The 114,443-nt window shown below is 70.8% G+C and carries 100 protein-coding genes, 4 tRNA genes, 2 pseudogenes and 1 riboswitch (1 of these 107 running past the window's edge); of the genes and pseudogenes, 59 read left to right on the top strand and 47 right to left on the bottom strand.

What is annotated here, in order from left to right:
- Positions 1-302 (bottom strand): transposase (locus HTZ82_RS22515; protein ID WP_175410252.1); only part of this gene is annotated, 302 nt, incomplete at its 3' end.
- Positions 303-485: 183 nt separating this feature from the next.
- On the opposite strand from HTZ82_RS22515, the gene HTZ82_RS22520 reads away from it, so the two are divergent.
- Complete coding sequence (locus tag HTZ82_RS22520) at positions 486-659, top strand: hypothetical protein (RefSeq protein WP_175411269.1); 174 nt, start codon at positions 486-488, stop codon at positions 657-659.
- A gap of 163 nt (positions 660-822) precedes the next feature.
- Here the strand turns inward: HTZ82_RS22520 and HTZ82_RS22525 are convergent.
- Positions 823-907 (bottom strand) — tRNA-Ser (locus HTZ82_RS22525).
- A 262-nt stretch (positions 908-1,169) separates the two neighbouring features.
- Positions 1,170-1,787: a TOPRIM nucleotidyl transferase/hydrolase domain-containing protein gene (locus HTZ82_RS22530; protein WP_175411270.1), complete on the bottom strand. Its 618-nt coding sequence runs from the start codon at positions 1,785-1,787 to the stop codon at positions 1,170-1,172.
- Positions 1,788-2,213: 426 nt separating this feature from the next.
- Here HTZ82_RS22530 and HTZ82_RS22535 point away from each other — a divergent pair, with 426 nt between their 5' ends.
- On the top strand, positions 2,214-2,612 hold the full coding sequence (locus tag HTZ82_RS22535) for a hypothetical protein (RefSeq protein ID WP_175411271.1): 399 nt from the start codon (positions 2,214-2,216) through the stop codon (positions 2,610-2,612).
- Positions 2,613-2,769: 157 nt separating this feature from the next.
- Here the strand turns inward: HTZ82_RS22535 and HTZ82_RS22540 are convergent, their stop codons facing one another.
- Entirely contained in the window at positions 2,770-4,368 is a 1,599-nt protein-coding gene (locus tag HTZ82_RS22540) for a S1C family serine protease (protein WP_175411272.1), read from the bottom strand.
- 231 nt (positions 4,369-4,599) lie between these two features.
- Here HTZ82_RS22540 and HTZ82_RS22545 point away from each other — a divergent pair, with 231 nt between their 5' ends.
- The 3 genes and pseudogenes from HTZ82_RS22545 to HTZ82_RS22555 all read left to right on the top strand — a co-directional run bounded on the left by HTZ82_RS22545 (position 4,600) and on the right by HTZ82_RS22555 (position 7,394).
- Positions 4,600-5,406 (top strand): glycerophosphodiester phosphodiesterase, encoded by an 807-nt coding sequence (locus HTZ82_RS22545; protein ID WP_175411273.1) that lies wholly within the window; start codon positions 4,600-4,602, stop codon positions 5,404-5,406.
- Between the two features lie 47 nt (positions 5,407-5,453).
- Positions 5,454-6,053 (top strand): annotated as a pseudogene (locus tag HTZ82_RS22550) (ATP-binding protein); the annotation flags it as partial.
- 363 nt (positions 6,054-6,416) lie between these two features.
- Positions 6,417-7,394: a DUF5926 family protein gene (locus tag HTZ82_RS22555; protein WP_175411274.1), complete on the top strand. Its 978-nt coding sequence runs from the start codon at positions 6,417-6,419 to the stop codon at positions 7,392-7,394.
- A gap of 262 nt (positions 7,395-7,656) precedes the next feature.
- Here the strand turns inward: HTZ82_RS22555 and HTZ82_RS22560 are convergent, their stop codons facing one another.
- Together HTZ82_RS22560 and HTZ82_RS22565 are read right to left on the bottom strand one after the other, a co-directional pair.
- Entirely contained in the window at positions 7,657-8,367 is a 711-nt protein-coding gene (locus HTZ82_RS22560; protein WP_175411275.1) for a hypothetical protein, read from the bottom strand.
- A 207-nt stretch (positions 8,368-8,574) separates the two neighbouring features.
- Positions 8,575-9,396 (bottom strand): bifunctional DNA primase/polymerase, encoded by an 822-nt coding sequence (locus tag HTZ82_RS22565; RefSeq protein ID WP_175411276.1) that lies wholly within the window; start codon positions 9,394-9,396, stop codon positions 8,575-8,577.
- Between the two features lie 478 nt (positions 9,397-9,874).
- Here HTZ82_RS22565 and HTZ82_RS22570 point away from each other — a divergent pair, with 478 nt between their 5' ends.
- Together HTZ82_RS22570 and HTZ82_RS22575 are read left to right on the top strand one after the other, a co-directional pair.
- Positions 9,875-11,428, top strand: coding sequence for a PP2C family protein-serine/threonine phosphatase (locus tag HTZ82_RS22570; protein WP_175411277.1), 1,554 nt, complete (start codon positions 9,875-9,877; stop codon positions 11,426-11,428).
- 121 nt (positions 11,429-11,549) lie between these two features.
- Complete coding sequence (locus tag HTZ82_RS22575; protein WP_175411278.1) at positions 11,550-13,019, top strand: aminopeptidase P family protein; 1,470 nt, start codon at positions 11,550-11,552, stop codon at positions 13,017-13,019.
- 78 nt (positions 13,020-13,097) lie between these two features.
- Here HTZ82_RS22575 and HTZ82_RS22580 read toward each other — a convergent pair whose 3' ends face one another.
- Positions 13,098-13,583, bottom strand: a complete 486-nt coding sequence (locus HTZ82_RS22580; RefSeq protein ID WP_175411279.1) for an ATP-binding protein — start codon at positions 13,581-13,583, stop codon at positions 13,098-13,100.
- Positions 13,584-13,799: 216 nt separating this feature from the next.
- On the opposite strand from HTZ82_RS22580, the gene HTZ82_RS22585 reads away from it, so the two are divergent.
- The 9 genes from HTZ82_RS22585 (at position 13,800) to HTZ82_RS22625 (ending at position 23,518) form a co-directional block, all read left to right on the top strand.
- Positions 13,800-14,594 carry a hypothetical protein gene (locus HTZ82_RS22585; RefSeq protein ID WP_175411280.1) on the top strand — a complete coding sequence of 265 codons (795 nt, stop codon included), beginning with the start codon at positions 13,800-13,802 and terminating at the stop codon, positions 14,592-14,594.
- 87 nt (positions 14,595-14,681) lie between these two features.
- Complete coding sequence (locus tag HTZ82_RS22590) at positions 14,682-15,434, top strand: YcnI family protein (protein ID WP_175411281.1); 753 nt, start codon at positions 14,682-14,684, stop codon at positions 15,432-15,434.
- Between the two features lie 46 nt (positions 15,435-15,480).
- Entirely contained in the window at positions 15,481-16,179 is a 699-nt protein-coding gene (locus HTZ82_RS22595; RefSeq protein WP_175411282.1) for an SCO family protein, read from the top strand.
- Positions 16,176-16,658: a copper chaperone PCu(A)C gene (locus HTZ82_RS22600; RefSeq protein WP_175411283.1), complete on the top strand. Its 483-nt coding sequence runs from the start codon at positions 16,176-16,178 to the stop codon at positions 16,656-16,658. Before HTZ82_RS22595 ends, HTZ82_RS22600 begins: the two co-directional genes overlap by 4 nt.
- A 22-nt stretch (positions 16,659-16,680) precedes the next feature.
- A complete protein-coding gene (locus HTZ82_RS22605; RefSeq protein WP_175411284.1) occupies positions 16,681-18,627 on the top strand; it encodes a copper resistance CopC/CopD family protein in 1,947 nt (648 codons plus the stop codon).
- A 7-nt stretch (positions 18,628-18,634) separates the two neighbouring features.
- A complete protein-coding gene (gene efeB, locus HTZ82_RS22610) occupies positions 18,635-19,876 on the top strand; it encodes an iron uptake transporter deferrochelatase/peroxidase subunit (RefSeq protein WP_175411285.1) in 1,242 nt (413 codons plus the stop codon).
- A gap of 134 nt (positions 19,877-20,010) precedes the next feature.
- The gene (gene pheA, locus HTZ82_RS22615; RefSeq protein WP_175411286.1) at positions 20,011-20,949 is read left to right on the top strand and encodes a prephenate dehydratase; all 939 of its coding nucleotides are present in this window, start codon (positions 20,011-20,013) and stop codon (positions 20,947-20,949) included.
- 473 nt (positions 20,950-21,422) lie between these two features.
- Entirely contained in the window at positions 21,423-22,700 is a 1,278-nt protein-coding gene (gene serS / locus HTZ82_RS22620; protein WP_175411287.1) for a serine--tRNA ligase, read from the top strand.
- Positions 22,697-23,518: an HAD family hydrolase gene (locus HTZ82_RS22625; RefSeq protein WP_375540848.1), complete on the top strand. Its 822-nt coding sequence runs from the start codon at positions 22,697-22,699 to the stop codon at positions 23,516-23,518. Before serS ends, HTZ82_RS22625 begins: the two co-directional genes overlap by 4 nt.
- Before the next feature lie 9 nt (positions 23,519-23,527).
- On the opposite strand, the gene HTZ82_RS22630 is transcribed toward HTZ82_RS22625, so the two are convergent.
- From HTZ82_RS22630 to HTZ82_RS22655, 6 genes are all read right to left on the bottom strand, one after another.
- Positions 23,528-23,629 (bottom strand) — tRNA-OTHER (locus HTZ82_RS22630).
- Between the two features lie 246 nt (positions 23,630-23,875).
- Entirely contained in the window at positions 23,876-25,279 is a 1,404-nt protein-coding gene (gene lpdA / locus HTZ82_RS22635; protein WP_175411288.1) for a dihydrolipoyl dehydrogenase, read from the bottom strand.
- Positions 25,280-25,429: 150 nt separating this feature from the next.
- Entirely contained in the window at positions 25,430-26,152 is a 723-nt protein-coding gene (locus HTZ82_RS22640) for an ABC transporter permease (RefSeq protein WP_175411289.1), read from the bottom strand.
- A gap of 15 nt (positions 26,153-26,167) precedes the next feature.
- Positions 26,168-27,079, bottom strand: a complete 912-nt coding sequence (locus tag HTZ82_RS22645) for an ABC transporter ATP-binding protein (protein WP_175411290.1) — start codon at positions 27,077-27,079, stop codon at positions 26,168-26,170.
- On the bottom strand, positions 27,076-27,984 hold the full coding sequence (locus HTZ82_RS22650) for an ABC transporter permease subunit (RefSeq protein WP_175411291.1): 909 nt from the start codon (positions 27,982-27,984) through the stop codon (positions 27,076-27,078). The genes HTZ82_RS22645 and HTZ82_RS22650 overlap by 4 nt, the downstream gene beginning before the upstream one ends.
- Positions 27,981-28,949 carry an ABC transporter ATP-binding protein gene (locus HTZ82_RS22655; protein ID WP_175411376.1) on the bottom strand — a complete coding sequence of 323 codons (969 nt, stop codon included), beginning with the start codon at positions 28,947-28,949 and terminating at the stop codon, positions 27,981-27,983. The genes HTZ82_RS22650 and HTZ82_RS22655 overlap by 4 nt, the downstream gene beginning before the upstream one ends.
- A 247-nt stretch (positions 28,950-29,196) precedes the next feature.
- On the opposite strand from HTZ82_RS22655, the gene HTZ82_RS22660 reads away from it, so the two are divergent.
- The 4 genes from HTZ82_RS22660 to HTZ82_RS22675 all read left to right on the top strand — a co-directional run bounded on the left by HTZ82_RS22660 (position 29,197) and on the right by HTZ82_RS22675 (position 33,571).
- Positions 29,197-30,084 (top strand): M24 family metallopeptidase, encoded by an 888-nt coding sequence (locus HTZ82_RS22660; protein WP_375540849.1) that lies wholly within the window; start codon positions 29,197-29,199, stop codon positions 30,082-30,084.
- Positions 30,081-31,850, top strand: coding sequence for an SDR family oxidoreductase (locus HTZ82_RS22665; protein WP_175411292.1), 1,770 nt, complete (start codon positions 30,081-30,083; stop codon positions 31,848-31,850). The genes HTZ82_RS22660 and HTZ82_RS22665 overlap by 4 nt, the downstream gene beginning before the upstream one ends.
- Before the next feature lie 79 nt (positions 31,851-31,929).
- The gene (locus tag HTZ82_RS22670) at positions 31,930-32,850 is read left to right on the top strand and encodes a MerR family transcriptional regulator (protein ID WP_175411293.1); all 921 of its coding nucleotides are present in this window, start codon (positions 31,930-31,932) and stop codon (positions 32,848-32,850) included.
- Positions 32,851-33,022: 172 nt separating this feature from the next.
- On the top strand, positions 33,023-33,571 hold the full coding sequence (locus HTZ82_RS22675; protein WP_175411294.1) for an RNA 2'-phosphotransferase: 549 nt from the start codon (positions 33,023-33,025) through the stop codon (positions 33,569-33,571).
- Positions 33,572-33,686: 115 nt separating this feature from the next.
- Here the strand turns inward: HTZ82_RS22675 and HTZ82_RS22680 are convergent, their stop codons facing one another.
- Positions 33,687-34,589: an LLM class flavin-dependent oxidoreductase gene (locus HTZ82_RS22680; RefSeq protein ID WP_175411295.1), complete on the bottom strand. Its 903-nt coding sequence runs from the start codon at positions 34,587-34,589 to the stop codon at positions 33,687-33,689.
- Between the two features lie 134 nt (positions 34,590-34,723).
- Here HTZ82_RS22680 and HTZ82_RS22685 point away from each other — a divergent pair, with 134 nt between their 5' ends.
- Positions 34,724-35,614, top strand: a complete 891-nt coding sequence (locus HTZ82_RS22685) for an HAD family hydrolase (protein WP_375540850.1) — start codon at positions 34,724-34,726, stop codon at positions 35,612-35,614.
- A 130-nt stretch (positions 35,615-35,744) separates the two neighbouring features.
- On the opposite strand, the gene HTZ82_RS22690 is transcribed toward HTZ82_RS22685, so the two are convergent.
- From HTZ82_RS22690 to HTZ82_RS22705, 4 genes are all read right to left on the bottom strand, one after another.
- Positions 35,745-36,782 carry a M23 family metallopeptidase gene (locus tag HTZ82_RS22690; protein ID WP_375540853.1) on the bottom strand — a complete coding sequence of 346 codons (1,038 nt, stop codon included), beginning with the start codon at positions 36,780-36,782 and terminating at the stop codon, positions 35,745-35,747.
- A 292-nt stretch (positions 36,783-37,074) separates the two neighbouring features.
- Positions 37,075-40,815: a thiol reductant ABC exporter subunit CydD gene (gene cydD / locus HTZ82_RS22695; RefSeq protein ID WP_175411298.1), complete on the bottom strand. Its 3,741-nt coding sequence runs from the start codon at positions 40,813-40,815 to the stop codon at positions 37,075-37,077.
- A 47-nt stretch (positions 40,816-40,862) separates the two neighbouring features.
- Complete coding sequence (cydB, locus tag HTZ82_RS22700) at positions 40,863-41,867, bottom strand: cytochrome d ubiquinol oxidase subunit II (RefSeq protein WP_175411299.1); 1,005 nt, start codon at positions 41,865-41,867, stop codon at positions 40,863-40,865.
- Positions 41,868-41,885: 18 nt separating this feature from the next.
- Complete coding sequence (locus HTZ82_RS22705; protein ID WP_175411300.1) at positions 41,886-43,403, bottom strand: cytochrome ubiquinol oxidase subunit I; 1,518 nt, start codon at positions 43,401-43,403, stop codon at positions 41,886-41,888.
- 185 nt (positions 43,404-43,588) lie between these two features.
- On the opposite strand from HTZ82_RS22705, the gene HTZ82_RS22710 reads away from it, so the two are divergent.
- Positions 43,589-43,963, top strand: a complete 375-nt coding sequence (locus HTZ82_RS22710; protein WP_175411301.1) for a cyclophilin-like fold protein — start codon at positions 43,589-43,591, stop codon at positions 43,961-43,963.
- Positions 43,964-44,071: 108 nt separating this feature from the next.
- On the opposite strand, the gene hisC is transcribed toward HTZ82_RS22710, so the two are convergent.
- On the bottom strand, positions 44,072-45,154 hold the full coding sequence (gene hisC / locus HTZ82_RS22715) for a histidinol-phosphate transaminase (protein WP_175411302.1): 1,083 nt from the start codon (positions 45,152-45,154) through the stop codon (positions 44,072-44,074).
- A gap of 350 nt (positions 45,155-45,504) precedes the next feature.
- Here hisC and HTZ82_RS22720 point away from each other — a divergent pair, with 350 nt between their 5' ends.
- The 3 genes from HTZ82_RS22720 (at position 45,505) to HTZ82_RS22730 (ending at position 48,845) form a co-directional block, all read left to right on the top strand.
- The gene (locus HTZ82_RS22720) at positions 45,505-46,620 is read left to right on the top strand and encodes a LacI family DNA-binding transcriptional regulator (protein WP_175411303.1); all 1,116 of its coding nucleotides are present in this window, start codon (positions 45,505-45,507) and stop codon (positions 46,618-46,620) included.
- Between the two features lie 182 nt (positions 46,621-46,802).
- On the top strand, positions 46,803-47,981 hold the full coding sequence (locus HTZ82_RS22725) for a metallophosphoesterase (RefSeq protein ID WP_375540851.1): 1,179 nt from the start codon (positions 46,803-46,805) through the stop codon (positions 47,979-47,981).
- Positions 47,982-48,110: 129 nt separating this feature from the next.
- Positions 48,111-48,845: a hypothetical protein gene (locus HTZ82_RS22730; protein WP_175411305.1), complete on the top strand. Its 735-nt coding sequence runs from the start codon at positions 48,111-48,113 to the stop codon at positions 48,843-48,845.
- Positions 48,846-48,974: 129 nt separating this feature from the next.
- Here the strand turns inward: HTZ82_RS22730 and thiC are convergent, their stop codons facing one another.
- Positions 48,975-50,753, bottom strand: coding sequence for a phosphomethylpyrimidine synthase ThiC (gene thiC / locus HTZ82_RS22735; RefSeq protein WP_217624458.1), 1,779 nt, complete (start codon positions 50,751-50,753; stop codon positions 48,975-48,977).
- Positions 50,747-50,912: riboswitch (TPP riboswitch) on the bottom strand. (Overlaps the previous gene by 7 nt.)
- A 71-nt stretch (positions 50,913-50,983) precedes the next feature.
- Here thiC and HTZ82_RS22740 point away from each other — a divergent pair.
- Positions 50,984-52,375, top strand: coding sequence for a YibE/F family protein (locus HTZ82_RS22740; RefSeq protein WP_175411306.1), 1,392 nt, complete (start codon positions 50,984-50,986; stop codon positions 52,373-52,375).
- A gap of 119 nt (positions 52,376-52,494) precedes the next feature.
- On the opposite strand, the gene HTZ82_RS22745 is transcribed toward HTZ82_RS22740, so the two are convergent.
- The 4 genes from HTZ82_RS22745 to HTZ82_RS22760 form a co-directional block, all read right to left on the bottom strand.
- Positions 52,495-52,926 carry an SsgA family sporulation/cell division regulator gene (locus HTZ82_RS22745; RefSeq protein ID WP_175411379.1) on the bottom strand — a complete coding sequence of 144 codons (432 nt, stop codon included), beginning with the start codon at positions 52,924-52,926 and terminating at the stop codon, positions 52,495-52,497.
- Positions 52,927-53,061: 135 nt separating this feature from the next.
- On the bottom strand, positions 53,062-53,826 hold the full coding sequence (locus HTZ82_RS22750; protein WP_175411307.1) for an IclR family transcriptional regulator: 765 nt from the start codon (positions 53,824-53,826) through the stop codon (positions 53,062-53,064).
- 134 nt (positions 53,827-53,960) lie between these two features.
- A complete protein-coding gene (locus HTZ82_RS22755) occupies positions 53,961-54,200 on the bottom strand; it encodes a DUF5326 family protein (protein WP_175411308.1) in 240 nt (79 codons plus the stop codon).
- Positions 54,201-54,346: 146 nt separating this feature from the next.
- A complete protein-coding gene (locus HTZ82_RS22760) occupies positions 54,347-54,664 on the bottom strand; it encodes a cupin domain-containing protein (RefSeq protein WP_175411309.1) in 318 nt (105 codons plus the stop codon).
- A 50-nt stretch (positions 54,665-54,714) separates the two neighbouring features.
- Between HTZ82_RS22760 and HTZ82_RS22765 the strand changes: the two genes are divergently transcribed.
- The 4 genes from HTZ82_RS22765 to HTZ82_RS22780 all read left to right on the top strand — a co-directional run bounded on the left by HTZ82_RS22765 (position 54,715) and on the right by HTZ82_RS22780 (position 57,872).
- On the top strand, positions 54,715-55,095 hold the full coding sequence (locus HTZ82_RS22765; RefSeq protein WP_175411310.1) for a phage holin family protein: 381 nt from the start codon (positions 54,715-54,717) through the stop codon (positions 55,093-55,095).
- Between the two features lie 2 nt (positions 55,096-55,097).
- Positions 55,098-56,231, top strand: a complete 1,134-nt coding sequence (locus HTZ82_RS22770; RefSeq protein WP_175411311.1) for a cystathionine gamma-lyase — start codon at positions 55,098-55,100, stop codon at positions 56,229-56,231.
- A gap of 203 nt (positions 56,232-56,434) precedes the next feature.
- Complete coding sequence (locus tag HTZ82_RS22775; protein ID WP_175411312.1) at positions 56,435-57,331, top strand: LysR family transcriptional regulator; 897 nt, start codon at positions 56,435-56,437, stop codon at positions 57,329-57,331.
- Between the two features lie 61 nt (positions 57,332-57,392).
- Complete coding sequence (locus HTZ82_RS22780) at positions 57,393-57,872, top strand: NUDIX domain-containing protein (protein WP_175411313.1); 480 nt, start codon at positions 57,393-57,395, stop codon at positions 57,870-57,872.
- 17 nt (positions 57,873-57,889) lie between these two features.
- Here the strand turns inward: HTZ82_RS22780 and HTZ82_RS22785 are convergent.
- Positions 57,890-58,463 (bottom strand): annotated as a pseudogene (locus HTZ82_RS22785) (FAD-binding oxidoreductase); the annotation flags it as partial.
- A gap of 96 nt (positions 58,464-58,559) precedes the next feature.
- Here HTZ82_RS22785 and HTZ82_RS22790 point away from each other — a divergent pair.
- Together HTZ82_RS22790 and HTZ82_RS22795 are read left to right on the top strand one after the other, a co-directional pair.
- Positions 58,560-59,072 carry a DUF2269 domain-containing protein gene (locus HTZ82_RS22790; RefSeq protein ID WP_175411314.1) on the top strand — a complete coding sequence of 171 codons (513 nt, stop codon included), beginning with the start codon at positions 58,560-58,562 and terminating at the stop codon, positions 59,070-59,072.
- Between the two features lie 10 nt (positions 59,073-59,082).
- Positions 59,083-59,535 (top strand): GNAT family N-acetyltransferase, encoded by a 453-nt coding sequence (locus HTZ82_RS22795; protein ID WP_175411315.1) that lies wholly within the window; start codon positions 59,083-59,085, stop codon positions 59,533-59,535.
- A gap of 40 nt (positions 59,536-59,575) precedes the next feature.
- On the opposite strand, the gene HTZ82_RS22800 is transcribed toward HTZ82_RS22795, so the two are convergent.
- Both HTZ82_RS22800 and dnaB read right to left on the bottom strand, forming a co-directional pair.
- The gene (locus tag HTZ82_RS22800; RefSeq protein WP_175411316.1) at positions 59,576-60,223 is read right to left on the bottom strand and encodes a LysE family transporter; all 648 of its coding nucleotides are present in this window, start codon (positions 60,221-60,223) and stop codon (positions 59,576-59,578) included.
- A 145-nt stretch (positions 60,224-60,368) separates the two neighbouring features.
- Entirely contained in the window at positions 60,369-61,886 is a 1,518-nt protein-coding gene (gene dnaB, locus HTZ82_RS22805) for a replicative DNA helicase (RefSeq protein WP_175411317.1), read from the bottom strand.
- A 375-nt stretch (positions 61,887-62,261) separates the two neighbouring features.
- Between dnaB and HTZ82_RS22810 the strand changes: the two genes are divergently transcribed.
- The gene (locus tag HTZ82_RS22810) at positions 62,262-63,599 is read left to right on the top strand and encodes an MATE family efflux transporter (RefSeq protein ID WP_175411318.1); all 1,338 of its coding nucleotides are present in this window, start codon (positions 62,262-62,264) and stop codon (positions 63,597-63,599) included.
- Positions 63,600-63,780: 181 nt separating this feature from the next.
- Here the strand turns inward: HTZ82_RS22810 and rplI are convergent, their stop codons facing one another.
- The 4 genes from rplI to rpsF form a co-directional block, all read right to left on the bottom strand.
- Complete coding sequence (gene rplI, locus HTZ82_RS22815) at positions 63,781-64,227, bottom strand: 50S ribosomal protein L9 (RefSeq protein ID WP_175411319.1); 447 nt, start codon at positions 64,225-64,227, stop codon at positions 63,781-63,783.
- 18 nt (positions 64,228-64,245) lie between these two features.
- The gene (gene rpsR / locus HTZ82_RS22820; protein WP_005315025.1) at positions 64,246-64,482 is read right to left on the bottom strand and encodes a 30S ribosomal protein S18; all 237 of its coding nucleotides are present in this window, start codon (positions 64,480-64,482) and stop codon (positions 64,246-64,248) included.
- Between the two features lie 75 nt (positions 64,483-64,557).
- Positions 64,558-65,130, bottom strand: coding sequence for a single-stranded DNA-binding protein (locus HTZ82_RS22825; RefSeq protein WP_175411320.1), 573 nt, complete (start codon positions 65,128-65,130; stop codon positions 64,558-64,560).
- A gap of 73 nt (positions 65,131-65,203) precedes the next feature.
- The gene (rpsF, locus tag HTZ82_RS22830) at positions 65,204-65,494 is read right to left on the bottom strand and encodes a 30S ribosomal protein S6 (protein WP_175411321.1); all 291 of its coding nucleotides are present in this window, start codon (positions 65,492-65,494) and stop codon (positions 65,204-65,206) included.
- 315 nt (positions 65,495-65,809) lie between these two features.
- Between rpsF and HTZ82_RS22835 the strand changes: the two genes are divergently transcribed.
- From HTZ82_RS22835 to HTZ82_RS22845, 3 genes are all read left to right on the top strand, one after another.
- Complete coding sequence (locus HTZ82_RS22835) at positions 65,810-66,124, top strand: hypothetical protein (RefSeq protein ID WP_175411322.1); 315 nt, start codon at positions 65,810-65,812, stop codon at positions 66,122-66,124.
- Between the two features lie 210 nt (positions 66,125-66,334).
- Positions 66,335-67,453 (top strand): peptidoglycan bridge formation glycyltransferase FemA/FemB family protein, encoded by a 1,119-nt coding sequence (locus HTZ82_RS22840; protein ID WP_175411323.1) that lies wholly within the window; start codon positions 66,335-66,337, stop codon positions 67,451-67,453.
- A 116-nt stretch (positions 67,454-67,569) separates the two neighbouring features.
- Positions 67,570-68,601, top strand: coding sequence for an alanine racemase (locus HTZ82_RS22845; RefSeq protein WP_175411324.1), 1,032 nt, complete (start codon positions 67,570-67,572; stop codon positions 68,599-68,601).
- On the opposite strand, the gene HTZ82_RS22850 is transcribed toward HTZ82_RS22845, so the two are convergent.
- Positions 68,598-70,187 (bottom strand): glycosyltransferase family 87 protein, encoded by a 1,590-nt coding sequence (locus HTZ82_RS22850; protein WP_175411325.1) that lies wholly within the window; start codon positions 70,185-70,187, stop codon positions 68,598-68,600. The two genes, HTZ82_RS22845 and HTZ82_RS22850, sit on opposite strands and share 4 nt — an antisense overlap.
- 119 nt (positions 70,188-70,306) lie before the next feature.
- Positions 70,307-73,045, bottom strand: a complete 2,739-nt coding sequence (locus HTZ82_RS22855) for a transglycosylase domain-containing protein (protein ID WP_175411326.1) — start codon at positions 73,043-73,045, stop codon at positions 70,307-70,309.
- A 359-nt stretch (positions 73,046-73,404) separates the two neighbouring features.
- Here HTZ82_RS22855 and HTZ82_RS22860 point away from each other — a divergent pair, with 359 nt between their 5' ends.
- The 3 genes from HTZ82_RS22860 to HTZ82_RS22870 all read left to right on the top strand — a co-directional run bounded on the left by HTZ82_RS22860 (position 73,405) and on the right by HTZ82_RS22870 (position 76,582).
- A complete protein-coding gene (locus tag HTZ82_RS22860) occupies positions 73,405-74,106 on the top strand; it encodes a PadR family transcriptional regulator (protein ID WP_175411327.1) in 702 nt (233 codons plus the stop codon).
- A gap of 51 nt (positions 74,107-74,157) precedes the next feature.
- A complete protein-coding gene (locus HTZ82_RS22865; RefSeq protein ID WP_175411328.1) occupies positions 74,158-75,240 on the top strand; it encodes an inositol-3-phosphate synthase in 1,083 nt (360 codons plus the stop codon).
- A gap of 88 nt (positions 75,241-75,328) precedes the next feature.
- Positions 75,329-76,582, top strand: a complete 1,254-nt coding sequence (locus tag HTZ82_RS22870; RefSeq protein ID WP_175411329.1) for an MFS transporter — start codon at positions 75,329-75,331, stop codon at positions 76,580-76,582.
- Between the two features lie 115 nt (positions 76,583-76,697).
- Here the strand turns inward: HTZ82_RS22870 and HTZ82_RS22875 are convergent, their stop codons facing one another.
- Complete coding sequence (locus tag HTZ82_RS22875) at positions 76,698-78,164, bottom strand: CCA tRNA nucleotidyltransferase (RefSeq protein WP_175411330.1); 1,467 nt, start codon at positions 78,162-78,164, stop codon at positions 76,698-76,700.
- A gap of 184 nt (positions 78,165-78,348) precedes the next feature.
- Here HTZ82_RS22875 and HTZ82_RS22880 point away from each other — a divergent pair, with 184 nt between their 5' ends.
- The 7 genes from HTZ82_RS22880 to trxA all read left to right on the top strand — a co-directional run bounded on the left by HTZ82_RS22880 (position 78,349) and on the right by trxA (position 87,986).
- Positions 78,349-80,697 (top strand): DUF6049 family protein, encoded by a 2,349-nt coding sequence (locus HTZ82_RS22880; protein ID WP_175411331.1) that lies wholly within the window; start codon positions 78,349-78,351, stop codon positions 80,695-80,697.
- Between the two features lie 45 nt (positions 80,698-80,742).
- On the top strand, positions 80,743-82,935 hold the full coding sequence (murJ, locus tag HTZ82_RS22885) for a murein biosynthesis integral membrane protein MurJ (RefSeq protein ID WP_175411332.1): 2,193 nt from the start codon (positions 80,743-80,745) through the stop codon (positions 82,933-82,935).
- Between the two features lie 119 nt (positions 82,936-83,054).
- Positions 83,055-84,785: a protein kinase family protein gene (locus tag HTZ82_RS22890; RefSeq protein WP_175411333.1), complete on the top strand. Its 1,731-nt coding sequence runs from the start codon at positions 83,055-83,057 to the stop codon at positions 84,783-84,785.
- Positions 84,786-84,812: 27 nt separating this feature from the next.
- The gene (gene sigM, locus HTZ82_RS22895) at positions 84,813-85,517 is read left to right on the top strand and encodes an RNA polymerase sigma factor SigM (RefSeq protein WP_175411334.1); all 705 of its coding nucleotides are present in this window, start codon (positions 84,813-84,815) and stop codon (positions 85,515-85,517) included.
- Positions 85,514-86,491, top strand: a complete 978-nt coding sequence (locus tag HTZ82_RS22900; RefSeq protein WP_175411335.1) for an anti-sigma factor — start codon at positions 85,514-85,516, stop codon at positions 86,489-86,491. The genes sigM and HTZ82_RS22900 overlap by 4 nt, the downstream gene beginning before the upstream one ends.
- 128 nt (positions 86,492-86,619) lie before the next feature.
- Complete coding sequence (gene trxB / locus HTZ82_RS22905; protein WP_175411336.1) at positions 86,620-87,594, top strand: thioredoxin-disulfide reductase; 975 nt, start codon at positions 86,620-86,622, stop codon at positions 87,592-87,594.
- 44 nt (positions 87,595-87,638) lie between these two features.
- Positions 87,639-87,986 carry a thioredoxin gene (gene trxA, locus HTZ82_RS22910; protein WP_175411337.1) on the top strand — a complete coding sequence of 116 codons (348 nt, stop codon included), beginning with the start codon at positions 87,639-87,641 and terminating at the stop codon, positions 87,984-87,986.
- Between the two features lie 89 nt (positions 87,987-88,075).
- Here trxA and HTZ82_RS22915 read toward each other — a convergent pair whose 3' ends face one another.
- From HTZ82_RS22915 to rpmH, 9 genes are all read right to left on the bottom strand, one after another.
- Positions 88,076-88,693 (bottom strand): GNAT family N-acetyltransferase, encoded by a 618-nt coding sequence (locus HTZ82_RS22915; RefSeq protein ID WP_175411338.1) that lies wholly within the window; start codon positions 88,691-88,693, stop codon positions 88,076-88,078.
- A gap of 307 nt (positions 88,694-89,000) precedes the next feature.
- Positions 89,001-90,107 carry a ParB/RepB/Spo0J family partition protein gene (locus HTZ82_RS22920; protein ID WP_175411339.1) on the bottom strand — a complete coding sequence of 369 codons (1,107 nt, stop codon included), beginning with the start codon at positions 90,105-90,107 and terminating at the stop codon, positions 89,001-89,003.
- Positions 90,104-91,189, bottom strand: a complete 1,086-nt coding sequence (locus HTZ82_RS22925; protein WP_175411340.1) for a ParA family protein — start codon at positions 91,187-91,189, stop codon at positions 90,104-90,106. Before HTZ82_RS22925 ends, HTZ82_RS22920 begins: the two co-directional genes overlap by 4 nt.
- A 273-nt stretch (positions 91,190-91,462) precedes the next feature.
- Positions 91,463-92,197, bottom strand: a complete 735-nt coding sequence (rsmG, locus tag HTZ82_RS22930) for a 16S rRNA (guanine(527)-N(7))-methyltransferase RsmG (RefSeq protein WP_375540852.1) — start codon at positions 92,195-92,197, stop codon at positions 91,463-91,465.
- A gap of 84 nt (positions 92,198-92,281) precedes the next feature.
- Complete coding sequence (locus HTZ82_RS22935; protein ID WP_175411342.1) at positions 92,282-92,791, bottom strand: R3H domain-containing nucleic acid-binding protein; 510 nt, start codon at positions 92,789-92,791, stop codon at positions 92,282-92,284.
- A 14-nt stretch (positions 92,792-92,805) separates the two neighbouring features.
- The gene (yidC, locus tag HTZ82_RS22940) at positions 92,806-94,044 is read right to left on the bottom strand and encodes a membrane protein insertase YidC (protein ID WP_175411343.1); all 1,239 of its coding nucleotides are present in this window, start codon (positions 94,042-94,044) and stop codon (positions 92,806-92,808) included.
- Positions 94,045-94,047: 3 nt separating this feature from the next.
- Complete coding sequence (gene yidD, locus HTZ82_RS22945) at positions 94,048-94,374, bottom strand: membrane protein insertion efficiency factor YidD (RefSeq protein ID WP_175411344.1); 327 nt, start codon at positions 94,372-94,374, stop codon at positions 94,048-94,050.
- Positions 94,371-94,742 (bottom strand): ribonuclease P protein component, encoded by a 372-nt coding sequence (rnpA, locus tag HTZ82_RS22950; protein ID WP_175411345.1) that lies wholly within the window; start codon positions 94,740-94,742, stop codon positions 94,371-94,373. The genes yidD and rnpA overlap by 4 nt, the downstream gene beginning before the upstream one ends.
- Positions 94,743-94,760: 18 nt before the next feature.
- Positions 94,761-94,898, bottom strand: coding sequence for a 50S ribosomal protein L34 (rpmH, locus tag HTZ82_RS22955; RefSeq protein ID WP_003956500.1), 138 nt, complete (start codon positions 94,896-94,898; stop codon positions 94,761-94,763).
- A 360-nt stretch (positions 94,899-95,258) separates the two neighbouring features.
- On the opposite strand from rpmH, the gene dnaA reads away from it, so the two are divergent.
- The 11 genes from dnaA (at position 95,259) to HTZ82_RS23010 (ending at position 109,778) form a co-directional block, all read left to right on the top strand.
- A complete protein-coding gene (dnaA, locus tag HTZ82_RS22960; RefSeq protein ID WP_175411346.1) occupies positions 95,259-97,100 on the top strand; it encodes a chromosomal replication initiator protein DnaA in 1,842 nt (613 codons plus the stop codon).
- A gap of 873 nt (positions 97,101-97,973) precedes the next feature.
- The gene (gene dnaN, locus HTZ82_RS22965; protein WP_175411347.1) at positions 97,974-99,104 is read left to right on the top strand and encodes a DNA polymerase III subunit beta; all 1,131 of its coding nucleotides are present in this window, start codon (positions 97,974-97,976) and stop codon (positions 99,102-99,104) included.
- Between the two features lie 111 nt (positions 99,105-99,215).
- Positions 99,216-100,094 (top strand): phosphogluconate dehydrogenase (NAD(+)-dependent, decarboxylating), encoded by an 879-nt coding sequence (gnd, locus tag HTZ82_RS22970; RefSeq protein ID WP_175411348.1) that lies wholly within the window; start codon positions 99,216-99,218, stop codon positions 100,092-100,094.
- A gap of 75 nt (positions 100,095-100,169) precedes the next feature.
- A complete protein-coding gene (recF, locus tag HTZ82_RS22975) occupies positions 100,170-101,291 on the top strand; it encodes a DNA replication/repair protein RecF (RefSeq protein ID WP_175411349.1) in 1,122 nt (373 codons plus the stop codon).
- Positions 101,288-101,845, top strand: coding sequence for a DUF721 domain-containing protein (locus HTZ82_RS22980; protein ID WP_175411350.1), 558 nt, complete (start codon positions 101,288-101,290; stop codon positions 101,843-101,845). Before recF ends, HTZ82_RS22980 begins: the two co-directional genes overlap by 4 nt.
- A 300-nt stretch (positions 101,846-102,145) precedes the next feature.
- Entirely contained in the window at positions 102,146-104,275 is a 2,130-nt protein-coding gene (gyrB, locus tag HTZ82_RS22985; RefSeq protein ID WP_217624460.1) for a DNA topoisomerase (ATP-hydrolyzing) subunit B, read from the top strand.
- 41 nt (positions 104,276-104,316) lie between these two features.
- Positions 104,317-106,959: a DNA gyrase subunit A gene (gyrA, locus tag HTZ82_RS22990; protein ID WP_175411351.1), complete on the top strand. Its 2,643-nt coding sequence runs from the start codon at positions 104,317-104,319 to the stop codon at positions 106,957-106,959.
- 96 nt (positions 106,960-107,055) lie between these two features.
- Positions 107,056-107,619 (top strand): DUF3566 domain-containing protein, encoded by a 564-nt coding sequence (locus HTZ82_RS22995; protein ID WP_309235638.1) that lies wholly within the window; start codon positions 107,056-107,058, stop codon positions 107,617-107,619.
- A gap of 58 nt (positions 107,620-107,677) precedes the next feature.
- Positions 107,678-107,751, top strand: a tRNA-Ile gene (locus tag HTZ82_RS23000).
- A gap of 190 nt (positions 107,752-107,941) precedes the next feature.
- Positions 107,942-108,070 carry a DLW-39 family protein gene (locus tag HTZ82_RS31860; protein WP_309235639.1) on the top strand — a complete coding sequence of 43 codons (129 nt, stop codon included), beginning with the start codon at positions 107,942-107,944 and terminating at the stop codon, positions 108,068-108,070.
- Positions 108,071-108,323: 253 nt separating this feature from the next.
- A complete protein-coding gene (locus HTZ82_RS23010; RefSeq protein WP_254712042.1) occupies positions 108,324-109,778 on the top strand; it encodes a hypothetical protein in 1,455 nt (484 codons plus the stop codon).
- Positions 109,779-109,809: 31 nt separating this feature from the next.
- On the opposite strand, the gene HTZ82_RS23015 is transcribed toward HTZ82_RS23010, so the two are convergent.
- Together HTZ82_RS23015 and HTZ82_RS23020 are read right to left on the bottom strand one after the other, a co-directional pair.
- On the bottom strand, positions 109,810-111,141 hold the full coding sequence (locus tag HTZ82_RS23015; RefSeq protein ID WP_175411353.1) for a serine/threonine-protein kinase: 1,332 nt from the start codon (positions 111,139-111,141) through the stop codon (positions 109,810-109,812).
- Between the two features lie 112 nt (positions 111,142-111,253).
- Positions 111,254-111,805, bottom strand: coding sequence for a DNA-binding protein (locus tag HTZ82_RS23020; RefSeq protein WP_175411354.1), 552 nt, complete (start codon positions 111,803-111,805; stop codon positions 111,254-111,256).
- 150 nt (positions 111,806-111,955) lie between these two features.
- On the opposite strand from HTZ82_RS23020, the gene HTZ82_RS23025 reads away from it, so the two are divergent.
- Positions 111,956-112,028: transfer RNA gene (locus HTZ82_RS23025), tRNA-Ala, on the top strand.
- Positions 112,029-112,411: 383 nt separating this feature from the next.
- Positions 112,412-112,924 (top strand): hypothetical protein, encoded by a 513-nt coding sequence (locus HTZ82_RS23030; RefSeq protein WP_175411355.1) that lies wholly within the window; start codon positions 112,412-112,414, stop codon positions 112,922-112,924.
- A 6-nt stretch (positions 112,925-112,930) separates the two neighbouring features.
- Here the strand turns inward: HTZ82_RS23030 and gntA are convergent, their stop codons facing one another.
- Both gntA and fabI read right to left on the bottom strand, forming a co-directional pair.
- Complete coding sequence (gene gntA / locus HTZ82_RS23035) at positions 112,931-114,028, bottom strand: guanitoxin biosynthesis heme-dependent pre-guanitoxin N-hydroxylase GntA (RefSeq protein WP_175411356.1); 1,098 nt, start codon at positions 114,026-114,028, stop codon at positions 112,931-112,933.
- Positions 114,018-114,443, bottom strand: the 3' portion of a protein-coding gene (fabI, locus tag HTZ82_RS23040) for an enoyl-ACP reductase FabI (protein ID WP_175411357.1). The gene runs 378 nt beyond the window's last position; the window shows 426 of its 804 coding nt (coding positions 379-804); its start codon lies off the right edge, out of view; the stop codon is at positions 114,018-114,020. Before fabI ends, gntA begins: the two co-directional genes overlap by 11 nt.

The following is a 114,443-nucleotide window of genomic DNA, read 5'->3' on the forward strand; positions in this document are numbered from 1 at the left end:
CGGACGATCGTGGAGTCGACCGCGACGACCCAGTCGAGGTCGCCTTCGGCGTCGGCCTGGGCGAGCAGGGCGGTGAAGACCTTCTCCCAGGTGCCGTCGGCGGCCCATTTCCGCAGCCGGTTGTGGGCGCCTTTCCATGAGCCGAAGTGCTCGGGCAGCTCCATCCACGGAGTGCCGGTGCGGTACTTGAAGGCGATCGCGTCGATCACCTGCCGGTGGTCCCGCCACCGGCCACCCCGCTTCGGTGTCCGGTCCGGCAGCAACGGCTCGATGCGTGCCCACTGGGCGTCAGTCAACGACACGCATCAACCAACGATCAGATGATCCGAAGGAAACGGCCTAACCCCCGCCTGCCTGATCGTCGGTCCCGCACCGGCCTCCATACCCATTCGGGCCGCTGGTGAGCGCCTCTGTGCGGCGCAAGTGCTCAAGACCCATCCACCTGTGTGCCGACACGGCACACTCAAGTCTGGGAGGGGACCTCCGTGTCCACACTCACCATGCTCGTCCTGCTGCTCCTGGTCCTCGTCGTCATCCTGATCCTCGCCGTCGTGGGCTACGTCGCCTTCCGCCACCCGCGTCTGCGCACACCGCTACTGGTCGTCTTCGCCTTGGCGGGCGTCTTCGCCACGTTCTTCGCCCCCCTTGCCGCACGGTGAAGTTGTTCAGCGCTGTGCTGACTCGGTGAATCCTGGGGGGCCTGGGGGACGGACACTGATCCGGTGTGGTCCACAGGCGAGACACCATGAGACAGGACGCATGCGAAAGGGGTGTCACCGGACCAGTGACACCCCTTTGGCCTGCCAGTTTCCTGACCTGCTGCGGTGGGTGTGGGATTTGAACCCACGGTGGCTCGCGCCACGACGGTTTTCAAGACCGTTCCCTTAGGCCGCTCGGGCAACCCACCCACGCCCCGCCTCACCTGCTGCGGAGCGGCTACAGCCTACCGGCTGAGGGAGGATGGCGGGGCGGGCTGGTCAGAGGACGGCCGGGGCGTGGCTGCGGCCCGTCGACTCCACTCCGCGATCTCGCTGCCCTCCTGGCGAGCAGAAGGGAGCAGCCAGGTCCCACTCCGGTTTTCTTCCCTCAGCGCTTCCCTGGACGCCGAGATCGCCCCCGGGCCGCCTCATGGATCTCGTTGAACTCGCCGAGACTGACGTCGCCAGCTCTCAGAGGCTGGCGAGCAGGTCGTCGAGTGGGGCCGGTACGCGGGCGGGGTCGAGGGCCTCGACGAGGACGCGGCCGTAGCGGATCTTGCGCCCCTTCTTCGTACCGAGGAAGCGCCGCAACTGCTGCTGTGGGGTGCGGCCCCGCTGTGCGGGCTGGTGCAGGAAGGTCTGCAGGGCTCGCAGGTCGCCCTCCGCCCGGACGAGTTCCTCCACCCGTGTCACGCCCAGCGCGCGGATGAGTTCGTCCTCAAGATCCGCCGCGCAGACGTAGAACCGCTGTTGTGCCGCGCCGGCCCGTTCCCAGCCGCGGGCGTAGTAGCGGCGCTCCGCCTCGTCGCACAGTCCCGTGAGGTGCAGGCCCAGGCCGGGCTGCCCGAGGAGTTGGGCGAAGCGCCCGACGCTCATCGCACCGCCCATCGGCAGGACGCAGACTCCTTCGGCCGCCAGGTTCCGGCCGCGGCTCTCGGCCAGCGCGCTGACCGCTGCGGTGTCGCTCGGGCCTTCGAGCAGGACGGCTGCCCGGACGGCCAGCCGCGCGGCCAGCTCGCGCGCGGGGTCGCCGGGGCCGCCGGCCGCCCACGCGGTGACCGCATCCCGGAACGAGCCCATGTCCGTCATGAGACGAGTCTCCGCCCTCTCCAGTCACCGCGGTAGGGAATTTCCGCCAGCGCGTCGGTGTCGGCGGTGTCGGCGGTGAGCAGTGAGGAAGCTGCCGCGCCTGGTGCAGCCCGGGTACGTCGCGGAGATCATCAATGTGGGCGCCTACCTTCCTACCCACCTACCCGCCACCGCCCGCCGGCAGGCCGTGGTAGTGGCGGGGGGGCGTCAACCAGGGGGACTGTTCGGGGTGGTCACCCGCAGGGGTGGTGGCTTCGGGGTCCGGGCAGGTCGCGGGGGTCGTCGCGGGTGCGCGTGGTCACGCTTCGTACAGCGCGGCCCTACGCTCAGGGCTTTACGGACCGCTGCGTACCGGAGGCTTCCATGACGGTTCCCGTGGCTCGCGCGATCAGGAAGACGGCCGCTTCTCCCATCTCTGCGGGCGGGTTGGCGGACGGGTCCCGTGAGCACACCTTCTCGTTCCTCGCCGCCGGTTCCTGCGCGGTGCTCTCCGCCGTCGTCTACCTCGGCGCCATGACGTACACGCTCGCCCACTACCGCCACTGGGAAGGGCTCGCCGCGCTCTTCGTGTCCATCGCCTTCGCGCTCATCGCGCTGCTCGCGACCGTCCCGCACCTCGTCAGCGAGGCCACCGTCAGCAGCGCGAGTCCCTTCCCTCGCGCCATGATGTGGGGCACCAGCCTGGTCCTGGCCGCGCTGCAGATCACCGCGGCCGTACTCGGCGACGACGCCCACTTCTCGATGTCCGCCCTCATCGGCACCCTCACCGTGCTCGCCGTCGCCTGCTTCGGTGAGATGGCCGCCTTCTCCCTCGCGGAGGCCTAGCGGGGCCGGGCCGAAGGCCGCGCGATGCCTACGCCGTTCCGGTGCGTGCGCATCAGTGGCGTACGGGGCGGGGAACGCCATCCGCTGTCCGGCTTTGGTGCCGTGCCTCGGCTCTCTCCGGGAGGCACGGCACCGCCCGCCACTCCGCTTCCGCGCGTCAGTCGCCCTTGCGTTCGCCAAGCGTCACCTTGACCTGCTTCTCCTGACCGCCCCGCTTGTACGTCAGTGAGACCGTGTCGCCCGGCTGGTGCGTCCAGATCTCGCTGATCAGCGTCGGGCCGCTGTCGATCACACGGTTCCCGAAGCGCGTGATCACGTCGCCGGGGCGCAGGCCCGCCTTCGCCGCCGGGCCGTTCGGCGTGACGGCGGGCGCGCCGCCCGTCCCCTCGTCGGTGATCCTGGCGCCTTCGCCCTTCTCCGCCATGTTCACGATCGCGCCGATCATCGGGTACACCGGCTCGCCCGTCTTGATCAGCTGCTCCGCGACGTTCTTCGCCTGGTTGATCGGGATGGCGAAGCCCAGGCCCACCGAGCCCGCCTGCGACTGGCCGAAGCCCCCCGAGCCCGGCGACTGGATCGCCGAGTTGATACCGATGACCGCGCCCCGCCCGTCCAGCAGCGGGCCACCCGAGTTGCCCGGGTTGATCGACGCGTCCGTCTGCAGGGCGCTCATGTACGAACTCCGGCTCCCCGAGCCGTCGCTGGAGGCCACCGGGCGGTTCTTGGCGCTGATGATGCCCGTGGTCACCGTGTTCGACAGGCCGAACGGCGCGCCGATCGCGATGGTCGAGTCGCCGACCACCACCTTGTCCGAGTCGCCCAGCGCCAGCGGCGTCAGACCGGCCGGCGGCTTCCGCAGCTTCAGCACGGCCACGTCATAGCCCTGCGCCCGGCCCACCACCTCGGCCTCGTACGTCTTGCCGTTCGCGAACGTCGCCGTCAGCGTGCCGCCGTCCGCCGCCGACGCCACCACGTGGTTGTTCGTGAGGATGTGGCCTTCCTTGTCGTAGACGAAGCCGGTACCCGTGCCGCCCTCACCTTCCGCGCCGCCCGCCTTCGCCTCGATCGTGACGACGCTCGGCAGCGCCTTGGCCGCGACGGCCGCGACCGTGCCCGGGTCGCGCTTGAAGTCCGCGGGGGTGTCCCCGACCGACACGGTGGTGGAAGTGGCCCCGCCGCCCTGCCGCTCCGCCGCCCAGTAGCCGACGCCGCCACCGACCCCGCCGGCCACCAGGGCCGCCACGAGGACTGCGGCGACCAGGCCGCCGGAACGTTTACGCGGGGTGGGCGCAGGCGCCGTCGCCGCCGCACCCCACACCGGGGCGGCGCCCTGCCCTCCGTACGCCGGGAATGCCTGCGGCGCGGCGGGCGGTACGGACGGGGGCGGGGGCGCGGACGGCAGGGGCGCGGATGACAGGGGCGCCGACGGCATGGTGACGGTGGGGTGCGGGGTGGTCGCCGCGGGATCCGTGGGCGGTGGGGGTGTCTGCGGCTCCGGCTGCGGCTGCGGCTGCCGGGCCTGAGGCTCCTGCGGCTGCCGGGCCTGCGGCTGCTCCGCCGCCGGACCCTCGGCCGGTGCCGGTGCCGGTGCCGCGGTCGGCTCCGGTGCCGCAGCCCGCTCCGGTGCCGCGGCCGGCTCCGGGGACGGGGCCTCGGGCGTCGGGCCCTCGGGAGCAGCGGCGGCGGCCGGCACGGGAGGTGCGGACGGGGCGTCAGGGGCGGACGGAACCGCGGTGCCCTCGTTCTCGGTGCTCACAGCTCGATCTCCTCGGTGTCCACGTCGTCGTCCAGGGGTCGTCCAGGGGGGGTGCGGGAGCCCGCGGTGCAGTATCCGCGTACAGCTTTTCCCACAGCTCGTCAGGCCACTGTAAGCGGGACCTGTGCGTCCGCCACCCCTCCTTTATCTCAGGCAAAACGGACACCGCCCGGACGGCCGGAACCCTCCCTCGGCCCCCCGGCCCACCCCGAACGGTGGCACCATGTCGCGGTGACCCACGCACGCCAGCACACCGTCCAGGTCGTCGCCCACCGAGGCGCATCCCAGGACGCGCCCGAGCACACCCTCGCCGCCTACGTGAAGGCCATCGAGGACGGCGCGGACGCCCTGGAGTGCGACGTACGGCTCACCGCCGACGGCCACCTCGTCTGTGTGCACGACCGCCGCGTGAACCGCACCTCCAACGGCCGCGGCGCCGTCTCGGCCCTGGAGCTGGCCGACCTCGCCGCCCTCGACTTCGGCTCCTGGAAGGACCCCGACGAGAGCCCGGACTGGGGTGACCCGGACTACACCTCCGTCCTCACCCTGGAGCGCCTCCTGGAGCTCGTCTCCGACGCCGGACGGCACATCGAGCTGGCCATCGAGACCAAGCACCCGACCCGCTGGCGCGGCCAGGTCGAGGAGCGGCTGGTCCAGATGCTCAAGCGGTTCGGCCTGGCCGAGCCCGCGCGGCCGGAGGTCTCGCCCGTACGGGTCATGAGTTTCTCGGCCCGTTCGCTGCAGCGCGTCACGGCGGCACTGCCGGACGTCCCGACCGTCTACCTCACCCAGTTCATCTCGCCCCGGCTGCGCGACGGCCGCCTCCCGGCCGGCTCGCGGATCGCCGGGCCGTCCATCCGGATCGTCCGCAACCACCCCGCGTACGTCGCCCGCCTCCACCGCGCGGGCCACCGCGTCCACGTATGGACGGTGGACGAGCCGGAGGACGTGGAACTGTGCGTACGGCTCGGAGTCGACGCCATCATCACAAACCGCCCTAAACAGGTTCTGTCCCAACTGGGCCGTACGCCTCAGTAGTTACGGGGAGTGCTCCGGCGCATTCGCTCCGTGGCCGGCTGTGTCGAATGCGTCACTGTATGCGGACTGGCCGGTTTCCGGTTCAGGCCATTGGGGCATTCACACCGTGGCGTGGGGCGAAGGAGGTCTCGGGGGTGGCGTTGGTGGTGGCACAGGAAGTGCCGACGTCGTCGAGCATGGCCGTACCCCATGGCCCTGCGGGCGTGGGCGAGGCGAGAGGCCGGATGCGGGAGCAGCTGCGGTGCAGCGGGGTCCCCGAACCGGTCGTCGACGATGCGGTGCTGATCCTCTCCGAACTGCTCAGCAACTCCTGCCGGCACGGCAGACCGCTGGACGCGACCGAGATCGGCGACGGCGCCGTACGGGCCGCGTGGCGGGTGGACGCCCACGGCGCCCTGACCGTCGAGGTGACGGACGGAGGTGGTCCGACCCGTCCGGTTCCGGCCACGCCCTCGGTCACCGCACGCGGCGGCCGCGGGCTGAACATCATCAGCGCTCTCGCCCTGGACTGGGGGGTACGGGACGGGGCCTCGGGCGAGGTCACGGTCTGGGTGCTCGTCACCGGGCCGGCCCCCGGTCGCGACCGATCCGAAAACGATGCCGGTCCCCCGCACGGCCGTCTCGCTACGCGCGTCAACGGCAGCGGAGCTGGCGCCGGCTCCAGCTCCGGCACCGGCACCGGCACCGGCACCGTCAGCGGCACCGCCCGCAGCAACGGCCGTGCCGGTCGGCATCCCCTGCCGTCCGTGAACGGCAGCGGCACGACCCTCAACGGCATCGCGGGCGTCGCCCCAGGCGCAACGGCGGCGGGAGGCCCGTCGCCGGCTGGCGCAACAGCGGCGGGAGGCGCCGCGGCCACGGGACCGCTCGGGGGCGATCTCGGGTTCCTCGACGCGTACGACGACCTCGACTGACACCTCCGGCACCTCCGGCACCTGCGACACCTCCGAGGCCCGGTGGGGCTAGGCTCGCGGCCGACAGAGCACCGCGTTCCAACGGGAGACCCACGCATGGCCAAGAAGCGCCCCCAGACGAAGGCCAAGGCCGCCGCCAAGCCGCAGGTGACGAACGGGGAGGTACCGGTCGTCGGGGCCCGTGAGCCGTGCCCGTGCGGTTCGGGCCGCCGCTACAAGGCGTGCCACGGCCGGTCCGCCGCGCACGCGGTGACCGAGCTGGTGCAGCGTCCGTTCGAGGGCCTGGCCGGCGAGGGGGACTGGGTCGCGCTGCGCGAGCTGGTGCCCGCGGCCACCGCGCCCCTGCACCTCAAGAGCGGCCTGCCGGAGGGCGTACCGTCCGTGACGCTGGCGACCGTTCTGCCGATGGCGTGGCCCGCGCTGCGCCGCGACGACGGCTCCGTACTGATCGCGCTGCAGAACGACACGTCCTCCGGTGACCTCAGCCGCGATCTCGCGGACACGCTCCTGCGGGCGCTCGAAGCGGAGCCGGGCACTCCGGTGGCCGCCCGGCGCGTTCCCGCGGAGGGGCCGCGGCTCCAGGACCTGCTCGACCCGGAGGCCGGTTTCGAGCCGGTCGTCCACACGGGTTTCGAGTTCTGGGTGCCTGAGTCCGCCGACCAGACGTCGCCGGACGTGGCCGCGTCCCTGGAGCGGGCGAACGCCGCCGCCATCCCGACCGTCAAGCTGTCGGGCGTGGACTGCGCGTACTGGTGCGAGACCCCGGAGAAGAACCACCTGCGCTGGGTCATGCCTCACCCGGAGGAGCAGCTGCTCGACGCGCTGGCCCGGCTGCACGCGGCCGGGACGTCCTCGCTCGGCGAGGGCACCCGGCTGGTGGGGTCGTTCCGGGCGCACGGCCTGGTCGTGCCGGTGTGGGACCTGCCGAGCGGGATGGGCGCGGAGGAGTGCGAGAAGCCGGCCGCCGAGTTCGCGGAGCGGCTCGCGGGCGCCCTGGCGTCCGACGCCCCGCTGACGGCGGAGGAGCGACGGGCGCGCGGCGGGCTCACGAACCGTCAGGTCACCCTGAGCTGACCGCTCCACAGAGACCGGCGCGGGATCGCCACGGGTCGCCGCGGGGTCGCCGCGGGGTCGCCGCGAAGATCGCTCTCTGAGCCTTCCCCAAGGCCTACCAGACGGTAAATCGCTGTCCGAATAAGAGAGATCGAATTTGCGAACCGCCGATCTCTTGTTACCGTTCTGGAAGCCCGGTCGCTGGTGCATCCCCCGTCGCCAGCGACCGGGTTCTTGCATTTCCCCGGAATGCGTTCCTCCGGTTCCGTTTGGCAACGATGCGTCAACGGGCCGACGGCTTCGGGGCGTTGCTCCCCGAGCGCAGCAGGAGCGGGCTGTCCGGGTCGCCGTCCGCAGCGAACTCCGCCACCGCCGTGTACTCCTCCACGTCGCCACGACCGCGTTCACGTGGGCTTTCGCAGGCACCCGGCTCGTCGCCCGCGCCCACAGCGCAGTGGGTGCGCACGGTACGGTCGGCCGGGCCCATGAGGCTGAGGATCGCGCGGAGCTCACGGCCGCTGGTGTTGCGGTAGTAAGTGCGCGCCCAGACGTCCTCGCCCTCGGCGAGGACGCACGTCTGGGCCTCGACGCCGTGCGGCGACACCAGCGAGGGGCCGCACTGGGCGGCGCGGCCGCCGATCAGGGCAGCGCCGGGACCGGGCTGCGGTGCGTCACTTTCGGCCAGAAGCGGCGGGACGACGGAGCCGACGGTTCCGGAGCCTGTCGTTCCGGAACCGGTTCCGGAGCCGGTGGAGCGGGACGCGGGGGCGGACGCCGGGTCGGAGCCGCGTACGGCCCCGGAGGCCACCGGCGCCGGTGCCTGTGCCGACGCCGGTGTCGGTGTCGGTGTCGGTGTCGGTGTCGACGCGCCGGGGCCGCGGAGTACGGCGACCGGATCGGCGAGGGGTCCGGCTGCCGGGCCGGCGGTCGCCACCAGCGGAATCAGCGTCGCGGCGGCCACGACGGCGCCGAGTCCGATCATGCGGAGATTCATGGGGTGTCCCACCTGTCGACGGGCCGGAGTACGTGTGCGTACGCGGCCTGGCCGGTGCTTTTCCGGTTCCGGTGAAATTCCGGCGGTGGGGTGACGATAGCGGCGGAAGGCGCGCGTCTTCCGGGCCGCGCGCCCGTTTCCCGTACAAGTCGGCCTCGGCTCACACCCGTACGAGTGACCCGCCGACGGGCCTGTGCCGTCCGGGCGTCAGTAGCGGAGCCGGCTGCCGCCGTCCGGTGCGCTGACGCTCGCCTCGACGAGGGCGTCGACGACCGTCTCCACGTCCGGCAGCCACGGCGCGCCCGCGCCCACAGCGGCGGCGGCGCCCGGTGCTGCGGTACCGGCGGCGCGCGAGGTGGCAGCGCGCAAGGTGGCGCGCGAGGTGGCAGCGCGCGAGGTGGCAGCGCGCGGCCCCACGGTCACGGCGCCCGGTGCGGCGAGCGGCGCGCGTTCCCAGCGCACGCGCCCCTTCCCCGTCACGGACGGCGGCAGCACCAGATACCCGCCCTCCCCGTGGAACCGCAGCGAGCTCGGCACACGGTCCTTCGCGTACAGCAGTTCTCCGAGCCGTTCGAGGGTGTACGGGGCGACCAGCAGCGACCAGCGCGTGGGCGTGGCCACGACCGGGCCGAGCCGCACTCCGAGCCCGTCCAGCGCGGCCAGCGCGCGGGCGCCCGCGACGGCCGGCAGGCTCACCGCGCACGGGGCGCTGCCGCCGGTGGCGAGCACGATCGGTGCGTCCGGCCGGGTGGTCCACCACCAGCGCACCATCCGGGGGTCGGTGGTGGCCGCGAGCAGCCCGGGGTCGAAGGGGTGTGCGCCGGGAACGACGCACTCCGGGTCCGGGCAGGCACAGCCGCGCTCCACCGCGCGGCCCTTCGCCGCGGGGTCGTCCGCCGCCTTGAGGCCCACGCCGGGGAGTACGGGCCAGTGCCACCCGGTGGCGCAGAGCAGCGCCGCGTCCAGGTGGGCAGGCCCATTTTTCCGCCCGAACAGGAGCCTGCGTCGCCTTCCGAGGATCTCGCGCATGAGCGCTCGTTCCTTTCCGTTGAACGCCGAGGGTCCACATCACAACACGTGTGCGTTACTTCACTGTGCGTAGAGGGCGGCGAATCGCCGCCCTGCCGACCGGCGCGGAAGAAGGAACCCGCTGCCGGTGCGGTCGGACAACACCGCTGGGGGCCGAGCGTCGGCTGAGTCCATTAAACGCGTGGCGAGGGGTGGCGCGCGCTGGGCGAATTGCGAACCGTCCGCCGGGACGGGGCGCGCCCTCGATGGTGAGGACGCCAGGGCTTCCCACCGGGTTCCGGGCCTGCCCCAACTTCCCCTGGCCACCAACGATTACGTACCCCACGCGTTCGGAATGACGCTCCCCCCGAGTCCGCATGGTGTCGCCTCGGGTGGTGCTCCCTTGTCGAACGCGCTCAGTCGACCGCAAAACCTCCCCATCGGGGCTATTTTTTGGCCAAGTTCAGCATCGCATACACACCACGCGTCCCGCTGGACAATGCTGGACATCCCCTCACTAGTGCGTGTACATGTGGATGCAGTGATAGCGGCGCAGCATGACATGCGGATTGACATGGGGGTTTGCGATGCTATTGAGCAAAGAGAAGCAGCTGGAAAGCCGGCTGCCATGAGCGCCCCTCACCTGCCGAAAGTGGCTGGAATCGATCCAACGGTTCCCGCTCCTGCGCACACTGCAACGCCTCTCCCGGGCATCCCTGCCGTTGCTCCCGCACCCGGCACCCTGATCCAGGACCGGCTGGCAGGCTGGGTCTCCGACCTCACCACACTCCACGAACTCACCGAACGCCTCACCCGGACGGGCACGCTCGACGACGCCCTCCGGGAACTGCTGCGCGCGGGGGCCGCACTCGTCGGCGCCCGCCGCGGCATGGCCGTACTCGAACCGGCCGACGGGCTCGGGCCCGCCACCACGATCGGGCTCGGCCTCGCCCACGCCGACCTGGGCACCATCGAGACCGTGCCGCGCAGCGCCACCTCGTACGGGCGCATCCTCGACGGCCTTCCAGAAGGCGCCCGGGAGGGCACCCCCGAGGGCCGCCGGGACGGCGGGCCCGAGGGCTCCCGGCCGGTCGCGGTGCCGGACCTGCTCGGTGACGAGCGGCTCGACCCGCGCCAGCGCGAGGTCGCCGCACGTCTCGGTTTCGCCGCCAGCTACGCCGTACCGCTCGTCACCGAGGCCGCCGGGAAGCTGGGCGCCGCCGTCTGGCTGTACGACGAGCCCGCCGAGCCGGCCGAGCGGCAGCGGCACCTCGTCGGCCTCTACGGGCAGTACGCCTCCGAGCACCTGGCCCGGCTGCTGGAGCTGGAGCGGGGCCGCGCCGAGGTGGCGACCCTCACCGAGGAGCTGGTGCCGAGCCGGCTGCCGCGCGTGCCGGGCGTCCGTCTCGCGGGCCGCCACGTCCCCGGGCCGCAGGGCGGCGGCGACTGGTACGACGCGCTGCCGCTGCCGGAGGGCGCGCTGGGCCTCGCCGTGGGCTCCGTCTCGGGGTCCGGGCCGAGCGCGCTGGCCGCGATGGGCCGGCTGCGCGCGTCGCTGCGGGCGTACGCGGTGATGGAGGGCGAGGACCCCGTCGCGGTCCTCTCCGACCTGGAGCTGCTGCTGCGGCTCACCGAGCCCGCGCGGTCCGCGACGGCGCTCTTCGCGTACGCCGAGCCCGCGCAGCGGAAGCTCGTCCTCGCCGGTGCCGGGCACGCGCCGCCGCTGGTCGTCGGCGAGCGTCGCACCGAGTACATCGAGACGTCCCTGTCGGCGCCGCTGGGCATGCTCGCGTGCTGGGAGGCGCCGAGCGTGGACCTGGTCGTGGAGCCCGGCGAGACGCTGCTGCTCTACACGGACGGGCTGCTGCGGCGGATCGGCGGCCCGGTCGACCGGGCGTTCGCGCGGCTGCACGCCGCTGCGGCGAGCGTGCCGAAGGCCGACCGCGCCGACCCCGGAGCCGTCGCCGACCATGTCCTGCGGGCGGTGCTCCCGGAGGGTCCGGAGGACGCGGAGGGCGAGGACGTGGTGATGCTGGCGGCCCGCTTCGACTAGGGAGCGTTCCTAGCCGCACGCTGCCACGGGGCGCCTTCCACGGTGACGGCCCTGGCCCCTTCTCCGTACGACCGTACGATGAGGGGAGGGGTTCAGTGTCGTACCAAGAGGAGGCGGACCCGTGGCCGAAGAGCTCACGCCGGACAACCCGGAGAGCGAAGAGAAGCCGATCAAGCAGCGCAAGAACGGCCTGTATCCGGGCGTTTCCGACGAGCTCGCCGCGAACATGAAGTCGGGCTGGGCGGACACCGAGCTGCGCGACCTGGAGCCCATCGCCCAGGCCGCGCACACCGCGGCCCGCCGTGCCGCGCTCTCCGCCCGCTTCCCGGGCGAGCGGCTGGTCATCCCGGCCGGCAATCTGAAGACCCGCTCGAACGACACGGAGTACAGCTTCCGTGCCTCGACCGAGTACGCGTACCTCACCGGCAACCAGACCGAGGACGGCGTCCTCGTCATGGAGCCCAGGGGCGAGGGCGAGGACGCGGGCCACGACGCGACGCTGTACCTGCTGCCGCGCTCCGACCGCGAGAACGGTGAGTTCTGGCTGTCCGGCCAGGGCGAGCTGTGGGTCGGCCGCCGCCACTCGCTGTCCGAGGCCGCCACGCTGTACGGCATCCCCACCGGCGACGTGCGCAAGCTCGCGGGCAAGCTGGCCGAGGCCACGGGCCCGGTCCGGGTCGTGCGCGGCCACGACGCGGGCATCGAGAAGGCGCTCACCGACAAGGTCACCGCCGAGCGCGACGAGGAGCTGCGGGTACACCTCTCCGAGGCGCGGCTCGTGAAGGACGCCTTCGAGATCGCCGAGCTGGAGAAGGCGTGCGCCTCCACGGCCCGCGGCTTCGAGGACGTCGTGAAGGTCCTGGACAAGGCGCAGGCCACGTCCGAGCGCTACATCGAGGGCACGTTCTTCCTGCGCGCCCGCGTCGAGGGCAACGACATCGGCTACGGCTCCATCTGCGCCGCGGGTCCGCACGCCTGCACCCTCCACTGGGTCCGCAACGACGGCCCGGTCCGCGCCGGCGACCTGCTCCTGCTCGACGCGGGCGTCGAGACGACCGAGCTGTACACCGCGGACGTCACCCGTACGATGCCGATCTCCGGCACGTTCACGGACATCCAGCGGAAAATCTACGACGCCGTGTACGAGGCCCAGGAGGCCGGCATCGCGGCGGTGAAGCCGGGCGCCGCGTTCCGCGACTTCCACGACGCGGCGCAGCGCGTGCTCGCCGAGAAGCTCGTCGAGTGGGGCCTGCTCGAAGGCCCCGTCGAGCGCGTCCTGGAGCTGGGCCTCCAGCGTCGCTGGACCCTGCACGGCACGGGCCACATGCTCGGCATGGACGTGCACGACTGCGCGGCCGCCCGCGCCGAGGAGTACGTCGGCGGCACCCTTGAGCCGGGCATGTGCCTGACGGTCGAGCCGGGCCTGTACTTCCAGGCGGACGACCTGACCGTGCCGGAGGAGTACCGGGGCATCGGCGTCCGGATCGAGGACGACATCCTCGTCACCGACGACGGCAACCGGAACCTGTCGGACGGGCTGCCGCGCCGCTCCGACGAGGTCGAGGCCTGGATGGCGCGCCTGAAGGGCTGAGGCGTCCTTCGCTGTGCACGGAACGTCCCCCCGCTGGTGAGCCGGCAGGGGGACGTCCCGCGTTCTCCGTCCCACGTTTCACGTGAAACATCGATCCAGTCGGTCCAGGGGAGCAGGGTGCGTGAGCGTGAGCGGAGCGTCCGCGCGCCACTTCACGATCTTGTCGAAGCTGACGACGGCGCCGCCCCGGCCGGCTCTGTTGCCGAAGTGGACATGGTCGGCGAGCTCCTCGATGAGGCGCAGGCCCCGCCCGCACTCGGCGTCCGCGGGGGCCGTGTCGCGCGGGGCGACGGCATGCGGCGGGCCCGGAGGGAAACCCGGGCCCGAGTCGGCCACTTCGATACGGCATTTCTCGCCGTCGAGGTACGCGGTCACCCGGAACTCGGCCGAGTCGTCCCCGCCGTGTTCGACCGCGTTGGCGCACGCCTCTCCGAGGGCCAGCGACAAGTCGTAGGAGGTGTCCGGGTCGACACCCGCCGTCTCCATGGTGCCGAGGAGCAGTCGCCGTGCGAGCGGGACGCTCGCAGCCTCGCGCCGCAAGTGGAGCGACCACCAGATGCTCATGCGCCAGCCTCCTGCCGCGGCTCGACATATCGTTACGTATTGCCCCATATTCGACACGTAAGCCTGGAGTTGACGGACGATCCCCCGTTCAGCGGGATTCGTTCGAGGGAATTCGGATCGGCATCCGGTCGCGTCCACCCGGACGCGGGCCGCAAAGGGTGACCTTCCGGACCTGCCCTACGGGCGGCGTGGGGGTGGTGGGATGATGGCCCGGCCATGTCTGCCCCCACCGGTCCTCGGCTGCTGAGGGCCGCGGTGTTCACCGCGGTCTGTCTCGTGCTGTCCGCGCTGGGCCATGTCCTCGCCGCGTGCGAGGCCGTTCCGTGGTGGACGCTGGCGGCGGGGTTCGTCACCGTCTTCGCTCTCGCCCTGCCGTTCGCGGGGCGGAACCGCTCGCTGCCGGCGATCACGGCCGCGCTCGTGACCGGCCAACTGGCCCTGCACACGCTCTTCGGGCTCGGGCAGCAGCACGCGGCACCCGCCGCCACCGCGGAGGGCTCCGGGGGCGACGCGCTGATCCGGGCCGCCGCGCGACTGGTGTGCGGCGCGGGCGCGGCGCAGCTCAGCCCCGGTGAGGCCCACCGGATCGTCACGGAGGCGGGGCTCGACCCGGCGGCCGCCGCGGCCGCCGCTGGAGGCCCGGCCACGGTCGCCGCACCGGTGGACCCGCAGACGCTGCCGAGCCTGTCCATGGCCCTCGGGCACCTGCTGGCCGCCCTGGTGACGGGGTGGCTGCTCCGGCACGGCGACCTGGCACTGGCGCGGCTCGCCGCGCTGGCCGGCGTTTCGGCGCGGGGCGCGATCGAGGTCGCCGAGGAGGCCCTCGTACGGTCGCTGCGCGCGGCCCTCGTCCTCGTACGGGCCCTGGTCGCCGGGGCTGGTGCGCTGCACACGCCCGGGCCGCGGGTGCCGCGGGCCGACGACGACGTTCCGCTGCCGGCAGCGGCGGACGCACTTCAGCACACGGTGATCAGGCGCGGCCCTCCGGCCGTATTCCACCTCGCAGCCTGACGCGACCCACTCGACGGGAGTGGAGTCGCCGCGCCCGCACGCGCCGGGCGCCTTCACCCTTGTCTGCTCAGTGGAGTGTGTTCTGCCATGAACGTCTCACGTCGTCTCACCGTCGCCGGTGGACTCGCCGTCTCCTCCGTCCTGCTGCTCGCGCCGTCCGCGTTCGCGCATGTGAGCGTCCAGCCGCAGGGCGAGGCCGCCAAGGGCGGCTACGCCACGGTCAACTTCAAGGTCCCGAACGAGCGGGACAACGCCTCCACCGTGAAGCTGGAGATCTCCCTGCCGATGGACCATCCGCTGGCGTCCGTGATGCCGCAGCCCGTGCCGGGCTGGACGGTCAAGGTCGACAAGGCGACGCTGGCGAAGCCGCTGGAACTGCACGGCAGGAAGATCACCGAGGCCCCCTCGAAGATCACCTGGACGGCGAGCGGGTCGAAGATCGGCCCCGGTGAGTTCCAGCAGTTCCCCGTGTCGCTCGGCCGACTGCCCGAGGACACCGACCAGCTCGTGTTCAAGGCCCTCCAGACATACGACAACAAGGAAGTCGTCCGCTGGATCGAGGAGCCGAAGGAGGGGGCGGCGGAACCCGAGTCGCCCGCGCCCGTACTGAAGCTGTCCGCCGCCGGCGAAGGACACCACGGTGTCGGCGCCGCCGATTCGGACAAGAAGGACGCCGACGGGAAGGCGACGGCTGCCCCCGCCTCCTCCGCCTCCGCCTCCGCCTCCGCCTCCGGTGATGTGAGCGACACCACCGCCCGCGTACTCGGTGTCGTCGGCATCCTGGTCGGTGCCGCCGGTGTGGCCTTCGGTGTCCTGGCAGGGCGCCGCCGCTCCGCCTGATCTCCGGCCCGCGGAGCCCCGGAACCAACCCTCAGAGAGAGAAGTCATGCAGAGTCCCCTCCGCGCCGCGCGGCCCCGCCGCGCGGCCCGGCGCACACCGCTGCTCGCGGCCGCGCTCGTCACCGCGTCGGCACTCGCCCTGTCCGCCTGCGGCACCGACACCACCTCGGGCGCCGGCCCGGTCGCCGACGTGTCCGTGGCCGCCGACGCCGACAAGCCGGGCACGGTGCTCGACCGGCCCTTCAAGAAGCCGGACCTCGTCCTGACCGACACCACCGGCAAGCCCTACGACTTCCGCGAGCGCACCAAGGGCAAGCCGACCCTCATCTACTTCGGCTACACGAACTGCCCCGACGTCTGCCCGCTGACGCTCAGCAACATCGCCACCGCGATGAAGGAACTGCCGCAGGCGGACCGGGAGAAGCTCCAGGTCGTCTTCGTCACCACCGACCCGGAGCGCGACACGCCCGCCGAGCTCGCCAAGTGGCTGCCGGGCGCGGGCGATCCGTCGTTCATCGGGCTGAGCGGCGACTTCGCCACCATCCAGGCCGGCGCCCTGCAGGTCGGCATCGGCATCGACCCGCCGTCGAAGGACAAGGACGGCAACGTCGTCTCCATGCACGGCGCCCAGGTCATCGCCTTCTCACCGAAGACCGACCAGGGCTACGTCCTGTACGGCGAGGACACCACCGTCGAGGACTACGCCAAGGACCTGCCGAAGCTCATCCGCGGAGAGAAGCCGTGATCCACCGCACCACCACCCGTCGCGCCTCCGTCGCGTTCTCCGCGGCGCTGGCCCTCACCGCCGGACTGGCACTCGGCGGCTGTTCGTCCACCGACGCCCCGGCCGACGCCCCGCGGCTGAAGGTCAGCGGCGCGTTCATACCGGAACCCGTCAACAGCGACATGGCGGGCGGCTTCCTCACCGTCACCAACACCGGCGGGGCCGCCGACACGCTCACCTCCGTCACCAGCGACATCTCCGACGACGTGCAGATGCACGAGACGAAGAACCAGAAGATGCAGCAGGTGAAGTCCTTCGACGTGCCGGCGAACGGCGAGCTGAAGCTGGAGCGCGGCGGCAGCCACCTGATGCTCATGAAGCTGAAGCGGACGCTGAAGCAGGGGGACAAGGTGACGTTCGAGCTGCGCTTCGAGGACTCCGAGCCGATCAAGGTCGAGGTCCCGGTCGAGGCCCGGACGCACAACCCCCAGCACCACTGAGCCCGGAGGACACCGATCCACGATGACGGTCACCGCCCCCCGCTCCGGAGCCACGGCGGCAGCCCCGCCGCGGCTGTTGTCGCTCCTGCTGCTCACCGTCGCGCTGCTCGGCACCGTGCTCTCCGGCGTGGCGTCCGCGCACTCGACGCTGACCGGCAGCGACCCGAAGGACGGGGCGGTGGTCGCCACCGCGCCGCAGCGCGTCGCGCTCACCTTCTCCGAGCAGGTCGCCATGGGCGACGACGCGATCCGCGTCCTCGAACCGAGCGGCAAGCGCGCCGACGTCGGTGAACTGCGGGACCTCTGCAGCGGCTCGGTCGTCCGGTACGGGGTCGATCTGCGGTCCGGGCTGCCGGACGGGACCTACACCGTGGCCTGGCAGGCCGTGTCCGCGGACAGCCACCCCATCTCGGGCGCGTTCACCTTCTCGATCGGCGCGCCCTCGGAGACGACGGTCTCCCTGCCCACGCAGAAGGCGGGCGGCGGAGTCGTCGGAGTGCTGTACGACATCGGGCGGTACGCCGCGTACGCCGGCTTCGTGCTGCTGGTGGGCGGTGTGGTGTTCGTGCTGGCCTGCTGGCCGCGCGGCGCGGCGGCCCGGCCGGTGCAGCGGCTGGTCGCGTACGGGTGGGTGACGCTCACCGCGGCGACGCTGGCGCTGCTGATGCTGCGCGGCCCGTACACCGGGTCGGGCGAGCTGGCCGACGCGTTCGACCTGGGCGTCCTGCGGGGCGTCCTGGACACCAAGACCGGTACCGCGCTCACATCCCGGCTGCTGCTCCTCGGCGCGGCGGCACTGTTCGTGGCGGTGCTGTTCGGGGCGTACGCCCGGGACCGCGACGGGGAGCGGGGCGCGGAGCGGGAGGATGAGCGGAAGCGTGACCTGGCCTTCGGGCTGGCGGTCGGCGGCAGCGTCGTCTCGGCGGGGATCGCCGGGACCTGGGCGCTCTCCGAGCACGCGTCGACCGGGCTGCAGCCCGGCGTGGCGATGCCGGTGGACATCCTGCACCTGCTGGCCGTCGCCGTCTGGCTGGGCGGCCTGGCCGCGCTGCTCGTCGCCCTCCACCGGGTGCCGTCCATCGAAAGGGAGGCGGTACGGCGGTACTCGCGGCTCGCGTTCGGCGCCGTGGTGGTGCTGGCGGCGACCGGGCTCTACCAGTCGTGGCGGCAGGCCGGCACCTGGACGGCGCTGACCGGCACGGCGTACGGGCGGCTGCTGCTCGTGAAGGTGGCGCTGGTCGCCGTCATGGTCGGGGTCGCCTGGGTCTCCCGCCGCTGGACGGGGCAGCTGGCCGAGGCGCCGGCCTCCCCTCCGTACGGGCAGGAGCAGCAAGAAGAGGAGCCGCACGAGGGCGGCGGCGACGGCACCCCGGTCGTCGCACGCGTGGACGACCCCGTGCGCGCCGCGCAGCTCGCGCGTCAGCGGGCCGCCGTGGAGAGCGCCCGTCGTCGGCGCGTCCGGGACTCCGATCCGGCGCGGGCCGGGCTGCGGCGTTCCGTGCTGGCCGAAGCGGCCGTCGCGGTCGTGGTCCTGGGCGTCACCACCGCCCTCACGGCGACCGAGCCGGGGCGCGCCCAGGAGCGGGCGGACCAGGTGCGGGCCGCGTCCTCGACCGCCGTACCCGACCGGCCGGTCGACGTGGAGCTGCCGTACGACACCGGCGGCCCGGGCGGCACCGGCACCGTACGGCTGAACCTCGACCCCGGCCGCTCCGGCGGCAACACGCTGCGCCTGGCCGTCCAGGGCGCGGACGGGAAGCCGCGCGACGTACCCGAGCTGAAGGTGTCGTTCACGCTCGACGCGCAGGAGATCGGTCCGCTGCCGGTCGAGCTGGAGCGGACGGCGGTGGGGCAGTGGCAGGCCCGGTCCGCGCAGCTTCCGATGCCGGGCGAGTGGCGGGTGCGCGTGACCGTCCGGACGTCCGACATCGACCAGACCACCATCGACAAGAACGTGAAGATCGGCTGACCTGAGCATGAGCAAGAACCTGGAGATCTCAAGACGACGGCTCCTCGGCACCGTCGGTGCCGCAGGCGCGACCAGCCTGGTCGCCGGAGCGGCGGCGGGTGCGGCCGGGTACGCGGCCGCCGGCGGGGACGGCGACGGAGGACCCGCGCTGGCGACGGTCGGCTCGACACGAGTGCCGTTCCGGGGCGCGCACCAGGCGGGCATCCTCCAGCCGCTCCAGGCCCGCGGGCACCTGGTCGCGTTCGACCTGGCCCCGGGCGCGGGCCGCAAGGAGGCGGCCGCGCTGATGCGCCGCTGGTCGGCGGCGGCCGAGCGGCTGATGGCGGGCGAGCCGGCGGGCAGCGCGGACGGCGGCGTCGCCCGGGACGCGGGGCCCTCCGCGCTTACCGTCACGTTCGGGTTCGGTGCGACCTTCTTCGACCGTACGGGCCTGGTGGCGCGGCGGCCGCGGCGGCTGGAGCCGCTGCCCGCGTTCTCCTCCGACCAGCTGGACCCGAAGCGGTCCGACGGCGACCTGTGGGTGCAGATCGGCGCGGACGACGCGCTGGTCGCGTTCCACGCGCTGCGCACGATCCAGAAGGAGGCGGGAAGTGCGGCGTCCGTGCGCTGGCAGATGAACGGGTTCAACCGTTCGCCGGGCGCCACCGCGCAGCCGATGACCGCCCGCAATCTGATGGGGCAGGTCGACGGCACGGGCAACCCGAAGCCCGACGACGCCGGCTTCGACGGGCACATCTTCGTCGCGCCGGGCGGGGAACAGCCGTGGATGACGGGCGGGTCGTACGCGGTGGTGCGCCGTATCCGGATGCTGCTGGACGACTGGGACCGGCTGTCGCTGCAGCGGCAGGAGGCCGTCATCGGGCGCCGCAAGTCGGACGGGGCGCCGCTGACGGGCGGTACGGAGACGACGGAGCCGGACCTGGACAAGGTGGGGCCGGACGGGAAGCTCGTCATCGCGGCCGACGCACACGCGCGGATCTCGGCGCCGGAGCAGAACGGCGGCGCGACGATGCTGCGGCGGCCGTTCTCCTTCCACGACGGGATCGGCCCGGACGGGACGCCGGACGCGGGGCTGCTGTTCGTCTGCTGGCAGGCGGACCCGCTGAAGGGCTTCGTGCCGGTGCAGCGGAAGCTGGACCGGGGTGACGCGTTGTCGCGGTTCATCCGGCACGAGTCGAGCGGGCTGTTCGCGGTGCCGGGCGGGCCCGCGGAGGGCGAGTACGTGGGACAGCGGCTGCTGGAGGGATGATCCGGCCGACGAGGAGCCGGTTTCGCGTGGACCTTGTTCCACGGGGACGTGCTGGTTTCACGTGAAACAGGGCTCAGGTGAATCCCGGTGTGAAGGTCGGCCACCTGGGGCTCCGGCGCATTAGGGTGACCGGTATGTCGGCCACGCGATTCACCTATCTCGGTCCCGAGGGCACCTTCACCGAAGCCGCCCTGCGCACGCTGCCCGAAGCGGCGACGCGGGAGCTGGCGCCGATGGTCTCGGTGCCCGCGGCGCTGGACGCCGTACGGAACGGGGAGGCCGCGGCAGCCCTCGTACCGATCGAGAACTCGGTGGAGGGCGGGGTCACCGCCACGCTCGACGAGCTGGCGTCCGGCGAGCCGCTGATGATCTACCGCGAGGTGCTGCTGCCGATCGCGTTCGCGCTGCTGGTGCGGCCGGGCACCAAGCTGTCCGACGTCAAGACGGTCACCGGGCACCCGGTGGCTCAGCCGCAGGTGCGGAACTGGCTGCGGGACCACATCCCGGAGGCCGTGTGGGAATCGGCCGCGTCCAACGCGGACGGGGCGCGCCTCGTACAGGAGGGCCGGTTCGACGCGGCGTTCGCCGGCGAGTTCGCCGCGGCGACGTACGGGCTGGAGGCCCTGGTCAAGGACATCCACGACGCCGAGAACGCGGAGACGCGGTTCGTGCTCGTGGGCCGGCCGGCCCGGCCTTCCGCTCCGACGGGCGCGGACAAGACGTCGATGGTCATCTGGCTGCGCGACGACCACCCGGGCGCGCTGCTCGAACTCCTCCAGGAGTTCGCGGTCCGTGGCGTCAACCTGATGCTGATCCAGTCCCGGCCGACCGGTGCGGGCATCGGCAACTACTGCTTCGCGGTGGACGCCGAAGGGCATATCGCCGACCGGCGGGTGGGCGAGGCGCTGATGGGGCTGAAGCGGATCTGCCCGAAGGTGCGGTTCCTCGGCTCGTACCCGCGGGCGGGTGTCTCCCGGGCGGACGTGCGGTCGCTGCGGCCGGGTACGTCGGACGCGGACTTCACGGCGGCGGCGGACTGGCTGGCGCGCTGCCAGGACGGCCGCGGGGCGTAGCCCGAAAGTTATCCACAGGGCGCCTTCTCAACCTGGGGACAAGTCGACATCGCTCACCCTGGAACACCCTCGCCGATCCGGACAAGGTCGATAAATCGGTGTAGTTACCTCACGCACATCCACAGCCGACCATGTCCGCCTCCGTCACCCCAATTCCTTTGATCAACCCCTTAGAGCGAGGAATTCCCACTCGAATGAGTGCACAGAGCGGGTTTGATCAGGGATTCCCGCGCCGCACGCACGACTTTCGGAGTGATCAATTCCGAAGTTCACAGCCCATCCACACACCCTGTGGATAACATTGCCGCCGCGAGCCCCTCTGTGGACAAGCACCCCCCAGGGAGGGGCGATTGGGCCGTCGAATATCCGGCGCCCTTTACCGCCACCATCCACAATTCGCGCAATTCGGACAAAGCGACACGCTCGGTGATATGCGGTGGGGTGGGCCCAGAACACACCGGTAGCCTGGAGGGGTGATTGACCTTCGCCTGCTCCGTGAGGACCCCGACCGTGTTCGCGCCTCCCAGCGCGCCCGTGGAGAGGACGTCGCACTCGTCGACGCCCTGCTCTCCGCCGACGAGCGGCGCAGGTCGTCCGGCGTCCGCTTCGACGAGCTGCGCTCCGAGCAGAAGTCGCTCGGCAAGCTCATCCCCAAGGCCTCTCCGGAGGAGCGGGCCGAGCTGCTCCAGCGGGCCGAGCAGCTGAAGGCCGACGTCAAGGCCGCCGACGCCGAGCAGCACGAGGCCGACGAGGAGACCCGGCGGCTGCTGCTCCAGCTCGGCAACATCGTCCACCCGGACGTCCCGGTCGGCGGCGAGGAGGACTTCGTCGTCCTGGAGACGCACGGCACGGTCCGCGACTTCGCCGCCGAGGGCTTCGAGCCCAAGGACCACCTGGAGCTGGGCGAGGCGCTGGGCGCCATCGACGTCGAGCGCGGCGCGAAGGTGTCCGGCTCCCGCTTCTACTACCTCACGGGTGTCGGCGCGCTGCTGGAGCTCGCGCTGGTCAACGCGGCGATCGCGCAGGCGACGGAGGCCGGGTTCGTCCCGATGCTCACGCCGACGCTGGTCCGGCCGCGCGCCATGGAGGGCACCGGCTTCCTGGGCCAGGCCGCGGAGAACGTGTACCACCTGGAGAAGGACGACTACTACCTGGTCGGTACGTCCGAGGTGCCGCTCGCCGCGTACCACATGGACGAGATCCTCGACGCCGACAAGCTGCCGCTGCGCTACGCCGGCTTCTCGCCCTGCTACCGCCGCGAGGCCGGTACGTACGGCAAGGACACCCGCGGCATCTTCCGCGTCCACCAGTTCGACAAGGTCGAGATGTTCTCGTACGTCGCGCCGGAGGACGCCGAGGCCGAGCACAAGCGGCTCCTGGAGTGGGAGAAGCAGTGGCTGACGTCCCTGGAGCTGCCGTTCCAGGTGATCGACGTCGCCACCGGCGACCTGGGCGCCTCCGCGTCCCGCAAGTACGACTGCGAGGCGTGGATCCCCACGCAGGGCAAGTACCGCGAGCTGACGTCGGCCTCCAACTGCGACAGCTTCCAGGCCCGCCGGCTGTCCGTGCGGATGCGCGAGGGCAAGAAGGTGCAGCCGCTGGCCACGCTGAACGGCACGCTCTGCGCCGTACCGCGCACGATCGTGGCGATCCTGGAGAACCACCAGCTGGCCGACGGCTCGGTGCGCGTGCCGGAGGTCCTCCGGCCGTACCTCGGGGGCCGGGAGCTGCTGGAGCCCGTCGCCCGGTGAGCGCCGCGCCCCTGAGCTCCTTCCCGTACCGGCTCGTCGCGACCGACCTCGACGGGACGCTGCTGCGCCCCGACGAGACGGTCTCGCGGCGCACGCGCGACGCGCTCGCCGCCGCCACGGCGGCGGGCGCCGCGCACATCGTGGTCACCGGCCGGTCCGTGCCCTGGACCCGGCACATCCTCGACGACCTCGGCTACGAGGGCCTCGCGGTGTGCGGCCAGGGCGCGCAGGTCTACCACGCCGGCGAGCACCGGCTGCTGACGTCGCTGACCCTGGACCGGCAGCTCGCCGGGCTGGCCCTGGCGAAGATCGAGGCGGAGGTGGGCCCGCTGGCCATCGCCGCGAGCCGGGACGGCCTGGACGGCGAGGTGCTCATCGGGCCCGGTTACCGGGTGCAGGAGGGGCCGCTGCCGTACGTGCCGTACAGCGACCCGGCCGAGCTGTGGTCGGCGCCGCTGAACAAGCTGTACGTCCAGCACCCGGAGCTCGACGACGACGCGCTGGCGAGCGCCGCGCGGGAGGCCGTCGGCAGTCTGGTGGACGTGGTCATGGCCGGGCCGGGGATAGTGGAGCTGCTGCCGCTGGGCCTCAGCAAGGCGACCGGCCTGTCGCTGGCGGCGCGCCGGCTGGGCGTGAAGGCGGCGGAGACCATCGCGTTCGGGGACATGCCGAACGACATCCCGATGTTCGCCTGGGCGCAGCACGGCGTGGCCATGGCCAACGCCCACGACGATCTGAAGGCCGTCGCGCATGAGATCACCGCCTCGAACGAGGCGGACGGCATCGCGGTGGTGCTGGAGCAACTGCTGGCCCGCTGAGGGCCCACGCGGAGGATGCGCGGATCGAACGCGCGCGGGGGGAACCCCGACCACGACTTGCTAGTGATAAACACAGCGCAAGCCGGTGCCTTACCACTCGGCCAATCCTCCGGGAGGGGCGGCCCGCGCGTGCCTACACGCGCGCTCGAAGCGGCCGCCCCGGGCAGCAAGCGACGGACGGCTCACGGAGTCTCGGTGGCTACTCCGGTGCCGGCCCCGCGCCGCCCTGCTGGGAGCTCGACGGACTCGTACTCTCCTCGGTCATCGTCTCGCTCCTCCCCGGCATGGTGTGGTCGGTCATCTGTTCCCACGACACTGTGCCGGGGAGCGGCCCCTGCGCGCCAGCGATTTTCCGGCTCAGAAGTTGATCATGTGCCCGGCCAGGCCGTGGACGGCCTCCTTGACCGCCTCGCCCAGCGTCGGGTGCGCGTGCACGTTCCGCGCGACCTCGTGGACCGTCAGGTCCCACTGCTGGGCCAGCGTCAGCTCGGGCAGCAGCTCGGTGACGTCCGGGCCGATCAGGTGGGCGCCGATGATCTCGCCGTACCGGGCGTCGCTGATGAGCTTCACGAAGCCGGTCGAGTCGCCCAGGCCGTGCGCCTTGCCGTTCGCCGTGAACGGGAACTTGGCGACCTTGACGTCGAAGCCCTTCTCGCGCGCCTGCTCCTCCGTCCAGCCGAAGCTGGCGATCTGCGGCTGGCAGTACGTGGCGCGCGGGATCATCGGGTAGTCGAGCTCCATCGTCTCGGCGCCCGCGATGGTCTCGGAGGCGACGACGCCCATGGCCTCGGCGGTGTGCGCGAGCATCAGCTTCGCGGTGACGTCACCGATGGCGTAGATGTGCGGCACCGACGTGCGGCAGCGGGCGTCGACGTCGATGGCGCCGCGCTCGGTGAGGCGTACGCCGGTGGCCTCCAGGCCGTACCCGGTGACGTTCGGGGCGAAGCCGATGGCCTGGAGGACCTTGTCGGCCTCGATGACCTTCTGCGCGCCGTCCTTGCCGGTGACCGTGACCCGGACCTGCGGGCCCGACTCGTCGATGGACTCCACGCGGGTGGAGGTCAGCACGTCGATGCCGAGCTTGCGGTACTGCTTGGCCAGCTCCGCCGAGACGTCCTTGTCCTCCAACGGCGCGACCCGGTCGAGGAATTCGACGATGGTGACCTTCACGCCGTAGTTGTGGAGCACGTACGCGAACTCGATGCCGATGGCGCCCGCGCCGGCGATCACGATGGACTGCGGCAGGTCGTCGGCGAGGATCTGCTCCTCGAAGGTCCACACGCGGTCGCTGCGCCGCGTGCCGGGCAGCAGCCGGGGCGTGGCGCCGGTGGCGATGATGCAGTTGTCGAACGTGATGGTGGTGCTGGTGCCGTCCGACTGGGCCACCTGAAGGGTGTTCGCGTCGAGGAAGGTGCCCCGGCCCGTGAACTCCGTGATCTTGTTCTTCTTCATCAGGAAGTGGACGCCCTTGACGCGGCCGTCCGCGACCTTGCGGCTGCGGCGGAACGCCTCGCCGTAGTCGAAGGAGACCTGGCCGTCGACCTTGATGCCGAACGTCTTCGCCTCGTGCTGGAAGATGTGCGCCAGCTCGGCGTTGCGCAGCAGCGCCTTGGTGGGGATGCAGCCGACGTTGAGGCAGACGCCGCCCCAGTACTTCTCCTCGACGACCGCGACGCGCTTGCCGAGCTGGGCGGCGCGGATCGCGGCGACGTAGCCGCCGGGGCCGGCTCCGAGTACGACGACGTCGAAGCGGTCTGACATGGCTTGCTCCCCAGAGTGTGAGTACGGGTCGTACAGGGGGTGCGGTTCGCGCCCGGGCCCACAGTAATCCGGGTCCGGGCGGACCGCTGCGACGCCCGTCTCTCCTGTGGAAAACCCCTCGGGTCACCCCTCGGGGCCCCGTGGCGTTCTCTACTCCTCGCCGGCCAGCGTCAGTGTGCGCAGCTTCTGCCCGGCGTACCAGGTGGCCGCCGCGGTCACCGCGACCAGCAGCGTCACCGCGAGCGGCAGACCGACGTCCGAGGCGACGAGGCCTTCGCCGCGCGTGACCTTCTCGGCGACGGCGAGCGCCCACTGCTGGACGCTCAGCGTGCGCGCCCCGGAGATCAGGCTGCCGAACAGCGTCTCCCAGACCAGCGCGTAGACGAGTCCGATGACGACGGCGTGCCGGCTGACCGTGCCGATGAGCAGGAACAGCGCGCTGTACGCGATGGAAGCGACGAGCGCGGCGACCGTGTAGGCCACGGCGACCTGCTGGCCGTTGCCGTTGAGGATCAGGCCCGCGATGAAGGTGGGGACGGCCGAGAAGACCATGGTGACGGCGATGGCCACGAACAGCTTGGTGAGGATGATCGTGGGGCGCTTAACCGGCTTGGCGAGGAGATAGACGATCGAGCCGTCGTCGATCTCCGGGCCGATCGCGCCCGTACCGGCGATGACACCGATGAGCGGCACCATCGTGGCGAGCGCGAACCCGCCGAGCACATCGGCGGCGATCTGGTCGTCCGGGCCGTTGAAGCCCCGGACGGCGGCCGCGAGGAGCAGCAGCAGGGCGGGGAGGACGAAGAGGACCGCGGCGCGGCGGCGGCCCAGGAGCGCTCGGTAGGTGAGCCGGGCGACAGTGGGGTGATACATGGTCGAGGGCTCCCTTCAGGCCGCGACGAGGTACGAGAAGACCGACTCTAGGGACTCGTCGGAGGGCGAGACCGTCAGCAGCCTGATGTTGTGGGCGCGGGCGACCCGCGGGAGGAGCTCGGTGAACCTGCCGAAGTCCACGGCCTGGACGCGCAGGGCGCCCTCGTGGACGTCGACCTCGATGCCGGCCGTCGACGGGTCGGCGATGAGCGCGGCGGCCAGGGCGCGGTCGTCGCTGGAGCGGACCAGATAGCGGTGCGGACGATCCGTCATCAGGCGGCGGATCCGGCGGAAGTCGCCACTCGCCGCGTGCCGGCCGGCCACGATCACCTCGATGTGGGAGGCGAGCTGCTCGACCTCCTCCAGGATGTGCGAGGAGAACAGCACGGTGCGGCCGTCGGCTCCCATGCGCCGCAGCAGGTCCATGAGCTGCATACGCTGGCGCGGGTCCATGCCGTTGAACGGCTCGTCGAGGAGCAGCACGGACGGCTCGTGGACGAGGGCGGACGCCATCTTGACGCGCTGCCGCATGCCCTTGCTGTACGTGGCGATCTTCCGGTCCTGCGCGTACTCCATCTCGACGGTGGCGAGGGCGCGCTGGGCCTCGGCGGCGCCCAGACCGTGCAGCTCCGCGTTGGCGACGACGAACTCGCGGCCGGTGAGGAAGTCGTACATCGCCTCCCTCTCCGGTACGACGCCGATCCGGCGGTACACGGACTCGTTGCGCCAGATGGGCTGCCCGTCGAGGGTGACGGAGCCGGTGGAGGGGGCGAGGAAGCCGCCCATCATGTTGATGAGGGTGGATTTTCCGGCGCCGTTGGGGCCGAGGAGGCCGGTCACACCGGGGCCGATGGTCATGGTGACGTCGTTGACGGCCACGACGTTGCCGAACCAGCGGGAGGCGTGGTCGATGTTGAGCGTGGTCACAGCCCGACCTTTCGGTAGCGGCGCATCAGGACGGCGTACGAACCGGCGATGAGCGCGAGGACGACCAGCAGGTAGACCGCGCCTGCTCCGGCGCCGGGTCCGCTGCCGCCGGGGAAGGAGGTGGTGGCGCCGAGGAAGGCGGTCTGGACGCCGTCGATGAGGGTGACCGGCGAGAACAGGCCGAGCCAGGACACGGCGTCGAGGTTGTCGGTGCCCCAGGCGATGCCCTGGACGACGGAGACGGCGCCGTACGAGATGACGAGGACCGCGATGACGGCGGCGACACCGAAGCCCCGGCGGGGCGTCAGGGCGGCGACGACCAGGCCGATTCCGCCGAACAGGAGCGACATCAGCGCCACGGAGACCAACCCCTGTGCGAATCCCTTGGTCTGGTCGGTGAAGTCCATCTTGGCCAGCAGCGCGCCGACGTAGAGGATGACCAGCGGGGACGCGGTCAGGACGAACAGCGCGGACGCCATCGCCCCGAACTTGGCGACGACGTAGTCGACGCGCTCGATGGGGCGGGAGAAGTACAGCGGGACGGTCCGGAACCGCAGGTCGCGGGAGACGGACTGGGGCGCCTGGGCGGCCAGGTAGAGCGCGATGACCATCTGCATGATGATCGCGTAGCGCGTGTACGCGACGGGCAGGTCGTTCATCTTCGTCGTGACGGCCACGGCGACCATGACCAGCGCCGGGACGCACATGATGCCGAAGAGGATCATCGGCAGGACCTTGGACTTGGCGCTGCGGCCGAGCCCGTAGGCGCCGCGCAGGGACTGCGCGTACAGGGAGCGGCGGGCGTAGCCGCGGCCGAGGCGGGGGCCGTCGTAGTCGCGGTAGCCGATGTTGTGGATCTGCGTCTGGGACCGCGGGTCCTGCGTCGCTCGGGTCTGGGTGCTCACGGAGCCTGCACCTCCAGGGGCTGGCCGGACGCCGCCTCGGGGCGGAAGACCTCGGCGATGTGGTGGCGGCGCTGTTCCATGCGGACGAGGCCGAGGCCCAGGTCGGCGACGGTGTCGCGCACGATGTCGTAGGTGTCGTCGCCGGTCGCCTCGACCAGCAGGATGTGGCCCGCGCCGGGCAGGCCGTCCTCCACGCGCGCGTGGAGCGTGACTCCGGCGACTGTGAGTGCCTCACGGAGGGCGGCGGTGCCGTCGGGGTGCGTGTCGGTGTCGGTGACCTCGACCGCGACCGTCGCGGTGGTGCGGGTGAAGTCGCTGGTGGAGCTGGAGCGCAGGAGCCGGCCGCCGTCGATGACGACGACGTGGTCGCAGGTGCGCTCCAGTTCGCCGAGCAGGTGGGATGTCACCAGGACCGAGATGCCGAAGTCGGTCCAGATGCGGCGGATGAGGCCGAGCATCTCGTCGCGGCCGACCGGGTCGAGGCCGTTGGTCGGCTCGTCGAGGAGGACCAGCTTCGGGTCGTGGACGAGGGCCTGGGCCAGCTTCACGCGCTGCTTCATGCCGGTCGAGTAGCCGCCCATGGGGCGGTAGCGCTCCTCGTACAGGCCGACGTGGCGCAGCGTGTCGGCGGTGCGCTCGCGGGCGGCGGTGGGCGGGAGGCCGGACATGCGCGCCATGTGGACGACGAACTCGGTGGCCGAGACGTCGGGCGGCAGGCAGTCGTGCTCGGGCATGTAGCCGACTCGCTCGCGGATGGCGGGGCCGCGGGTCGTGACGTCGAGACCGAGGACCTCGGCGCGGCCCTCGCTCGCCGGGGACAGCCCGAGCAGGATCTTGATCATGGTGGACTTGCCGGCTCCGTTGGCACCCACGAGGCCGGTCACGCCGGGCCCGATATCCAGGGAGAGCCGGTCGAGAGCGGTCACCCGGGGGAACCGCTTGCTGAGGCTTTCGGTCGCGATCACAGTCACGCTTCGACGGTAGTGGCGCGGGCCACAGCGGGGCGTCAGCCCTGGCGGCTGGTTCCGTCTCCGACTCCAGGCGTACGGACCCGTACGGGAGAGGTAGGCGCCGCGCCCGGGGAGGGCCGGTTTTCCACAGGCCGTGCACGACTCTTGACGCCGCCGCCGGTCATTGTCACATTCGTTGATGTCAAGTTACGGACGCGTACCGCAATGGGTCGCCTACGGACGGACGGGACGGGCGGGTGGCATGACAGCAGCAACAGCGGCGGGAGCCGCGGCAGGAGCGGGAGCGGCGGGGGCGCCGGGGGCGCCGGCCGGGCTGCGCGGCTTCAGAGAGGTGCAGCGCCTGGCGTACGCGTGCGCGGAGGCGGTGGCCGCGCGGCTCAGGCCGGGTGTGACGGAGCGCGAGGCGGCGCGGATGCAGCGGGAGTGGCTGCGCGAGCGGGGCGTGCGCGACTGGTTCCATCTCCCGTTCGCCTGGTTCGGGGACCGTACGGCCTTCGTGAACTTCCGGATACCGCTGCAGTTCTTCCCGACGGACCGGGAGCTGGAGCCGGGCATGCCGTTCATCCTCGACATGGCCCCGGTGTACCGGGGCTTCGCGGCCGACATCGGCTACTCCGGCTGCCTGGGCCCGAATCCGCTGCACGACCGGCTGCTCGCCGATCTGCGCGCGCACCGGGAGCTGATCCTGCGGGAGGTCCGGGAGCGGCGTCCGCTGCGGGAGATCTACGAGGACGTGGACCGGCTGATGGTCCGCCAGGGGTACGCCAACCGGCATCGCGCCTATCCGTTCGGCGTGATCGCGCACAAGGTGGACCGGGTGCGGGAGCGGCGCTGGACACCGACGCTGTTCGGGTTCGGTACGCAGTCGCTGAAGGGCCTGGCGAGCGACGCCCTGCACGGGCACCGGGAGGGCTGGTCGCCGCTCTGGTCGCCGTACCGGTTCTCCGACCATCCGCCGCAGCCGGGGCTGTGGGCGGTCGAACCGCACCTCGGCTTCCGCGGTACGGGCGCGAAGTTCGAGGAGCTCCTGGTGGTCACCGACTCCAGAGACCCCGAGGAGAGCGCCTTCTGGCTGGACGACGATCTGCCGCATGTGCGGCGCTGGACGGATGAGGTGGCGGCGGCATGAGTCTGCTGAGGGGCGCGCGGGAGCGCTGGGTCCGTACGGGCGGGGTCGAGCTGTGCGTCGCCGAGCTGGGTGAGCGGGGCCGGCCGACGGTCGTCCTCGTGCACGGCTACCCGGACTCGAAGGAGGTGTGGTCGGAGGTCGCGCTGCGGCTCGCCGAGCGGTTCCACGTGGTGCTGTACGACGTGCGGGGGCACGGCCGGTCGACGGCGCCGGTGCCGCTGCGCGGCGGGTTCACGCTGGAGAAGCTGACGGACGACTTCCTGGCGGTCGCGGACGCGGTCAGCCCGGACCGGCCGGTGCACCTGGTGGGCCACGACTGGGGGTCGGTGCAGGCGTGGGAGTTCGCCACGGTCCAGCGCACCGAGGGCAGGATCGCGTCCTTCACGTCGATGTCCGGGCCGTCCCTGGACCACTTCGGCCACTGGATCAGGCAGCGGATGGCCCGGCCGACCCCACGCCGTGTCGGCCAGCTCCTCGGCCAGGGCGCCAAGTCCTGGTACGTGTACCTGCTGCACACCCCGGTGCTGCCGGAGCTGGCGTGGCGCGGGCCGCTCGGCAAGCGGTGGCCGGCCGTCCTGCGCCGGGTGGAGAAGGTGCCGGCCGACGGCTACCCGACGGCGTCGCTGCCCTCGGACGCGGCGCACGGCGCGTGGCTGTACCGGGACAACGTCCGGTCGCGGCTGCTGCGCCCGCGCGAGGACGCGTACGCGCACACCCCGGTGCAGCTGATCACGCCGACCGGTGACGTCTTCCTGTCGGAGGCGCTGTACGAGGAGCTGGCGCGGTGGGCGCCGCGGCTGGTGCGGCGCACGCTGCCGGCCAGGCACTGGGTGCCGCGCACCAGGCCGGACCAGGTGGCGGCATGGGTGGCCGAGTTCGTGACCGCGCACGAGGAGCAGGGCGCCGAGGTGCCGGAGCCGGTCGCGTCGGGGCGGCGGTACGCGGACCGGTTCGGCGGCCAGTTGGTGCTCGTGACGGGCGCGGGCAGCGGTATCGGCCGGGCCACGGCGTTCGCGTTCGCCGAGGCGGGGGCGCGGATCGTCGCCGTCGACCGGGACGCGGAGGGCGCGGCCCGTACGGCGGAGCTGGCCCGGCTGATCGGGGCGCCCGGCGCGTGGGCCGAGGTGGCCGACGTCAGCGACGAGCAGGCCATGGAGAAGCTCGCCGCAAAGGTCGCCGCCGAGTACGGCACGGTGGACGTCCTGGTGAACAACGCCGGGATCGGGCTCTCGGGCTCCTTCCTCGATACGACGAGTGAGGACTGGAAGAAGGTCCTCGACGTCAATCTGTGGGGCGTCATCCACGGATGCCGGGTCTTCGGCCGGCAGATGGCCGAACGGGGGCAGGGCGGGCACATCGTCAACACGGCGTCGGCGGCCGCGTACCAGCCGTCGAAGGCACTGCCCGCTTACAGCACGTCCAAGGCGGCGGTGCTGATGCTCAGTGAGTGCCTGCGCGCCGAGCTGGCCGGGCAGGGGATCGGGGTCACGGCGATATGTCCGGGCCTGGTGAACACCAACATCACGTCGACGGCGCACTTCGCCGGGGTCTCGGAGGAAGAGGAGAAGCGGCTGCGGAAGCGCACGTCCCGGCTGTACGGGCTGCGGAACTACCCGCCGGAGAAGGTCGCCGACGCGATCCTGCGGGCCGTCGTGGAGAACCGGGCGGTGGTGCCGGTGACGCCGGAGGCCCGGGGCGCGCACCTCATGTCGCGGTTCGCGCCACGGGCGCTGCGGGCGATAGCCCGGCTGGAGCCTCCGCTGTGACACCGGGGCTCCGGGGCCGCCGCGCCATCGGTCGCCGTACCATCCCTGGCAGGAGGGCGCGGGGCAGTAGGGAGCGGGTGTGTCCGAGTATCGGATCGAGGATCTGGCGCACCTGAGCGGTGCCACGGTACGGACGATCCGCGCCTACCAGGACCGGGGGCTGCTGCCCCGGCCGGAGCGGCGCGGGCGGTCCAACGTGTACGGGGACGCCCATCTCGCCCGGCTGCGGCAGATCGCCGACCTGCTCGAACGGGGCTACACCCTGGCCTCCATCAAGGAGCTGCTGGAGGCCTGGGACAACGGCCGGGGGCTCGGCGGTGTGCTGGGCCTGGTCGCCGAGGTGAACGGCCCGTGGACCGACGAGCAGGCCGACCGGATCACGCGCGCCGAACTGGACGAGACGTTCGGCGGCGTCCCCGACGAGCGGGCCGTCCAGGAGGCGATCGAGCTCGGCGTGCTGGAGCCGGTTCCGGGGCGGGACGACGAGTTCCTGGTGCCGAGCCCCCAGGAGCTGGCCGTCGCGGCCGAGCTGTACGCGGCGGGGGTGCCGCTGCTGGCCGTCGCCGGGCATCTGCGGGAGCTGCGGAGCCAGGTCGAGCACATCGCGACCCGGTTCCTGGAGTTCACCACGGAACACGTCTTCGCCCGCTACCTCGGCCACCGGCCGCCGACCGACGCGGACGCGGCGGAGGCGGCGGCGCTGGTACGGCGCCTGCGGCCGCTCGCCCAGCAGACCGTGGACGCCGAACTGGCCCGGGCCATGCGGACGTTCGCGCCCCGGCACCTCCAACAGCACCTGGCGCCCGGGCCACCGCCCGCGTGGGACGACGAGCCCCGCCCGGTGGTGCTACCGGCCGAGACGGTCCGGGCCGTGCGGGAACTGGTGGGCGCCGAGAACCTGTCGGCGTTCATCGCCGCGGCCGCCGAACGGGAGGTGCGGGCACGGACGTTGGACGCCCTGGCCACCGCCCATCGCCCGGCGGCGGCTGAGGAGACCTGAGGACGACGCGCCAGTTGTCCACAGATCACGCCTCCAAGCCTGTGGACAACCGTAGTTGACTGTGGATCAAACCTGCACGGCCTTCTTTTCCGCCGTACGGCCTGTGATCCCGGCCACGCGGCAGCCGGGAATTCGCGTGACGCCCACGGCACAGCGGTGCCACCCTGCCGCCATGGACGAACGCCGCACCGTCAAGGTGTCGAAGTACCTCTCCAGACATCTGCGCCACCAGCCCGAGAGCATCGGCCTCGTCCTCGACCCGCACGGCTGGGTGGCGATCGACGATCTGCTGCGGGCGATGGACCGGCACGGCATGCGGATCAGCCGCGCCGAGCTGGAGCACGTCGTCGCCGTCAACGACAAGCGGCGCTTCACGATCGACGCGGACAGCGACCGTATCCGGGCCAACCAGGGCCACACCGTCGAGGTCGACCTGGACCTGCCGCCCGCCGCCCCGCCCGCGTACCTCTACCACGGCACGGTCGCCCGGAGCCTGGACGCGATCCGCGCCGAGGGGCTGCGGCCCATGAGCCGCCACCACGTCCACCTGTCGCCGGACCGGGAGACCGCGACCCGCGTCGGCGCCCGCCGGGGCAGGCCGGTGGTGCTGGCCGTGGACGCGGCCGCGATGCACCGCGACGGCCATGTCTTCCACGTCAGCGCCAACGGCGTCTGGCTCACGGACGCCGTGCCCGTGGCGTACCTGCGCTTCCCGCATTGACCGGCGGCGGGCCTGGCATCGCCCGGCCCCGCCGGTCACCCGACCCGGTCGGCCCGCCCAGCCCCCGCCCCCGCCCCGGCCCCGGGCGCCTCAGCTGAGCGCCTGAGCCTGCGCCTCAGCCCAGCTGGGCGAGGCCCTCCGTGGCGATCTTCTCGAAGACCGCCTGGTCGGCGGCGAAGTCCGAGTCCGGGATCGGGGCATGGAGAACGATCTCGGTGATGCCGAGTTCCCTGTGCTTCCCCGCGAAGTCCACGAAGGCGTCGAGCGACGTCAGCGGCGTGCCCCGGTCCGGCGTGAAGCCGGTGAGCAGCACCTTCTCCATGGCCCCGCCGTCACGGCCGTACTCGGCACACGCCTTGCCGAGCTTCTCGATCTGGCCCCGGATGGCGTCGACGGACTGCTCGGGCGTACCGGTCTCGAACAGCTTCGGGTCGCCGGTGGTCACCCAGGCCTGCCCGTACCGGGCGGCGAGCTTCATACCGCGCGGCCCCGTGGCGGCGACGGCGAACGGGATGCGGGGGCTCTGCACGCACCCCGGGACGTTGCGTGCCTCCTCGGCCGAGTAGTGGGTGCCCCGGTGGCTGACGGCGCGCTCGGTGAGCAGCCGGTCCAGGAGCGGCACGAACTCGCCGAAGCGGTCGGCGCGCTCGCGCGGCGTCCACGCCTCCTGGCCGAGCACGGTGGCGTCGAAGCCGTTGCCGCCCGCCCCGATACCGAGGGTGATCCGGCCGCCCGAGATGTCGTCCAGCGAGATCAGTTCCTTGGCGAGCGTCACCGGGTGCCGGAAGTTCGGCGAGGTGACGAGCGTCCCGAGGCGGAGGGTCCGGGTGGCGGCAGCGGCGGCGGTCAGGGTCGGGATCGCGCCGAACCACGGACCGTCGCGGAAGGTGCGCCACGACAGATGGTCGTACGTGTACGCGGCGTGGAAGCCGAGCTCCTCGGCGCGCGTCCACTGATCGCGGCCGCCGCCGTGCCAGGGCCGTACCGGCAGAATCACTGTGCTCAGGCGCAGACTCATGCCTCAGAGCCTACGGGCGCCGCAGAGGCTCCCCTTTCCTTCGTGTCATGTGTCCGCACGGTCGTGCGGCTCAAATGCGCACCCTTTCGCACGTCCGTGCACATTCGGGTGCCGCTGTACGGGACAATGGAGCGGTGACCTCACCGACGACGACTCCTCATCCGCGTGCCCGCACCCACGCCGGGACACACGCCCTCCCGGCGCCCCGCCGGCGCCCGCGGCTGATCGCCACCGACCTTGACGGAACGCTTCTGCGGGACGACAAGTCGGTCTCGGAGCGTACGGTCACGGCCCTCGCCGCCGCCGAGGCCGCGGGCATCGAGGTCTTCTTCGTCACCGGCCGCCCCGCCCGCTGGATGGGCGTCGTCAGCGAGCACGTACACGGCCACGGCCTGGCGATCTGCTCCAACGGAGCCGCCGTGGTCGACCTCCACGCCGGAGGCCGGATCCTCGAAGTGCGGTCCCTGGAACGCGCGACCGCGCTCGGCGTCATAGAGGCGCTGCGCCGGGAGGCTCCCGGCACGGCGTTCGCGATGGAGTTCACCACCGGCATCCACCACGAGCCGGACTACCCGCCCCTCAGCCTGGACCAGGCCCTCGTCGTCGGCCCCGCCGAGAAGCTGCTCCACGAGGACGAGCCCGGGACGGGCGCGCCGCTGCTGAAGCTGCTGGCGCTCCACCGCGAGCTGACGCCCGACGGCTTCCTCGCGCTGGCTCGCGCGGCGGCCGGCCGGCACGCCACCATCACGCGCTCCAGCCCCACGGCCCTGATCGAGGTCAGCGGCCTGGGCGTCTCCAAGGCCAGCACGCTCGCCCTGTGCTGCGCCGAGCGCGGCATCTCGGCGGACGAGGTCGTGGCGTTCGGCGACATGCCGAACGACATCGAGATGCTGTCGTGGGCGGGGACGTCGTACGCGATGGGCAACGCCCACCCGGACGTACTGGCCGCGGCGTCGGGACGGACGGTCGCCAACAACGAGGACGGCGTGGCGGCGGTCATCGAGGACATCCTGAGCGCCCGGTGACGCCGAGGCGCTGACGGCGGGCCCGTGAGCACCCGGTGACGCCGAGGCGCTGACGGCGGGCCCGTGAGCACCCGGTGACGCCCCGGCGCTGACGGCGGCCCACCCGGTCAGCCAGGCGGTCCCACCCTCCTCAGCCCAGCACCACCCCGTGTTCGCGCAGCCAGGCCACGGGATCGACGCCCGAGCCGAGGTGCGGGGTGAGGCGCACCTCGAAGTGCAGATGGGGGCCGGTCGAGTTGCCCGTCGTCCCGGCCTGGCCGACCTGCTGCCCGACGGCGACCGCCTCCCCCTGGTCGACAGCGACCGACGCCAGGTGCGCGTACTGCGAGTACCAGCCGCCCGCGTGCCGCACCACGACCTCGATACCGAAGGGCCCCCCGCACGACACCCGCTCGACCCGTCCCGCCCCCACGGACCGCACCGGCGTGCCGATGGCGACGGCGAAGTCCTGCCCCGTGTGCCGGTGCGCCCAGTGCCTGCCCGCGCTGGCGAAGCCCGCGGACAGCGTGTAGCCGTCCTCCTCGGCGACCGGCGCAACCCACACCCGGCCGGCGGGGGCCCGCTCCGTACGGGCCGGCCGTTCCGCACCGCGGCAGCTACCGGCCGCCACGCTCCGGTCGGCCTGCGCCTGGAGCTGCCACTGCGCCTGTTCGAGCCGCGTCTCCAGGTCCCGCTTCACCGCGGCCAGCCGCGTCTGCCGCAGGTTCAGGTCGCGCCACGCCGCCCGCGCCCGGCTCTCGGCGGACGCGAGCCGCCGCTCGGCGCGGCCCGTACGCTCCATCAGCCGGGTGACGGCCTGGTCCGCCTGCTGCGCGGTCCGCTCCACGTGCAGCGCGTCCTCCGGGTCGCGGGCCAGCAACAGCCGCGCGGTGCCCGCGAGGGAACCGCCCGCACGGTACTGGGCGCGGGCGATCTCACCGACGCGGTCCTGGAGCACCAGGAGTTCGCGGCGCTTCTCGCGCAGGTCCTCCTGAAGCAGGGAGGCGCGCGCCCGCTGCTCGTCGGCCGCGCGCCGCCCCTTCTCGTAGCGCTCGGTGATCCGGGCCGCCTCCTCGAAGAGCCGCGCCACCTCGGCGCTCACCGATGGCCCGTCGGAACCGGACGCGGGCGCGGCAACGGCCACGGGCGCCCGCCCGAACAGCCCGAACAGCGCCAGCAGCGCGACCATGGGGATGACCAGCGCGGCCGGCGGCGGCACGGCCGACCACCGCAGGGCGGACAGCGCCGACACGAGCAGCGGCCGCCGTTCGTGAGAGAGGCACATCCTGGGATGGTGGCCCCTCGGCCAGTGCTTCTCCGGCACCCGGCCGCACTCGTCGGCCCTGTACCGCCGACCGGCCTACACACGTACGACCGTCCGGCCCACACCGCCCGCCGCCATCCGAGTACGCCCCGGCACCCGTCGCCGACCCGCTAGCCAATCCCGCCGGCCGGCCCGCGCCTCCCGGAGCCGCGCCCGCCTACCGCAGCCGCCGTCCCACCTCGTCCGCCGCCCGCTCACGCTCCAGCGTCCGCCGCAGCGGCCCCTCCACAGCGGCGAGTTCGGCGTACGGACCGCGCTGTACGACACGGCCGGCGTCCAGGACGACGACCTCGTCGACCGCGTCGAGCCCCCGCATCCGGTGCGTGATGAGCACCGTCGTACGGCCCCGCGTCGCGTCCAGCAGGTCCTCGGTGAGCGCGTCGGCCGTGGCGAGGTCCAGGTGCTCGGCCGGCTCGTCGAGGACCAGCACCGGGAAGTCGGCCAGGAGCGCGCGGGCCAGCGCGAGCCGCTGCCGCTGCCCGCCGGACAGCCGGGCCCCGTGCTCGCCGACGAGCGTGTCGAGACCGTCCGGCAGGCCGTCGACCCAGTCCAGGAGCCGCGCCCCGGCGAGCGCCCGGCGCAGCGCGTCGTCGTTCGCGTCGGTCCTGGCCAGGCGTAGGTTCTCGCGTACGGAGCTGTCGAAGACATGGGCGTCCTGGGCGCACAGACCGACGAACCGGCGTACGTCGTCCCCGTCGAGCGCCGCCGCTTCGGTGCCGCCCAGCCGGTACGTGCCCTCACGCGCGTCCAGGAACCGCAGCAGCACCTGCGCCAGCGTGGTCTTGCCGGACCCGGACGCGCCGATGACGGCGACCCGCCGCCCGGCCTCCAGCCGCAGGTCGAACCCCTCCAGGGCGTCGCGCTCCTGGCCGGGGTGCCGGGCGGCGATCCCGCGCAGCTCCAGCGGGAACGGCGAGTCGGGCGTCGCCGCGGGCCGCTCCGGCTCCTGTACGGGCACGGGCGCGTCGAGCACCTCGTACACCCGCTCCGCACTGCGCCGCACCCGCTGCCGGTACTGCACGGCGAGCGGCAGGCCCATGACCGCCTCGAACGCGGCGAGCGGGGTGAGGACGACGACGGCCAGCGCGACGCCGCCGAGCCGCCCGTCCCGTACGGCCTGGGCGCCGACCAGCGCGGCGGCCGCCACGGTCAGCCCGGAGGCGAGCGCGGTCAGCCCGCCGCCGAGCGCCGTCGCCGCCGACTGGCGCGCGGCGATCCGCGTGAGCGCGCCGTCCGCATCCCTGGCCCGCGCGATACGGCTCCGCAGCGCACCCGCCACCGTCAGCTCGGCGCACCCGCGCAGCAGGTCCACGACCCGGGTGGCGAGCACGCCCCGCGCCGGCGAGAGCCGCCGCTCGGCCCGCCGGGCCACGGCACCGCCCAGGGCCGGCACGGCGACCCCCGCCACCAGCAGCCCGGCCCCCAGCACGGCACCCGCCTCGGGCAGCAGCCAGGCGGTGAACCCGACGGCGCCCGCGCCGACGACCAGCGCCGTCCCGGCGGGCAGCAGCCACCGCAGCCAGTAGTCCTGGAGTGCGTCCACGTCCGCGACCAGCCGGGACAGCAGGTCACCGCGGCGTGTACGGCGCAGCCCGGCCGGTGCGATCCGCTCCAGGCGGCGGTACGCGGCGACGCGCAGCGCGGCGAGCATGCGCAGCACGGCGTCGTGCGACACCAGCCGCTCCGCGTACCGGAACACCGCCCGCCCGATACCGAACGCCCGGGTCGCCGTGACGGCCACCATCAGGTGCAGGATCGGCGGCTGCTCCGACGCGCGGGAGATGAGCCACCCGGACACGGCCATGAGCCCGACCGCCGACCCGAGCGCGAGGCTGCCGAGCAGCAGCGCGAGGCCGAGCCGCCCCCGGAGTTCCCCGGCCGACGCCCGGACCCGCGCCAGCACGCGCCCGCGCCATCCCCGCTCCGGTGGCTCGGACACCGGCTCCGCCACGTCCGCGGGCGCGGCATGCGCTCCGTACAGCCCGCCCACCACGCCGAACGCGTCGTCGACCATGTCCGCCCCGACGGACACATCCGCGACCGCCGGCTTCCCGGAACCGCCATCGGCACCGGCACGCACACCACCACGGGCGCCAGCACCCCCACCCGCACCCGCACCCGCACCCGCACCGGCACCGGCATCGGCGCCTCCGCCGGCATACGACCCGGCAGCAGCCTCTCCGCCACCCCGCCCCCGCTCCAGCGCCACCACCCGGTCCGCGACACCCAGCAGCGCCGGCCGGTGCACCACGAGCAGCACGGTCCGCCCCACGGCGAGCCGCCGCACCGCATCCACCACAGCCGCCTCGGTCGCACCGTCCAGCGCGGCGGTCGGCTCGTCCAGCAGCAGCACCGGCCGGTCCGCCAGGAACGCCCGGGCCAGGGCCAGCCGCTGCCGCTGACCGGCCGACAGCCCGGCCCCGTCCTCACCGAGCACGGTGTCCGCACCGTCCGGCAGCCCGTCCACGAAATCCGCGCCCGCGTCCCGCAACGCGTCCCGCACGTCGGCGTCGTCCGCGTCCGGCCGCGCCAGGCGGACGTTCTCGGCGACCGTCCCGGCGAACAGATACGGCCGCTGCGGCACCCACGCGATCCGCTCCCGCCAACGCTCCAGGTCCAGCGTCGACAGGTCCTCGCCCCCGGCCCGTACCGTCCCGGAATCCGGCACGGCGAAGCCCAGCACCGTGTCGAGCAGCGTCGACTTGCCGACCCCGCTCGGACCGACCAGGGCGACGGTCTCACCGGGCTCCACCACCAGCGACGCCCGGTCCAACGACGCTTCGCGCCGCCCCGGATGCCGTACCGTCACCGCGTCCAGCTCGATCCGCACCGGCCCGCCCGGCACCACACCAGCGCCCCCGCCCGGCACCACACCAGCGCCCCCGCCCGGCACCGCACCGGTGCTGCCCCCGCCCGGCACCGCACCCGTGCCACCCGCCCGCACCGGCGCCTCCAGCACCGCGAAGACCTCTTCGGCGGCCGAGAGTCCCTCCGCCGCCGCGTGGTACTGCGTACCCACCTGCCGCAGCGGCAGATAGGCCTCGGGCGCGAGGATCAGAATGACCAAGCCCGTGTACAGGTCCAGGTCCCCGTGGACGAGGCGGGTGCCGATGCCCACCGCGACCAGCGCCACCGACAGCGTCGACAGCAGCTCCAGGGCGAACGACGACAGAAACGCGACCCGCAGCGTCCGCAGCGTCGCCTGCCGGTACTCGGACGTGATCGCCCTGATCGACTCCGCCTGGGCCTTGGCCCGCCCGAAGATCTTCAGCGTCGGCAGCCCGGCCACCACGTCGAGGAAGTGGCCCGACAGCCGTGACAGCAGCTTCCACTGCCGGTCCATCCGGGCCTGCGTGGCCCAGCCGATGAGCACCATGAACATCGGGATCAGCGGCAGCGTGACCACGATGATCGCCGCCGACACCCAGTCCTCGGTGACGATCCGCGCCAGCACCGCGACCGGGACTACCACGGCCAGCCCCAACTGGGGCAGATAGCGGGCGAAGTAGTCGTCCAGCGCGTCCACGCCCCGCGTCGCCAGCGCCACCAGCGACCCGGTCCGCTGGCCGCTCAGCCAGCCCGGCCCCAGCGCGGCCGCCCGCTCCAGCAGCCGACCCCGCAGCTCGGACTTCACGGCGGCGCTCGCCCGGTGCGCGGCGAGCTCGGTCAGCCAGGCGACCAGTGCCCGCCCCACCGCGACCCCGGCCAGCAGCACCAGCGGCGTCCCCAGCGCGGACACACCCAGGCCCCGCTGGAACGCCCCCACCACCACCTCGGCGATGAGCATGGCCTGGGCGATGACCAGCGCCGCCCCGATCAGGCCGAGGAGCACCACCGCGGCCAGGAACAGCCGGGTGGCCCGGGCGTACCGGAGCAGACGCGGGTCGATCGGTTTCACGTGAAACATCCCCTACCGATGGGCGCCCCCACGGGCGCCGGCGGGCACTAGTGGGCGGTGTCGGCGATGTGCTGGGTGCCGATCCGCTTGCGGAACACCCAGTAGGTCCAGCCCTGGTAGAGCAGCACCAGCGGCGTGGCGATCGCCGCGCACCAGGTCATGATCTTCAGGGTGTACGGGCTGGAGGCCGCGTTGCTCACGGTCAGGCTCCAGTCCGGGTTCAGCGAGGACGGCATGACGTTCGGGAAGAGCGTCAGGAACAGCATGGCCACGGCGGAGGCGATCGTCACACCCGACAGGGCGAACGACCATCCCTCCCGCCCGGCGCGGATCGCACCCACGGCCCCGGCGAGCGCCACGACGGCGACGGCCATCGCGACCAGGCTCGTCCCGTCGCCCCGCGAGACCTGCGTCCACGCCAGGAAGCCGACGGCGAGTGCGGCCGTGACCAGGCCGAGCCCGAACGCCAGCTTCCGGGCCCGCTCCCGGATGTCGCCCACGGTCTTCAGAGCGGCGAACACCGCACCGTGGAAGGTGAACAGGGTGAGCGTGACGAGCCCGCCGAGCAGCGCGTACGGGTTGAGGAGGTCGAGGAGGGTGCCGGCGTACTCCTTGGACGCGTCGATCTTCACGCCCCGCACGATGTTGCCGAAGGCCACGCCCCACAGCACGGCCGGGATGAGGGAGGTCCAGAAGATGGCCCGCTCCCAGTTCTCCTGCCAGCGCGGCTCCGGGCGCTTGGCCCGGTACTCGAAGGCGACGCCCCGCACGATCAGGCAGAGCAGGATCACGAGCAGCGGCAGGTAGAAACCGGAGAACAGGGTGGCGTACCAGTCGGGGAAGGCGGCGAAGGTGGCGCCGCCGGCGGTCAGCAGCCACACCTCGTTGCCGTCCCAGACGGGGCCGATGGTGTTGATGAGGACCCGCTTCTCGGCCCGGTCACGGGCGAGCAGCCTGGTCAGGACGCCGATCCCGAAGTCGAAGCCTTCGAGGAAGAAGTAGCCGATCCAGAGGACAGCGATCAGTACGAACCAGATGGTGGGGAGTTCCATGCCTCAGCTCCGCTTCCGTCAGTACGAGAAGGCCATGGGCCGGTCGGCGTCGTCACGGTCGTGGCCGCCGATCCGGGTGGGCGGGTTGAGGTCGGCCTCGGTCAGCTCGGGCGGGCCGGCCTTGACGTACTTCACGAGCAGCTTGACCTCGATCACGGCGAGGATCGCGTACAGCAGCGTGAAGGCGGTCATCGAGATGAGGACCTCGGCCTGGGAGACACCGGGGGAGACCGCGTCGGCGGTGCGCAGCACGCCGTAGACCACCCATGGCTGACGGCCCGTCTCGGTGAAGATCCAGCCCCAGGAGTTGGCGATCAGTGGGAAGGCGAGCGTCCACAGGGCGACCCACCAGTACAGCCTGGTCAGCTTCGGGCTGAGCGGCTTCCTGAGGAGGACGAGGTGCGGCACCTCGTCCTCGTCGTCTGCCGCCCGTCGCACCGCCGCAGGCAGCAGGAACTTCCTGCGGGTCAGCCACAGCCCGAGCAGGCCGAGGGAGAAGGAGGCCATGCCGAAGCCGATCATCCAGCGGAAGGACCAGTAGGCGACGGGGATGTTGGGCCGGTAGTCGCCGGGGCCGTACTTCTCCTGCTCGGCCTTGTTGGTGTCGTTGATGCCGGGGACGTACGAGTCGAAGTCGCCGTTGGCGAGGAACGACAGCAGGCCGGGGATCTCTATGGCGACCTTGTTGTGCCCCTTGTCGACGTCGCCGTACGCGAAGACGGAGAAGGGGGCCGGGCCCTCGCCGTCCCAGAGGGCTTCGGCGGCGGCCATCTTCATGGGCTGCTGCTTGTACATCACCTTGGCGAGCAGGTCGCCGCTGACGGCGGTGAGCATTCCGGCGATCACGACGGTGACGAGGCCGAGCCGTAGCGAGCTCTTCATCACCGGGACGTGCTTCTTGCGGGCCAGGTGGTACGCGGCGATGCCGACCATGAAGGCGCCACCGGTGAGGAAGGCCGCGGACATGGTGTGGAAGACCTGGGTGAGCGTGGTGTTCTGGGTGAGGACCGCCCAGAAGTCGGTGAGCTCGGCGCGGCCGTTCTCCTCGTTGATCCGGTAGCCGACCGGGTGCTGCATCCAGGAGTTGGCCGCCAGGATGAAGTAGGCGGACAGGACGGTGCCGATCGAGACCATCCAGATGCAGGCGAGGTGGATCCGCTTCGGGAGCTTGTCCCAGCCGAAGATCCACAGACCGATGAACGTGGACTCGAAGAAGAAGGCGATCAGCGCTTCGAAGGCGAGGGGTGCTCCGAAGACGTCACCGACGAACCGTGAGTAGTCCGACCAGTTCATACCGAACTGGAACTCCTGCACGATGCCGGTGACGACACCCATCGCGATGTTGATCAGGAAGAGCTTTCCCCAGAACTTGGTCGCCCTGAGGTACTTCTCCTTACCGGTCCGCACCCAGGCCGTCTGGAGACCGGCGGTCAGTGCGGCGAGCGAGATGGTCAGCGGGACGAAGAGGAAGTGGTAGACGGTGGTGATACCGAACTGCCACCGCGCCAGCGTCTCTGGCGCCAGAGCCAGGTCCACGACAGCTTCTCCTTACGGCCTGGTGCAGCCCGCCGGTTCCGGTGGATCTTGGGAGGAACCATCCGGAACCTGGCGAGCTTGTGAATGCGTTCACAATCACAAGCTATTATGACTCACACGAAATCCGCAGCTCGATCCGGGGGTCCCCCTTCCGCTGAACTTCAACATCTTGTTGAATTCGCGGCATGCAGATCCACATCTCCTGGCCCGCAGGGCACACGACCGCGACCATCGAAGAAACGCCCACGAGCAAGGCGCTCGCAGGGGTTCTCCCGATCACCTCCACCGCCCGGACCTGGGGCGAAGAGGTCTACTTCGACACACCCGTCTCCACCGCGCCGGAGCCGGACGCCCGGCAGGTGGTGGAGCCGGGCACGGTGGCCTTCTGGACGGAGGGGGACGCGCTGGCGCTGCCGTACGGCCCGACCCCCATCTCGCGCGGCGACGAGTGCCGCCTGGCCAGCCCGTGCAACATCCTCGGCAGCCTCGACGACGACCCGCGCGTCCTGGCCACGGTCCGCGACGGCGACCCGATCCGGGTCGAACTCGTCACGGACTGACGCTCGCACGCGGGCCTCGGTCCGGCCGCCCGGCCGCCCCGCCTGCCGCTCAGTCGTTCAGACGTGTCAGACGTGTCAGACGTGTCCACGTGTTAGACGTTCAGACCTTCAGAACTTCTCCTTGAAGAACGTCTCGGCGGTCCGCAGGAACAGATCGTTCGCCTCGGCCTCGCCGATCGACACCCTGACCCCCTCGCCGGGGAACGGCCGGACCACCACACCGGCCTTCTCACAGGCGGCCGCGAACTCCACGGTCCGCTCCCCCAGCCCCAGCCACACGAAGTTGGCCTGGGTCTCGGGCACCGTCCAGCCCTGGGCGGTCAGCCCGTCGTACACCCGCGTGCGCTCGCACACCAGCGAGCCGACGCGGCCCAGCAGCTCGTCCTCCGCGCGCAGCGAGGCCACCGCCGCGTCCTGCGCCAGCTGGCTCACCCCGAACGGCACCGCCGTCTTCCGCAGCGCGGCCGCCACCGGCTCGTGCGCGATCGCGAACCCGACGCGCAGGCCGGCGAGACCGTACGCCTTGGAGAAGGTCCGCAGCACGGCCACGTTCGGCCGGTCCCGGTAGATCTCGATGCCGTTCGGCACCCCACTGTCCCGGATGAACTCGATGTACGCCTCGTCGAGCACGACCAGGACGTCGGACGGCACCCGGTCCAGGAAGCGCTCGAGCTCGGCCCGGCGCACCACCGTGCCCGTCGGGTTGTTCGGGTTGCAGACGAAAATCAGCCGCGTGCGGTCGGTGATCGCCTCGGCCATCGCGTCCAGGTCGTGCACCGCGCCGGCGGTCAGCGGCACCTTCACCGCGGCCGCACCGCTGATCTGCGTGATGATCGGGTACGCCTCGAAGGAGCGCCAGGCGAACATGACCTCGTCACCGGGCCCGGCCGTGGACTGCACCAGCGACTGGGCGATGCCCACCGAGCCGGTGCCGGTCGCCAGATGCGTCACGGGCACCCCGAACCGCTCGGCCAGCTCGTTCATCAGACCGGTGCAGGCCATGTCCGGGTACCGGTTGAAGCCGTGCGCCGCGGCCAGCGCGCTCTCCAGGACGCCGGGCAGCGGCGGGTAAGGGTTCTCGTTGGAGGACAGCTTGTACGCGATGGGGCCGTCGGCGGCGGCCGGCTTGCCCGGCTTGTACGTGGGGATGTCGTCCAGCACGGCGCGCAGCTTGGGGCTGGTCTCGCTCACTGTGGTCCTCCTCGACCGTATGTACCACCGATACTGCACACCTTATGAGGATTCCGCGCTCCTGCGAATGGCCGACCGGTCCTGGGAGGGGGGAGCGCGACACGGGAGGGCGCGCGCCGGTGGCCTGCGCCGTGGCGCGCATCCCCCGTAGAGGTGAGTTGCGGACTCTTCGAAACCACGTCCAGCGGCCCGTCCCCCGAGCGCGAACAACCCGCGGCCGACCCCGAGAACCGCCAAGTTCCTTGGGATTCCCTACGGTTGACGTGTCGCGACCATGCAGAAACGTGCCTGTCAACGAGTGAATATGCGACCGTCCCAACCGCCTCCGCTGCCCCTACTATCGGCACGCCATGACAGCAGCAGGGAAGCACCAGGTGAGCCGGGCACAGACCCGGGGCAGCCGGCAGGGGCGCGCGGGCATCCGGGACGTGGCCGCCGCGGCCGGCGTCTCCATCACGACTGTCTCCGACGCGCTCAACGGCAAAGGCCGGCTCCCGGACGCCACGCGCCGCCACGTCCGCGAGGTCGCCGACCGGCTGGGCTACCGGCCGTCCGCCGCCGCCCGCACGCTCCGTACCGGCAAGTCAGGACTCATCGGCCTGACCGTGACGACGTACGGGGATGAACCTTTCACCTTCACCGAATTCGCGTACTTCGCGGAGATGGCCAGAGCCGCCACCTCCGCCGCGCTCGCCCGCGGCTACGCCCTCGTGATCCTCCCCGCGACCTCGCGCCGCAGCCCCGCCGACGTCTGGTCGAACGTCGCCCTCGACGGCACCGTCGTCATCGACCCGTCCGACCACGACCCGGTCGTGACCGAACTCGTCCGTCAGGGCCTGCCCGTCGTCTCCGACGGACGCCCCGCCGGGACGCTGCCGGTCACCGCCTGGGTCGACAACGACCACGAAGCCGCTGTCCTCGGACTGCTCGACCACCTCGCCGCCGCGGGCGCCCGCCGCATCGGGCTGCTCACCGGCACCACCACCGACACCTATACGCGGCTGTCCACCACCGCGTACCTCAACTGGTGCGAACGCGTCGGCCAGGACCCGGTGTACGAGTCGTACCCGGCCCACGACCCGTGCGCGGGCGCGGTCGCCGCCGACCGGCTGCTCGCGCGCCCCGACCGGCCCGACGCCGTGTACGGCCTGTTCGACCCGAACGGTACGGACCTGCTGGCGGCGGCGCGGCGGTACGGGCTGCGCGTCCCGGACGACCTGCTGCTCGTGTGCTGCAGCGAGTCCACCGTGTACGCCACGACCGAGCCGCCGATCACCACGCTGTCGCTGAAGCCGCGGCGGATCGGCACGGCGGTCGTGCAGCTGCTGATCGACGCGATCGAGGGCATCGACAGCGACCGGCCGCTCGAGCAGGTGATACCGACGGAGTTGATCATCCGGACGTCGTCGCAGCGCAGGCCGCCGCGTACGACGGTCAGCCCGCCCCGCTCACCGCGCCAGGACTGATCCCCGTACACCACCAGGCCAGACCTTCCCAATTGGGGCGAAACAACCCGGTGAACCAGGCGTGCATCCTGATTCACCACCCCTGGTGCGTCACACAGCACAAGCCTCATTCCTATGATGGGCGCACGACACCGCGGGCCGCCCCGACCAGGCCGGTCCGCGAGGTGTAGGGCGTCGCGACGGTGGTGGAGGGGTCGATGACACAGGGGGCCGGTCAGGGACCCGTGGTGCGGACGGCGACGTTGCGCGACTTCCGCGTACCTCCGTACGCCCAGGTGCCCGTGCAGGGTCACTCGGCACCTCCGCAGCCTCAGGTGCCTCCGCAGGCTCAGCCGCCTGAGGCAGCGCAGGCGCCTCAGGAGCAGCCGCCGAGCGCCGGGCACCCCGGCAACGTCGTGCCCGAGGGCGAGTACCCCGACGGGTACACGCCCACCGCGCGGGACCTCCCGGTGATCAACCGGGGCGACACGCTCCAAGTCGCCGTCACCCCGCCGCCCGCCACCGCGCCCGCCGGCGCCGGGCAGCCGGGCCACACCCCCGGCCCGCTGTACGTGGTCGGTGACGTCCACGGCTACCTCGACGAACTCGTCGCGGCCCTGCGCGAACAGGGCCTCATCGACGCCGAGGGACACTGGGCCGCCGGCAACACCCGCCTCTGGTTCCTCGGCGACTTCACGGACCGGGGCCCCGACGGCATCGGCGTCATCGACCTCGTCATGCGCCTGTCCGCCGAGGCCGCGGCCGCGGGCGGCTACTGCAAGGCCCTGATGGGCAATCACGAGCTCCTGCTGCTCGGCGCCAAGCGGTTCGGGGACACACCCGTCAACTCGGGCGCCGGCACGGCCACCTTCCAGGCGGCCTGGCTGCTCAACGGCGGCCAGAAGAGCGACATGGACCGCCTCCAGGACGTCCACATCCAGTGGATGTCCCGCCTCGACGCGATCGTCGAGCAGGACGGCCACCTCCTGCTGCACTCCGACACCACCGCGTACCTCGACTACGGCGACACCATCGAGGACGTCAACGACACCGTCCACGAGATCCTCACCCGCAACGACGCCGACGAGTGCTGGGACCTGTTCCGCAAGTTCACCAAGCGGTTCGCGTTCCGCGACGAGGGCGGCTCCCACGCCGTACGGGAACTGCTCGCGGCGTACGGCGGGCAGCGCGTCGTCCACGGGCACAGCCCCATCCCGTACCTGCTCGGCGAGGTGGGCACCGAGGACGGCGGCGCCGGCGAGAGCGCGGGCCCCACGGTCGAGGGGCCGCACGTGTACGCGGACGGGCTGGCCATCGCCATGGACGGCGGAGTGACCATGGCCGGAAAACTGCTGGTCGTCCGGCTTCCGCTGCATAACTGAGAGCAGTCGGGGCAGGCGAATTCCGGAAACCCTCTGTCACCCCTCGCTGTAACGGCTCTACCATCGGCGTGCCCAACTGCCGTTTCTACGCGGGCCTCCAGGCCCCACGGGAGTATCGGGGGATCGCACATGAAGAAGGCTCCGCATCTGCTGCCGGAGGACCGTGCCGACTACGAGCGGCTGCTCGACGAGACGCTGCGGAACGCGTCCGAGCGCCCGGATCTGGCCGGGATCGGACAGCGCCTCAACTCCGAACAGCTGCGCACCATGGCACTGGACGCCTCGGCGCTGATCAGCGCGGCCGCAGCGACCGAGTACGACCACTTCGTGCGGGTGCGCGAGGAGCACCGCAGACCGACGGGCGTGTCCGTCATGGCATCGGTTTTGGGCGGACCGGGCGACGAGACCACACCCGGTGCGGGCTTCGGCGTCGTCGTCACCGTCCTGGCGCCGATCCTGGCGGGCACGGCGGCGGTCATCTTCCTACTCGTGGGGTACGTGCTGAAAATGCTGGACCCGCCGCCGGACTTCGCGGAGCCGCTCCTGGCCGCCGGCTGGTTCTTCGCCGCCGTCACGGCGGCCGGGCTGCTGGCCGCCACAGCGGGAATCCTGGTCACGGCCCTGCGGAACCGCTCCACCGAGGTGCCCGCCCCGGATGAACCGGGCGGTGACCTGCCCGACGAGATATCCCGCGCCCGAGAGGCCTGGCGCCACGCCCTCCTGGAACGCGGCATCCTCCCTTTCCTCCGCGAAGCCCTCACCGAACCGGGCACCCCGGCGCCCTCACCGGAGCCCCTCGACCGCCTCCCCCGCCCAGGCTTCACCAGCCCGGACCTGACGGGCCCCGAACCCCGCAGCGACTGAGGACGCGAAAGGCCCCGACTCGTACGAAGGCCGTGCTCCGGACCGTCCCCAGGGGACCGCCCGGAGCAGGGACCGACGGGGGTTCCTGGCGGGCGGTCCCTCCGTCGGCCCTCAGCCCTCGGCCGGCCCTCAGTCCGCGAGCGGCAGGTACACCCGGTTCCCGCTCTCCGCGAACTCCTTCGACTTCTCCGCCATCCCGGCCTCGATCTCGTCCCGCTTCAGATCGCCGCCGTGCTCCCGACGGATGTCCTGCGAGATCTTCATGGAGCAGAACTTCGGCCCGCACATCGAGCAGAAGTGCGCCGTCTTCGCCGGCTCCGCGGGCAGCGTCTCGTCGTGGAACTCCCGTGCCGTGTCCGGGTCCAGGGCCAGGTTGAACTGGTCATCCCAGCGGAACTCGAACCGCGCGTCCGACAGGGCGTCGTCCCACTCCTGGGCGCCCGGGTGCCCCTTGGCGACATCCGCAGCGTGCGCCGCGATCTTGTATGTGATGACACCCGTCTTCACGTCGTCGCGGTTCGGCAGGCCCAGGTGCTCCTTGGGCGTGACGTAGCAGAGCATCGCCGTACCCCACCACGCGATCATCGCCGCGCCGATACCGGACGTGATGTGGTCGTACGCCGGGGCGACGTCCGTCGTCAGCGGGCCGAGCGTGTAGAACGGCGCCTCCTCGCAGATCTCCTGCTGGAGGTCGATGTTCTCCTTGATCTTGTGCATCGGGACATGTCCCGGGCCTTCGATCATGGTCTGGACGTTGTGCCGCTTGGCGATCGTGTTCAGCTCGCCGAGCGTCTTCAGCTCGGCGAACTGCGCCTCGTCGTTGGCGTCCGCGATCGACCCCGGCCGCAGGCCGTCGCCCAGCGAGTACGTGACGTCGTACTGCGCCAGGATCTCGCAGAGCTCCTCGAAGTGCGTGTAGAGGAAGCTCTCCTTGTGGTGCGCCAGACACCACGCGGCCATGATCGACCCACCGCGCGACACGATGCCGGTCTTGCGGCGCGCCGTCAGCGGCACGTACCGGAGCAGCACGCCCGCGTGCACGGTCATGTAGTCGACGCCCTGCTCGGCCTGCTCGATGACCGTGTCCTTGTAGATCTCCCAGGTCAGCTCCTCGGCCTTCCCGTCGACCTTCTCCAGCGCCTGGTACAGCGGCACGGTGCCGATGGGCACCGGCGAGTTCCGCAGCACCCACTCACGCGTGGTGTGGATGTTGCGGCCCGTGGACAGATCCATGACCGTGTCCGCGCCCCAGCGGGTCGCCCAGGTCATCTTCTCCACCTCCTCCTCGATGGAGGAGGTGACCGCGGAGTTGCCGATGTTGGCGTTGACCTTCACCAGGAACCTCTTGCCGATGATCATCGGCTCGATCTCCGGGTGGTTGACGTTGGCCGGAAGCACGGCCCGCCCCGCCGCGATCTCCTCGCGTACGACCTCCGGGGATACGTTCTCGCGGATCGCGACGAACTCCATCTCCGGCGTGATCTCACCACGGCGGGCATACGCGAGCTGGGTCACCGCCTGCCCGTCACGGCCCCGCCGCGGCTGCCGCGGCCGGCCCGGGAAGACGGCGTCGAGGTTGCGCAGGCCGCCCCGCGGCGAGGTGTGCTTGATGCCGTCGTCCTCGGGGCGTACCGGCCGCCCCGCGTACTCCTCGGTGTCGCCGCGGCCGATGATCCAGTTCTCGCGCAGGGGCGTCAGCCCACGGCGTACGTCGGTCTCGACATTCGGATCGGTGTACGGCCCGGACGTGTCGTACAGCGTGACGTCCTTGCCGTTGGTGAGGTGCACCTTCCGGACCGGCACCCGGAGGTCGGGGCGCGAACCCTCGACATATCCCTTGTGCCAGCCGATGGACTTCCCGCTCTCCTCGGTGCTGGAGGCAGGCGTGCGTGCGTCCTGAACGGTCATCCTGACCTACTCCCTACGCCGGCATTACCCGGTAACAGGTTCGGCGGTCGGCGCAGCGGCTCCCGTCGGTCGGCGATGTTTCACGTGAAACCGTGAAACACGCGAAGACGAGATCAGCGCCCTCTCAGCCCGGTGCTCCGAGCTCCCGCGTGTGCAAAGGTGTCACCACGCTAGCGTCCTTCCGGCCATGCTGAACAGGGGGCCCCTGGCGTTCTTGCGATGATCGGTCGGTGACTTCCTTGCCTCAGCACCCGGAACACGGTCCCGAGAAGGGTCCCGAGCACGGCTCCGCGCCAGGTCCGGGACACCGTCCGGAGCACGACGTCCTCGGGCACGTCCACGCGCACAGCCATGGGCCGGCCGCGCCCGTCTCCAAGCATCTGCGCAAGGTCATCGCCGCGGTACTGATTCCTTTCGCCACCGCGGTCCTCGTCGGTCTGACCGTGCTCTGGCCGGGCGGCGCCCCGGCGCACGAGCGCACCGGCGTCGGCTTCGACCGGCAGACCGAGCAGGGCAAGGTCGTCGAGGTCGAGCGGGTCGACTGCAAGGACGTGAACGCCGCCCAGGTTCCGCCGACGGGCGACACCAGCACCCCGCAGGGACGCGAGGCGGTCAACGCCCAGCAAGGACAGTGCAAACGCGTGACGATCGAGGTCACGACCGGTCCCCACACGGGCCGGAAGTTCACGGAGATCGTTCAGCCGGACGCCCCTCGGCAGCTGGAACAGGACCAGGGCGTGATCGTGGCATACGCGCCGGACGCCCCGGAGGAACTCCAGTACTCGGTCACGGACGTCAACCGGAAGTTCCCGCTGGTGCTGCTGGCCGGGCTGTTCGCGCTCGCGGTGGTCGCCGTGGGACGACTGCGCGGCGTCATGGCCCTGGCGGCCCTGGGCACCAGCTTCATCTTCCTGACGTTCTTCATCCTGCCGGCCATCCTGCAGGGCTCGAACCCGCTGATCGTGGCGGTGGTCGGGGCAAGCGCCATCATGCTGATCGCGCTGTATCTGAGCCATGGACTCAGCGCGCGGACATCCGTGGCCGTGCTCGGCACGCTGATCTCACTGCTGCTGATCGGCCTGCTGGGCTCGCTGTTCATCGGCTGGGCCCGGCTGACCGGCAACACGGACGACTACACGGGCCTGATCCACGGGCTGTACCCGAGTATCGACATGTCCGGTCTGCTGCTGGCCGGCGTCATCATCGGATCGCTCGGTGTGCTCGACGATGTCACGGTGACACAGACGTCCGCCGTATGGGAGCTGCACCAGGCGGATCCACGGATGGGGCCGCGCGCTCTGTACAGGGCGGGCATCCGGATCGGCCGCGATCACATCGCGTCCGTCGTGAACACGCTGGTCCTGGCGTACGCGGGTGCGGCACTGCCGCTGCTGCTGCTCTTCTCGATCGCCGAGAGCAGCGTGGGAACGGTCGCCAACAGCGAGCTGGTGGCGCAGGAGATCGTACGGACACTGGTCGGCTCGATCGGCCTGGTGGCGTCCGTGCCGGTGACGACGGGCCTCGCGGCGCTGGTCGTCTCGGCGGACCGGCCGGCGGCGGGCCCCTCAGGAGCGGGCGCGCCGACGGCGCGGACGGGGCGCGGCCGGCGGCGCAAGCGGTAACGGTGCCTGGCCCTCCGGGCCTCCGGGCTGCCGGTGCGCCGGGGGCGATGCCCCGGGGAAATGGGCCGCCGAGGTGCCGTGCCCCGGGCCCCCCGCCCCGGGGCCCGGGGCGCGGTCGTTCAGCCGGCGTTCTCCGCCAGGATGCGGCCCAGCGCCTCGTCCAGGTCGTCGTCGAAGTCGCCCAGCGTGCTCTCCTGCCCGAGCGGCACCAGCCTGTCCGTACGGTCGAGGAACGCGACGAGCGGCGGTGCGCTGGCCCGGAACACCGCCTGGTCGACGCCGACACGCAACCGGATGCTGACGTCCGAGAGCTCGTCGGGGCACGCCGGCTCGATCCGTACATCACCTTCGCCCGCCGGCTCGTTGATCCCGTCCACGAGCAGCTCCCTGCCGAACGTCCATGTCACCGGGGCATCGCCGGGCAGATGGAACGTCATCCGGACCGCGAACGGGTCCCTCGTCTCGTACCCGAGCTCGACCGGAATCCTGAAGGAGAGCTCCTCCGAGACGACGAAGCTCATCAGGACCTCGGCCTGAACCGACTCGCGCATCATGTACCCCGCTGTAGCTGAATGTCGTGAAGCAGTTCTGTACGCAGTGGTGATGAAAACGGCCAGGAATGATCCCTCCTGGCCCTCTTGGCGCAATCGTCCTGCACGGGCTGGCAGATCACAAGGAGTGATTTTTCAGATACTGATAGAGAAGGCGAAGGAACTCAGCAGCTTGCCGATCTCACTCCGCAGCTGTTCGACCGCGGGCAGCAGTCGCTCCTCCTGGTGGAGGGGCACGGAAATGGCCATCGCCGCAGCTCCAGAGCCTGCGGTGATCGGGATGGCGGCACAGACCGTGCCCAGTGCGTACTCCTGGCGTTCGACGAACGGCAGCGTCGGCTGCGAACGGCTGAGCTTCTCGAGCAACGTGTGACGGTCACGCACCGTGTACGGCGTGAGGGCCTCGACCGGGTGACGGTCGAGGTGGTCCTGGCGGGATCGTTCGTCGAGCTGGCTCAGCAGACACTGGCCGATCGCATGCGCGTGGCCGGTCTCGCGGAAGTCCGCCCACGCGTCGACGGCGGGCTTGGCCGGGGTGTCGGAGACCGCGACCACCTCGATCTCGCCGTCCCGGTAGACGGCGAAGTAGACGGGCACGCCGATGGCGTCCCGCCAGTGCGCCAGCGAGCCCTCGATCTTGCTGCGACGATTCTGCGCTCCTCCGGCGGCTCCCAGCCGCTTGGCCGCCTCGCCGAGGACGAACACCCCTTTGTCGCGCAGCAGATAGCCCTCGTGCGTGAGGGTGCGCAGCAGGTGGTAGGCGGTGGGCAGCGGCAGCCCGGTCTCACGCGCGAGCTGCTTGGCCGGGGCGCCGCCGGCGTGGGAACCCACGGCCTCCAGAAGTCTGAGCGCCCGCTGCACCGAGCCGATCAGGGTTGGGGCAGTGGAAGTCGAAGCCATGACCGAAGGTCACCCCCAGGGCATGTCCCTTGATTCCAAGGGCCGTAGAAGCCCTGCCACTCTAATGGCAGCCTCCATCCGGGGGTGAGCCCTGCCGGGGCCGTTCCCCCAAGCGGGCTAACGGCGCGCCGGCGTCACCAGTCGGAGCGCGACGACGAAGACGACGAGGACGAAGACGACGCCCCGCTGAACCTCCGTACGACGTAGATCAGTCCACCGACGAGTGCGACGAAGACGAGCACCTTGAACAGCAGACCGATCACGAAGAAGACCGCGGTCGCGATCATTCCGCCGAAGACGGCCACGGCGATGACGGGTATGGCCACCCACTTCACCCACCACGGCAACCCCGCGAGAAGTTCCTTTACCGCCATGGCCCTGCCCTCATTCCTTGAGACGTCGTCCTTCGGCCCGTTCAGGGCTCCTGGCCTCCGATGCTAGGGCGGGCGGCGGGCGCCGCGGGGGCTCCGTATCCCTCGAACTCCCCTGAACCGACCCCTAGGGAGATCAGGGCGGGCGGTCAGCTCCCGGGCGGAGAGAACACCACCATGACCCGCAGGTCCTCGGTGATGTGGTGGAACTTGTGCGGCACCCCGGCGGGCACGTAGACGACGCTGCCCCGCCCCACCTGCCGCGTCTCGGTGCCGACCGTGATCGAGGCGCGGCCGCTGACGACGAAGTAGACCTCGTCCTCCTTGTGCGGCTGCTGCGGGTCCAGCTCGCCGGCGTTCAGCGCGTACAGGCCGACCGACATGTTGCGTTCCCGGAGAAACCGCAGATACGCACCGTTGTTGGCGATGCGCTCCGCCTCCAGTTCGTCCAGCCGGAATGCTTTCATCGCCCGTACGCCCCTGCCTTGGTCCGATCTCGTCTGCCACGATCAGACACATGATGAATTTCGTAGTCAAGACGCTCGCGAACGCAGGCGCCCTGGCCGTGGCGATCTGGTTGCTGGAGAACATCACCCTGACCGGGGAGAGCACCGCCAAGAAGGCGTGGACCCTGCTCCTGGTGGCCCTGGTGTTCGGTGTCGTGAACTTCCTCGTCAAGCCGGTCGTGAAGATCCTCACACTGCCGCTGTTCGTGCTGACACTCGGCCTGTTCACGCTGATCGTCAACGCCCTGATGCTGCTGCTGACCTCGTGGCTCGCCGACAAGCTGGACCTCAGCTTCCACGTCGAGGGCTTCTGGACCGCGGTGCTCGGCGGCCTGATCATCTCGGTCGTGTCGTGGGCGCTGAACGTCGTCCTGCCCGACGGCCGGGACTGACGATGGCCGAGCACTGGGGCGACGGCACCCGGGCCGTACGGGCCGGGCTGCCCGAGCCGGTGAAGTACGAGCCGGCGCTCCCGGGCCCGGTCTTCGCCGCGCACTACCACCTGCCCGGTGACCCGACCGGGCCCTACACGTACGGGAGGGACGAGAACCCGACCTGGACGCACCTGGAACGGGCCGTGGGCGAACTGGAGGCGCCGGGCGACGCCGGTGCGCGGACCGTGGTGTTCGCGTCGGGCATGGCCGCCGTCTCGTCGGTGCTGTTCTCACAGCTCCGGGCCGGTGACGTGGCCGTGCTCCCGGACGACGGCTACCAGGCGCTGCCGCTGGTGCGCGAGCAGCTGGAGGCGTACGGGATCGAGGTGCGCACCGCGCCGACCGGCGGCGACGCCCAGCTGGCCGTCCTGGACGGCGCGAAGCTGCTGTGGCTGGAGACGCCGTCGAACCCGGGCCTAGACGTGTGCGACATCCGGCGGCTGGTGGCCGCCGCGCACGCCGGGGGCACGCTGGTCGCGGTCGACAACACGCTGGCCACGCCGCTGGGCCAGCGGCCGCTGGAGCTGGGCGCCGACTTCTCGGTGGCCAGCGACACCAAGGGCATGACCGGGCACGGCGACATCCTGCTCGGCCATGTGACCTGCCGCGACGCGGCCCTCGCGGCTGCCGTCCGGCGCTGGCGCAAGATCACCGGGGCGATCCCGGGGCCCATGGAGGCCTGGCTGGCGCACCGTTCGCTGGCCACGCTCCAGCTGCGGGTGGAGCGGCAGTGCGCCAACGCCCTGGTGCTGGCCGATGCCCTGGCGGGGCGCGACGACGTGACGCGGCTGCGCCACCCGGGGCTGCCGGGCGACCCGTCGCACAAGGTCGCGGCGGGCCAGATGCGGCGTTTCGGCTCCGTCGTGTCGTTCGTGCTGGCGGACCGGGAGCAGGCCGAGCGGTTCCTGGACGCACTGCGGCTGGTGGACGACGCGACGAGCTTCGGTGGCGTGCGGTCGACGGCGGAGCGGCGCGGGCGCTGGGGCGGGGACGCGGTGCCCGAGGGCTTCATCCGCTTCTCGGTCGGCGCGGAGGACCCCGACGACCTGGTGGCCGACGTGCTGCGCGCCCTCGACGCGGCTGCGGGGCGCTAGCCGGCATACGCAGAACGGACGGTCCGAGCCTCCCCCCTCGTGGCTCGGACCGTCCTGCTTGTGTGCCCGAAGCCCGCCTGAACCAGGCTAGTTGACTCTACGTCAGTGTCCAATCACGCTAGCGACAGCGACCTATCGACATATTTATAGTTGTACGGCCTTGGGGGAGGGTGACGGCGAGAGGAGCGGGGGGAGGGAGGCGCATGGATCTGCACCTGCTGCGGACCTTCGTCACGGTGCACCGAGCCGGCTCCTTCACTCGTGCCGCCGCCCTCCTGGGCCTCTCGCAGCCCGCCGTGACCAGCCAGATCCGTACGCTGGAGCGGCAGCTCGGGCGTCCGCTGTTCCTGCGCCGGGCCCGCGGTGTCACCCCGACGACCGTCGGCGACGAGCTCGCGCACCGGGCCGCCCCCCACCTGGACGCCCTGGTCGAGATCACCGAGACCGGACTGCACGGGCGCGTCGGCGCCCGGACGCTGCACGTGGCGGGCCCGCCCGAGTTCGTGTCGCTGCGGGCGTTACCGGCGCTGACGCCGCTCCTCTCCGAGGGGCTCACGCTCCGGACGTCGCTGTTCGGCGCGGCGGAGGAGAGCCTGGACGGGCTCGCCGCGGGCCGTCACGACCTGGCCGTCGCCACGGCCAGGCCCCGGGGCGGGCTGCTCACCGCGACGCCGCTGTGCGACGAGGAGCACGTCCTGGTGGCCGCGCCGCGCTGGGCCGCGCGGCTGGCGCCGGACGTGCTGCTCGCGGAGGGCGCCGTGGTGCTGGACCAGTTGCCGGTGGTCGAGGTGCACGAGTCGCTGCCGTTCGTGGCGCGCTACTGGGCGGCCGTCTTCGAGTCGAAGCCCGCCGCCGCCGGCACGGTGGTCGTACCGGACCTGCGGGCGGTCCTGGAGTCCGCCGTCTCGGGCGCCGGCCTGGCGGTGCTGCCGCGCTATCTGTGCGAGGCGGCCCTCGCCGACGGCCGTCTGGTGGCGCTGCTCGACCCGCCCGTACCGCCGTTGCGGACGTACTTCCTGGTCGTACGCACCGGCACCCTGGCCCTGTCGCACATCGCGCGGGCCCACGACACCCTGCTGCGGGCCGCGGCCGGCTGGTGACGGGGAGTGGCAGGGCCTTCCGGGGTGTTTCAGACCGTGCGGCGCGGGCCATTTTCATGCCATGACCGAACGTCCAGTGGTCAAGCGCACCGCTCGTGCCATTCTGCTCGACGGGGACGACCTCATCCTGATCAAGCGGACCAAGCCGGGAATGGATCCCTACTGGCTCACGCCGGGCGGCGGGGTCGAACCGGGTGACGCGACCGTGGTCGACGCCCTGCACCGGGAGGTCCACGAGGAACTCGGCGCCAAGATCACCGACGTGGTGCCGTGCTTCGTCGACACCGTCGAGCACATCGAGAACGGCGGTGTCTCCGGGGTCAAGGTGCAGCACTTCTTCGTCTGCCACCTGGAGTCCATGGACCTGTCGCGGCGGCACGGGCCCGAGGTGGACGAGCCGGTCGGCGAGTACGAAGTCGTCCGGGTGCCGTTCAGCCGGGTCGGGATCGCCGGGGTGCACCTGGTCCCGCTGTCGCTGCGGCACTACCTCGACGGGAACATCGAGGGCGTACGGGCCATGCACGCGCCCGACCTCGGCTGAGTGCCGCCCCCGTCGTCTCAGCCCGCGGTGGCGGCGATTTCGTCCAGCGAGTCGTGGCGTTTGCGCTCGGACGGGACGCCGACGCCCCGCAGCGCGTGCACACCGCTCCGTATCATCCCGGGCGGCCCCGACAGATACGCGTCGTACTCGTTCCAGGGGCCGAACTCCCGTACCGCGTCCGGCAGCTTCGTACGGCCGTCTATCACGGCCCGCACCTCCAGCCATGGATGCGCCTGGCGCAGCCGCAGCAGGGTGTCGATGTCGTAGAGAGCCTGGTCGGTCCGCGCGCCGTAGAACACCTCGATGAAGCGCCGCCCGCCATGCCCCACGACATCCTCGACCAGGGCCTTGATGGGGGTGATCCCGGTGCCGCCACCGGCGCAGAGCAGCCCGCTGTCGGGCTGTGATCGACGGTCATCGACCCGGCCGGCGGCCCGAGGCGCAGCACGTCGCCGGGGCGGGCACGGTGGACCAGGGCGTTGAAGACCCAGCCGACGGGAACCGCCTTGACGTGGAAGCTCAGCAGGCCGTCGGGGCGCGGCGCGGACGCGAACGAGTAGTGCCGCCAGACCCGCGCCACCACGGGGGCTGCTCCGGCGGTCACGCTGACGTACGCCGAGGCTAGTAGACGGGGTTACTCCCGCTGTCAGACGCGGGCAGGTGCGCGGGCGCGGCACGGTGTTTCACGTGAAACCTCTCAAGCGTCCCGTTCGCCGGGCTCTCCTTGTCTTCCACGTCGCGGTGTCAGTGAGCTGGCTGGGGCTCTCGCTGGGGCTGCTGGCGCTCGGTGTCACCGCCTACACCACCGCCGACACCTCGCTCACGGAGGCCGCGTACCGCGCCATGAAGGTCTTCGCCGACTGGCTGCTGCTGCCCATCGCGCTGGCCACTCTGGTGAGCGGCCTGGTGCTGTCGCTGGGTACGCCCTGGGGGCTGGCCCGGCACCGCTGGGTGTGGACGAAGTTCTGGCTCACCCTGGCCACCGCCACGGCGACGGTCTTCGCGCTGCGCCCGGAGATCGCGCACGCTGCGGGCGCCGGCGTTCCCGACAGCAGTCTGGTGGCGGCCCCCTTGGTGTCCACCAGCGCCTACCTCTTCATGACGGTCGTCTCGGTGCTCAAGCCGTGGGGACTGACGCGCCGCGGCCGTCGGCTGCGGAAGCAGGGGCACCCGGCCGCCGGGGCCCGGCGGAGCCGGTAGTGTCCGCGGCATGAGCGATCTTGAGATACGGCGCGCGGCAGCCGAGGACATTCCCGCGATCGTGGCGATGCTCGCCGACGACCCGCTGGGCGCCCAGCGGGAGTCGCCCGACGACCTCACTCCGTACCGGGACGCCTTCGCACGCGTGGCCGTCGACCGGAACCAGCACCTGGTCGTCGCCGTCCGGGACAGCGAGGTCATCGGCACCCTGCACCTGACGATCATTCCGGGGCTGTCCCGGCGTGGCGCCACCCGCTCCCTCATCGAGGCCGTACGCGTCCACGCCGACGCGCGCGGCAGCGGCCTGGGCACCCAGCTGATCCGATGGGCCGTCGAGGAATCCCGCCGCCAGAACTGCCAGTTGGTCCAGCTCACATCCGACGCCTCACGCACGGACGCTCACCGCTTCTATGAGCGCCTCGGCTTCGCCGCCTCACATGTGGGCTTCAAGATGGCGCTCTGACGATGATGTTCTGACGGCGTTTCACGTGAAACGTTCCCGGTCACTGGGCTGTGGCGAGCAGGTGAACGGCGAGCGCCACGATCAAGGTGCTGGACGTAAGGGCGGTCACGAGCCTGCCGCGGCCACTCGTCAGCGTCCTCCCGAGCAACGCGCCACCCCCGGCGAGCATCACCTGCCAACTGGCGGACGCCACAAAGGCTGCGGCCACGAACACCGACCTCTCCGGGGCGCTCGTATCACCCAGCGCCCGGCTGCCCAGCACCAGCGCGGCGAAGTAGACGATGGTCATGGGGTTCATCACGGTGATGCCCAGGAACGCCAGATAGGCCCGGACCGGTCCCAGGGCCTCGCCCTCACCGGCCCCGTCGGCGGCCCCGCTCGCGCCGTGCCGGCTCCGGTACCGCTTCAGCGCCGTGGCCCCGCTCCGTACCGCCAAGGTGACGAGCACCAGGGCGGCGAGCCACCGCAGCGGCACCATCACGGGCTGGAGGACCGGCACGAGAGCCGCTCCGCCCGCCGCCGCGACCAGCGCGTACAGGCCGTCGGCCGTCGCGACCCCGAGCGCGGCGCAGACCCCCACTTTCAGGGAGGTCCGCGCGGTCAGCGCCACCAGATACGCGGCGACGGCCCCCACCGGAACGGCGATGCCGTACCCGGCGAGCAGCCCCGCGACCAGCGCGGCGGTCACGGGTGCAGAGGTGTCGGCCTCCGCCGGGCCACCGGCTGCTGCTGGCGCCCGCGCGGAGGTGCGGCGCGGAACGGCAGATGCGGGATGGCTTCGGTCGTCGTCATACGGGCATCCTGCGGAGGCCGTGCCTCCGCAGGCAACTCATTTAGGTCTGGGCCATGTCGACGAAGCGGGAGTAGTGGCCCTGGAAGGCGACGGTGATGGTCGCCGTCGGGCCGTTACGGTGCTTCGCCACGATCAGGTCGGCCTCGCCGGCGCGCGGGGACTCCTTCTCGTAGGCGTCCTCGCGGTGCAGCAGGATCACCATGTCCGCGTCCTGCTCGATCGAGCCCGACTCACGCAGGTCCGACACCATGGGCTTCTTGTCGGTCCGCTGCTCGGGGCCACGGTTCAGCTGCGAGAGAGCGATCACCGGGAGCTCCAGCTCCTTCGCCAGCAGCTTGAGGTTTCGCGACATGTCCGAGACCTCCTGCTGACGGCTCTCGGCGCGCCGTGAGCCACCGGACTGCATCAGCTGGAGGTAGTCGATGACGACCAGCTTCAGGTTGTTGCGCTGCTTCAGCCGCCGGCACTTCGCCCGGATCTCCATCATCGACAGGTTCGGCGAGTCGTCGATGTAGAGCGGCGCCTGCGACACATCCGGCATGCGCCGGGCCAGCCGCGTCCAGTCCTCGTCGGTCATCGTCCCTGATCGCATGTGGTGCAGGGCGACCCGCGCCTCCGCCGACAGCAGACGCATCGCGATCTCGTTGCGGCCCATTTCGAGGGAGAAGATCACGCTGGGCAGGTTGTTCTTGATCGAGCAGGCGCGGGCGAAGTCCAGCGCGAGCGTGGACTTGCCCATGGCGGGACGCGCCGCGATGACGATCATCTGGCCCGGATGAAGGCCGTTCGTGAGGGAGTCGAAGTCCGTAAAGCCCGTGGGGACACCGGTCATCTCGCCGCTGCGCGAGCCGATCGCCTCGATCTCGTCGAGCGCGCCCTCCATGATGTCGCTCAGCGGGAGGTAGTCCTCACTGGTGCGCTGCTCGGTGACGGCATAGATCTCCGCCTGCGCCGAGTTCACGATCTCGTCCACGTCGCCGTCGGCGGCGTATCCCATCTGCGTGATCTTGGTGCCGGCCTCCACGAGCCGGCGCAGCACGGCCCGCTCGTGCACGATCTCCGCGTAGTACGAGGCGTTGGCGGCCGTCGGCACGGACTGGACGAGCGTGTGCAGGTACGACGCGCCGCCGACCCGGGTGATCTCACCACGCTTGGTCAGCTCGGCGCCCACCGTGATGGGGTCGGCGGGCTCGCCCTTGGCGTAGAGATCGAGGATCGCCTGGTAGATCGTCTCGTGCGCGGGCCGGTAGAAGTCATGGCCCTTGATGATCTCCACGACGTCCGCGATGGCGTCCTTGGAGAGCAACATGCCGCCGAGCACCGACTGCTCGGCGTCGAGGTCCTGGGGAGGTACGCGTTCGAAGCCCGCAGCCCCGCTGTCCCAGGGACCGCCGTCGCTGCCCCGCTCATGCTGCTCGTCGCGGCCCCGGCCTCGGCCGCCGCGCGCACCACCTCGGCCGTCTCCTTCGCGGTCGTCGCCGCGTCGGCGGGAGGCGGGAAGACGGTCGCTCGGACCGCTCTCGGTCCAGGGTTCGTCCAAGGGCTCGGGGATACTCACCGGCCCACCTCCTCCCGTCCGCACCGCGGACCTTGCCGTGCCCGCCCACACTCGGGCGCCGGACAAAGGTAGGCCCGCGGGCACCGTCAGCCAATCTGGTTATCCACAGGCCCTGTGCATGAACTGCCTGATGCTGTGGAGAACCCCGTGGATCCTGTGCACGGAGCGGGGGACAGCCGTGTGGACAAATTCATAGCCACCCCACCATCTCGCATCTGACCTGCGGTTTTTCCATCCACGGGCTGTGGGGGAGAAAAACTTTTCCAGCAGGACCAAGATCAGCACAAACGGCCCCGGCGAGCGACGGCCACCCAGCCCGAAGTAAGGACCAACATCACATTGCGTCTCTTACCTGTGGACGATTACATTGAACGTATGTCCCAGGCTCCCGCGGTTCCGAAGAACGTCCGCCGCCACCACGACCGCGAGATCATCGCACTCGCCGTACCGGCCTTCGGAGCTCTTGTCGCCGAGCCGCTCTTCGTGCTGGCCGACAGTGCCATCATCGGCCATCTCGGGACCCCGCAACTCGCCGGCCTGGGCATCGCCGCCGCGCTGCTCTCCACCGCGGTGAGCGTCTTCGTGTTCCTCGCGTACGCCACGACCGCCGCCGTCGCCCGCCGCGTCGGTGCCGGCGACCTTCCGGCCGCCATCCGTCAGGGCATGGACGGCATCTGGCTCGCCCTCCTCCTCGGCCTCGCCGTCGTCGCCGTCACCCTGCCCACCGCGCCCTGGGTCGTGGACGCCTTCGGGGCCTCCGACACGGCCGCCCCGTACGCCACCACCTACTTGAGGGTTTCCAGTCTCGGCATCCCCGCGATGCTCATGGTCCTCGCCGCCACCGGCGTCCTGCGCGGCCTGCAGAACACCCGGACTCCGCTGTACGTCGCCGTCGCCGGATTCACCGCCAACGTGGTGCTGAACGTCGTTCTGGTCTACGGCGCCGGCCTCGGCATCGCCGGCTCCGCCTGGGGCACCGTGATCGCCCAGTGCGGCATGGCCGCGGCGTACCTGGTCGTCGTCGTGCGAGGGGCGCGGCGCCACGGCGCCTCCCTCCGGCCGGACGCCGCCGGCATCCGGGCCAGCGCGCAGGCCGGGGTGCCGCTGCTGATCCGTACGCTGTCGCTGCGCGCGATCCTGATGATCGCCACCGCCATCGCGGCCCGGCTGAGCGACACCGATGTGGCCGCCCACCAGATCATCCTGTCGCTGTGGAGCCTGCTGGCGTTCGCTCTCGACGCCATCGCCATCGCGGGCCAGGCCATCATCGGCCGCTACCTGGGCGCGGGGGACACCGAAGGGGCCCGCGCGGCCTGCCGTCGCATGGTGCAGTGGGGCGTGGCCTCCGGCCTGGTGCTCGGCATCCTGGTCGTCGCCGCCCGGCCGCTGTTCATCCCGCTGTTCACCGCCGATGACGCCGTACACGACACCCTGCTTCCCGCACTGCTGGTAGTGGCCCTCTCCCAGCCGATCGCCGGGGTTGTCTTCGTCCTGGACGGCGTCCTGATGGGCGCCGGCGACGGCCCGTATCTGGCGGGGGCCATGGTGGTCACCCTGCTCGTGTTCGCGCCGGTCGCCCTGCTGGTTCCCGTACTCGGCGGTGGTCTGACGGCCCTGTGGTGGGCGATGACCCTGATGATGGCGATCCGGATGCTGACGCTGTGGCTGCGGACCCGCTCCGGCCGCTGGGTGGTCACCGGGGCGACCCGCTGAGGTGGTCACCGGGGCGACCCGCTGAGCACGACGACTTGGTCATGTTTCACGTGAAACGGGCCCGGTTTCACGTGAAACGTTCTCCCGCGTGACGAGGCCGCGATCGCGGCATGACGAAGGGCCGTCCCCTGACGGGAACGGCCCTTCATACGCTCAGCTCTGCTTGGTGCAGGGCTCAAGCTCAGGCAGCGACGACCTCGACACCGAGGTTCGCGGCGACCTCGGGGTGCAGACGCACGGACACCTGGTGCGAGCCCAGGGTCTTGATCGGCGCACCGAGCTCGACGCGGCGCTTGTCGACCTCCGGGCCACCGGCGGACTTGATCGCCGAGGCGATGTCAGCCGGGGTGACGGAGCCGAAGAGGCGGCCGGCGTCGCCGGAGCGAACGGCCAGACGCACCTTGACGCTCTCGAGCTGGGCCTTGATCTGGTTGGCCTGCTCGATCGTCGCGATCTCGTGGATCTTGCGGGCGCGGCGGATCTGCGCCACGTCCTTCTCGCCACCCTTGGTCCAGCGGATCGCGAAACCGCGCGGGACCAGGTAGTTGCGAGCGTAGCCGTCCTTGACGTCGACGACGTCGCCGGCAGCACCGAGGCCGGAGACCTCGTGGGTAAGGATGATCTTCATCAGTCGGTCACCCTTCCCTTAGCGCGCGGTGGACGTGTAGGGCAGCAGCGCCATCTCACGGCTGTTCTTGACGGCCGTGGCGACGTCACGCTGGTGCTGCGTGCAGTTGCCGGTCACGCGGCGGGCACGGATCTTGCCGCGGTCGGAAATGAACTTCCGCAGCATGTTCGTGTCCTTGTAGTCCACGTACGCGGTCTTGTCCTTGCAGAACGCGCAGACCTTCTTCTTAGGCTTGCGCACAGGCGGCTTCGCCATGGTGTTTCTCCTGTGTGATCAAGAAGTGGGGTACGAGTTGCCCTCGGATCCCGGACGCGGAGCGTCCTGCGGGTCCTAGAAGGGCGGCTCGTCCGAGTAGCCGCCGCCGGAGCTGCCGCCCCAGCCGCTGCCGCTGCCCTGCTGCTGACCGCCGGCCGGTGCGGCGCCACCCCAGGCGTCGTCGGCGGGAGCGCCGCCGCTCTGCTGGCCACCACCCGGGGCACCGCCCCAGGGGCCGCCGCCGCCCTGCTGGCCGCCGCCGTAGCCGCCCTGACCACCGCGGCCGGTGGTCTTGGTGACCTTGGCCGTGGCGTTCTTGAGGCTGGGGCCGACTTCCTCGACGTCCAGCTCGAAGACCGTGCGCTTGACGCCCTCGCGGTCCTCATAGGACCGCTGCTTCAGCCGGCCCTGCACGACGACGCGCATGCCTCGCTGGAGCGACTCGGCGACGTTCTCCGCCGCCTGGCGCCAGACCGAGCAGGTCAGGAACAGGCTCTCGCCGTCCTTCCACTCATTGGTCTGACGGTCGAAGGTGCGGGGAGTGGACGCGACACGGAACTTCGCGACCGCCGCACCGGACGGGGTGAAGCGCAGCTCGGGGTCGTCGACAAGGTTGCCGACGACCGTGATGACGGTCTCGCCTGCCATGGGTGAACCTCTCGGCGGGATTGCTTCTGGCTGCTTGCTGCTACTCGGACCCGATGACCTGTGAGCGGAAAGCTCAGTGGGTCTCGGGGCGGAGGACCTTGGTCCGGAGGACCGACTCGTTCAGGTTCATCTGGCGGTCGAGCTCCTTGACGACCGCAGGCTCGGCCTGCAGGTCGATGACCGAGTAGATGCCCTCGGGCTTCTTCTTGATCTCGTAAGCGAGACGACGACGGCCCCAGGTGTCGACCTTCTCCACCTTTCCGTTGCCCTCACGGACGACGGAGAGGAAGGTCTCGATCAGCGGGGAGACAGCACGCTCCTCGAGATCGGGGTCGAGAATGACCATCACCTCGTAGTGACGCATGTGGAACCCACCTCCTTTGGACTCAGCGGCCACGGTCGTTCCGTGGCAGGAGGGTCGTGATGCGTACGCAACGGTATCCGCGCGAACCGACAAGGGCCCTCGCATCGGAAGAATCAGAAGGAGGGGGGGGTCCTGTCCGCAGGACGCGTGTCCCCGAGCCTGGGCAGGCATGGGCAGACACCGGTGCAGAGGGTACAGAGTACCCGCACAGCTGCTTCCGGTTGAAATCCGGTGGTCAGGGGACGCAATCTGTACACAACGGGTGCGGGCGGCGCTACAGTGCGCCGCCTTACGGCACAGCCAGGAGGTGCCCCCATGGCTCAGGCATTCCAGCGTCATCCCTCCTCGTCCCTGTTCGCCACCGACGGCAAGCCGCATCCCCTCCAGGACACGCTCATGGTCGTGACCCTGGTCCTCGGCGCGCTGTCCTTCATCACGGCCCAGTTCCACCACCTGCACCTGATCAGCTCCTGGGCCGGCCTCGTGGGCATCATCACGGGCGCGTACGGCCAGTTCATCTCGGAGACGACACGAGAGCGGACGTTCCTGATCGTGGGCCTCGGCGCATCGGCCATCGGGTTCTTCCTCGGCATGGCACACGGCGGTCTGTTCGGCGGCGTCTTCGACTGACCCGCCGTAAGGCGACAGCCGGCGGGCGACATCCGACAGGCGACGTCCAACGGGCGGCAGCCGGCGGGCGCCGGTCCGCCCTCCCCGGCCGGCGTACGGACATTCCTGCCGTGCGGCCGGTCGGGGCGCTGCGTGGTGCCAGTAGGCTTCGGCGCGAGAGCCGGAAACCCCTGTACCGATGGGGGACACACCAGCCGAGGAGCGCCCCGCATGAGCCTGACCCTGAGGACCATCAGCCGAGAGCAGCATCTGGCATACATCCAGAGCCTGCCCGCGGCGAGTCACTGCCAGGTTCCGGCGTGGGCCGATGTGAAGACCGAGTGGCGCTCGGAGAACCTGGGCTGGTTCGACAGGGACGACCAGCTCGTCGGCGTGGGCCTCGTGCTGTACCGCCAGCTGCCGAAGATCAAGCGCTACCTCGCGTACCTGCCCGAGGGCCCGGTGATCAACTGGTACGCGCCCAATCTGGACGACTGGCTGCAGCCGATGCTCCAGCACCTCAAGAACCAGGGTGCGTTCTCGGTCAAGATGGGCCCGCCGGTGGTCATCCGCCGCTGGGACGCGCCCTCGATCAAGGCCGGAATCCAGGACCCGGAGGTCAAGCGGCTGCGGGACGTCGAGGCGACGCACATCGAGCCGCGCGCGTTCGAGGTGTCGGAGCGGCTCCGCAAGATGGGCTGGCAGCAGGGCGAGGACGGCGGCGCCGGCTTCGGCGACGTGCAGCCGCGCTACGTCTACCAGGTGCCGTTGGCCAACCGTTCGCTGGACGATGTGCTCAAGGGCTTCAACCAGCTGTGGCGGCGCAACATCAAGAAGGCCGAGAAGGCCGGCGTCGAGGTCGTCCAGGGCGGCTACGACGACCTCGCCGAGTGGCAGCGGCTGTACGAGATCACGGCCGTCCGCGACAAGTTCCGGCCGCGCCCCCTGTCGTACTTCCAGCGGATGTGGACCGTCCTCAACAACGAGGACCCCAACCGCATGCGCCTCTACTTCGCGCGGCACAACGGCGTGAACCTGTCCGCGGCCACCATGCTCGTAGTCGGCGGGCACGTCTGGTACTCGTACGGCGCCTCCGACAACATCGGCCGTGAGGTCCGCCCGTCCAACGCCATGCAGTGGCGGATGCTCCGCGACGCCTACGCGATGGGCGCGACCGTGTACGACCTGCGCGGCATCTCCGACTCGCTCGACGAGACGGACCATCTCTTCGGCCTGATCCAGTTCAAGGTCGGTACGGGCGGCGAGGCCGTCGAGTACATCGGTGAGTGGGACTTCCCGCTCAACAAGCTGCTGCACAAGGCACTCGACATCTACATGTCGCGCCGCTGACGGCCCCTTCCGTAGGCTCGTCAACGCCCCGCAGCCGTCCCGCACGGCGCCGCGCAGGCGTGTCCCCGTACCTCCGACACCGACACCCACAGCCACAGAAAGGGTCCGGACCGGCCATGGCGCTCTCCCTCTACGTCGACACCGCTCGCTGGCGGGCGCACCAGAAGTCCGTGATCGACCAGTTCCCCGGGCTCATCCCGGTCTGCAAGGGCAACGGGTACGGCTTCGGCCACGAGCGCCTGGCGGAGGAGGTGAACCGCTTCGGCGCCGACATGCTGGCCGTGGGCACGACGTACGAGGCCGCACGGATGAAGGACTGGTTCGGCGGCGACCTGCTGGTCCTCACGCCCTTCCGGCGCGGCGAGGAGCCGGTGCCGCTCCCTGACCGGGTCGTGCGTTCCGTATCGTCCGTGGACGGGGTGCACGCCCTGGTCGGCGCGCGCGTCGTCATCGAGTGCATGAGCTCCATGAAGCGGCACGGCGTCAGCGAGGAGGACCTCGGCCGGCTGCACGCGGCCATCGACGACGTACGGCTCGAAGGCTTCGCGCTGCACCTGCCGCTGGACCGCACGGACGGCTCGGACGCCGTCGAGGAGGTCATCGGCTGGATGGACCGGCTGCGCGCCGCGCGGCTGCCGCTGCACACCATGTTCGTCAGCCACATGAGCGCCGACGAGCTGGCGCGGCTCCAGCAGCAGTTCCCGCAGACCCGTTTCCGGGCGCGGATCGGTACGCGGCTGTGGCTGGGTGACCACGAGGCGACGGAGTACCGGGGCGCCGTCCTCGACGTCACCCGCGTCGCCAAGGGGGACCGTTTCGGCTACCGCCAGCAGCGTGCCGCGTCGGACGGCTGGCTGGTCGTGGTGGCGGGCGGCACCTCGCACGGTGTTGGCCTGGAGGCGCCGAAGGCCATGCACGGCGTGATGCCGCGCGCCAAGGGCGTGGCCCGGGCCGGCCTGGCGACGGTCAACCGGAACCTTTCGCCGTTCGTGTGGGCGGGCAAGCAGCGCTGGTTCGCGGAGCCGCCGCACATGCAGGTGTCGATCCTGTTCGTGCCGTCGGACGCGCAGGAGCCGAAGGTCGGCGACGAGCTGGTCGCCCACCTCCGGCACACGACCACCCAGTACGACCGGATGGTCGACCGCTAGGCCGCAGGCCCAGCGGGCCCGGCGGGGGCGACAGGCCCCGTCGGGCCCGCCATGCCCGCAGTGCCGGCCGGTCCCGCAGTGCCGGCCGGTCCCGCAGTGCCGGCTGCCGGTCCCGCGGTGTCCGCCGGTCCCGCCCACTCCGCCGTGCCGCTGGGCCACGCGGCTGCGGGTGAGGCGGGCCGCCCCAGCACGAACACGTCCTCCGCGCCGTCCAGGACGCCTCCGGACGGATCGTCCGACCCGTCCTGCCGTACCGGGTCGCGGTCCGGCCGCAGGATGTCCCGCACGATCATGGCGCACAGGAACAGCGTTCCGGCCAGGTGCAGCACGATGGCGAAGTGATAGCCGTCCTGCGGCAGCCCGTGCTTGTGGTTCGTCGTGACGTACACGAGGTACATCCAGATGCCGAGGAAGTACGCGACCTCGCACGCCTGCCAGATCAGGAAGTCACGCCAGCGCGGCCGGGCGAGCGCGGCGAGCGGGATCAGCCACAGGACGTACTGCGGCGAGTAGACCTTGTTGGTGAGGATGAAGGCGGCCACCACCAGGAACGCGAGCTGCGCGAAGCGTGGCCGGCGCGGCGCGGCCAGGGCCAGCCCGGCGATGCCGGCGCAGGCGGCGACCATCAGCACGATCGCGTACAGGTTGACGGCCTCCACGTCGATGCTGGCGCCCGCGCGCTGGGTGAGGACCAGCCAGAAGGACCCGAAGTCGATGTTCCGGTCCTGGCTGAAGACGTAGAACCGCTTCCAGCCCTCCGGCGCCAGCACCATCACGGGCAGGTTCACGGCCAGCCACGCCCCGGCCGTGCCGAGCAGCGCCACGGCGAATTCCCGCCATTTCCAGGCGCGCCAGCACAGCACCAGCACCGGTCCGAGCAGCAGGAACGGGTACAGCTTGGCCGCCGTTGCGAGGCCCAGCAGGATGCCGAAGGCCAGCGCCCGGCCCCGGCTCCACATCAGCATCGCGGCCGCGGTCAGGGCGAGGGCCAGCAGATCCCAGTTGATCGTCGCGGTCAGGACGAACGCGGGAGCGAGCGCCACCAGCAGCGCGTCCCACGGGCGGCGGCGATGCGTCCGCGCGACGCACACCACGAGCACGGCGGTGCAGACGAGCAGCATGCCCGCGTTGACCATCCAGTACATCTGCTGGCGGAACTGCATGTCGCTGCCGCCCGGCGTCAGCCATGCCGCGACCTGCATGAAGAGGCCCGTGAGTACCGGGTACTCCAGGTACTGCATGTCGCCCGCGAACCGGTCGAAGTACGGGATCAGCCCGTCGGAGAAGCCGCGCCCGACGAAGAGGTGCGGGATGTCCGAGTAGCACGCGTGCGTGTACTGCGATGCCGCCCCACGGAACCACGCCCAGTTGTAACAGGGCAGCTTCTGCACCATGCCCAGGGCGAACATCCCGATCGCCACGAGGGCGACCACCCGTACCGGGCTGAGGCGGCTGGTGCCGAGCTGTGCCCAACGGCCGACGGGGCCGCCGATCACCTCGCTGCCGGCTGCTGCGACCTCGTCCCGACGGGTGGGGCATACGACGGGCTGGGGCTCGGGGGCGCTCGTCTTCTGTGGGCTCGGCATGGGGGACATCCTGCCGTACGGCTCCGGGAACGCGGCGAGGGCCGCCGCACCGCTGTACGCACACGCTGTACGTACGGGGTACGACGGCCCTCACCGAGGTGCGGTGCCGCGCGGCGGCGCTAGCCTCCCACGCCGCCCCACCAGCCTCCGCCGCCACCGTTGCCGTTGCCGTTGCCGCCGGTGGTGCTGGTCGGCGTCGACGTGGTGTCGCCGCCGCCTTCGGTGGTCGTTCCGCCCTCCGTGACCCCGCCGTCGGTGGTACCTCCGGAGTCGGTCGTGCCCTCCGTGTCGCCGCCTCCGCCGCCGTTCTGGCCGCCGCTGTCCGTGGCGCAGTCCCAGTCGAGGGGGCCGCAGGTCTTGCCCGGCTTGGGGTCCTTGGACTCCTCGTCCTTGTCCTTGTCCTTCGTCTCGGACGCGCTCGGGGACGGGCTCGTCGACTCCGTCGGGCTCTCCGACACCGTCTCGGTCGGCGTCGGCTCGGGGCTCTTCGCGCCACCGCCGTACACCGGCTCGGCGTCCAGGGGCTCCGGCTCGGGGAACTTCTTCACCGGCTGTCCCTTGAGCGCCGTGGACATGTACGACTGCCAGATGGACGACGGGAACGACGAACCGTGGATCTTCTGGCGGCCACCCGTGCCGAACATCTCCAGGAACTTCCGGTTCTTGTTCGACGCGTCGTCGTCGAGGCGGTACATGTCGATCGCCGTCGAGAGCTGCGGGGTGTACCCGACGAACCAGGCCGACTTGTTGCCGTCCGTCGTACCCGTCTTGCCGGCGACCGGACGGCCCGGGATCCGAGCGTTCTTTCCGGTGCCCTTCTCGACGACGTCCACGAGGACGTCGGTGATGTTGCTGGAGACGGCGCTGGAGAAGGCGCGCTTCGCCTTGACCTCGTGCTTGAAAACGACGTCCCCACCCTTCTTGACCTCGGTGACGGAGTACGGGTCGCGCTGCTCGCCGTTGGCGGCGAAGGTGCTGTAGGCGCTCGCCATGCGGATGGCGCTGGGGTCGGAGATACCGATCGAGAACGACGGCACTTCGCCCGGCGCGAGGCTGCTCTCCAGGAGACCGGCTTCGATGGCCGTCTCGCGGACCTTGTCGATGCCGATGTCCATGCCGAGCTGCACGAACGGCGAGTTGGCGGAATGGATCATCGCTTCACGGAGGTTGATGTCCTTGTAGTTCTCGTCACCGTCGTTGACCTGCAGCCACTCCTTGCCCTCCTCGTTCTGCCAGACGGTGCCGTCGTAGTTCTTGATCTTCAGCTTGTTCTTGCCGCTGTAGATCGCGGTGTCCGGGTCGATGCGGGTGCGGTCCTCCAGCTCTTGGACCTTGCCCTTGTTCGGATCCCGGACGCCGATCTCCATGCCCGCCGCGAGGACGAACGGTTTGAAGGTCGAGCCGACCTGGGCGCCGGTCTGGTCCGCGTTGTTGGTGAAGTGCTTGGTCGCGTCGGTGCCGCCGTAGACGGCGACGATGGCCCCGGTCGTCGGATCGACCGAGGCGCCGCCGAACTGGACATGCGTGTCCGTCTCGGGCCGCTTCTTGGGGTCGATGTGCTCTTCGTAGACCTTCTTCACCGACTGTTCGAGCGCGTCGACCTTGGGCTTCTCGAAAGTCGTGTAGATCTCGTAGCCGCCGTGGGAGAGCATCTCAGCCGTGATGCCCTGGTCGTTGTTGTTGATGAAGTAGGCCTTGGCCAGGTCCACCAGGTAGCCGATCTGTCCGCCGAGCTGGGCCTGCTTCTTCGGCGGGTCGGGCATCGGGAAGGTCTTGGTGGCGTTGGCGTACTCGGCGTCGGTGAGGTGGCCGTCGTTCCGCATCTCGCCGAGGATCCACTTCCAGCGCTTGATCGCCCGCTCTGTGTTGTCCTTGGCGTTGGCGCCGGGATCGATCTCCGGAGCGCCGGCCGGGTCGTAGTAGGTGGCGCCCTTCAGCAGCGAGGCGAGGAACGCGCACTCGCTGGCGCTGAGGTTCTTGGCCTCCTTGCCGTAATACGTCCGCGCTGCTGCCTGAATCCCGTAGGCACCCCGCCCGAAGTACGAGGTGTTCAGATAGCCGGCCATGATCTCGTCTTTGGTGAGCTCGTTGTTCACCTTGATGGAGATGAAGAGCTCCTGGACCTTCCGGTCCAGCGTCTGGGCCTGGTTGTTCAGACGGTTGTTCTTGACGTACTGCTGGGTGATGGTGGAGCCGCCCTGGGTCTGTCCGCCCGTGGCCATCTTGAACACGGCGCGGGCGATGCCCATGGGGTCGATACCCGCGTCGTCGCGGAAGGTCTTGTTCTCCGCCGAGATCACCGCGTTCTGCATGTCCAGCGGGATGTCGCCGATGCCGATGATCTGGCGGTTCACCTCACCACCGGTCGCGGCCATCTGCGTCTTGTCGGCCCAGTAGTAGACGTTGTTCTGCGCCGTCGCGGCCTTGTCCGGCTCCGGCAGTCCCACCGTGGCGTACGCGTACGTCGCCGCGCCCATCAGGCCGCCCATGAACGCGAGGAACAGCCCGGTGATGAGCTTCCAGGACGGCACCCAGCGGCGCCAGCCGTACTTGTCGTAACGCGGGTAGTCGATCAGCCGCTTCTTGCCGGGCCCGGCCGCGCGGCCACCGCCCCCGCGCCCACCTGCTGCGCGGCCGCCGCCACCGTGCCCGCGGCCACGGCCGCCACGCTGGGCGGCCCGCCGAGCCTCGGCCCGACCGCCGTAAGCAGGGGTCTCGCCGTACTGTTCGGAAGGGGACCCTGTACTGACATCACGCGCCCGGGCCGACCTGCGGCCGGAAGGCTGCTGTGCAGCTCGCCGGGCCGCGGCACGGCCGCCACCCTGCGGCTGCGGCGGTTTGCGACGGTGCTCGCTCATCGAACGACTACTCCTCGGGCAGGCGAGTACGCCTGGAAGCGGCAGCTGAGTTCCGGTCCCCCCGAAATGGCTCGGACAAGCCCACCGGGCTCGTCCGCCATGCACCCACGACGAGGACGTCCCCCGACGTCACATGGTTCCCGGTGGTGTGCATGCCGCACAGACTACGCACGGCCAAAACCTCCCTTGAGCCGAAGTTCACCCCAAATCCGGCAACTCGCTTACTGCGAATTGAGGATGTGACGCCGTTCACGACCGCCCCACTTGTCGGCACCGGACCGCCGTTCTATCGTCGGGATGTATCGAGCCGATACATCAGGACGGCATAACGAGCGGCGGCACGGAGGAGGAAGCAGCTCATGAGCAGGCGCTCCGGCATCCTCGAGTTCGCCGTCCTGGGTCTGCTCCGGGAAGCTCCGATGCACGGGTACGAGCTGCGCAAGCGGCTCAACACGTCGCTGGGCATCTTCCGCGCCTTCAGCTACGGCACGCTCTACCCCTGCCTCAAGACGCTGGTCGCCAACGGCTGGCTGATCGAGGAGCCGGGCAGCGCCCCGGAGGACGCCCTCGCCGCTTCCCTCTCGGGACGACGCGCGAAGATCGTCTACCGGTTGACCGCGGAAGGTAAGGAGCACTTCGAGGAACTCCTGTCCCACTCGGGTCCGGACTCCTGGGAGGACGAGCACTTCGCGGCTCGCTTCGCCTTCTTCGGCCAGACGGAGCGCGAGGTGCGGATGCGGGTCCTGGAAGGCCGCCGCAGCCGCCTCGAGGAGCGCCTGGAGAAGATGCGCGCCTCGCTCGCCCGTACGCGGGAGCGCCTGGACGACTACACGCTCGAACTGCAGCGCCACGGCATGGAGTCCGTGGAGCGTGAGGTGCGCTGGCTGAACGAGCTCATCGAGAGCGAGCGGGCCGGGCGGGATCAGCGACGGTCCGGCTCGGACGGCGCGGCCACCTCCGACGGGCCCGCCGGGCGGAACAGCACATCTGGAGAGACGGGCGGCCTGCCCCGGCACGGGGGCAGTACCCGGCCGGATCCGTCCGACGACACCACCAAGTGAGTCCCTGCGCACCCGCAGGGACTTGTCGAGAACAAACAGGGAGCAACCGGAATGGGTTCGGTTCGCGTAGCCATCGTCGGCGTGGGCAACTGCGCCGCCTCGCTGGTGCAGGGCGTCGAGTACTACAAGGACGCCGACCCGGCGAGCAAGGTGCCGGGACTGATGCACGTCCAGTTCGGCGACTACCACGTGCGGGACGTCGAGTTCGTCGCCGCCTTCGACGTGGACGCGAAGAAGGTGGGTCTCGACCTCGCCGACGCCATCGGCGCCAGCGAGAACAACACCATCAAGATCTGCGATGTGCCGAGCACCGGTGTGAAGGTCCAGCGCGGCCACACCCTCGACGGTCTGGGCAAGTACTACCGCCAGACCATCGAGGAGTCCGCCGAGGCGCCGGTCGACGTCGTCCAGGTCCTCAAGGACAAGCAGGTCGACGTCCTGGTCTGTTACCTGCCCGTCGGCTCCGAGGACGCGGCGAAGTTCTACGCCCAGTGCGCCATCGACGCCAAGGTCGCGTTCGTCAACGCCCTCCCGGTCTTCATCGCCGGCACCAAGGAGTGGGCCGACAAGTTCACCGAGGCGGGCGTCCCGATCGTCGGCGACGACATCAAGTCGCAGGTCGGCGCCACCATCACGCACCGCGTCATGGCGAAGCTGTTCGAGGACCGGGGCGTCATCCTGGACCGCACGATGCAGCTGAACGTCGGCGGCAACATGGACTTCAAGAACATGCTCGAGCGCGAGCGCCTGGAGTCCAAGAAGATCTCCAAGACGCAGGCCGTCACCTCCCAGATCCCCGACCGCGACCTGGGCGAGAACAACGTCCACATCGGCCCGTCCGACTACGTGGCCTGGCTCGACGACCGCAAGTGGGCGTACGTGCGCCTGGAGGGCCGGGCCTTCGGTGACGTCCCGCTGAACCTCGAGTACAAGCTCGAGGTGTGGGACTCCCCGAACTCCGCGGGCGTCATCATCGACGCGCTGCGCGCCGCGAAGATCGCCAAGGACCGGGGCATCGGCGGCCCGATCCTCTCCGCGTCCTCGTACTTCATGAAGTCCCCGCCGGTTCAGTACTTCGACGACGAGGCCCGCACGAGCGTCGAGAAGTTCATCAAGGGCGAGGTCGAGCGCTAAGCACCGGTCAAGAGCGCCCCGCTCTCGCGGCGTTGAGGTCCCCGTGGCGCAAGCCCGGGGACCTTCGCCGTATGTGACCCTTGCTGTCATGCCCGTCGTACGTGATCTGCGCGTACTCCTGCGCCTGACGAACTTCCGCCGCCTGCTCGCCGTACGACTCCTCTCCCAGTGCGCCGACGGCGTCTACCAGGTCGCCGTGGCGACCTATGTCGTCTTCTCACCGGAGAGGCAGGCCACCCCCGTCGACATCGCCTCCGCGATGGCGGTCCTGCTGTTGCCGTACTCCCTCATCGGGCCCTTCGCCGGGGTGCTGCTCGACCGCTGGCGGCGCCGCCAGGTCCTGCTGTACGGGAATCTGCTGCGCGCCGTGCTCGCCGCGGGCACCGCGCTCCTGATCCTGTCGTCCGTACCGGCCTGGCTCTTCTACGTCTCCGCGCTGTCCGTGACAGGGGTCAACCGCTTCGTCCTGGCGGGGCTGTCCGCCGCGCTGCCGCGCGTCGTCGACACCGACCGGCTCGTCATGGCCAACTCGCTCTCGCCGACCGCGGGCACGCTCGCCGCCACGGCGGGCGGCGGGCTGGCCTTCGCCGTACGGCTGGTCGCCGAAGGCTCCGACGCCCTGGTCGTGCTCCTGGGCGCCGCGATCTACCTGTCCTCCGCGCTCGCCTCCCTGCGCATGGGGCGCGAGCTGCTCGGCCCGGACCCGGACGTCGCCGTCCCCCGGATCGGCGCCGCCCTCGTCTCGACCGCTCGCGGCCTGTGGAGCGGGCTGCGGCATCTGGCGGAGCGCCACGCCGCCGCGCAGGCGCTGGCCGCTGTGACCCTGGCCCGGTTCTGCTACGGCGCGCTCACGGTGACCGTGCTGATGCTCAGCCGCTACGCCTGGACGACCAGCGAATCCGAAGGGCTGGCCCTGCTGGGCCTCGCGGTCGTGGTCTCGGGTGCCGGCTTCTTCACCGCCGCGGTGATCACCCCGTGGGCAGCCGAGAAGCTCGGGACCGGCGGCTGGATGGCGGTCTGCGCCGGCTCCGCGGCCGTCCTGGAGCCCGCCCTGGGGCTTCCTTTCTCACCGGTGACCGTCATGATCGCCGCCTATGTCCTCGGGCTCATCACCCAGGCCACGAAGATCTCCACGGACACGGTCGTCCAGAAGTCCGTGGACGACGCCTACCGGGGCCGGGTCTTCGCCCTGTACGACATGCTGTTCAACGTCGCGTTCGTCGCGGCCGCCGGCGTGGCCGCGCTGATGCTGCCGCCGGACGGCCGCTCCGTGCACCTCATCGTCACCGTCGCGGTGCTGTACGCCCTCTCCGCCACGGCACTGGCCCGGTGGCGCCCCTGACAGAACGGGCGGGGCGGTGTTTCACGTGAAACACCGCCCCGCCCTCGTGGACGATCCGCTGTCCCCGGTGTCATGTTTCACGTGAAACATGAGGCGTCGCGGGCTCGGTCCGGTCTCAGCTCTGAGCCGCCCACCACTCCTTGAGCGCGGCCACCGCCGCGTCGTGCTCCATCGGGCCGTTCTCCAGCCTCAGCTCCAGCAGGAACTTGTAGGCACGGCCGACGTCGGGTCCGGGACGGATCCCGAGGACTTCCTGGATCTGGTTGCCGTCGAGGTCGGGGCGGATCGCGTCCAGCTCCTCCTGCTCCTGGAGCTGCGCGATACGGGCCTCCAGGCCGTCGTAGGCGCGGGACAGCGCACCGGCCTTGCGCTTGTTGCGCGTCGTGCAGTCGGAGCGCGTCAGCTTGTGGAGCCGGGTCAGCAGAGGTCCGGCGTCCCGCACATAGCGGCGCACGGCGGAGTCGGTCCATTCACCGGCGCCGTAGCCGTGGAAGCGAAGATGGAGCTCCACCAGCCGCGACACGTCCTTGACCAGGTCGTTCGAGTACTTGAGCGCGGTCATGCGCCTCTTGGTCATCTTCGCCCCGACCACCTCATGGTGGTGGAAGGACACCCGGCCGTCCGGTTCGAAGCGCCGGGTCCGGGGCTTGCCGATGTCGTGCAGGAGCGCCGCCAGACGGAGCACCAGGTCGGGCCCGTCCTCCTCCAGGTCGATCGCCTGCTCCAGCACGGTCAGCGAGTGCTCGTAGACGTCCTTGTGCCGGTGGTGCTCATCGCTCTCCAGGCGCAGCGCGGGCAGCTCTGGCAGCACCCGGTCCGCGAGGCCGGTGTCCACCAGGAGCGCCAGGCCCTTGCGCGGGTGCGCGGAGAGCAGCAGCTTGTTCAGCTCGTCCCGCACACGCTCGGCGGAGACGATGTCGAGCCGGGCGGCCATCTCGTTCATCGCCGAGACGACCTCGGGAGCCACCTCGAAGTCGAGCTGCGCGGCGAAGCGGGCCGCGCGCATCATCCGGAGCGGGTCGTCGGAGAAGGACTCCTGCGGAGTGCCCGGTGTCCGCAGGATCCGCTGCGCGAGATCCTCGAGGCCGCCGTGAGGGTCGACGAACTCCTTCTCGGGCAGCGCGACCGCCATCGCGTTGACGGTGAAGTCGCGCCGTACGAGGTCCTCCTCGATGGAGTCGCCGTAGGAGACCTCGGGCTTACGGGAGGTGCGGTCGTACGCCTCGGAGCGGTACGTCGTGATCTCGATCTGGTAGCGCTGCACAGCGTCTCCGACGCGGGCGTCCTTCTGCGCCCCCACCGTGCCGAACGCGATGCCGACCTCCCACACCGCATCGGCCCATGGCCGGACGATCTTCAGTACGTCCTCAGGGCGGGCGTCCGTGGTGAAGTCCAGATCGTTGCCGAGCCTGCCGAGCAGGGCGTCCCTGACCGATCCGCCGACCAGCGCCAGGCGGAAGCCGGCGTCCTGGAAACGGCGGGCGAGATCGTCGGCCACGGGGGACACGCGCAGCAGCTCACTGACCGCGCGGCGTTGCACCTGGCTCAGGGCAGTCGGGTTGTCTTCATTGGCGTTCGGCACAACAGAACAGGGTACGTGGCCCGGACCGGGGCGGCGTCCTTGATTTTTCGCGGCCTCCGGTACTCTCCCTCGATCTTGTGGAGCGCATCCGCAGCACTTAGGCGCGGCGCGTCTCGTTACCATGCGTGGACGCAGGAACCGGGCAAGGACCGGCGGCAACAGACGACGAGGGACGGACGAGCGCGTGGCCGAGGCGGCAGACTTCCAGAGCAACCGTCGCTCTCCTGCCCGCCGGTGGGTGCGCCGCGCTGCCGTCGCCGTCGCCGGCGTGCCGCTGCTGGTGGGGCTGCTCCGGTTGCCCGCCGGGCCGGCCGCTGCCGCCGACGAGCCTTCCGGATCCCGCACGGTGGATGTGGCGCTGAACACCATCGCGCCCAGCGCGCCCGTGAAGGGCGACACCCTCACGCTGAGCGGCACCGTGACGAACAAGAGCAAGCGGACGGTGAACGACGCGCAGATCGACGTACGCCTCGGTGACCGGCTGTCCAGCCGCGGGGCCATCGAGGACGCCGCGCGGCGCACCGGCTTCTCGCAGGAGAAGGACGGCGGGGCCCTCGGCGGCCCGTACACCGTGAAGATCCCGAAGATCCCCGCGGGGATCAGCAAGGACTTCACTCTCGCCGTCCCCGTCGACAAGCTCGGCCTCGACGAGGACGGTGTCTATCAGCTCGGGGTGTCCCTGTCCGGGAAGCTCTCCGGCAACACGTACGGGCAGGTGCTCGGTGTCGAGCGGACGTTCCTGCCCTGGCAGCCCGACGCCACACGGAACAAGACGCAGATCACCATGCTGTGGCCGCTGATCTCCTCGGCCCACCTGTCCGCGGAGACCGGCTCCGACGACCAGCAGACCCCCGTCTTCGAGAGCGAGGACGACCTTGTCGCCGAGCTCGGTCCGGGCGGCCGGCTGGAGCGGCTGGTCGCGTTCGGCGCCGAGCTGCCCGTCACCTGGGTGATCGACCCGGACCTGCTGGCCACGGTCGACGCGATGACCCGCAGCTACCGGGTCAGGAGCGGCGACACGACCGTCGCGGGCAAGAACCAGGCCGTCGCCAAGCGATGGCTCAACGCCCTCGACAAGGCCGTCCAGGGCGACAAGGTGGTCGCCCTGCCGTACGGGGACCCGGACCTGGCATCCCTGGCCCACCGGGGCAAGCACGTCTCCGGCTCCCTCAGCCATCTGCGGCCCGCGACCCAGGTCTCCGAGTCCACCGTCGAGACGGTCCTCCACGTGAAACCGTCCGTCGACTTCTCCTGGCCCGTGGAGGGGGCGGTCGACCCGTCGATCGTCGACGTCGCCACGTCGGCCGGCGCCGACAAGGTGATCACGCGCAGCGACAGCATGCGGGAGGACCTCCCGTACACGCCCAACGCGGCCCGGCCCATCGGTGGCGGCACGACCGCCGTGGTGTCCGACGCCACCCTGTCCACAGCCTTCGAAGGCGACATGAGCCGGGCGGACACGTCGGCGCCGGCCGTGCAGCGGTTCCTGGCGCACACGCTGGCCGTCACCCAGGAGCAGCCGGGCAACGCACGCAGCATCGTGATCGCCCCGCAGCGGATGCCGACGGCGTCCCAGGCCCAGTCGATGGCGACCGCACTCGGCGCGCTCACGGCCCAGCGCTGGTCCCAGCCCGGTGATCTGATCGCCGCCGCCGCGGCCAAGCCCGACCCCAAGGCCACCACCCACGTCCCCGGCTCCGGAAAGTACCCAAAGCGGCTGCGGCAGAAGGAACTGCCCGTCGAGGCGTTCCAGCAGATCAAGACCACCCAGGAAGCCCTCGACAACTTCAAGGTCATCCTCACCGCCGCCCACCGCGTGGTGACGCCGTTCGGCAACGCCGTCAACCGCGAGATGTCGACGTCCTGGCGCGGCCGCCCGGCCGAGGCCGCCGCGTACGCGACGGGGGTGCAGGCCCATCTCAAGGACCTCACCAACGAGGTACAGCTGATCAAGAAGTCGGATCTCACGCTGTCCGGGCGCAGCGCGACGATCCCGGTGACCGTCCAGAACAAGCTCGTGCAGGGCGTCGACCATCTGGTGCTGCGCCTGGAGTCGTCGAAGCCGACGCGTCTGAAGCTCAACGACGACAAGGCCGTCGCCGAGCTGCCGGTGCGGATCGAGGGCGGGCACAGCCAGTCCGTGAAGTTCACGGCCTCCGCGAACGCCAACGGCCCGGTCACGATGACGGCACGGCTGTTCACGGAGGACGGGCGCCCCTACGGGCAGCCGATGCAGTTCACGGTAAAGGTCTCAGAGATCACCTCGACCGTGATGCTCGTCATCGCGGGAGGTGTCCTGCTCCTCGTCCTCGCGGGTGTCAGGATGTACAGCCAGCGCAAGCGCGCCGCGGCTCGGGAGGGCGCGGAGGACGGCGACCAGGACACCGCCGAGCGCGAGGACGCCGCCGAGGACGTGGACACCGAGCCGTCGGTCGCGGAGAGCGACGACCCGGTGCAGCCGAGTGACCCGGCGGTGGACACCGGACCGCAAAGCGCAGGCCCCTCGGGCCCGGGTGAGAAAGTGGACCGTTGAGCGATGTCGTGGCCGGTCGGCCGGGGACGATGAGGTGGGGTAACCATGAACGCGCCGTACGACGGTGACCGCGGCCCGGGCACGGGCGGCGACACCGCGCCTTCGGGCGGCACACCGCACGCACCCGTGCCGGGGCAGGTGCCACCCGCCGACCCACCGCCCCCGCAGGACCCCTACGTCCAGGACGCCTACGCCCACGACCCGTACCGGGCACAGGACCTGTCCGCGCAGGACCCGGTCGGCGAGGCCCTGTACGACCGTGCGGCTCACCCCCCGCCCCCGCCCGGCACGTACGAGGAACCCCGCCCGCTCTACCAGCAGCCCGCCGCACCCCAGCACGCCCCGGACCCGCGGGTGTGGGCCCAGACGCCGCCGCCCGAGCCCGACGGCCCGTCCCGGCACCTCCCGTACGGCGACGACGCCCGTACCGTCCAGTTCACGGGCGTCGACGACCTGGTGACCCATGCCGCCGACGAGAAGCCGGCCGCCGACGCCTTCGCGCACCTGTACCAGGACCAGCAGGTCCAGGGGCAGCCCACGGCCACGGCGCCCGCCGCCGTACCGGAGCCGGCCGAAGAGGCACCGCTCCCGCCGCCGAAGAAGTCCGGCAGACGGGCGTCGGGCCTGCTCAAGTCGAGCGCGGTGATGGCCGCCGGCACCCTCGTGTCCCGGCTCACCGGCTTCCTCCGCACCCTCGTCATCACCGGTGCCCTCGGCGCCGCGACCCTCGGTGACGCGTACACCGTCGCGTACACGCTGCCGACGATGATCTACATCCTGACGGTCGGCGGCGGTCTCAACTCCGTCTTCGTCCCGCAGCTCGTCCGCTCGATGAAGAACGACGAGGACGGCGGCGAGGCCTTCGCCAACCGGCTGCTGACGCTCGTCATGGTGGCGCTCGGCGCCATCGTCGCCGTCGCGGTGTTCATCGCGCCGCTCCTGATCCACGCGATGTCCCCGACCATCGCCAACGACCCCGACGCCAACAGCGTCGCCGTGACCTTCGCCCGCTTCTGTCTGCCCACGATCTTCTTCATGGGTGTGCACGTGGTGATGGGTCAGATCCTCAATGCCCGCGGCAAGTTCGGCGCGATGATGTGGACCCCGGTCCTCAACAACATCGTCATGATGACGACGTTCGGCCTGTTCATCTGGGTGTACGGCGCGTACTCCGAGACGAAGATGGGCGTGGACGTCATCCCCGACGAGGGTGTCCGGCTCCTCGGCATCGGCACGCTGCTCGGTCTGGTCGTCCAGGCCCTCGCGATGATCCCGTACCTGCGCGAGGCCGGCTTCCGTTTCCGGCCCCGCTTCGACTGGAAGGGCCAGGGGCTCGGCAAGACGGTCAAGCTCGCCAAGTGGACCGTCCTGTTCGTCCTCGCCAACCAGGCGGGCGTCGTGGTCGTCACCCAGCTCGCCACGGCGGCAGGCAAGGCCTCCGGCACCGGCGGCGCCGGCATCCTCGCCTACTCCAACGCCCAGCTCATCTGGGGCATGCCGCAGGCCATCATCACGGTCTCCGTCATGGCAGCTCTGCTCCCCCGCATCTCCCGCGCCGCCCACGACAACGACCCGGGCGCCGTCCGCGACGACATCTCGCAGGGCCTGCGCAACTCGGCCGTCGCCATCGTCCCCGTCGCCTTCGGGTTCCTGGCGCTGGGCGTCCCGATGTGCACCCTGCTGTACGCGTCCAGCGGCCTCGAGGCGGCCACCGGTATGGGCTTCATCCTCATGGCGTTCGGCCTCGGCCTCATCCCGTACTCGGTGCAGTACGTCGTCCTGCGCGGCTTCTACGCGTACGAGGACACGCGCACGCCCTTCTACAACACGGTGATCGTGGCGGCGGTCAACGCCGCCGCGTCCGCGGTCTGCTACGTCCTCCTCCCGGCCCGCTGGGCCGTCGTCGGCATGGCCGCGTCGTACGGACTGGCGTACATGGTCGGTGTCGGCGTCGCCTGGCGGCGGCTGCGCAACCGGCTCGGCGGCGACCTCGACGGCGCGCACGTCATCCGTACGTACGCCCGCCTCTGCATGGCGTCGCTCCCCGCCGCGCTGCTCGCCGGCGCCGTCGGCTTCGGCACCCTCTCCCTGCTCGGCAAGGACGCCCTGAGCTCGCTCGTCGCCCTCCTGGCCGGTGGCGTCGTCCTGCTCGCGGTGTTCTACGCGGCGGCCAGGAAGATGCGCATCGAGGAGCTCAACGCCATGGTGGGCATGGTGCGCGGCCGTCTGGGCCGCTAGAACAAGCGGCTGTAGCACAACCATCGCCGGCCATCGCGTGTCGTGCACAGCGGCGGACTGTGGGCACAATTGGCATGGCTGTTGGATATGGCGCATCGGATGGGGAGGCAGGAACGACGGTGGCGGAACGTAGCACGGCTGCCGTCGACGTGGCCGACAACAGCGGTGACGACCCGCTGACCGCCAAGGCGGACGCGACCACGGCCGACGGCGCGGCGGAGAAGCAGGATGCGGCGGACACGTCCGCCCGGACCACGGACGGCGAACGAGAAGCCGAGGAACAGCCCGCCATCACGACACCCGAACTGCACAGCGGCCACAAGCTGGCCCGGCGCTACCGGCTCGAGGAGTGCGTCACCCGTCTGGACGGTTTCAGCAGTTGGCGCGCCGTCGACGAGAAGCTGCGCCGCGCCGTCGGCATCCATGTCCTGCCCGCCGACCACCCCCGGGCCCGTTCGGTGCTGGCGGCGGCACGCTCCGCCGCCCTTCTGGGAGATCCCAGGTTCGTTCAGGTCCTGGACGCGGTCGAGGAGAACGACCTCGTCTACGTCGTGCACGAATGGCTGCCGGACGCCACGGAACTGACGACGCTGCTCGCCGCCGGCCCCTTGGAGCCGTACGACGCCTACCAGCTCGTCAGCCAGGTGTCCCAGGCCATGGCCGCAGCCCACCGCGAAGGCCTCGCCCATCTGCGGCTCACGCCCAGCGCCGTGCTGCGCACCTCTACCGGGCAGTACCGCATCCGCGGGCTCGCCGTGAACGCCGCCCTGCGCGGCATCCGCGCCGAGCGGCCGCAGCGCACCGACACCGAGTCGATCGGCGCCCTGCTGTACGCGGCACTCACCCAGCGGTGGCCGTACGAGAACGACGCCCACGGCCTGTCCGGGCTGCCCAAGGGCGTCGGCCTGATCGCCCCGGACCAGGTGCGGGCCGGTATCCACCGAGGGCTCTCGGAGCTCGCCATGCGCGCGCTGGCCAACGACGGCGCGACCGCGTCCCGGCAGGAACCCGCCTGCGCCACGCCCGACGAGCTGGCCAAGGCGGTCGCCGCGATGCCGCGCATCCGCCCGCCGGAGCCCGCGTTCCCGCCCCCGTCGGACTACCAGCGCACGACGTACCAGCAGGGCACGTACGGCCGGCCGCAGCAGCACCCGGGCGCCGTACCCACCCAGGCCGTCCCGATGCCGCCCCCGCCCCTGCAGAGCCGCACCGGCAAGGCCCTGAAGTGGGCGGTGTCCGCGCTCCTGATCGCCGCACTCGGCCTCGGAAGCTGGCAGATCGCCGACAGGCTCCTCGACAAGGACACCGCGCAGAACGAGCCCGGCTCCGGTCAGACGGCGGATCCCGGCGGCAGCGACGACAAGAAGCCCAAGGCACCCGTCGTTCTGCCCATCCAGGACGCCAAGGAGTACGCACCGGACAACAAACCGCAGAATGCCGCCGAGGTCGACCTGACCTACGACGACGACGACGGCAGCTACTGGCGAACGAAGTACTACTATGACGGCCCGGAACTGGAACCGACGGTCAAGCGTGGCGTCGGCATCGTCTATGACCTCGGCTCCGAAAAAGAGGTGACCGCCGCCTCGATAGGCCTGCGCCACGGGGGCGACCACACCACCATCACGCTGTACGCCGTCGACGCACTGTCCCCTTCCGGCTCTGTCGACGGCATGCAGAAGATCGCATCCGGGCGGACCAACGGCACCACCCTTCAGCTCTCCACCGACAAGCCGGTGAAGAGCCGGTACGTGCTTCTCTGGATGACGGCCATGCCTTACTCCGGTCAGGACGGCTACAGCAGCGAGGGCTATAAGCAGGGAATCACCGACGTGAAGTTCACCGGCTGACAGAAGGACGTGGGGAGGGGCTCACCGTTGGACGCTGCCGAACTACGGGGCACCACCGACCAGGAGCTGCTCGCTCGGCATGTCGCCGGCGATCCGGACGCCTTCGGGGAGCTTGTCCGCCGACACCGTGACCGGCTCTGGGCCGTCGCCCTCCGCACGCTGGGGGACCGCGAGGAGGCCGCAGACGCGGTTCAGGACGCGCTCGTCTCCGCCTTCCGGGCCGCCCACACCTTCCGCGGCCAGTCCGCCGTGACCACCTGGCTGCACCGCATCACCGTCAACGCGTGCCTGGACCGGGCGCGCAAGGCTGCCACCCGCAAGACCTCGCCGGTGGAGGACACGGAGCGGTTGGATCAACTGCTGGAGCCGCACGAGTCGGCGGAGGCGCCCGCCGAGCGTGAGGATCTGCACCGGGAGCTGCTGGCCGCACTGGCCAAGCTGCCCGCCGATCAGCGAGCCGCACTGGTCCTGGTCGACATGCAGGGCTATCCCGTCGCTGAGGCCGCTCGCATCCTCGACGTACCGACCGGGACAGTGAAGAGCCGCTGTGCGCGGGGCAGGGCCAGACTGCTTCCCATGCTCACTCATCTGCGTGGTGATACGGGGGGTAAGGGCGAGCTCGGAGGGGGAAGGAACCGGACGCCAGGGACATCCGTCCCACCTGCGTCGGGAGCACATGATGCAGGACCGCATGATCCTGCTGCTGTGAAGGGCGGAGGTGGACGCGCGTGACATCCACGGCCGACACGACTCAGCACCCTGAGATCTCGGAGATCTCCGACCTCACCGAGGGGATCCTGCCCCCGTCCCGTACGGCCGACGTGCGGCGTCACCTGGACACGTGCCCTCTCTGCGCCGATGTGCGCACCTCTCTGGAGGAGATCCGCGGGCTGCTCGGCACGCTTCCGGGCCCAGTCCGTATGCCCGCCGACATCGCGGAGCGGATCGACGCCGCACTCGCCGCGGAAGCGCTGCTCGACGCCACAGCGCCGCAGGACGCCGCCGATGTTTCACGTGAAACCGTGGCGCCCGCGCCCAGGCCGCCGGCGGTCGGCGTCACCAGCGAGCCCCGGAGCCCGGCCCCCGCGGACACGCCCGGCGGGCGCCCACCGGGCCGCTCCTCCGCCGCGGATGCGCCCGGCGGGCGCCCACCGGGCCGCTCCTCCGCCGCGACGGGGCCCGGCCGGAGACCGTCCGTGCGGCGGCGCAGGCGCACGATCCTCAGCGCGGTGTGCGGCCTGGCGGCCGTCGGTCTGGGCGTCGTCCTGTTCCAGGGCCTCAGCCCCACCGGGGACGAGCCGACGGCGCAGAAGGCCGACACGGCGATCAGCGAAAGCCAGGCTGTCCGGTTCTCGGGGCACGACGTCGCCGACAAGGTCCGGGCTCTCCTCGCCGCCGACCAGGGCACCAAGTCGCCTCGGATGCAGCCCGGCGTCGAGAGGGAGTCGGTGGACCCGGGCCATACGCTGCGATCCACCGAGGTCCAGGTGCCGCCCTGCGTGCAGCAGGGCATCGGGCGCACCGAGCAGCCGCTGGCCGGGGAGCTCGGTGACTTCCGGGGACGGCCCGCCTATCTGGTGGTGCTGCCCCGCCCCGGCGCCGACACACAGGTCGATGTCTACATCGTGGACACGTCCTGTGCGACGTCTCCCGCAGGCAACAGCCCTGCGGACGTGCTGCTCAAGCAGACCTACCCCCGTACCTGACGGACGCGCCCCGGAGCCACTCGGACACAGCGGGAATGCATGCCCCTTAGGATCCGTTGGGTGGGGTGAGAGTTCTTGACCCGGCCCCGGTAGGCAGTAGGCAGTCTGCAGAGACGAGGAAGAAACCCGTGAGCGACGTCCGCAACGTGATCATCATTGGCTCCGGGCCCGCCGGTTACACGGCAGCGCTCTACACGGCGCGCGCGTCGCTGAAGCCGCTGGTCTTCGAAGGAGCCGTCACCGCCGGTGGCGCCCTCATGAACACGACCGACGTGGAGAACTTCCCCGGATTCCGTGACGGCATCATGGGCCCCGACCTCATGGACAACATGCGGGCCCAGGCCGAGCGCTTCGGCGCCGAGCTCGTCCCGGACGATGTCGTCTCCGTCGACCTCACCGGCGACATCAAGACCGTCACGGACACCGCCGGCACTGTGCACCGGGCCAAGGCGGTCATCGTGACGACGGGCTCCCAGCACCGCAAGCTCGGTCTGCCGAACGAGGACGCGCTCTCCGGGCGCGGCGTCTCCTGGTGCGCGACCTGCGACGGCTTCTTCTTCAAGGACCAGGACATCGCGGTGGTCGGCGGTGGCGACACCGCCATGGAGGAGGCGACCTTCCTGTCGCGCTTCGCCAAGTCCGTGACGGTGGTGCACCGCCGGGACACCCTGCGGGCCTCCAAGGCCATGCAGGAACGGGCCTTCGCCGACCCGAAGATCTCGTTCGCCTGGGACAGCGAGGTCGCCGAGATCCATGGCGAGCAGAAGCTCACCGGCCTGACCCTCCGCAACACCAAGTCGGGCGAGACCTCGGAGCTTCCGGTGACCGGCCTGTTCATCGCCGTCGGCCACGACCCGCGCACCGAGCTGTTCAAGGGCCAGCTGGAGCTGGACGACGAGGGCTACCTGAAGGTTGACGCGCCGTCCACGCGCACCAACCTGACGGGTGTCTTCGCAGCAGGTGACGTCGTCGACCACACCTACCGCCAGGCCATCACGGCCGCCGGCACGGGCTGCTCGGCCGCGCTCGACGCCGAGCGCTTCCTGGCCGCGCTCGCCGACACGGAGAAGCTGGCCGAGCCCGAGAAGACGCCCGCAGTCTGATTCCGTTCCCCACCCAACACCCCACGAAGACGAAGGAGGCCGCCGTGGCCGGCGACCTGAAGAATGTGACCGACGCCTCGTTCGAGCAGGACGTCCTGAAGAGCGACAAGCCCGTACTGGTCGACTTCTGGGCGGCCTGGTGCGGTCCGTGCCGTCAGATCGCGCCGTCGCTGAAGGCGATCGCGGACGAGTACGGGGACCAGATCGAGGTCGTCAAGCTCAACATCGACGAGAACCCCGCCACGGCTGCCAAGTACGGCGTCATGTCGATCCCCACCCTGAACGTCTACCAGGGCGGTGAGGTCGCCAAGACGATCGTCGGCGCGAAGCCGAAGGCCGCGATCGTGCGCGACCTGGAGGGCTTCATCAGCACCGAGAACGCCACGGCCTGAGGCAGCTCCTGTTTCACGTGAAACGATGTTTCACGTGAAACACGAACGGCCCATCCCTTCGGGGGTGGGCCGTTTTCGTTTCCCCTACGTCATAGCGGACGCAGCGCGGGCTCCTTCTGTACGGCACCCAGCAGGCGGTCCAGGGCCAGCTCGACGTCTTCTTTCCACGACAGCGTGGAGCGCAGTTCCAGCCTGAGCCGCGGATAGGCGTGGTGAGGACGGACCGTCTTGAAGCCCACGGCGAGCAGATGGTCGGCCGGCAGGACACACGCCGGTTCCTTCCAGCGGGCGTCACCGAACGCCTCGATGGCCTTGAAGCCCCGGCGCAGCAGATCCTTGGCGACGGTCTGCACCATCACCCGGCCCAGCCCCTGCCCCTGGTGCCCCGGTGTGATCCAGGCCGTCATCAGCTGTACGGCATCGGAGGACACGGGGCTGGTGGGGAACGCCATGGACCGGGGCACATACGCGGGCGGCGCGTACAGCACGTACCCGACCGGCACCTCGTCCACGTAGACGACGCGGCCGCACGAACCCCAGTCGAGGAGAACGGCGGAGATCCACGCCTCCTTCTCCAGCTCCGGCGTACCCGCCTTTACCGCTGCTTCTCCGCTGACGGGGTCGAGCTCCCAGAAGACGCAGGTGCGGCAGCGCTTGGGGAGGTCCGGAAGGTTGTCCAACGTGAGCGGTACGAGCCGTCGCCCCATGAAGGCTGTTCCTCACTTCCTTCGCCTGCCGCGCCACGGGCGGCCGTGAGCGCGCTCCGTTCCCGGAGGAGACTGCCGATGAATCCGCCGACCACTCCGAGTCCCAGACCTGCGGTCAGCAGTTGGCCGCGGCTCACCTCGCGCATGGTCTGGCTCTCCCTCCACGATGGTTCGTGCGGATGCGCATACCCGAACGCATCGTATCGATCGGGTGATGACTCGCATACGGGAAAAGGTCAAAGGGCGGACCTCAATCCGATGAACACCGGAATGGAGATCCGCCCCTACGTCCTGGCCGTGTGCGGGATCAGTCCTCGCCGTCCGTGGTCGCCTCTTCGGACAGGCCCCGTTCCAGGACCCGCCCCGCATCGGGGGCGAGGGTGCCGAGGATCCGGTTCAGGTCCTCCATCGAGGCGAACTCGACAACGATCTTGCCCTTCTTCTGGCCGAGATCGACCTTCACCCGGGTCTCGAAGCGGTCCGAGAGGTGCGAGGCGAGCTCACCGAGTGCCGGAGACACCCGGCTGCCGGCCCGTGGGCCCTTCGCCTTCGGCGCCTTACGGGGCTCGGAGGCCATCAGCGTCACGATCTCCTCGACCGCGCGCACCGACAGGCCTTCGGCGACGATGCGATACGCCAGCTTGTCCTGCGCCTCCGGGTCGTCGACCGACAGCAGCGCCCGGGCGTGGCCGGCCGACAGGACCCCGGCCGCGACCCTGCGCTGCACGGGCGGCGACAGCCGCAGCAGGCGCAGTGTGTTGGAGACCTGGGGGCGGGACCGTCCGATCCGGTCCGCCAGCTGGTCATGAGTGCAGTTGAAGTCCCTCAGCAGCTGGTCGTAGGCGGCCGCCTCTTCCAGCGGGTTCAGCTGCGCCCGGTGGAGGTTCTCCAGGAGGGCGTCCAGCAGCAGCTTCTCGTCCTCGGTGGCGCGGACGATCGCCGGGATACGGTCCAGGCCGGCTTCGCGGCATGCCCTCCAGCGGCGCTCACCCATGATGAGCTCGTATCGCTCGGGGGCCACCTGCCGTACGACGACGGGCTGGAGCAGGCCTACCTCCTGGATGGAGGTCACCAGCTCGGCCAGCGCGTCTTCGTCGAAGACCTCACGAGGCTGGCGGGGGTTGGGGGTGATGGCGTCCAGCGGCAGCTCCGCGAAGTGCGCTCCCGCCGGCACCTCCGGGAGGGACTCGGCCTCGGTCTGCTCGGGCAGCGACAGACCACGGTCCTCCGGCACGGACGGTGCCTGGGGCAGTGTCGCCACCTTCGCGGCGGCCACGCCCCGTTCACCGGCGAGTACCGGAACCGCGCCGGGCGACGTGGATCCCGTCCCCACCGCAGGCGTCTGCCTCTCCTGAGGGGCGGCGGGGATCAGGGCACCCAGCCCACGCCCCAGCCCCCTACGTCGCTCTTTCACTGGATCCCCTCCGACATGCTGTGCTGACTGTGCTGATGCTGCTGGGCGCCCGGGTGGGCGTGCTGGGCGTCGTAGTGGACGCCGACTCCGCGCAGGGCGATCTCACGGGCGGCCTCCAGATAGGAGAGCGCACCGCTGGAACCCGGGTCGTAGGTGAGCACCGTCTGCCCGTAGCTCGGGGCCTCCGAGATCCGGACGGACCGCGGAATGCTGGTGCGCAGGACCTCGTCCCCGAAGTGGTTGCGCACCTCATCGGCGACCTGCGACGCGAGCCTGGTCCGGCCGTCGTACATGGTGAGCAGGATCGTCGACACATGGAGGCCGGGATTGAGGTGGCCCCGCACGAGGTCGACGTTCCGCAGCAGCTGACCGAGGCCCTCCAGCGCGTAGTACTCGCACTGGATGGGGATGAGCACCTCGGCGCCGGCCACCAGGGCGTTGACCGTGAGCAGACCCAGGGACGGCGGGCAGTCGATGAGGATGTAGTCCAGCGGCTGCTCGTACGCCTGGATCGCCCGCTGCAGTCGACTCTCCCGCGCCACCAGCGACACCAGCTCGATCTCCGCACCGGCGAGATCGATGGTGGCCGGGGCGCAGAAGAGGCCTTCGACGTCCTGGACGGGCTGGACCACATCGGAGAGCGGCTTGCTCTCCACCAGGACGTCGTAGATCGAGGGCACTTCGGCGTGGTGGTCGATACCGAGGGCCGTGGAGGCGTTGCCCTGAGGGTCGAGGTCGACCACCAGGACCCGTGCGCCGTGAAGGGCCAGCGAGGCCGCGAGGTTGACCGTCGTGGTCGTCTTCCCCACGCCGCCCTTCTGATTGGCGACGACCATGACGCGGGTGTGCTCGGGACGGGGGAGGCCTTCACCGGCCCGGCCCAGAGCCTGTACCGCCAGCTGGGCAGCCCTGCCGATGGGGGTGTCGTCCACCGGGGGGTGTGTTTCACGTGAAACATCGCCCCCGGGCGATTCGGTGCGGGGACCAGGGACCGGATCGGTCATCGGCCCCGCGATGTTGGCGTCGGACCGCAAGGATTCACTCTCCTCGGCTTCAGGCTCACGATGAACAGAGCCTGCCATGCTTTCGGGGTCGTGAACCAGCGAGGCCCGGGCTTCTGTGGAGGAATCCACTTCTGTGGACAACTCTGTAGCCCCTACGGGGGGCCTGCGGTGTCGTGGGGTGGCGGCAGCACGGCCGCGGCTGATGATTCCCTGCAGCAGTGAGCGACGTTTCACGTGAAACACGATGCACGCGCCGCAGGGTCAGGCCGTCACGACACTCCGAAATAGGTACGTATGAGGATCAAACCAAACGCCGGTCCGCCAGCCCTGTGACGGACCGCCGAGATGGCCTCAGCGTCGGCGCCGTGAGGTCCTGGCCGCCTTGGCCCGCTTTGCCGCGAACCTGACGCCGCCGGGGCTCTCCCCCACCTCGACCCGTACGACGGTCGACAGGGGGTCGACCACACCTTCGCCGACGTGCAGCACGGAGGTGCTGACGACGCCCAGCTTGCTGAGGGCGGCGCGGGCTGCCTGGATCTCCTCCTCGGCGGTGTCGCCCTTGAGGGCCAGCATCTCGCCGTACGGGCGCAGGAGCGGCACACCCCAACCGGCGAGCCGGTCGAGGGGTGCCACGGCACGGGCCGTTACGACATGGACGGGCGGCAGCTTGCCGAGCATCTCCTCGGCGCGACCGCGCGCGACGGTCACATGGTCCAGGCCGAGCAGCTCGACGACCTCCTGGAGGAAGTTCGTCCGGCGCAGCAGCGGCTCCAGCAGGGTGATCTTCAGGTCCGGACGCACCAGTGCCAGCGGGATACCGGGCAAGCCGGCGCCGGAGCCCACGTCGCAGACGGTGACACCCTCGGGCACGACCTCGGAGAGGACGGCGCAGTTCAGCAGATGCCTTTCCCACAGCCGTGGCACCTCACGGGGGCCGATCAGCCCACGCTTGACCCCCGCGTCCGCGAGCAACTCCGCGTAACGGACCGCCTCCGGGAAGAACTCACCGAAGACCGTCCGCGCCTCCTGGGGCGCAGGGGGAAGTTCCTCTGCCTCCGACACGGGAACCGTCCTTCCGTACCGCACTACCGCACTGGGTGGGTGGCTGACTATTCAGGCTGACAAAGATCGGCCCCGCCTGCGCACAGACGGGGCCGACACAACAAGAGGTCAGGCAGGGAGCACGACGACGAAGCGCTGCGGCTCCTCGCCCTCGGACTCGCTGCGCAGGCCGGCGGCGGCGACCGCGTCGTGCACGACCTTGCGCTCGAAGGGGCTCATCGGCTTGAGCTGCACCGGCTCGCCGGTGCTCTTGACCTCGTCCGCGGCCTTGACGCCCAGCTCGGTGAGCTCGGCGCGCTTACGGGCCCGGAAGCCGGCGATGTCCAGCATGAGACGGCTGCGGTCCCCGGTCTCCCGGTGCACGGCGAGACGCGTCAGCTCCTGCAGCGCCTCCAGCACCTCACCGTCGCGGCCCACGAGCTTCTGCAGGTCGCGGCTGGCCGCGTCGCTGATGATCGAGACCGCGGCGCGGTCCCCCTCGACGTCCATGTCGATGTCGCCGTCGAGGTCGGCGATGTCGAGCAGGCCCTCGAGGTAGTCAGCCGCGATCTCGCCCTCCTGCTCCAGGCGGGTCAGGGTGTCGCCACCCTCGGCGGCGGACGTGGTGCCTTCCGTCACGGATGGACTCCTTCTTACTTCTTGGACGACGGGTGCTTGGGCCGCTGCTGGCCCTTGCGCTGTCCGGACTTGGCTTGACGGGCGGAGCCTGAGGACGCCTTGCCCTGCTGCTGGTTCCCCCCGGCCTTCGGCTCCTCGGCCTTCTTCTCCAGGGAGGGCTTGGCGGCGCCCGGCTGGGCGGCGGCGGCCTGGCGCTTGGCCTTGGTCTGGCGCTTGGGCTGCTGGCGCCTGGCCGCGGCGGCCTCCGCCTCGGCGACCGCGGGGTCGACCTTCTGCACGGTGCCGTCGGCCTGGGCCGTGAAGCCCTGCTTGCCGAGGGCGGTGATGAAGCGGCGCTCGTTCTCGTTGCGGTCCGGGCCCTTGGCGACGATCGCCTGGAGGACGTTGCGCTTGCGCCGGCCGCGCACCTCGCCGTGGTGGGAGATGCTCTTGAGGAGCCGCTGCAGGTAGTGGTCCTGGGCCTGGCTGCCCGGCGTCGGGTTCTGGTTGATCACGTACATCTGCTGGCCCATGGTCCACACGTTGGTGGTGAGCCAGTAGACGAGGACACCGACGGGGAAGTTGATGCCCATCACGGCGAAGATGATCGGGAAGATGTACATCAGCATCTTCTGCTGCTGCATGTACGGGGTCTTCACGGTCAGGTCGACGTTCTTCTGCATCAGCTGGCGCTGCGTGAAGAACTGCGACGCCGACATCAGCACGATCATCACGGCGGTGACGACACGGACGTCCGTCAGGGAGGCGTTGAGGGCCTGGACCGTACCCGGGTCGTCCATGAACTTCGCGGCGATCGGGGCCCCGAAGATGTGCGCCTCACGGGCGCTGTCGACCAGGTTCTGGTTGAGGCTGCCGATGGTGTCACCGGAAGCGATCTTGCTCAGTACGTGGTAGAGCGCGAAGAAGAACGGCGACTGCAGAAGGATGGGGAGGCACGAGGAGAGCGGGTTCGTGCCCGTCTCCTTGTACAGCTTCATCATCTCTTCGGACTGACGCTGCCGGTCGTTCTTGTAGCGCTCCTGGATCGCCTTCATCTTCGGCTGGAGCGCCTGCATGTTCCGCATCGACTTGATCTGCTTCACGAAGAGCGGGATCAGACAGATGCGGATGACGATCACCAGGGACACGATGGACAGACCCCAGGCCCAGCCCGTGTCGGCCCCGAAGATCGCTCCGTACAGCTTGTGGAACTGGACGATGATCCACGAGACGGGTCCCGTGATGAAGCTGAACAGATTTCCAATCGTGTCCACTAATCAGGCTCCTTGAGCATTGGGCGAGGTCTCGGCGGCCGGGCTTGTCTCGGCGGAGTGCCCGCCCCTGCCGCGGCGCAGCCACGCGCGCAACAGTTCGTGCCAGCGGGGGCGCTTGCGCGGCGGCACATGGTCCACGCCGCCGGGCGACCACGGATTGCACCGCAGGATCCGCCAGGCGGTCAGGGCCGTGCCCTTGACCGCGCCGTGCCGGTCGATGGCCGTGTATCCGTAGTGCGAACACGACGGGTAGTACCTGCAGACAGGCCCCAGCAGTGGGCTGATCGTCCACTGGTAGAGCTTGATCAGGGCCAGCAGCGGGTACTTCATCGCGCGCCCCCTCCCAGGAGCCGCTGCAGAGCGGCGTCCAGGTCTCGGGCCAGCTGTGCATGGTCGGCGTCGCCCGCGCCGGGCAGCGCTCGTACTACCACCAGGCTACCGGGGGGCAGCTGGGGCAGCCGTTCGCGCATCAGGTGGCGCAGTCTGCGCTTGACCTGGTTGCGGACGACCGCACCACCAACTGCCTTGCTGACGACGAAACCCGCACGCGTCGGGGGAGCGCTCTCCCCAGGCGCGTGCGGGTCCGTTGCACCGCTGCGTAGATGGACGACGAGGGTCGGGCGTCCTGCCCTGCGACCTCGTCGTACCGCGGCCGCGAAGTCCTCGCGCCGCCTCAGCCGATTCTCGGTAGGCAGCACGTCATGACCTGGCCGCGATCAGGCGGACAGGCGGGCGCGACCCTTGCTGCGGCGGGACGCGAGGATCGCACGGCCGGCACGCGTACGCATGCGCAGACGGAAGCCGTGGGTCTTGGCGCGACGGCGGTTGTTCGGCTGGAAGGTGCGCTTGCTCACTCGGGGGCTCCAGAAATGATTCGTGGGTGGCGGGGCATCGCTTGGCTGTCACCGTGCGCCCACGAGTAGCTCGCAATACGCCCGAGTGCACCGCTACACGATCACATGACGTGATCTTTGCCCATCGGAGGCAGGCGGCAGCAGCCATCGACAACTCGACCTGGTTACGGTACGCGCGGCTACGCCATCCGGTCAAACCAGCACCCCACCGCAGCCCGCTATACACAGGCTGTGGACAACAACTTGAACCACGTGAGGCGCCACGACTACCGTGGCTGAACTCGGATTCCTTTCCTGCCTGTCCTTCCCAACCCGTCCCAAGAAGCACACATTCGTGGGACCCGTGAGAGAGCGTGCCCCGTGGCTGACGTACCTGCTGATCTTGCCGCAGTGTGGCCGCGAGTCCTCGACCAGCTCCTGGGGGAGGGGCAGCAGGGCATCGAACCGAAGGACAAGCAGTGGATCGAGCGCTGCCAGCCGCTCGCCCTGGTCGCGGACACCGCGCTCCTGGCCGTGCCCAATGAATGGGGCAAGCGCGTCCTGGAGGGCCGGCTGGCCCCGCTGATCAGCGACACGCTCAGCCGTGAGTGCGGCCGCCCGATCCGTATCGCGATCACTGTCGACGACTCCGCCGGGTCCACCGGTGACCAGCACGGGCCCGGCGGCGGGCCCGACCGGCAGCAGCCGCGCTACGACGAGCGGGGCCAGGGCGACGCGTACGACGGCTACGGGCACCGCTCCTCCCTGGACGACGGGCTGCCGAGCGTGCGCCCGGCCTACCCCGAGTACCAGCAGCAGCGCCCGGAGCCCGGCGCCTGGCCGCGCACCCAGGACGACCTGTCCTGGCAGCAGCAGCGTCTCGGCGGGTTCCAGGACCGCGACCCGTACGCGTCGCCGCGGCCGCAGCACCATGACTACGGGGCTCCGCAGACGAGCGACCGCACGGCGTACGACGCGCCCCGGCCAGAGCGCCGCGACCTTCCCGAGCCGCCGTCCCAGCACCGCCCCGGCGGCGGTCCCGGAGGCCCGGGCGGCCCCGGGGGTCCGGCCGTCGGCGGCCCCGGCTCGATGAGCGGCCCGGGCGGCCCGGGCGGCCCAGGGGGTCCCGGCGGTACGGGGGCGGGCGGCGCGGGCTCCGGGGCCGGCGGTGCCGGGGGCCCGGGCGAGCAGCACGCGCGCCTGAACCCGAAGTACCTCTTCGACACGTTCGTCATCGGCTCGTCCAACCGCTTCGCGCACGCCGCCGCGGTGGCCGTCGCCGAGGCCCCGGCCAAGGCGTACAACCCGCTCTTCATCTACGGCGAGTCCGGCCTCGGCAAGACGCACCTGCTGCACGCGATCGGCCACTACGCCCGCAGCCTCTACCCGGGAACGCGCGTGCGGTACGTGAGCTCGGAGGAGTTCACCAACGAGTTCATCAACTCCATCCGCGACGGCAAGGGCGACACCTTCCGCAAGCGGTACCGCGATGTGGACATCCTGCTCGTCGACGACATCCAGTTCCTGGCGAGCAAGGAGTCGACGCAGGAGGAGTTCTTCCACACCTTCAACACCCTGCACAACGCGAACAAGCAGATCGTGCTGTCCTCGGACCGGCCGCCCAAGCAGCTCATGACCCTGGAGGACCGGCTCCGCAACCGCTTCGAGTGGGGTCTGACGACGGACGTCCAGCCGCCGGAGCTGGAGACCCGTATCGCGATCCTCCGCAAGAAGGCGGTGCAGGAGCAGCTCAACGCCCCGCCGGAGGTCCTGGAGTTCATCGCGTCGCGCATCTCCCGGAACATCCGTGAGCTGGAGGGCGCGCTGATCCGCGTGACGGCGTTCGCGAGCCTCAACCGGCAGCCGGTCGACCTGGTGCTCACCGAGAGCGTTCTGAAGGACCTCATCCCCGGCGGCGAGGACACGGCGCCCGAGATCACCGCGGGCGCGATCATGGCGGCCACCGCCGACTACTTCGGGCTGACGGTCGAGGACCTGTGCGGCTCGTCGCGGAGCCGGGTGCTGGTGACGGCGCGGCAGATCGCGATGTACCTGTGCAGGGAGCTCACTGATCTGTCGCTGCCGAAGATCGGCGCCCAGTTCGGCGGGCGCGACCATACGACGGTGATGCACGCCGACCGCAAGATCCGCGCGCTCATGGCGGAGCGGCGCTCGATCTACAACCAGGTCACCGAGCTGACCAACCGCATCAAGAACGGCTGAGGCGGCCGGCAGCCGCGCCAGGGCGCCCCGGGACGGTCCTGTCCCGGGGCGCCCTGCGGTTTTTCCCCACCCGGTGCACAGTGCGGCTACCGGCCGGGCTGTTCGAATAGCTGTGTACGACACGCCCTTCTCCACAGAGTGTGGGGTGATCCCCCGTCCACAGCCTGGGGACTGGAAAGTTATCCGGACGCCGTCCACAAGGAGGCTGGAAGGATGTGGATCATCGCAGGTCAAGCGGCTGTGGATTCGTGGACGAAGACGCTCCACAGCCTGTGGACGAAGTGGTCGTCCACAGCCACTGATCAGCGTTGTCCACCGGCGGCCCACAGGCGCGGGGTCATGGTCCACAGCTTCTCCACACCGCTGTCCACTGTTCGGCAACGAAACACCCCCGCTCACCGGCGCGAGTGAAAGCCGTCACATCAAGGCGCTGGGTTGGGCTGTGGGGAACGTGGGTAAAGCTGGGGACAGGACTGGGGAGAAGTGCGCCCTGCCTGTGCATCGGGTGTGCAGAACTTTCCCCCGTCCACAGCGCACCCCGGTTGTCCACGGGTGGCGCCCACAGGCCCGGTGGACAAAAAATGGGCTGTGACCTGCGTGGATGGCGTTATCCACGGTTTCCACAAGCCCTACTACTACTCCCACACAGAGTTAGCGGGGAATCCGATTCGAAGTGGGGCCTGTGCACAACTCGGCCTCGGCACTCCGGCCGCGGCTCGACGTGACTTGACCCCGAGCCGCACCGAGTGTCGGTGGCGTACGTCAGACTGGTCCCCGGCATCCACACATCTGCTGCCGCAGCTGCCGCAGAGGAACCGGATGCCGATGAGGAAGGCCAGCAGGGCGAGCCAGTAACAGCAGGAGGCGGCGACGGTGAAAATCCGGGTGGAGCGCGATGTACTCGCGGAGGCGGTGGCCTGGGTGGCCCGTAGCCTTCCGGCCCGTCCGCCGGCGCCCGTGCTCGCGGGCCTTCTGCTGAAGGCGGAGGACGGCGCCCTCAGCTTCTCCAGCTTCGACTACGAGGTGTCCGCGCGGGTCTCCGTCGAGGCCGAGGTCGAGGAGGACGGCACGGTCCTCGTGTCCGGCCGACTCCTCGCCGACATCTGCCGCGCCCTCCCCAACCGCCCGGTGGAGATCTCCACAGACGGTGTACGGGCGACGGTGGTCTGCGGGTCCTCCCGCTTCACCCTCCACACCCTGCCTGTGGAGGAGTACCCGGCGCTGCCGCAGATGCCGACCGCGACCGGCACGGTCCCCGGCGAGGTCTTCGCCTCCGCCGCCGCGCAGGTCGCCATCGCCGCGGGCCGCGACGACACGCTGCCGGTCCTCACCGGCGTCCGCATCGAGATCGAGGGCGACACGGTCACCCTGGCCTCCACCGACCGCTACCGCTTCGCGGTGCGTGAGTTCCTGTGGAAGCCGGAGTCCCCGGACGCGTCGGCCGTCGCCCTGGTGCCCGCCAAGACGCTGCTCGACACTGCCAAGGCCCTGACCAGCGGTGACACGGTCACGCTCGCGCTGTCCGGCTCGGGTGCGGGTGAGGGCCTGATCGGTTTCGAGGGCGCGGGCCGTCGTACGACCACCCGGCTCCTGGAAGGCGACCTGCCGAAGTACCGGACGCTGTTCCCGACCGAGTTCAACTCGGTGGCGACGATCGAGACGGCGCCGTTCGTCGAGGCCGTGAAGCGTGTGGCGCTGGTGGCCGAGCGGAACACGCCGGTCCGGCTCAGCTTCGAGCAGGGCGTGCTCATCCTGGAGGCGGGCTCCAGCGACGACGCACAGGCTGTGGAACGTGTGGACGCCCAGCTGGAGGGCGACGACATCTCGATCGCCTTCAACCCGACGTTCCTGCTGGACGGCCTGAGCGCGATCGACTCGCCGGTGGCCCAGCTGTCCTTCACCACGTCCACCAAGCCCGCGCTGCTGGGCGGCAAGCCGGCCGTGGACGCCGAGGCCGACCAGGCGTACAAGTACCTGATCATGCCGGTCCGGCTGAGCGGCTGAGCGGCTGAGGGTCTCGGCGACTGAGCGGCTGACCCCACAGGTGTGCACCGGGGTCCGGGCGTACGCTCGGACCCGGGTAGGAACTCGCACACAACGCGTAAGGAAGATCTGATGGAGCTCGGTCTCATCGGCCTCGGCAAGATGGGCGGCAACATGCGCGAGCGCATCCGCCGCGCGGGCCACACCGTCGTCGGGTACGACCGCAACCCGGACCTCGCCGATGTCCACAGCCTCAAGGAGCTGGTGGGCAAGCTGAAGGGTCCGCGCGTCGTGTGGGTCATGGTCCCCGCCGGTGAGGCCACGCAGTCGACGATCGACGAGCTGGCCGAGCTGCTCTCTCCGGGCGACGTCGTCGTGGACGGCGGCAACTCCCGCTGGACCGACGACGAGAAGCACGCCGAGGAGCTGGCCGCCAAGGGCATCGGCTTCGTCGACTGCGGCGTCTCCGGCGGTGTGTGGGGCCTGGAGAACGGCTACGCGCTGATGTACGGCGGCGACGCCGAGCACGTCGCGAAGGTCCAGCCGATCTTCGACGCGCTGAAGCCGGAGGGCGAGTTCGGCTCCGTCCACGCGGGCAAGGTCGGCGCGGGCCACTTCGCGAAGATGGTCCACAACGGCATCGAGTACGCGATGATGCAGGCCTTCGCGGAGGGCTGGGAGCTCCTGGAGGCCGTGGACTCTGTCACCGACGTCCGCGAGATCTTCCGCTCCTGGCAGGAGGGCACGGTCATCCGCTCCTGGCTGCTCGACCTCGCGGTCAACGCGCTGGACGAGGACGAGCACCTGGACAAGCTGCGCGGCTACGCCCAGGACTCCGGCGAGGGCCGGTGGACGGTCGAGGCCGCCATCGACAACGCCGTACCGCTGCCGGCGATCACCGCGTCGCTGTTCGCGCGGTTCGCGTCGCGCCAGGACGACTCCCCGCAGATGAAGATGATCGCCGCGCTGCGCAACCAGTTCGGCGGCCACGCGGTCGAGTCGAAGAAGTAATCCACAGGCTGTGCACCGTCCGCCCGCGCGGGTGGGCGGTGCGAGGCCACGCCGGGGGAAGGTCGGCGCCACACCATGCACGTCACGCATCTGTCGCTGGCCGACTTCCGCTCGTACGCCCGGGTCGAGGTCCCGCTCGATCCGGGCGTCAGCGTGTTCGTGGGCGCCAACGGGCAGGGCAAGACGAACCTGGTCGAGGCCATCGGCTACCTCGCCACGCTCGGCAGCCACCGGGTGTCGTCCGACGCGCCCCTCGTCCGCATGGGCGCCGAGCGGGCGGTGATCCGCGCGGCGGTACGGCAGGGTGAGCGGCAGCAGCTGGTGGAGCTCGAACTCAACCCGGGCCGCGCCAACCGCGCCCGTATCAACAGGTCCTCGCAGGTCAGGCCGCGTGACGTGCTGGGGATCATCCGGACCGTGCTGTTCGCGCCCGAGGACCTGGCCCTGGTGAAGGGCGACCCCGGCGAGCGGCGCCGTTTCCTCGACGAGCTGATCACCGCGCGGTCGCCGCGCATGGCGGGCGTACGGTCCGACTACGACCGGGTGCTCAAGCAGCGCAACACGCTCCTGAAGACCGCGGCCATGGCCCGCCGGCACGGGGGCCGATCCATGGACCTGTCCACGCTCGACGTATGGGACCAGCATCTGGCGCGGGCCGGCGCCGAGCTGCTGGCGCAGCGGCTCGACCTGATCGCCACACTCCAGCCGCTGGCCGCCAAGGCGTACGACCAGCTCGCGCCCGGCGGCGGGCCGGTCGTGCTGGAGTACCGCGCCTCCGCCGAGGGGCCGGGAACCGGCCGCGAGGAGCTGTACGAGCAGCTGCGCGCCGCGCTCGGCGACGTACGGAAGCAGGAGATCGAGCGGGGCGTCACGCTGGTCGGGCCGCACCGCGACGACCTGGTGCTGATGCTGGGCCGGATGCCGGCGAAGGGGTACGCGAGCCACGGCGAGTCCTGGTCGTACGCGCTGGCGCTGCGGCTCGCCTCGTACGATCTGCTGCGCGCCGAGGGCAACGAGCCGGTGCTCGTCCTCGACGACGTCTTCGCGGAGCTGGACGCCCGGCGGCGGGAGCGGCTGGCGGAGCTGGTCGCGCCCGGCGAGCAGGTTCTGGTGACGGCCGCGGTCGACGACGACGTGCCCGGGGTGCTGGCCGGTACGCGGTACGCGGTGGCGGAGGGGTCGGTGGAGCGCGTATGAGTACGCAACCGCAGCAGCCGCAGGCGCAGACGGCGGATTCCGTTCCCGAGCCGTCGGGCGTCGACCTGGCGCGGGTCGCGCTGCGCGCCGCCAAGGAGCAGGCGAAGGCCAGGGGCGCGGCCGCGCAGCAGAAGAAGCAGGCGCGGCGGGGCGGCGGGCTGCGCTCGGGTGCCCGCGCGGACGGCCGCGATCCGCTGCCGCTGGGCGCCGCGATCAACCGGCTGATCACCGAGCGCGGCTGGGAGGCGCCCGCGGCGGTGGGCGGCGTGATGGGCCGCTGGCCGCAGATCGTGGGTCAGGATCTGGCCAAGCACTGCGTGCCGCTGCGGTACGACGACGACCCGGACGAGCGGGTGCTGACCGTGCAGTGCGACTCCACGGTGTGGGCGACGCAGCTGCGGCTGCTGGCGCCGGCGCTGGTGGCCCGGCTGAACGAGGACCTCGGGCACGGGACGGTGCGGGTCATCAAGGTGCTCGGCCCCGGTGGGCCCCGGCGCGGGTACGGGCCGCTGCGGGCGCCGGGCAGCGCGGGGCCGGGCGACACGTACGGCTGAGCGGGCTTCAGCGGCCCCGTGCTTTCCCCGAACGCACGGGGCTTCGCACCGCGGCCCCGCGATGTGCGGGCCCTGGTTCCGCTGTGCCCACCTGGGACGCATGAGGCGTCGGTCACCGTCGCGGGTGGTTGACATCCCGAAGCGCTGAGTGCCCGCGTGAGCCTCTTGGAGCCCCTTCCCGGATATGGGGAGTCGGTCGGCGCCGGTTCAGGGCGGCACATGCGGACTCAGGTACCGGCAAACCCCCATGAGTGTCAGCGCTACCGGTAGACTGGTAGGTAATCCCGCCCACTGCGGAACATGTCGAACGACGCAGCCACTCCCGGCCCCCCGGAGAGGTGGCTCGCGCTGTGCCAGAAAGGGCGCTTCGTGGCCGATTCCGGCAACCCCAACGAGAACATCCCGTCCACTGCTGCCGGCGAGGCCGGCGAGGCACCGACCGTAGGCGGCGCCTCGTACGACGCCAGCGCGATCACCGTCCTCGAGGGGCTGGACGCGGTCCGCAAGCGCCCCGGCATGTACATCGGCTCGACCGGTGAGCGTGGACTGCACCACCTGGTCTACGAGGTCGTCGACAACTCCGTCGACGAGGCCCTGGCCGGCCACGCGGACACCATCGACGTGACGATCCTCGCCGACGGCGGCGTACGCGTCGTCGACAACGGCCGCGGTATCCCCGTCGACATCCACCCCGTCGAGAAGAAGCCGGCCGTCGAGGTCGTCCTCACGGTGCTGCACGCGGGCGGCAAGTTCGGCGGCGGCGGCTACGCCGTCTCCGGCGGTCTGCACGGTGTGGGTGTGTCCGTCGTCAACGCCCTGTCGACCAGGGTCTCCGTGGAGATCAAGCGGGACGGCTACCGCTGGACGCAGGACTACAAGCTCGGTGTCCCGACGGCGCCCCTCGCCAAGCACGAGGCGGTCGAGGACTCGGGTACGTCGGTGACGTTCTGGGCCGACCCGGACATCTTCGAGACCACCGAGTACTCCTTCGAGACGCTCTCGCGCCGCTTCCAGGAGATGGCCTTCCTCAACAAGGGCCTCACCCTGACGCTGACCGACGAGCGCGAGTCGGCGAAGGCGACCATGAACGCCGACGACCCCGACGCCGCCGAGACGGTCGAGGAGCAGCCGGCGCGCTCGGTCACGTACCACTACGAAGGCGGCATCGTCGACTTCGTCAAGTACCTGAACTCCCGCAAGGGCGAGCTGATCCACCCGACCGTGATCTCCGTGGAGTCGGAGGACAAGGAGCGGATGCTCTCGGTCGAGATCGCCATGCAGTGGAACTCTCAGTACACCGAGGGCGTTTACTCCTTTGCGAACACCATCCACACGCATGAGGGGGGTACGCATGAGGAGGGCTTCCGTGCCGCGCTCACCGGTCTCGTCAACCGGTACGCACGCGAGAAGAAGCTGCTGCGCGAGAAGGACGACAACCTCACGGGCGAGGATATCCGCGAGGGTCTGACGGCGATCATCTCCGTCAAGCTGGGCGAGCCGCAGTTCGAGGGCCAGACCAAGACCAAGCTGGGCAACACGGAGGCGAAGACCTTCGTCCAGAAGGTCGTTCACGAGCACCTCAACGACTGGCTCGACCGGAACCCGAACGAGGGCGCGGACATCGTCCGCAAGGCCATCCAGGCCGCCACCGCCCGTGTCGCCGCGCGCAAGGCGCGCGACCTGACGCGGCGCAAGGGGCTCCTGGAGTCGGCCTCCCTCCCGGGCAAGCTGTCGGACTGCCAGTCGAACGACCCGACCAAGTGCGAGATCTTCATCGTCGAGGGTGACTCCGCCGGTGGCTCCGCCAAGTCCGGCCGTAACCCGGAGTTCCAGGCCATCCTGCCCATCCGAGGCAAGATCCTGAACGTCGAGAAGGCGCGGATCGACAAGATCCTCCAGAACACCGAGGTCCAGGCGCTGATCTCCGCCTTCGGCACCGGTGTGCACGAGGACTTCGACATCGAGAAGCTCCGCTATCACAAGATCATCCTGATGGCGGACGCCGACGTCGACGGCCAGCACATCAACACCCTGCTGCTGACCTTCCTCTTCCGTTTCATGCGGCCACTGGTCGAGGCCGGGCACGTCTACTTGTCGCGCCCGCCGCTGTACAAGATCAAGTGGGGTCGGGACGACTTCGAGTACGCGTACTCGGACCGCGAGCGCGACGCGCTCACCGAGCTCGGCAAGCAGAACGGCAAGCGCATCCGCGAGGACTCCATCCAGCGCTTCAAGGGTCTGGGCGAGATGAACGCCGAGGAACTGCGCATCACCACGATGGACCAGGACCACCGGGTGCTCGGCCAGGTCACGCTGGACGACGCGGCCCAGGCCGACGACCTGTTCTCGGTGCTGATGGGTGAGGACGTGGAGGCACGGCGCTCGTTCATCCAGCGCAATGCCAAGGACGTCCGCTTCCTCGACATCTGAGTCGGTCTCAGCTGACCGTACGAAAGGACTGAAGACCAGCAATGGCCGACGAGAACACCCCCACTGTGATGCCCGAAGAGGAGCCCGCCGTCCCCGGTGTGGGCCTCCGTGTCGAGCCCGTCGGGCTCGAGACCGAGATGCAGCGTTCGTACCTCGACTACGCGATGTCCGTCATCGTGTCGCGTGCGCTGCCCGACGTCCGGGACGGCCTCAAGCCCGTCCACCGGCGCGTGCTCTACGCGATGTACGACGGCGGGTACCGGCCCGAGAAGGGCTTCTACAAGTGCGCCCGCGTCGTCGGCGACGTCATGGGTACGTACCACCCGCACGGTGACTCCTCCATCTACGACGCGCTGGTCCGCCTGGCCCAGCCGTGGTCGATGCGCATGCCGCTGGTGGACTCCAACGGCAACTTCGGCTCCCCGGGCAACGACCCGGCGGCCGCCATGCGCTACACCGAGTGCAAGATGGCGCCGCTGTCGATGGAGATGCTCCGCGACATCGACGAGGAGACCGTCGACTTCCAGGACAACTACGACGGCCGCAACCAGGAGCCGACGGTCCTGCCGTCGCGCTTCCCGAACTTGCTGGTCAACGGCTCCGCGGGCATCGCGGTCGGTATGGCGACGAACATCCCGCCGCACAACCTGCGCGAGGTCGCGGCCGGCGCCCAATGGGCGCTGGAGCACCCGGACGCCAGCCACGAGGAGCTGCTCGACGCGCTGATCGAGCGCATCAAGGGCCCCGACTTCCCGACCGGCGCCCTGGTCGTCGGCCGCAAGGGCATCGAGGAGGCGTACCGCACCGGGCGCGGCTCCATCACGATGCGCGCGGTCGTCGAGGTCGAGGAGATCCAGAACCGCCAGTGCCTGGTCGTCACGGAGCTGCCGTACCAGGTCAACCCGGACAACCTCGCGCAGAAGATCGCCGACCTGGTGAAGGACGGCAAGATCGGCGGCATCGCCGACGTCCGCGACGAGACCTCCTCGCGGACCGGCCAGCGCCTGGTGATCGTCCTCAAGCGGGACGCGGTCGCCAAGGTCGTCCTCAACAACCTCTACAAGCACACCGACCTCCAGACGAACTTCGGCGCGAACATGCTCGCGCTGGTCGACGGTGTGCCGCGCACGCTCTCGCTGGACGCGTTCATCCGCCACTGGGTGACGCACCAGATCGAGGTCATCGTCCGCCGGACGAAGTTCCGCCTCCGCAAGGCGGAGGAGCGGGCGCACATCCTGCGCGGTCTGCTCAAGGCGCTCGACGCGATCGACGAGGTCATCGCGCTCATCCGGCGCAGCGACACGGTCGAGGTCGCGCGCGAGGGCCTGATGGGCCTGCTGGAGATCGACGAGATCCAGGCCAACGCCATCCTCGAGATGCAGCTGCGCCGCCTGGCCGCCCTGGAGCGTCAGAAGATCGTCGCCGAGCACGACGAGCTCCAGGCGAAGATCAACGACTACAACCAGATCCTGGCCTCCGAGTCCCGCCAGCGGCAGATCGTCAGCGAGGAGCTGGCACAGCTGGTGGAGAAGTTCGGCGACGACCGCAGGTCCCAGCTCGTGCCCTTCGACGGTGACATGTCCATCGAGGACCTGATCGCCGAGGAGGACATCGTCGTCACCATCACGCGCGGCGGCTATGTGAAGCGCACGAAGACCGACGACTACCGCTCGCAGAAGCGCGGCGGCAAGGGCGTAAGGGGCACGAAGCTGAAGGAGGACGACATCGTCGACCACTTCTTCGTCTCCACCACGCACCACTGGCTGCTCTTCTTCACCAACAAGGGCCGCGTCTACCGCGCCAAGGCGTACGAGCTGCCGGACGCCGGCCGGGACGCCCGCGGCCAGCACGTCGCCAACCTGCTGGCCTTCCAGCCGGACGAGCAGATCGCCGAGATCCTCGCGGTCCGCGACTACGAGGCGGCGCCGTACCTGGTCCTGGCCACCAAGGCCGGCCTGGTGAAGAAGACCCCGCTCAAGGACTACGACTCGCCCCGCTCCGGCGGCGTCATCGCGATCAACCTCCGCGAGACGGCGGACGGCAGCGACGACGAGCTGATCGGCGCCGAGCTGGTGTCCGCCGATGACGACCTGCTGCTCATCAGCAAGAAGGCGCAGTCCATCCGGTTCACGGCGACGGACGACGCGCTGCGCCCGATGGGCCGCGCCACATCCGGAGTGAAGGGCATGAGCTTCCGCGAGGGCGACGAGCTGCTGTCCATGAACGTGGTCCGGCCCGGTACCTTCGTCTTCACCGCGACGGACGGCGGCTACGCCAAGCGGACGGCCGTCGACGAGTACCGCGTCCAGGGACGTGGCGGTCTCGGCATCAAGGCTGCGAAGATCGTGGAGGACCGCGGCTCGCTCGTCGGCGCGCTGGTGGTGGAGGAGAACGACGAGATCCTCGCCATCACGCTGTCCGGTGGTGTGATTCGTACGCGAGTCAACGAAGTCAGGGAGACCGGCCGTGACACCATGGGCGTGCAGCTGATCAACCTGGGCAAGCGCGATGCCGTCGTAGGTATCGCACGGAACGCCGAGGCCGGTGCCGAAGCCGAAGAGGTCGAACAGGCCGACGCGGCGGACGGTCCGGGCACGGAAGGGTCCGACTCCGCCGCAGCCGAGGGCACGGCGGTCGAGGGAGCCGAGGGCACGGAGTCCTCGGCCGGGGAGCACGAGGAGTAGAACGTGAGCGGAGCCACGGGCGCCGGATCGGCCGGAGCGGCCGCTTCGAAGAAGAGCGGTGCCCGTGGCCCCGCCACGGACTCCCAGGGAGTTGCGGTGACCGACAGCCGGGGGGCGAAGCCCCCGTACGACGCGTACGACAACGGTCCGCTGCCCGGAGAGCGGCCCTCCTCCGGCACGCAGCAGACGGCGCAGCCGTACCACCCGCCGCAGGCGTACGACGCCCACGACGGCCCGGCCGGCGCCGCCGCGGTGCGCCGTCCCCGTACGGGCGCCAAGACCACGCCCCGGACGCGCAAGGCGCGGCTGCGGGTAGCCAAGGCGGACCCGTGGTCGGTGATGAAGGTCAGCTTCCTGCTGTCCATCGCGCTGGGCATCTGCACGGTGGTCGCGTCCGCCGTGCTGTGGATGGTCATGGACGCCATGGGCGTCTTCTCGAGCGTCGGCGCCACGATCAGCGACGCCACGGGCTCCACGGAGACCAACGGCTTCGACCTCCAGGCTTTCCTGTCGCTGCCGCGCGTGCTGGTCTTCACCTCGGTGATCGCGGTCATCGACGTGGTCCTGGCCACCGCTCTGGCCACGCTGGGCGCCTTCATCTACAACCTGGCGGCCGGCTTCGTGGGCGGTGTGGAGCTCACCCTCGCCGAGGACGAGTAGCGATTTTGGCTGGAGCCGTCCTGTGCGCTAATCTTCAGAGGTCAGCGCGCAGCGCGGAGGGGCTATAGCTCAGTTGGTTAGAGCGCATCCCTGATAAGGATGAGGCCACAGGTTCAAATCCTGTTAGCCCCACAGAAACGAAGGCCCCGGTCGGAAGACCGGGGCCTTCGGCGTATGGGTGGTGCGGTGTCAGGGCGGGGTGCGGGGTGCCGTGGGGCGGGGTCGTACGGCTGTCCGGACGGAGGTCACCGAATGGTATCGGTCGGTGTGTATAGTCGGGCGCCATAAGGTCCCCTACGTCAACGAAAGACGAGGTCGCGCGGTGAAGAAGCTTCTCCTGGTCGCACTGGCCGCCATCGGCGGGCTCCTCGTGTACCGCCAGATCCAGGCGGATCGCGCCGAGCAGGATCTGTGGACGGAGGCGACCGACTCCGTGTCCGCAGGTTCGTGAGACGCGCGTAGTTCGTGAAGGGCCCCGGTCGCTGAGAGCGGCCGGGGTTCTGTGCTGTGTGGGGGGTGTCGGCCGGGGGCCGTTGCGGCGGTGGGTTCGCTGGTGTGAAGAGGGTGGTTGCTGATGTGAAGGGGTGTGGGGACAAGGCGGGTGTATCGGGCGGGTGCGCAGACAGGGGCCGGACGGGCGGGGCAGGATGGGGCGGCGTTCAGGAGACGACGAGGGGGAGCGCGTGAAGAGGCGGGGCGGTGACATGGCGGCCGGACGCGTGACGGCCGGACGCCTGACGGCCGGTGGCCGGGGCGCGGTGGCCTGGGCGGCCGCGCTGTGCGTGGCGGCGGCGGTCGTGGCCGCGGGACTGCCCGCGCGGCCGGCGTGGGCGGCCGGTGAGCCCGCTCCGTACGCCTTCGCCGAAGGCATCCGGCCGGTCAAGGGCGCGGCGACGACCAGTGACGCGCCGAGCCTGGAGGCGGGCGCCGTGTACAAGGACGCCGTGCGGCAGGGCGGCCCGCTGATCTACCGCGTGGATCTGGACGCCGTCTCCCACGCGTACGTGTCGGTCGTCGCCGTTCCGCCGGGCGACGCCGAGGTCACGGACGGGGACCGGCTCAAGGTGTCCCTCCAGGACCGGGACGGGAGCGAGTGCAGCAGCACCGACACCAAGTTCGGTTACTCCACGGCCTTCCCACGGCCGCTCGCCGCCTACGTGCACCGGACGCTCGATCCGGAAGGGACCCGGTGCCAGAAGGCGGGGCCCTACTACGTCGTCGTCGAGCGTGAGGGCGAGAAGGGCTCGCCCCCCCAGCCCTGGGACCTGGAGATCCGGCACGTGCTGGAGCCCGGGCTGAAGGAGGCAGGGCCCACGGCCCCGCCCGAGAACTGGCCCAGCGCCTCGCCGGAGGCGCTCGCCGGCGGTCCCACGGAGCGCGCGGGCGGCACCAGCTTCTCCGACGCGCCGGGGCTGTCCGAGGGCGAGTGGACGGACCGGATCGAGCCGGGGCAGAGCCGCTTCTACCGGGTGCCGGTGGACTGGGGCGAGCAGCTCTTCGTCAGCGCCGACCTGGGCAGTTCGACGGGCGACGGCTACGTGGGCGGCGCGCTGCCCGTCTCGCTGTACAACCCGGCGCTGGGCCTCGTCGACTCGCTGACCTCGATGTCGTACAACGGCAGGCAGAAGTCGGCGTCCTTCGACCCGCTGCCGCCGGTGGCCTACGAGAACCGTTTCAGCTCGGACCCCGAGATCCGGCAGATGCGCTTCGCCGGCTGGTACTACCTGCGGGTCACGCTCAATCCGGAGGTCGGGGAGAAGTTCGGGAAGAAGCCGCACGGGCTGACGCTGCGGATCCACGTGGGGGGCGAGCGCAAGCCCGCGCCGCCGTACGCGGGGCCCGCCGGGATCTTCACGGTGTCCGAGGACGACCGGCAGGCCGCCGCCGACGGCCACAGCGGGCCGCAGGCCGAGCGCAGCGGCACGATGCGGCTGGTCGCGGCCGGCGGCATCGGAACCGGGACGGTACTGCTGCTCGGGCTGGGGCTGTGGACGGTGCTGGCGCGGCGGCGGGCCGCCTCGTCGGCCGCGCTGCCGGCGGGTGGTGCGGCGGGTGGGGCGGCTGGTGCGGCTGGTGGGGCGGTGCCTGGTGCGGGTGCCGCGGTGCCTTCTGATGCGGCCACGCGGGGGTTCGGGCCGCCGCCTGCCGGGGGATGGTAGGCGGCCGCGCCGTCGGCCGGCCGCCGGCCGGTCAGGTCTGGGTGAGGGCCCAGATGCCGATGGCGAACGAGGCCAGGGCCAGGAGCAGGACCGGTATCGCCACCGCTCGGGGCGGGCCGGGGCGCCTTGTCGCCGCTGGTGCTCCCACCGGGGCCGCTGTGGCTGTGGCCGTGGCTGTCGCTGTGGTGAGTTGGCCGGCCGGGGCCCCTGCCGTCGGGGACGCGTACTGCGGCGGGGCTGCCGGAGGCGCGTACTGGGGCGGCTGCGCGTAGGCGGGCGGGGCCTGGGGCGGGGTCGCCGGGGCCTGTGCATGGGGCAGGGGCTGCACCGGGGCCGCCTGTGCCTGGGCCGGGGGGTGCGCCGGGGGGTGCGCCTGGGGCGGGGTCTGCGCCGGGGGGTGCGCCGGCGTCGAGGGCGGTGGTGCCAGGTGGAAGCTGCCTGTTTCCGAGGGGGCGGGGCTCTCGGCCGGAGGCCGGGTGGTGGTGGCAGGGCCCTCGGGGCCGTATCCCGGGGGCAGCGGGCCGAGTTGGTCGAAGACCTCGACCGGTTCCTCCTCGCCCGTGGGGTCCGGCAGGAGTTCGACCGCCGACGTCAGCGCCTTGCGCGCGCCCGTCGCCGTACGGAACCTGGCCTCCGGGTCGGGCTGCAGCAGGCCCGCCAGGACCTGCCACAGCGGCTCCGGGAGGCCTGCCGGAGCGCCCGGCGTGCCATGGGCCATGAACAGCTCCACCAGGGCCTGTGAGTCCGGCTTGCGGCCCTGGAGCAGGAACAGTCCGACGAGTCCCACGGCGAACAGGTCGGCGGTGAAGTCCGGTTCGGCTCCCATCAGTTGTTCGGGTGCGAAGTAACCCGGCGTCCCCACGACGTAGTTGGTCTCCGTCAGGCGGGGCTCGCCCTTGCGCATGGAGATGCCGAAGTCGGACAGCCGCAGGTGCGGCCGACCCGTTCCGGTCGCCTCCATCAGGATGTTGGCGGGCTTGATGTCGCGGTGCACGACCCCCTCCGCGTGCACCGCGGCGAGCCCGGACAGCAGCTGGTCGAGCAGGGTGCAGACGAACCGGGGCGGCAGCGGCCCGTAGTCCCCGATCACATGGGCCAGGGAGCCGCCGCTGACCAGGTCCATGGTGAAGAGGACCTTGTCGTCGTCCGCGGCCCAGCTGGCGGGCGCGAGAACGTGCGGGTGGTCGATGCGCAGGGCCTGTTCGCGTACGAAGCGCAGCAGCGTGTGCGCGTCGCTCTGCTGGAGCACCTTGGCCGCCACGTACCGTCGGCGGCGCTGGTCCCAGGCACGCCACACCGCGCCGACGCCCCCGCGCCCGATCGGGTCGATCAGCTCGTACCGACCCGCGAAGACCTCACCCATCGTGCGCGCCGCTCCCCGTTCCCGCTGTCCGTGCTGTCCGTGCTGTCCGTGCTGCCCGTCTGTACGTGCTGCTCGTCTGTCCGTGCTGCCCGTGTGTGCTGCGCTGCTGTCGTCAGCTCTGGTGCGACTCGTAGTGCGCGACCGCGTCCGCGGTGCGCCCGGCGCCGTACACCCGGAGGAACTCTGCCAGTTCCGGATGCGTGGGGGCGAGGGAGTCGGCGGCGTCGATGATGTCGCCGGCGGCCGCGACGGACCGCAGCAGCGACTGGATCTCGCGGACCACGCGGCGGACCGTCGGCGCGCCGGTGCTGCTGCCGGTCTGGCTGGAGGCGGTCAGGACGGAGCCGCCCTGCGACTTCTTGATCTCCTCCATGCGGTCGGTCGCCTCGACCGCGCTGACGCTGCCGTCGGCGACCTGGCTCGCGAGCTCCTGGAGGGCCTGGACGCGCTGGACGACAGCCGGGTTGCCGATCTTGGCGCGCTGCCCGCTCATCAGCTGGGACAGCATCGGGGCGGACAGCCCCAGGACGCCGGCGAGGCGGGCCTGGTTCAGCCCCAGATCGTCGATGAGCCTGCGGAAGAGCGCCCCCAAAGGCTCCCCGTACCAGCTGCGCTGGAGCTCTCTGGCTCTGGCGGTGGCTTCCTGCTGTGCTGCTGTGTCCATTGCGTCTCCCCATCGCTTTGGTTCGCTGCTGCGAACCTCGCGGAGCATCTTACGGAGCGTGGTTGCTCACGGGGAGTCCCTATCATTTTGCGATGCACCCGGGGACACCCGGTACTCTGGTCTGCGACCACTCGGCGTCCGGGTGGTCATGGGGCCTTAGCTCAGTTGGTAGAGCGCTGTCTTTGCATGGCAGATGTCAGGGGTTCGACTCCCCTAGGCTCCACCCCGTACACCCCTCCTGACCTGCGGAAACGCGGTTTGGAGGGGTGTTTTTCGTGTTGTTTGCGTCAACAGGGCAGGTGGTGGACGAGTGCCTGGACGGCTCGGAACACCCCGAGCTGTCGGCCGCCTCACAAGCCGAGCCCCGGCCCGCGGAGGCGAGAGCGGCGACGACGGGGGGCCATCGCCTGACGTATCCCCGGCCGGGCGGCGTGGACGCGGTCACGCCGAGCGTGCCGGCTCCGGCGTGAGCCGGGGACACTGGGGGCTTACACGTATGACGCGTTGAGGAGATGGGTTCGAACAGTGGCAGGAGTGAGCAGGCCGACCACGCCCCCGCATGGACAGTCTGACGGTGGATCATCGGGCAGCCGTGACGGTGACGGTGTGATGGTCGGGCTCTTCTGGATCGACCGGGACGGGTGCTGGCTCGGCGCCCCGCCCGGTAAGAAGGGCACGGGGGTACGGCTTACGGACGAGGGGCTGGAAGCGGTCGGTGTCTCGCCCGCCGATCCCCTGGAGTGGACCCGGGTGGAGCGGGTGGTCGTGCCCGACGCGCCCGTACGCTCGGCGTTCCGGCGCGGCCTGAGTACGGCGGTGAGCGTGGCGACGGCAGCGGCCGGCTTCGGTGGGCCCGACGTCCCGCCGCAGATGACCGTGGAGGTCACGTACGCCGGCGGGGCCGGTGAGCACGCCGTCTCCTCGGCCGCCTGGCCGGCGTACACGGAGCGCGAGGTCGCGCTGTCGCACCGGCTGCTGGAACGCTTCGTGACGGGCGAGCTGAGCCCGTCGCTGCTCACCGACTGGTGGCGGTCGGTCGGTCCCGACGCCGACCCGAGGCCCGCCGAGCGGGAGGCGGTGCTGGAGTGGCTGCTGGACCCGGGGGACCGACAGGCCTGAGGGGCCTCAGGGGACCGAGGGGGATTGCCGCGGCGTGAAGGGGCAGGACCACTCGGGTTCCGTCATACGGCCGCTGTAGTGGCGGGCCTCGTCCCGGTAGGTGAGCAGGCTGGGGTTGGCGGAGCCGTGGAACGTGTGGTCGCGCTGCCGGATCTTCTTGCGGAGCTTGAAGAAGTCGCGGCCCAGGGCGTTGAACTGCAGGTGCGAGTTGAACACCAGGGCCGGCATGCCGAAGCGGCGGCTCGGCCGGGACGCGCCGGGGTGCAGGCCCACGACGAAGAGCGGATGGCCCGCCACGGAGAACGCGAACCGTCTGGACGCGGGATCGGAGTCGTACAGGTCGCTCCACGCGTGGTGGCGGCTGTCCTCGTCGTGCATGGTCTGCAGGTGGCGCCAGACCCGCTCCTCGAACGTCTCCTCCGTGATGTCCGGGAGCGAGTCGAAGGTCGCCACGAAGGACGTGAAGCTGCGAGGGGACGGCTCGAAGGCGGCCAGGAACTCCGTGAGCCGGGTGAGGGTGTGCGCGGCGCCCTCCTCACCGCCCAGCTCTCCGCAGTGGTGGTGGACGAGCGACTCGCGGCGCACCGCCGCCTTCGCGCCCAGGCAGACGAAGTCGTCGCGGCCGACGAACTCCGCCAGCGCCTCGTACGGAGTGCGGCGCTCGCGGGACAGGACGCGGGCCGTGGAGACGGTGACCGGGCCGTCCGCCGCCGTGACCTCCACCTCCACGGTCGCCAGGGCGCCGTCCATGGCCTCGCGGGCCTGGACCAGGCGGGCCTCGGCCGTCAGGACGTCGCCGGACCGGATGGGGCGGAGGTGGCGGTAGTCCTGGGACAGGTGGACGGCCGACGTGTAGTCGTGGCCCAGCGGATGCCTGGCCAGGACCAGCGCCTCGGCCTGGGCGGCCAGGCGTACGGCGAACGTCGGGGGTGCGATCACGTCCGTGTGGCCCAGCGCCCGCGCCGCCTCCGGGCAGCGGTAGGCGGGGTTCGGGTCGCCGATGGCGTCGGCGAACTCCGCGATCCGCTCGCGCGTCACCTCGACGGGGCCCACGGTGTCGGCGGTCTGAGGAGGGTCGGCGGTCTGAGAGGGGTCAGCGGCCACGGAACCCACCGTCCCCGATCGCGTGGGCGCCGCCGTCGACGTGCAGGATCTCCCCGGTCGTCGCCGGGAACCAGTCGGACAGCAGGGCCACGCAGGCCCGGCCCACCGGGTCGAAGTCCGTGGAGCGCCAGCCCAGCGGGGCGCGCCGGTCCCACTCGCCCTCCGACCCGGCCGGATCCGTCGCGTCGCCGTACGTGGCGAGGGCGGCGGGGGTACGGAGCGGGCCTGCGGCCACCAGGTTGACGCGGATGCCCCGCTCCCCCAGGTACGCCGCCAGGTAGCGGGCGCAGGCCTCCAGGCCCGCCTTGGCCACGCCCATCCAGTCGTAGCCCGACCAGACCTGGCGGGCGTCGAAGTCCAGGCCGACGACAGACGTGCCCTTCGTCATGAGGGGGAGCAGCGCGGTGGTCAGGGC

This window comes from Streptomyces sp. TRM64462, from assembly GCF_013362995.1.
Classification (GTDB): Bacteria; Actinomycetota; Actinomycetes; order Streptomycetales; family Streptomycetaceae; genus Streptomyces.

Bases quoted from the DNA above. Each gene is read 5' to 3' on its own strand.
- HTZ82_RS22530 (WP_175411270.1), bottom strand. From the start codon at position 1,787: ATGACGGACATGGGCTCGTTCCGGGATGCGGTCACCGCGTGGGCGGCC.
- HTZ82_RS22555 (WP_175411274.1), top strand. From the start codon at position 6,417: ATGGCCAAGAAGCGCCCCCAGACGAAGGCCAAGGCCGCCGCCAAGCCG.
- HTZ82_RS22560 (WP_175411275.1), bottom strand. From the start codon at position 8,367: ATGAATCTCCGCATGATCGGACTCGGCGCCGTCGTGGCCGCCGCGACG.
- HTZ82_RS22565 (WP_175411276.1), bottom strand. From the start codon at position 9,396: ATGCGCGAGATCCTCGGAAGGCGACGCAGGCTCCTGTTCGGGCGGAAA.
- HTZ82_RS22570 (WP_175411277.1), top strand. From the start codon at position 9,875: ATGCTGGACATCCCCTCACTAGTGCGTGTACATGTGGATGCAGTGATA.
- HTZ82_RS22580 (WP_175411279.1), bottom strand. From the start codon at position 13,583: ATGAGCATCTGGTGGTCGCTCCACTTGCGGCGCGAGGCTGCGAGCGTC.
- HTZ82_RS22585 (WP_175411280.1), top strand. From the start codon at position 13,800: ATGTCTGCCCCCACCGGTCCTCGGCTGCTGAGGGCCGCGGTGTTCACC.
- HTZ82_RS22590 (WP_175411281.1), top strand. From the start codon at position 14,682: ATGAACGTCTCACGTCGTCTCACCGTCGCCGGTGGACTCGCCGTCTCC.
- HTZ82_RS22595 (WP_175411282.1), top strand. From the start codon at position 15,481: ATGCAGAGTCCCCTCCGCGCCGCGCGGCCCCGCCGCGCGGCCCGGCGC.
- HTZ82_RS22605 (WP_175411284.1), top strand. From the start codon at position 16,681: ATGACGGTCACCGCCCCCCGCTCCGGAGCCACGGCGGCAGCCCCGCCG.
- efeB (WP_175411285.1), top strand. From the start codon at position 18,635: ATGAGCAAGAACCTGGAGATCTCAAGACGACGGCTCCTCGGCACCGTC.
- pheA (WP_175411286.1), top strand. From the start codon at position 20,011: ATGTCGGCCACGCGATTCACCTATCTCGGTCCCGAGGGCACCTTCACC.
- lpdA (WP_175411288.1), bottom strand. From the start codon at position 25,279: ATGTCAGACCGCTTCGACGTCGTCGTACTCGGAGCCGGCCCCGGCGGC.
- HTZ82_RS22640 (WP_175411289.1), bottom strand. From the start codon at position 26,152: ATGTATCACCCCACTGTCGCCCGGCTCACCTACCGAGCGCTCCTGGGC.
- HTZ82_RS22660 (WP_375540849.1), top strand. From the start codon at position 29,197: ATGACAGCAGCAACAGCGGCGGGAGCCGCGGCAGGAGCGGGAGCGGCG.
- HTZ82_RS22665 (WP_175411292.1), top strand. From the start codon at position 30,081: ATGAGTCTGCTGAGGGGCGCGCGGGAGCGCTGGGTCCGTACGGGCGGG.
- HTZ82_RS22675 (WP_175411294.1), top strand. From the start codon at position 33,023: ATGGACGAACGCCGCACCGTCAAGGTGTCGAAGTACCTCTCCAGACAT.
- HTZ82_RS22680 (WP_175411295.1), bottom strand. From the start codon at position 34,589: ATGAGTCTGCGCCTGAGCACAGTGATTCTGCCGGTACGGCCCTGGCAC.
- HTZ82_RS22690 (WP_375540853.1), bottom strand. From the start codon at position 36,782: ATGGTCGCGCTGCTGGCGCTGTTCGGGCTGTTCGGGCGGGCGCCCGTG.
- cydB (WP_175411299.1), bottom strand. From the start codon at position 41,867: ATGGAACTCCCCACCATCTGGTTCGTACTGATCGCTGTCCTCTGGATC.
- HTZ82_RS22710 (WP_175411301.1), top strand. From the start codon at position 43,589: ATGCAGATCCACATCTCCTGGCCCGCAGGGCACACGACCGCGACCATC.
- HTZ82_RS22720 (WP_175411303.1), top strand. From the start codon at position 45,505: ATGACAGCAGCAGGGAAGCACCAGGTGAGCCGGGCACAGACCCGGGGC.
- HTZ82_RS22730 (WP_175411305.1), top strand. From the start codon at position 48,111: ATGAAGAAGGCTCCGCATCTGCTGCCGGAGGACCGTGCCGACTACGAG.
- thiC (WP_217624458.1), bottom strand. From the start codon at position 50,753: ATGACCGTTCAGGACGCACGCACGCCTGCCTCCAGCACCGAGGAGAGC.
- HTZ82_RS22745 (WP_175411379.1), bottom strand. From the start codon at position 52,926: ATGCGCGAGTCGGTTCAGGCCGAGGTCCTGATGAGCTTCGTCGTCTCG.
- HTZ82_RS22750 (WP_175411307.1), bottom strand. From the start codon at position 53,826: ATGGCTTCGACTTCCACTGCCCCAACCCTGATCGGCTCGGTGCAGCGG.
- HTZ82_RS22755 (WP_175411308.1), bottom strand. From the start codon at position 54,200: ATGGCGGTAAAGGAACTTCTCGCGGGGTTGCCGTGGTGGGTGAAGTGG.
- HTZ82_RS22760 (WP_175411309.1), bottom strand. From the start codon at position 54,664: ATGAAAGCATTCCGGCTGGACGAACTGGAGGCGGAGCGCATCGCCAAC.
- HTZ82_RS22765 (WP_175411310.1), top strand. From the start codon at position 54,715: ATGATGAATTTCGTAGTCAAGACGCTCGCGAACGCAGGCGCCCTGGCC.
- HTZ82_RS22770 (WP_175411311.1), top strand. From the start codon at position 55,098: ATGGCCGAGCACTGGGGCGACGGCACCCGGGCCGTACGGGCCGGGCTG.
- HTZ82_RS22775 (WP_175411312.1), top strand. From the start codon at position 56,435: ATGGATCTGCACCTGCTGCGGACCTTCGTCACGGTGCACCGAGCCGGC.
- HTZ82_RS22780 (WP_175411313.1), top strand. From the start codon at position 57,393: ATGACCGAACGTCCAGTGGTCAAGCGCACCGCTCGTGCCATTCTGCTC.
- HTZ82_RS22795 (WP_175411315.1), top strand. From the start codon at position 59,083: ATGAGCGATCTTGAGATACGGCGCGCGGCAGCCGAGGACATTCCCGCG.
- HTZ82_RS22810 (WP_175411318.1), top strand. From the start codon at position 62,262: ATGTCCCAGGCTCCCGCGGTTCCGAAGAACGTCCGCCGCCACCACGAC.
- rplI (WP_175411319.1), bottom strand. From the start codon at position 64,227: ATGAAGATCATCCTTACCCACGAGGTCTCCGGCCTCGGTGCTGCCGGC.
- rpsR (WP_005315025.1), bottom strand. From the start codon at position 64,482: ATGGCGAAGCCGCCTGTGCGCAAGCCTAAGAAGAAGGTCTGCGCGTTC.
- HTZ82_RS22825 (WP_175411320.1), bottom strand. From the start codon at position 65,130: ATGGCAGGCGAGACCGTCATCACGGTCGTCGGCAACCTTGTCGACGAC.
- rpsF (WP_175411321.1), bottom strand. From the start codon at position 65,494: ATGCGTCACTACGAGGTGATGGTCATTCTCGACCCCGATCTCGAGGAG.
- HTZ82_RS22835 (WP_175411322.1), top strand. From the start codon at position 65,810: ATGGCTCAGGCATTCCAGCGTCATCCCTCCTCGTCCCTGTTCGCCACC.
- HTZ82_RS22840 (WP_175411323.1), top strand. From the start codon at position 66,335: ATGAGCCTGACCCTGAGGACCATCAGCCGAGAGCAGCATCTGGCATAC.
- HTZ82_RS22845 (WP_175411324.1), top strand. From the start codon at position 67,570: ATGGCGCTCTCCCTCTACGTCGACACCGCTCGCTGGCGGGCGCACCAG.
- HTZ82_RS22850 (WP_175411325.1), bottom strand. From the start codon at position 70,187: ATGCCGAGCCCACAGAAGACGAGCGCCCCCGAGCCCCAGCCCGTCGTA.
- HTZ82_RS22855 (WP_175411326.1), bottom strand. From the start codon at position 73,045: ATGAGCGAGCACCGTCGCAAACCGCCGCAGCCGCAGGGTGGCGGCCGT.
- HTZ82_RS22860 (WP_175411327.1), top strand. From the start codon at position 73,405: ATGAGCAGGCGCTCCGGCATCCTCGAGTTCGCCGTCCTGGGTCTGCTC.
- HTZ82_RS22865 (WP_175411328.1), top strand. From the start codon at position 74,158: ATGGGTTCGGTTCGCGTAGCCATCGTCGGCGTGGGCAACTGCGCCGCC.
- HTZ82_RS22870 (WP_175411329.1), top strand. From the start codon at position 75,329: ATGCCCGTCGTACGTGATCTGCGCGTACTCCTGCGCCTGACGAACTTC.
- murJ (WP_175411332.1), top strand. From the start codon at position 80,743: ATGAACGCGCCGTACGACGGTGACCGCGGCCCGGGCACGGGCGGCGAC.
- HTZ82_RS22915 (WP_175411338.1), bottom strand. From the start codon at position 88,693: ATGGGGCGACGGCTCGTACCGCTCACGTTGGACAACCTTCCGGACCTC.
- HTZ82_RS22925 (WP_175411340.1), bottom strand. From the start codon at position 91,189: ATGGCAGGCTCTGTTCATCGTGAGCCTGAAGCCGAGGAGAGTGAATCC.
- yidD (WP_175411344.1), bottom strand. From the start codon at position 94,374: ATGAAGTACCCGCTGCTGGCCCTGATCAAGCTCTACCAGTGGACGATC.
- gnd (WP_175411348.1), top strand. From the start codon at position 99,216: ATGGAGCTCGGTCTCATCGGCCTCGGCAAGATGGGCGGCAACATGCGC.
- recF (WP_175411349.1), top strand. From the start codon at position 100,170: ATGCACGTCACGCATCTGTCGCTGGCCGACTTCCGCTCGTACGCCCGG.
- HTZ82_RS22980 (WP_175411350.1), top strand. From the start codon at position 101,288: ATGAGTACGCAACCGCAGCAGCCGCAGGCGCAGACGGCGGATTCCGTT.
- gyrB (WP_217624460.1), top strand. From the start codon at position 102,146: ATGTCGAACGACGCAGCCACTCCCGGCCCCCCGGAGAGGTGGCTCGCG.
- gyrA (WP_175411351.1), top strand. From the start codon at position 104,317: ATGGCCGACGAGAACACCCCCACTGTGATGCCCGAAGAGGAGCCCGCC.
- HTZ82_RS23010 (WP_254712042.1), top strand. From the start codon at position 108,324: ATGGCGGCCGGACGCGTGACGGCCGGACGCCTGACGGCCGGTGGCCGG.
- HTZ82_RS23015 (WP_175411353.1), bottom strand. From the start codon at position 111,141: ATGGGTGAGGTCTTCGCGGGTCGGTACGAGCTGATCGACCCGATCGGG.
- HTZ82_RS23020 (WP_175411354.1), bottom strand. From the start codon at position 111,805: ATGGACACAGCAGCACAGCAGGAAGCCACCGCCAGAGCCAGAGAGCTC.